Below are 115343 nucleotides of genomic sequence, written 5' to 3' on the forward strand. Positions count from 1 at the left end.
GGTAGACTAGCGATCCAATTCATCATTTATTGGCCTCGCTAATCAGTTGTTTAATAGCGATCTTGCCGTTGGCCGACATTGGGAAGCTGTCGCGGTAGACGAACTGGGTCGGCATCATGTACGGCATGATCAGGCCCTGCAGGCTCTCCCGAATTGCCTTGGTCAGGGCAGCGGGATCGTCCGGCTGACTCTGGGGAATCACGTCGGCGATCAGGTGGGTCACCTTGCCGTCCCGGTTGTACTTCGGCACGGCCACCGCCTGCTTGATCAGGGGACTCTTCTCCAGGCTGGCCCGGACCTCGTCGAGCTCGACCCGGAAGCCATGAAGTTTGATCTGGAAGTCCATCCGACCCTTGTGGTGGAGGAGCCCATCGGCGTCCAGCACCCCGGCATCCCCGGTCCGGTAGGCGCGTTGGCCGTTCAGCGTGAAGAAGGCCTTGGCTGTCTTTTCAGAATTGTTCATGTAGCCCTGGGCCACGCTATCGCCACTGATGATGATCTCGCCCTGCTTCCCTGGCTCGGTGATTTCTTGATCGCCGTTCCAGATTGAGAGCTTAATTCCAGACTTGGCATAGCCGACTGGCAGGCGGTCACAGTGCGCCACCATCTCCGGGGTGATTTCGACGCCGGAGATCGCCACCGTAGCCTCGGTGGGTCCGTAGGTATTGAAGATCTTGGCGTGGGGGAAACGCTGCTGAAGATTGCGGGCGGTCTTGACGGTTAGCTCTTCCCCACAGAAGAGGAAGAACTTCAAGCCACCCATCTGCTTTTCACTAAAGGCGGGGCTGAGCATCAGCATGTCCGCAAAGGATGGGGTTCCGACGAAGATATTTAGGTCGAGCTTCGGTAGAGCCGTAAAGAGCTGACCGAAGTTTTCCACGACGTCATGCGGGATCGCCTTGATCGTGCTGCCGCTCAGCAGGGCCGGCCACCAGTACATGTTTGAAAGATCAAAGGAGTACGGCGGTTGGCCGAGGTAGTTAACCTGGTGCGGCAGCTTGAAGTCCGGGCCAAGCATCCAGTCGATAAAGGCCCGCAGGTTGTCGTGGCTGACCTCGACCCCCTTAGGCGAACCGGTCGTCCCGGACGTAAAGAGCACGTATGCCAGGTCGTCACCGCTGACCGGTGCAGTCACCGTGAATGCTTGTGGCGTAGCGATGATTTTGTCCAGCTGTTCCCGGGTAATTACCGGTGCGGTCACCTTAACTTGATCACTCGGGAAATCATCGACGGCAATCACCATGCCAGGCTGGGCCGTGTCGAGAATCGACTGGAGCCGCGGCAGGGCAGAATCAGTCGCCACCGGAATGTAGGGGTGGTTGGTTTTCAGGGCGGCTAGGAAGCTTTCGATCATTTGAACCTGGTGGTCACCGAAAACCAGGATTGGCTCCTGGGTGGCAAGTCCCTGCTTAGCAAGCCAAGCGGCGAGCGTGTTGGTTGCCGCCTGCAGTGCGCCGTACGTGGTGGTGGTCCCCATCTCGTCATAGGCGACTCGGCTGGCGTTTGCCCGCGCACATTCGTCAAACGATGTCACAATATTTTTGGTCATAGTTTCCTCCAAATCAGAATTCATTATAGATAAATGGTTCTTGGCCAGCGCCATAGTAACCATACATGTAAATCAACAGGAGAATTACGACAAAATAGAACAGCGTCTTGAGCGCGAACCGCCAGTGTGGGTGTTCTTGCAACAATTTTGTCACCGTTTAATCCTCTCCTCTCACAATAAACTATCAGCTCGACTGATGTTCCTACGATACCATCGTCGTTCACAAAAAAATCAAAGTTTACATAAACTTTACTAAAATTTGAACATCTTATGAAAAAGGTAGATTATAGAATGAAGTTAGCCACCCAGTTGGTGGTAAATAAAAAACGCCATTCGGCGTGACATCAGGTATCATATTAAGTGAACCAAACCTATATGAAAGGATGTCCGTCAAATGACGCACTTAAATGATACCATGTCTACTATTTTATTGACTACTCATAAAAAGAATGCTCATCTTACTAAAGAAGAACGTGTGATGATTGCGACTTTAAAGTCGCAAGGACTTTCCAATCGCGCAATTGGTCGCCAATTAGGAGTTAATCATCAAACAATTAATAACGAGCTCAACCGTGGTACGGTCCGCCAACTTCGTCGTCAAAAATCTAATGGTAAGATTTACGAATATTCTTACTACATCTATAGTTATGAAGCTGGTCAGGCCACATATCTTGAACATCACCGCCATTCTGGTCGTCGTCGCTTATATTATTCTTCAAAGCAATTTTTACGATTAGCTGATCAGCTAATGCTTGGTGAGTTTGACGACCACCATTACTCCCCACAAGCGGTTATTTATAAGGCTCGAGATTTAATGAATGATGGCACCCTGATCCCAAAGTCGGTTGTAACTTTATATCAATGGATTAATGAGGGTGTGCTTCGTACGTCCAATTTAGACCTCTTTGAAAAACCTAAACGTAAGCATCATCAAACTCATCCGCAAGCTAAAAGGTGCTTAGGGCCTAATATTGCTCAACGACCTCAAACTGCGGACCAACGGTCCGAAATTGGCCATTGGGAACTGGATACAGTTCAGGGACAGAAAAACGGTAATGACAGTGTTGTACTAGTAATGACTGATCGCCTTTCACGAGTTAATATCACGAGTAAAATTGCTGGTAAAACTGCGCATGCAGTAAATCAGTTCTTTATAAATTTGCGCCAGAAAATGGGCACAGATGCTTACTATCGCATTTTTAAGACAATAACCTCTGACAACGGTTCAGAATTTAGTGAGTTAACACAAGTTCACGATCATGTTTTCTATGCTGATCCGTATTCCCCTTGGGAACGTGGATCCAATGAGATCAATAACCGGTTTCTCCGCAAGGAGATTACCAAAGGTGAAGCTATAAATAACTATAGTAGTGCTCAGATCATAGCGACTAATGATTGGATGAATCACTATCCACGAGCTATGTTTAATGGACATTCGTCAATGGATATCTATCGTAAGGCCTTCTACCAAGAGATATCACAGCTCCATCAACCAATAATCAATTGGTCAGTATTATTTATTTGAGTCCAGTGGCTAACTTATTCTTGAAATTTAGGATCTTATGAAAAACGTTGGAAAATACAACAATTTTGATATAACTGTTGCGGATGATATTAATTGCCAGACGAACCAACTGAAAAAAGACCAGCCGTACGTATTTTCCGCGTACAACTGGTCCTCTGTTTTTATATTATTCATCATCATTTGGATAGTCGACGGCTTCCAAGCCCTCGGTCGGTTTATCCGCATTCAGGATCATCCCGATCAAGGTAAACCAGTGCCGAGCCGTGACGCTAAAGACATCCCCGTTGTATTGGTGGCCGGCCTCAGTCGTCAGGTAGGCCAGAATGGTGAAGTTATTTAATTTGCTATAAAAAAGGCCAGCGCAAGTTTGTCGCTTGCGCTGGTCCATTTATTTTAGAGATCAATGATTTCCGGTTCAAAGTCGATTGCCTTCAAGAACTTCATCAGGTCCGGCGTCTTGATGAAGAGCGTGTGGGTGTTTTCATTCGGGTGGAAGGTCTGGATCGGCTCGTCGACGATGTCCTTATCAATGTAGACCGTCACGTTGTGGTCCTCATTGTTGAGCAGACCGAACGGCGACACCACCCCCGGTTCCAGGCCGAGCTGCTCTTCCAGGGCGGCTGGCTGGGCCATCGAGACCCGCTTGGCCCCGGTCAGGTCCTGGAACTCATGGAAGTCCATCCGCTTCTTGTCGTCCATGATCACCATGTAGTACTTTTTCTTCTTCCCCTTGAGAAACATCGTCTTGGTCCGCACGCCCTCGTGCCCGGCGATGTATTCGTCGGCCTCTTCCGTCGTGTGAGCGGCCGGGTGGTCAACTACGTAATAGTCGTCGATACCCAGCTTCTTCAGTGCGTCCTTGACCTGTTGGTAGGTGCCCTTTGCCATCTTGATCACTCCTTGTTAAAGCGTTTTCTTGCTTATCACCATTATAAGGCGTGCGCGGCAAAATGAACACAGACGGGCAATGCGATTTTTATACGCTTGAATTGGAGAAATTACACTTTGCGGACACGATAAATCTGTAAATTTATCGGGTGTTATTTTCGGTAAAAAGCAATTTTCGCCCCGCGGTCCCGTATAATGTGAGTTAAGAACGCAATTTTGAATTAATGAACGAGGACCAAACGATGACAACTATTTACTATGGCAATGACCTCACCAAAAAATTGGGAAAGAAACAAGCACAAACAGCAAGCACATCAGCTGAACCGCAAGCATTTTCTACCTGGTTCATCGCCCCGCTGACGATTAACCGGAAGCCATACTACCTGCACGTCGAGGCGGTGACTGGTTTCCCAGTCGTCACGAAGGCGCTGACGCCGAAGCAGTTTGCGCGGGTCTTTCATAAGACCATCGACCGGATCGATTATTTGACTGATGATCAAAAATTTCAAATTGAATCCCTGACAACTGAAAAACTTACCTATGATTACGCCCCTACCGCCACAAATCTAATGTTGACGAAGTACCAGCAGCATGCTGCCCAACACCCAGAGGAACTTGAAGAGGCGTTGGCAAAAACTAGGGGGCTGCCCCGCCAAGACAGTCTGTCGCAACTCTCCTTCAAAGTCTTGCAGTCGTTGGGAGTTAAACAAGAAATCTTGCTTTCACGAAAACTAATCAAGTTTGCCAACAGCAAATTTGCGGATAAGCCAGGAAAACCGAAGCCAACCGTTAAGTACGTGACCACTACGCCCCAATTTGATGATCCGCGGAAGTGGGAAAAGTACGAATGGCAGCCGGTTGATCAACACCCGAAAATTGTTCAGCAAATTCAGCACAATAATCTTCAAGCAATCGCCCAATATGTTGACACGCTGCCATCATCCTATCGCTTGCCACTTGAACTGGTAATGGATTTTCTCAATGACTTTCTCAATCGCTACCTCTTCATTGAGTGGATCATCCTCCCGACTACTAGTCTCGCGGAAGCCAATGCCTACTACTACAGCTCGATGACGGCCCAACCAGAGAATTATGAAATGTATACAGAAATGCTGACCGGTTTCTTCCGTTTTCTCAGCAAGACTGGCATTATTCGGAAAAGCGATAGCCAGCGGGTCAATTCTTATATCAAGCATACCAGCAAAAAATTCCTCGGCTATAGCAGTCAACGCGAGCAAATGACGTATACACTCAAACAGCTGTCCTCACTAATCGAAAACAATCCAGATGCTGTTCAGACGGCGATCGAGCAAATGCAAAATGGTGACGAGCCGGACCTAACCAACTTCTTTGACCAACCGGCCCATCCCGCTAAAACATTCTCGGCCCCAAGCAACCAAACCTACGAATTGCGGGCTAAATTAAATGACTTCCATCCTTCAACTTGGCGACGATTCGTCATCAGCGGCGATGCGAGCCTGGCCGACCTCGAGGAGGCAATGATCTTCATATTCCACGGTCAGTTTGAGCATCTCTATGACCTGCGAAATGAGCGCACCAATGAAGTCTTTGAACTGCCCGAAGCAATGGACGAGATGTTCTCCCCATTTGCCAATGCGGATTTTAAGGACGCTACCAAGACCAATGTTTCCTCATTAAAGCTCGACGACCGACTGCTCTTCACCTACGATTTTGGCGACAGCTGGGAGTTTACGGTCCACGTGCGCAAAATCACCAACGAACCCGGTCCCGCAACAGCCCAGGTTCTTTCTGGAAAAGGCTACGGCATCATCGAAGACATCGGTGGCGTCGGTGCCCTCCAAGAATACTATGACGACTACAAGGCTGGGCACGTTGATCCGGATCTGAAGGAATGGATGGGCGAGTCGCTGATCGATCTCAACCAGTTCGATAAAAATGAAATTAACGATCTACTGCGTGGAGAATAATGGTTCCCACGAAAACAGGCACCTTGAGCCTCTTTGGCTCGTGGTGCCTATTTTTTTAGTACCAGCCGTATTTTCCAAATTGCTTTTTCATCCTAAATTTCAAGAATAAGTTAGCCACTGGACTCAAATAAATAATACTGACCAATTGATTATTGGTTGATGGAGCTGTGATATCTCTTGGTAGAAGGCCTTACGATAGATATCCATTGACGAATGTCCATTAAACATAGCTCGTGGATAGTGATTCATCCAATCATTAGTCGCTATGATCTGAGCACTACTATAGTTATTTATAGCTTCACCTTTGGTAATCTCCTTGCGGAGAAACCGGTTATTGATCTCATTGGATCCACGTTCCCAAGGGGAATACGGATCAGCATAGAAAACATGATCGTGAACTTGTGTTAACTCACTAAATTCTGAACCGTTGTCAGAGGTTATTGTCTTAAAAATGCGATAGTAAGCATCTGTGCCCATTTTCTGGCGCAAATTTATAAAGAACTGATTTACTGCATGCGCAGTTTTACCAGCAATTTTACTCGTGATATTAACTCGTGAAAGGCGATCAGTCATTACTAGTACAACACTGTCATTACCGTTTTTCTGTCCCTGAACTGTATCCAGTTCCCAATGGCCAATTTCGGACCGTTGGTCCGCAGTTTGAGGTCGTTGAGCAATATTAGGCCCTAAGCACCTTTTAGCTTGCGGATGAGTTTGATGATGCTTACGTTTAGGTTTTTCAAAGAGGTCTAAATTGGACGTACGAAGCACACCCTCATTAATCCATTGATATAAAGTTACAACCGACTTTGGGATCAGGGTGCCATCATTCATTAAATCTCGAGCCTTATAAATAACCGCTTGTGGGGAGTAATGGTGGTCGTCAAACTCACCAAGCATTAGCTGATCAGCTAATCGTAAAAATTGCTTTGAAGAATAATATAAGCGACGACGACCAGAATGGCGGTGATGTTCAAGATATGTGGCCTGACCAGCTTCATAACTATAGATGTAGTAAGAATATTCGTAAATCTTACCATTAGATTTTTGACGACGAAGTTGGCGGACCGTACCACGGTTGAGCTCGTTATTAATTGTTTGATGATTAACTCCTAATTGGCGACCAATTGCGCGATTGGAAAGTCCTTGCGACTTTAAAGTCGCAATCATCACACGTTCTTCTTTAGTAAGATGAGCATTCTTTTTATGAGTAGTCAATAAAATAGTAGACATGGTATCATTTAAGTGCGTCATTTGACGGACATCCTTTCATATAGGTTTGGTTCACTTAATATGATACCTGATGTCACGCCGAATGGCGTTTTTTATTTACCACCAACTGGGTGGCTAACTTCATTCTATAATCTACCATTGCTTTTTCATTCGGGTTTCATCAAGAAGCTTACCAGTAAAACTTTCTTCAATCAGGCGCCGATCATGGGCCCGTTGCTCCGCTGCTGTTAAAGTACGTTTCTTTGGTAGTTTCTCCATGCCACCATCCCCTTTTCCTTTAATCATATCATACCAACCCAAAAGGCCCGAGCATTTGCCCAGGCCTCAACCCATCAATCTTTAATTTTCCGCAATCGCTCATCCCTGCTTAATCCGTTCCGGATGCGGAATCTTCTTAATCACGCGCGCCGGCGACAGCTTTGCGCGGTCCGTCCGCATATTAACGACGGTATACTTGCTCATTTTGTTTTCCCCTTTCTAGCAAAAAACACCGGGCCGCTGCCCAGTGTTAACTACCAATTTAGTCGTTGGCGTGAATGTCAAAAGCATTCAGCAGCATGTCTCCAACACCCGGCGTGTCCGGATCGTGCTGGCCCTTGCCGTGGTCGAGGTTGCGGATGGCGTCCATCTCGTCGGAGGTCAGCTCGAAGTCAAAGATCTCAGCGTTTGACTTAATCCGTGATTCGTGAACGGACTTCGGGAAGACGATGACCCCTTCCTGATGCTCGAAGCGCAGGATGACTTGACCGACGTCCTTGCCGTACTTCTTGGCAATTGCGTTCAGGATTGGCTCGGCAAAGAGGTCCTTGTTGCCTTCGCCCAGCGGTGCCCAGGCCTCCAGGGCCACGTGCGCGTCAGCCAAGACCTGGCGCAGTTCCTTTTGCTGGAAGTAAGGGTTAAATTCAACCTGGTTGACCGCTGGCATCACATCAAAGCTCGGCACGAACTTCTTCCAGAGTTTTGGCGTCATGTTGGAAACCCCGATTGAGCGGATCTTGCCGGCCTTTTGTGCTTCCTCCAGGGCCCGCCAAGCCTCGTCGACCTTGCCGTATGGCTGGTGCAGCAAATAGAGGTCCATGTAGTCCAGACCCAGCTTTTCCAGGGAGGTGTCGATGGCCTTCTTGGCGTCCGCATAGGCGTAGTCCTGCAGCCAGAGCTTGGAGGTTACCCAGATCTGGTCGCGCGGAATCCCGCTGTCCTTGATTGCCTTGCCGACTTCCTGCTCGTTGAAGTAGGCCGCGGCCGTATCGATGTGGCGGTAGCCCAGCTTCAGCGCGTTGGCCACCGCGTCGTAGGTTGAGCCGTCCGCCGGGATCTGGAAGGTACCGAAGCCAAAGGACGGGATTTCATTGCCATCATTGAGTTTAAAAGTTGGAATAGTTGTCATCGTACATTCCTCCTAGAGATTATTCTGTTCGTCGGCTTGCACCTGCTTCAGGCTGGAGCCAAAGATCTGTTCGATTGTGACCGGATCGTGGTGATCGAAGAACTGACTGACATTCTTGTCTAGGCCGGCCATCGTCTTCATGTCATCGTCGGAGAGTTCAAAGTCAAAGACATCGATGTTTTCGGCCATCCGGTTCTGGTGAACGGACTTCGGAATCACCGTGATGCCGCGCTGCAGCAGCCAGCGCAGGATGACCTGGCCGTTGGACTTGCCGTACTTGTCGGCAATGGCAGCGACCGTTTCGTTCGTGAAGATACCGTCCTTGCCTTCCGCAAACGGTGCCCAGGCTTCCGGCCGAATGCCCTCGCCCTGCATGAACTTCACTTCGTTTTCACGCTGGAACCACGGGTTGAGCTCGATCTGGTTGACTGCGGGCTTAACCGGTTCGGTCAGTTCCAGGTCCTTCAGTTGGTCCGGCCAGAAGTTGGAAACCCCGATGGCACGGATCTTGCCGGCCTTCTGCGCTTCCTCCAGGGCCCGCCAAGCACCCATCGTATCACCGTATGGCTGGTGCAGCAGGTAGAGATCCATGTAGTCTAAGCCCAGCTTTTGCAGGGAAGTGTCAATCCCCTTCTTGGCACGCTCGTAGTTGAAGTCGGACACCCAAAGCTTAGAGGTCACGAAGACATCCTCCCGCTTGACGGAACTCTTGGCGATCGCCGCTCCAACTGCCTCCTCGTTTTGGTATGCGGCGGCGGTATCGATCAGGCGGTAGCCAGTGTTTAAGGCATCGGTGACGGCCTGTTCGGCTTGGGTCAGGTCCGGCACCTGGAAGACCCCGAAGCCCAGGGTTGGCATTTCCACCCCGTTGTTGAGTTTAACTGTTGGTACGTTTACGTCTGACATAGCACTTGCTCCCTTCTGTTCTTTTATTCATTTGCTGACTCTATGGTAACGTCCGACCCGCGGTTTGAAAATTACTAGATGAGCATGCTAGTATACGTTGGATGTATGCTAGCTCACTTCCCCCTTACCGCAAACAAAAAGCCTTCAGCAAGGGTCAAGGCTGAAGGCTTTTTGCAGTTATATCAATTTGCAGCTATCTCAATATTTATGAGGAGCTAGTCATTAGGTAAACTATCCGCTAGTAAACGCATGAATAAGTTGAGAGATGCATTGTCGTTACTTGCTGAGTTTACCATCATATACGGAAAGCAAGATAATAATCAGGATAACAACCAGTAGTGCCAAAATATACTTCATGAGCTCTCACTACTTTCTATTTTGGATGGCTTCCCAAGCCTCATCATCGAATTTTCTGTTCTTAAAGTAATAGGGCTTATCCGCTTCCGTTATTTTTCGCAAGACATGGCACGGATTACCTACGGCGACCACATTGTCAGGAATATCCTTAGTGACCACGCTTCCTGCACCAATTACCACGTTATTGCCAATGGTAACGCCCGGACAGACAGTAACATTCCCGCCTAGCCAAACGTTATTACCGATGGTGATCGGCATTCCATATTCATATCCAGAATTACGACTTACCGGATGAACCGGGTGACCAGCCGTTAAAATATTTACGCGCGGGCCGAACAAGACATGGTCACCAATTACAACTTCACCAACATCAGAGATGATGCAGCCAGTATTAGCGTAAAAATAATCGCCGACTTTGATATGATTCCCATACTCACAGTAAAAAGGCGGTTCCAGGTATATTTCCGTGCCATGCCTTATTCCAGACTCAGCAATCAGTTCTCGCCCCCTTTCAAGGTCAAATGGCATTACTTCGTTGTACTCCCGAAATGCTTTCTTCGCCCTTAGCTGCTCTTGCAAGACTTCCTTAGTAGCAATATAGGGCAGCTCATTATCGCGCCGATATGAATTATCCATTTTAACAGCTCCCTTGAATCAGTTGATATCATAATTATATTTGCTGATAATCGTTAAAACTATTAAAATAATATCTAAAAATATAAGGAAATTGTTTATGGACTTTCATGAATTGGAAAATGTCGATTATAGTTTTAGCGACTATCCCGTTTTAATTGAATATACCAATTTATCGTCTTACCCAGATTTTCGCGCGATCAACCATTGGCATGATGATTTTGAGTTCACATATATTTTTGCCGGTCAAATGGACTACAACGTTAACGGAACCATCATTACCCTGTCCAAGGGAAATGGGATCTTTGTAAATTCCAAGCAAATGCATTTCGGCTTTAATTCAAACCATCAAGATTGCTTGTTTCTATGCGTTGTTTTTAAGCCAACCTTGCTGTGTATCAATTCAGCCTTTGAGGAAGAATACGTTAAACCAATTATCAATAATGGGGTGCCATTCCTAAAGTTAAGTCAACAAAATCCACTGCAAAAGAAGATTCTGTTGTCTTTGCTAACACTGAAGGATTCCGCACAATCAAAGCTGGCAATTCAGGCGAGGCTGTTTGCCATCTGGAACGACTTATACCAGCTCCTGCCCAAATCCTCTCAAAACGTTTTGGAAAAAAGCGCTGACTTTTCACTGTTAAAGCGGGTTCTCGTTTTTATTGAGAGCAATTATCAAAATAGATTAACCTTGGCCGATCTAGTGAAAGAATTCAGCATCAGTAAAAGCAAGATTATTAAATTATTCAACCGGTACCTTCAGCAAACGCCAATCGAATACCTCAATAGCTTTAGGATCAAAAAGGCTTGCCAACTACTGACTTCGACTGAGCTACCCATTACCGAAATCAGTTTTAAGGTCGGCTTTAATGACAGCAGTTATTTTGCAAAGACCTTCAAGCAAAAGATGCGGGAGACAGCACGTGAATATCGCAAAGGCCATTGAATCCTAGCAAAATTCATGGCCCTTCATTTGATAAGCGTTTGACATTAGGGTGGCTGAATGTGTATCATTGACGTGAAAGCGATTTCAGAAAGGCGGTTAAACCATGCAAAAACTCGATCCAAGCAAATTTGTCCACGTTACCAACCAGCGTTATCGCCAGCACTACCACATCACGACCCCCGGTGGCTGGCTGAACGACCCGAACGGTCTCTGCTACTTCAAGGGCTATTATCACGTCTTCTACCAGTTCCACCCTTATTCCTCCGAGTGGGGACCGATGCACTGGGGCCACGTCCGCAGCCGCGACCTCGTCCACTGGGAGCAGCTGCCGATTGCCCTGGTCCCCGGCGATCCCGAGGACAGCGGCGGCTGCTTCTCCGGCTCAGCGATCATCAAAAACGGGCGGCTCTACCTGCTCTACACCGGCCACCACTATTACGGCGACGGTGACCTCGACCACTTCTGGGAAAATCAGAACCTGGCCTACAGCGACGACGGCGTTCATTTCACCAAGTACGAGCACAACCCGATCATCGAAGCGCCAGCCGACAACACCCAGCACTTCCGCGATCCGAAAGTCTGGGAGCACAACGGCAGCTACTACCTGGTGCTTGGCAGCCAGCATAAGGGCGATGAGCTCGGCCGGATCCTCCTCTACAAATCGACCGATCTATTCCACTGGGAATCCTGCGGCCCGATCATCTAGTCCCAGGGCAAGGACACCGAGGGCTGGATGTGGGAATGCCCCGACCTCTTCTCCGTCGACGGGCAGGACGTCCTGGTTTACTCGCCGATGGGCATTAAGCCCCAGGGCAAGCGATTCTTGAACACCTCGCAGGTCTGTTACCGGATCGGCAAACTTGACTACCAGACCCAGCGCTTCACCGGGAGCCAGCCGGCGGAACTCGATCACGGGCACAACTTCTACGCCACCCAGAGCTTCACGACCCCGGATGGCCGCCAGCTTCAGTTTGGCTGGATGAGCCCCTTTGACGAAACGCCGCAGGAGCACACGGATGGGTGGGCCTGCTCCCTGACCCTGCCGCGGGAAATTTCGGTAGTTGACGGCGTCCTCCACGCCCAGCCGGCCCGCGAACTGGCCGCCCTGCGCCACCAAACCAACATCGATAATGAGATGCGGGTGGCGGGTCAGCAAGTTCTGCCGGTCAGCGACCCACAGCACGCGGAATTAGCGCTCAAGTTTGCAGAGACGCCCCACGACTTCTCCTGGATCCTGAGCGACCAGGATGGTGCCCTGGTCAGCCTCGCCTACGAGCAGGGCCAGCTCACCCTGACCCGCCGTGGCAATGATCCGCACCGCTACGCCACGGTCACAGAACTCGACGACATTCGGATTTTCGTCGACACTAGCTCGGTGGAAATCTTCGTTAACGCCGGCACAACCACCTTCACCGAGCGCTACTACGCTAAGGGCCAAGTTGAACTTGCCCTGGCCGCCGAAAGGGAATGCCAGCTCCATGTTCAAGCTTTTCAACTTAAGTAAACAACATTAAAAGCCCCGGGCGACGCGATTCCTTGCGTTGCCCGGGGCTTGTTATTCACCCTTATTTGAATAGTTCTTGCATCTGTTGATCGGTTAGGTCAAATTGCTGTTGAACCTTAGATTTTAACTGATCTTCCGGCAGGCCTGCTTCACGCAGTAAGGAAATGGCGCCACGAATTGCCTCCATTTTTCCGGTAGCAATGCCTTCTTCACGGACGTCTTCATCATGGAACATCATGTGGGTTTTATTATCCATGTAATCATTCCTCCATTCCGTGTTTTTGCTTAGATTCTGGATGTAATCCTTCAATTCATCGACGTACTCGTCATTTACTACATCCTTATTATCCACGTAATCAAGGAAGTTGCGCAAGTCTTTACTGACATCATCTTTGGTGCCCTTAGTGTTCAGAAAAATTGCTGTGCGACCGTCGCCCAATTCCAGTGACTTCTCCTGCTTACAGTAACTTAAAAAGTCATACCGATGCAGTCCCAGGCCAAAGGGATCGAAGGGACAGATAAAGATCACAAAGGACCTGTTCAGCGTTGCGTACTTCTGACCGTGCTTTAACATCTCACTGTCGATCCGGCCCTGATAATAGCGCACCCGCTGCGGCAGGCCGCGCGTGTGGCGGATCTGCATGTCGATCTCGTAGACGACGCCGTCCTGGTCCTTGGTGTAAACGTCGAAGCGGACACCGTGGCTGAATTGAGTTTCTTGAATCGTCTTTTGGACCGTCGGAAACTCAATTCGCTCAATCTTCAGTTCCGGCAGGATCAGCTGAATCAACTGCTGACAGAGCTTTTTGTTGCTCATCACGCTGCCGAAGACAAAGTCGTCCTGAATGCTAATTTCGTTGTTCATTTCATTCACCTCGTATTTATTGCTCTAATTAATAAATACGTAAAAAATCGCCAAATGTATTAAAAAAATCCGCACTATTTTTGTAGCGCGGATTTATTCATTAATTGGGAACGAATCAATTAACTAGGCCGCAGCGGCTTCAGTGTGCGCTGCTGGCTTTTCGGTTGGCTTCAGAAAGGCCCCGGTGATGATGGCGAGGATCGTTACCAGGAACGGGAAGAAGGCCCACGGGATAAACTTGAGCGGGTCAATCTGCAGGGCACCAGCGATGAAGACCCCGGAAACCGACCACGGGATGATCGCGTTGACGGCCGCCCCGGCATCGTTTAGGATCCGGGTGAGGTACTTGCGCTTCAAGCCCAGCTGGTCAAAGGACTTCAGGAAGGACTGACCCGGCAGGATGATGGCGAGGTAGTGTTCCCCGACTAGAACGTTGACCCCGATGCAGGTCACGGCAACGGCGGTGGTCAGCCGGCCCGGCGTCATGATTGACTTGGACAGGTGGTCGATGATCGCACCGATGATGTTGAACTTGATCAAAAGTCCCCCAAGTGCCAGGGCGAAAATGATCAGGGCTAAGGACGTCAGCATGCTGGCGATCCCACCCTTGGACAGCAAGGTGTCGATGGTCTTGTCACCGGTGTGGGAAACGTAGCCCATCATGATTGTCTTGGTAATCGTGCTGATACTGGTGGCTGGCGCGTGGATCCAACCGAGGGCGGCGGCAAAGAGTGAACCAAGGCCCAGCGATGGAATGGCCGGGACCTGCAGGATCGCCAGGACGATCAGCAGAACCACCGGCAGCATCGCCCAGCCGGAGATCCAAAAACCGTTGGCCAAGCCGTGCATCATTTGGTGAACGGCGGTTAAGCTGACCTTCTTAGAGTTCAGGCCCAGCATGGTGTAGAGCACTACGCAGATTGCCCAGGCCGGAATATCGGTAATCATCAGCGCCTTAATGTGTTCGTAGATGCTGATCTTACCGACGCTGGCGGCCAGGTTGGTGGTCCCGGACAGCGGTGAAATGTTGGAACCACAGAAGGCCCCGGAAACAATCACCCCGGCGGTCAGACCAGGGTTGATCTTCAGCGTCGCCCCGATCCCGATGAAGGCAATCCCCATCGTGGAAACGGTGGTAAAGGAGCTCCCGCAGGCGACCCCAACCAGGGTACAAACGATGAAGACCGTCGGCAGGAAGAACTTGACCGAGATGATCTTGAAGCCGAAGTACATGATCGTCGGAATCGTCCCGGAGAAGATCCAGGTGGCAATCAGGACCCCGATCGACAGGAAGATCACCAGGGGGTCAACCCCGGCCCGCAGTCCGCTGCGCATCCCATCCATGACCGTGTCCCAAGAAAAGCCCCGCAGCCGGCCGTAGATGGCCAGGAAGGTGAAGGCGATGAATAACGGTGCTTGCGGTTCCTGCTTGCGAACGATAATCAGGTAGCCCAGGATACACAGAATGACTACCAGGACGGCGAGACTCTCGCCAAAGCTAAAGACCGGTTCGGGCCGGTTTGCTGATTTCTTAAATAGACTCATTATTAATCATTTCCCCTTAGTTTAACCAAAAAAACACCAACCAGACTGACGAGCCGCTCGGCAATCTAGTTGGTGACCTTTTGCAAAATAGTAATTAAGGAGACCATCCCTGCTAGATTGGACTCACCTAGCAGGGATGCATTAAACACAACGCTGCTTCGGTGCGAGCGCTCCTGCCCGCGCCGAAACGGCACAGACATTACGCTGAATAAGCATCGTTGTTATAATACTTCGCCGTGTTTAATGACTTCATTGTGATTCGTTCCCTTCGTGATTTGTTGCCATTATTAAAACATTCTCATTTTAATTTGTCAACCTCTCATAGCACTTTAATCTGAAATTGCTTGTTTTTGTCGGGACCAGCCACTAAAATTTGAGACAAAAACGGGAGCGTTCAGATCATGGCACAGAAAAAACTATTATTACTATCCACCGGTGGCACCATCGCCTCGGTCGTCTCTGACGAGGGTCTGGTCCCCGGCGAAACCGGTGAGCAGTTGCTGCAAATGCTGGGGAGCGTCCCTTACGACGTCACCGTCAAGGACATTCTCCAGCTGGACTCGTCCAACATCCAGCCCGAGGAATGGAAGACGATCGCGGAGGCCATCTACCGCTACCGCAACGACTTCGACGGAATCGTCGTCTCCCACGGCACCGACACGATGGCCTATACGGCGTCGATGATGACCTTCATGCTCCAAAATATCAACGTCCCGGTGGTCTTCACCGGAAGTCAGGTCCCGATCAACGTCATCTTAAGCGACGCTCCCGACAACCTCCAGCTGGCCTTCGCTGCGGCCGCCCAGCTGCCACCGGACATCTACCTGGCCTTTAACCGCAAGATCATGCGCGGCTGCCGGAGCGTCAAGGTACGGACGACCGCCTTCAACGCCTTCGAGAGCGTCAACGTGCCGCCAGTGGCCGCCGTGACCTCCGACGGCTTTACCATCATGAACCGCCGGCCGCACCACCAGCAGGATTGCGTCCTCAACACCCGGATCGACACCAACGTTTTCCTGGTCAAACTCTTCCCTGGCTTTGATCCCCGCTTCCTGCAAGCGATGGCTAAACACGACTGCCACGGGATCGTGATCGAGGCGTACGGGCTCGGCGGGATGACCTACATTCGCCGCAACATCGCCGCTGCGGTCGGCCAGCTGATCCGCCGCGAGATCCCGGTCGTGGCGACCAGCCAGTGCCTGTACGAGCGCAGCGACCTGACCAAGTATGAGGTCGGCCGCCAGGCGCTGGTCGAAGGGGCAATCAGCGCCCACGACATGACCTCCGAGAGCGCCATCACCAAGCTGATGTGGGGCCTCGGCCAGGGGATGGACGTCGCGGCGATCACGAAATTCTTCGAGACCGACGTGGCCGGCGAAGTGACTTTGAATTAGCAATAAAAAAAAGAATGAGATTTCATCCCCGCCCAAGGCATGAAATCTCATTCTTTATTTTTGCAAAAATTCGCTCACGGTCTGCAGCGTCTCTGCCAGCTTTGGCCCCTCCAAGAGGTGATCCTCGCCTTCCAGGAGGTGCAGCTCGGTGTTTGGAATAATCACGTTGTACTTACGGGCGGCCTCCGGTGATACCACCTGGTCGTCTAGGCCATGAATGATCAGCGTCGGATTGCCGAAGTGCTGGGCCGTTTCGTAAATCGGCAGCAGCTGGGCGGTCCGAAAATACTGGCCGCTGACCTCCTGGCCGTTCACCTCGACCGCCAGCGGAATGTGGTTCGGGTCGTAGGTGCTGCCCTGGCAACGGCCGTAGAGGGCGTCGTCCTTGAGCGTTGCTGCCGGGGCCAGCAGCACCAGCTTGTCGATCAGGTCGCGGTAGTAGCCCGCCAGCATCGAGGCCACGACCCCGCCCTGGGAGTGACCGACCAGGTAGATCTGCCGGGCCCCAATCTTGGTCCGGGCAAAATCGATGATGGCCATCCCGTCCAGGATTTCACCCAGCACCGTCATCTGGGCAAAGTCGCCGTCGCTCTCGCCGCAGCCGGCAAAGTCAAAGCGCAGCGTCGGGATCCCCGCCTGGTTCAGCTTGGCGGACAGGTCGTACAATAGCTTGCCGGCTTGGTAGCCGCGGTTCCCCTGAAAGCCGTGCATCAGGATCGCTACCCGATCGTTCTCCAGCTTGTCGGTGCCCTCCAGCACGCCCCGGAGCGTCAGTCCAGCACGTTGAATCGTTATCTCCATTCTAATCCATCCTTTCTGCTTATCACCGTTGCCTTCATTTTACCGTGTCCGGCCCGGGCAAGCTAGCGGGCATTAACCTGACGTTAAGTCCCCTTAGCCAACCCTCAATTTTTCTCCTACCCCTTTCCTGCTAAGCTGTTAATAAGAACAACGAAGGAGGAAATCACCATGACCAAGAATCGTGTAACGGAAATTTTAGGAAGCGAAAAGCCAATCATCCAGGCACCAATGGACTGGATCACTGACGCCAAGCTGGTTGCCGCCGTCAATGCGGCCGGGGGCTTTGGCTTCTTGGCGCCCAACGCTGGGCAGACTACCAATGCCAAGTCACCGGCCGAGGCCGTTTCCCGGATGAAAAACGAGATTGAGCAGACAAAGGCCCTGACCGACCGGCCGTTTGGGCTGTGCGTCCTGCCCGGCGATCCCCAAACGGACCAGTTTACCGCGCCGATGGTGGATCTGGCCATCGAGGAAGGCGTCAAGGCCATTGCCTACGTCGGCGACCGCCTGATCCCCGAACTCTTCGCCAAAATCAAGGACAACGGTCTGATCTTGATCTACCGGGCCCTGAATAATCCGTCCGTCGAGCAGTTCAAGACGGCCGCCGCAATGGGTGCGGACATGGTCGTCGTCACCGGTTTCGACCACGGTGGCGACCTGCCGTACAAGTCTATCAGTACCCTGGAACTGATCCCGCAGGTCGTTGATGCCGTTGACATCCCCGTCCTGGCCGATGGCGGCATCGCGGACCGGCGCACCGTCAACGCGGTCTTTGCCCTGGGCGCCGAGGGTGTTTACTGCGGGACGGTCTTCATTGCCAGCGACGAATGCCCGGCCAACAAGACCATCAAGAACTTCATCGTCAGCAACAATGCCGACAGCCTAGTCCTCTTCCGTGGAGCCCCGTCACCATACTACCGGTCCATTCCAACGACCCTTGCACTCAAGCTCCAGCAGATGAGCCGCCAGGGCGCCGCTAACGAGGAGATCGGCAAGCTGATGCGGGGCGCCGTCCGCAATGCCCTCGTGGACGGTGACATGGAAAACGGTCTTGCCACCCTGGGCAACGGGATCAGCAACATCCACGCGATCCGGCCCGTTAAGGAAATCATTGACGACCTAACCCACGATGTCGCCTAGCTGTTTCATCGACTTCAGGATCTCCTGCATGTCTGCCCCCTGCCGGTAGAGCCAACCGACCGCAAAGCAGTTATCGACCCAGGGGGCCAAATCCAGCGTTGGCAAGTCGCTCAGGCCCGCAAAAACGGAATTTTGGGCGTGCCATTCCAGCGCCATCGTCACGGCATTCTCGTTTTGAACCAAACTAAAAATCGTCGAAGGATCACTCGTCTTGAGCATCAGATGGAGTGGTCCTGTTTTCTTTTCCAGTGAACGGAAAAGGTCGGTTTCTAACGAGTCGTTAAAAAGGACGAATGATTGCCGAGCGATATCCTCCTTACCCGGCTTTTCGAGCGTGTTCAGCTGGTTACCTGGACTAAAGATTAGTTTGGAACGGGTCGTCCCCAACGATTGAAATTTCAGTCCGCTCAGCTGATCCTGATGCGCCCGGTCGATGATGATCAGCCCCAGGTCCAATTCCCCCGCACGGAGGTCGGCGACAATCTGCTTAGTCGGCATGATCGCAATCGTTAGGCGGTATTTCTCCTCTAACTTGGCCATCTGTTCCATCAGCTGCTTGGTCATCGTATTGGCAACGCCGAGCCGCAAGCGCCGGCGGTTTGACTTCACCAGTTCCTCAGTCTGCCGATCCAGCTCCAGCATGGCGGAGTAGGCTGTGCGCGCCGCTGGCAGCAGCTGCCGACCGGCGTAAGACAACGACGTCCCCATCCGGCTCCGGTTAAACAGTGTCAAGCCCATTTCTCGTTCCATTTGTGAAATGGCCTTGCTTAACCCCGGAACGCTGATGTGCAGCTTTTTGGCGGCCGCAGCGATGCTGGGTGAATCTGCCAGCGTCAGAAAATACGATAGTTGTTCATAGGTCACGTCAGTTTGCCCCCCTTTTCCTTTGATTTTAGCACGACACAAGGGCCAGCTGGGATCTAGAAGTGATCCCAGCTGGCCCTTGTTAAGTCACGATTCAATTCTAGTGGTAAAGGTCGAAGCGCCCCTTAGCAAGCAGTTCCTTGACGCCACCGGTTTCCAGCAGCGATTTGTTCATGATCATCTTCTTGACCACTGATGCCGGGTAGCCCTTAGTTGAATGACCCATGGCCACACCAAAGGCCCGGGTGTTCCCGACCGAGGCCACCGTCCCCAGTGACTTATAGGTATAGGCTCCCGGCCGGCTGGTCCCCTTGACGCGCGCAGCAATGTCTTTGGCAACGTAATTGGCCATCGAAAGCGCAATTTGGGCGGTCGTTGGATACGGCCGCTTGCCGTCAGGTGGCATAACGGCTGCATCGTCACCGACCATGTACACCTCATCATGATCGGGGGCGGTCAGGTGAGCACTGTCCATTACCCGACCACGCCGCGCTTGCAAGCCAGACTCGGCCACGATCGGGCTGCCGCTAACCCCGGTCGTCCAGATGATGGTGTTTCCACTAATTTTGTGGAGTGGGGCACCATCCTCATCACCGGCGCCCTTGTAGAGAACCACGCCCGGCTGGATTTCCTGAATCAGGGCCTCGGTAGTGATGTTGACGTCCAGCTTCTTCAGCAGGTTCACCCCGTAGTCCGCCAGCTTGTCATCAAACATCGGCAGCAGACGCTTAGAGGCATCCACGATTTCAATCTTAATCTGATCCGGACGCACGCCCGCCAGTTCAGCGTAACGCTTCCGGCCATCCGCCACGGCCCCGGCAAGCTCGATCCCGGAGAAGCCGGCTCCGCAGATAATGATCTTCAGGTTGTTTTCGTCCTTGGTTTGCCGATAGTCCTTCATTTGCGCGGTGATATGATCACGAATTGCCTCAGCCTGATCAACATTGGCCATCGGCAGGCTGTTCTCCTCTGCGCCCTTGATGCCAAAAGTTTCGGAAACAAAGCCCAGGGCAAAGACACAGTAATCATAGGAAAGCGGCTCGTGCTTAGCAAGTTCTACCGTCTTCTTTTCGATGTCCACCTTATCCACGTGGTCCTGGATGAAGGTGGTCATCTTCGGATCCAACACGTCAGCAATCGGGAAGAGGATCTTGCTTGCCGGTAAATTTCCAGAGGCAACCTCATGCAGGTCGGTTGCTTCGTAGTGGTACGAATTTTGGTCGACCAGTGTGATGGCGACCTCCCCGCGCAGCTTTTTTTGCAATTCAACAACCGTTTTCAGGCCACCGTAACCGGCACCGAGCACTACAACTTTCTTCATTTTGTTCTCCTCCATTTCTAAAATCAAATTATAATTCCAAACCAATAAGTTATCAGTTGGGTAGCTGAACCAACAAGCAGGATCTTGACCGCACAAATAAATGTTTCAGTTTTGATTTGCTTTTGAGCCAATAGCTTGTTCTGGTGATAAGTAAACGGTAAAATAACCAGTGAAAGCCAAACTGTCCAGGGGGCAACACCAAGCAGCGGCGAGATAACGATCATCACGAAGGCAAGGATGTTCTTGATGCTAAAGGCAGCTAAGGCATTGCGCTTGCCAATGAAATGAACGATCGTCTTGCGATGATTGTCCTCGTCCTCCTGGGCATCACAGATGTTGTTGGCGAGCAGCAAGTTAGAAATCCACAGTTCATCCGGCAGAGCAACCACCAGGATTCGCCAAAGCGTTGCCCAATTCCAGGTAAAGTACTGGTAGGCATTCAAATAGACGCTCAGCAGGGTAATCATGACGCCCATCGTAAAACCGGCCGCGATTTCGCCAAATGGCAAATTCGAGATCGGATAAGGCCCCGATGAATACCAAATGCCAATCGCAAAGCAGAACATCCCCATCCAGAGGACCGGCCAGCCAGCGCGATACACCAGCCAGAATCCCATCAGGGCAGCAACCACGGAAAAGGTCACCAGTAAGGCCAACACTAGCTGGGGTGATAAGTTTTCGCGCCCAATAATGTTGGTTTTTTGCTTATAGTTTTGCTGATCGACCGCATGGTTATAGTCGTTATAGTTGTCCAGCATGTCAACGGCCATATTGAACAACAGCATTGCAACAAAAAAGATAATTGCTAGCGTCCAGTTAATCGAGTGAAAATAATAGAGGCTAAAGCCCATCCCCAAGAGGAAGGGAACCACGCTGGCCGTCTTGGCCTTGATTTCAACAAGTTCTAAAAAAACATCTAGTGCCACCAAACCACATCCTTTCGGTATATTCGGTATAATTAAAGTTAGTTAAATTCATCAAAACAAGGGAACTAAGCAGCATGAATAATCAATGGCAATCTTACCCGTTTATTAACACACAACTTCAAAGCGTCAATCAATGCATCCAGAACCGGATCAGCTGCAATAACGCCGATCTTCAGCAGGCCCTGCTCGCCATGGCCAACAACGGTGGCAAATATCTTCGTCCCGCCGTTTTGCTGACGATTGGGCAGATCTGTGGTGCCAAGGATGAGGAGCGGCTTATCAAGCTCGCCGCCTCAATTGAGATCCTTCACATGGCCACGCTTATCCACGACGACATTATTGATGATTCACCGCAGCGACGGGGCGCGGTCAGCATTCAAACGCGTTTCGGCAAGGACACGGCCGTTTACGCCGGCGACCTGCTTTTCACGGTCTTCTTCAAGCTGCTTTTAGAGACGGTTCCCGACTCGGACTATTTGAAAGTGAACGCGCACACAATGCGCAAGATTCTCAATGGTGAGCTCGGTCAAATGGACCAGCGTTTCAATACCACGCAAAGTCTCAAGAGCTATCTACATGACGTTAATGGTAAAACCGCCGCTCTCTTCCGGCTTGCCGCTCAGGAGGGAGCCTACTTTGCCGGCGCCTCTTCCCGAGCTGTCGCCATGGCGGCCAAGTACGGTCAAAACCTCGGGATTGCTTTTCAAATGCTGGACGACATTCTCGACTATACGGGCGATCAGTCTCTTAATAAGCCGGTAATGGAGGACCTGGCTACCGGGGTCTATTCCCTGCCATTGCTTCTGGCCCTGCAACAACCGGCTGCGGCGGCCGAACTCAAGCCATTGCTGGCCAAGCGTTACCAATTAACCGCCACCGACATGGCCAGCGTCCAGCAAATCGTTGTTGCTAGCGGTGCTATCGAACAAAGCCGGACACTCGCGGGCAAGTTCACCCAAAAGGCGCTCGCTTGTCTGCAAGCGTTGCCGGACAGCCGTTCCCGACGATTCCTAGAAAAGATGACTAAGCGGCTGCTCAAACGCACAATCTAAGTTTCTGCCGACCATGGCTTACCGGCCCTGGTCGGCTTTTTTTAATTCCCGGTAGCGGGCACTGGTTTGCCATAGGCCACTCGGGGTCCCCTGCATCGCTAGTCGTCCCTCTTCAACGAAGATCACCTGGTCGAAGCGCTCGATCCCTTGCAGGTGGTGGTTAATCCAAATCAGCGTCTTGTCTGCCAGTTGATCGAGGATCGTGGTGATGACCGCCTGTTCCGTAATCGGATCCAGGCCCACCGTCGGCTCATCCAGAAGAACAATCGGGGTGTTTTTCAGGAGGATCCGGGCCAGGGCCAGTCGGTGACGCTCACCGCCGGAAAAACGCAGACCTGCTTCATCGACCTTAGTTTCGATTCCCTTTGGCAAATCCTCAACCATCTTTTTCAGGCCAACCCGCTTCAGGACGTCCCAAATTTCAGCATCAGTAGCCTCCTCGTTACCAAGGCGAATGTTATTGGCAATGGTGGTGTTAAAGAGGTAGGGCTGCTGGTTGATCACGCTAATGTAATCAGCAATCTGGTCGCCAAAGTGATCCGTCGCCACCCCGTTAAGCTTAACCGAACCGTGTGTTGGCGTTCGGTCGCCACGAATAAGGGCCGCTAACGTACTCTTGCCGGCGCCGCTTCTGCCGAGGATTGCCAATTTTTCTCCCGGCTCAATCGCCAGGTTGATCCCCTGCAGAACCTCCTTATCGGTCCGCGGATATGCGTAGTGCAAGTCACTAAGCTCCAGTCGATACGGGGCCGTAATCGTCGGCACCGTCCCGGAGGCCTTTACCGAAGGATTCAGGTCGTTCAGCCGGACCAGTGAATTTGTATAAACGTTAGTTTCCTGGGCTGCAGCGGGCAGCGGAGCAAGGGCATCAATTAGCGGAAAGACGGCAAGGACAAAGGCCGCAATCCAATTGGCCGGGCCACCAGCCTGACCGCCAAACCGCCAAGCTCCCCAGATAACCAAACTGATCACAACGACTAGGATCAGCTCTTGAACCAGAAAGTCCCGGAAGTGCTCAAACTTCCGCATTGAACGGCCCACCTGCTGGTAGCGTTGCTCGTTTTGGTCGTGGAGGCGAAGGTAACTATCACCCCGCCCCGCCAGAACCCAATCGGCAATCCCCATTACGTTGTCCGTCAGGTTGACGTAGAGTTCGTCCTTGGCTCGCTTTTCATACTCCTGCCGGGCACCGTTGACCAGGACCGACCAGAGCGGAATGGCAAAGATAATCAATCCAAAAACCACCAGCATCCAAAGGCCCAGCAATGGCGAGAGAAAGCCTAATGCAACCACGATGATGGCGTATAGGCCCCAGGCAACGAACATCGGAAAAATTGTTCGCAGATACAGGTTTTGCACGTGCGAAACATCATCCGACAGCAGTCCAAGAATGTCGCCAAGCTGATACTTACTGCTAAATGACGCGGCGTCGTGTTCGAGCGTGTCATACAGCTTTTGCCGCAGGCGAGAGGTCATCTTCAACACCCAATTATGACTGACCAGCCGTTCCAGGTAGCGGAAGGCCGGCCGGGCAATCCCAAAGGCCCGGGTGAGGACGATCGGCACATACACCAGCAGGATGTTTTCCGGTCGGGTCGCCGACTTGCTGATCAAAAATCCGGCCGAAAACATCAGTCCTGCACCGCAGACGAAGGTGATGATCCCCAACGTGATTGCCAGCACCAGCGTTTTGCGGTAGCGGTAAAGAAACGGCCGGACCCAGCGATCGTGTTTCAACGCCCGCAGCAGTGGAATTTTCTTTAGCATTAGTTCTCACCCCGCATTTCCTTCATTAGCCGTGTAAAGTAGCCACCCTTGGCTTGCAGCTGTTCAAAAGTCCCCTGCTCAACCAATTCACCATGGTTCATCACCAGAATGTAATCCATTTGTTTCATCCAGTGCAACCGGTGAGTGGCAAAGAAGACCAGCCGGTTCTCCATCAGTGGCAGCATTCGTTGTTTTAAGTCCATTTCCGTTTCGATGTCCAGGTGCGCGGTCGGCTCATCAAAAATCATCACTCGCCGTTTCTGGTCCAAAAAGGCCCGGGCCAGGGCAATCCGCTGGGCCTGTCCGCCGGAAAGCACCCGGCGGCCGCTGCCAATCACGGTATCGAGGCCGTCCGGCAAATCGCTCAGGAGGTCATCGAGACCGACGACGTGGATCGCCTGCAGCACCTGCTCATCGCTGACATTGGGCGTGTAGAAGGCCACGTTTTCCCGCAAAGTCGCCGTAAACACATACGGATTCTGGGGGATGTAGAGCAACTGTCTGTGCCAGGCCGGAATATCCAGGGTGGTCGTCTCTCGTCCCTGAATCTTAATCTTGCCGGCGCTGGGGGTCAGAAAGCCACTGAGCAGGTTAATCAGGGTCGTCTTGCCGGCGCCACTCATTCCAATAATACCGATCTTTTGGTATCCCTGAATATCCAATGAAATGGGCTTGATGGCCATGCCATTCGGGTATTTGAACTCGAGGTCGGTTAACTGCAATTGGTCGGCATCAGTCCAGTCGTGAAGTGGCAGCTTAGCCACTTTAGCATCCGGTTCGTCAATCAGCTGCCGGATCGCCTTAAATGAATTTTTCCCGTTCAATGTCGCGTGAAAATCGCTGGCAAAATTTCTGATGGGTAAAAAGTATTCCGGTGCCAGAATCAAAATGGCCAGGGCCGGAAAAAGGCTCATTTTACCGTTAATCAGGCCAAACCCTAGGTAGACGGCGATTACCGCAATTGAAAGGGTCGTAAAAAAATCAAGGGCAAAAGTCGACAGCATGGCAATCTTTAGGACCCGCATCGTCCGTTCCCGGAAAAGCTCGCTAGAATTGAAGATACTCCTGGAATAGCGCTTGCTCAGGCCCAGGTACTTCAGGGTGTCAATTCCGCGCAGCGAGTCGATAAAATTATTTGATAATTTCTGAAAGTTGCCAAACTGCTTTTCTGCCTTCGCCTGGGCGGCCTTGCCGAGGATAATCATGAACATCACGATCAGCGGATACATGATCAGTAAGATCAATGCTGACTTGAGATCCAGGAAACCCGCTGCAATTAAAAGCAGCACGGGAACAATCATCATCGTCAGCACCTTGGAAAAGGTCAGCTTGATGTAGTCACGCACCTCGCTGATGCCATCGAGGGCCATCGTGATCATGCTCCCGGTCCCCTGCTTCTGAACCAGCGCCGGACCGCGTCGAAAAAGCTTCTGCAGGAGCGCACGGCGCAAATCCTGGGCAGTCCGTCCCGCATAGCCGTCCAGCCAGTGCTCACTCAGCCAGTTCAGCAACTGGCGTCCGGTGAAACAGAGTGCAAAGAGGAGCAACAGCTTCCAATTCAACCGGTCGCCTTGCCATAATTGGGTAATGCTCGCACTGAGCGCCAGGGCTTGCCCAATAATCAAAAAGGCCTGCAGAACATCGAGTCCCGCAAGCCTTATGCTGATTGATCGAGCTCCTGCGAGCCGAAATAACTCTCGATCAATCATTAATCAGTCACTCCAATCCTTGGCATCGCGATCCGCTTCCGGAAAATCCAATAAGCCCAGATTGTGTAGGCCAGAACGCACGGTACCAGGATCACCGTTGCAATCGTCATCACGATCAGGGTGTAGTTGGATGACGAGGCGCTCTGAATCAACAGGTCAAACTTGCTGCTGATTGATGAGATCATTACCCGTGGGAACAGGCCGCAGAAAATCAGTGCGACCAACGAAACCAGGGTCAGGCCGCTCGCCGTGAATGCGTGCCCCTGCTTGTTGGCAAAGGTGGCCGCGTGGGCCCAAACGGAGAAGCCGACGATCAGAACCAGACACAGCAGCGTGGCGATCGGATGAACCGCCAGGAAGTCGGTTTGGAAAAGCAACAACAGGGCAAAAATAACCTCACCCAGGTAGAGCACCCAGTAGAAGAAGTGGGCGTAGTTTTGTGCTCGTTCCGAAACCGGGCCCTTAGTCTTCAAAGTAATGTAGTTAAGGCCGTGCAGGTAGGTCAAAAGGGCCAGGGCAATCCCACCGACGATTGAGAACCAGTTGAAGTAGTCAAAGAAGTGGGCATGCATGTTACCGGCCGCATCAATTGGCATTCCCTTGATCATGGAGATAAACATCACCCCAAAGAGGAAGGGAACGAGGAAACTCGTTACGGCCATAATCCGCTCCCAGATCGGCTTCTTCTCATCCGGACTCTTTGCCCGGAATTCAAAGGAGACGCCCCGTAGAATCAGGCCAACCAAAATGAAGAGCAGAATCAGGTAGTAGCCAGAAAACAATGTCGCGTACCAGTACGGGAAGGAAGCAAACATCGCCCCACCGGCAGTAATCAGCCAGACTTCGTTTCCGTCCCAAACCGGACCGATCGTCTGAATGATTTGAGCACGCTCCCCCTCATTGTGGGCCAGCGTCCCCACGGCCATACCAACACCGTAATCGAAGCCGTCCAGGAAGAAGAACCCGGAAAACAGGACCCCGATTAGTATGAACCAAAGTATTTGCAGAAATGACATTTAGAAGGCCCCCTTTGCAAACGGATCCGTTGCTTTCTTGTCCGCTTGGGCAGCATCCCATTCCACTGGATCATTGCGCAGGAAACGAACGATCAGGGCAACCAGAATAGCGGCCAGCGACGCGAACAGCACGAAGTAAATGATATTCGACGTCAAGAGCGAGGCCACGGAAACGTTTGGCGAAACGCTTTGCTGAATAGTGAAGAGACCATAGACCGTCCATGGAACCCGGCCAAACTCAGTAATCAGCCAGCCAGAGGTATTGGCGAGGAACGGTGAGAAGGTCATGAGGGCGATGACCCAAAGCATCCAGCGGTGATTGTAGAGCGTCTCCTTGCCCCTTCGTGTCGTAATCAAACCGACCAAGGCAACTAGGAACATAAGGGCGGCGAATCCACACATGACCCGGAAGCTCCAAAACAGCGTGTTGACCGGAACGTAGTAGCTCATCTTGTGCCCGTCAATGTGGGTCCCGTAGGTCTTTTCGAGTTGGGCATTCACTTCGTCCATCCCCTCAACGGAACCACTTAATTTGTGATAAGAGAGCAAGCTTAAGACGCCAGGAATCTCAATCTTACCATTAACCTGGTGAGTCTTCGGATTGGCAATCCCGACAACCGTCCAGGGAGCCGGACTCTTCGTAGTCTTGTAGACCGCTTCGGTAGCGGCAAACTTCATCGGCTGCTCCTTAATCAGGTACTGCATCTGCATGTCCCCGGCGCCAATAGAACCCAGGGAGAAGATCAGCATTAACCACAGGCCAACCCGCATCGTCTTGTGGTAGATCTTCTTGTTTTCAGCGGATAGCTGCCGTTTCTTCAGCAGCTGGAAAGCAGCCAGGCCACAAATAATGGTGGCCCCGGTCAGCAACGCGCCCATCAAGACGTGACTCAGTTCAAAGATCAGCTGCGGATTAGAAATTAAAGCGCCAAAGTCGGCCATTTCCGCCCGGCCGTTCCGGATCGTGTAGCCAACCGGATGCTGCATAAACGAGTTCGCGGTCAGAATCCAGAGTGCGGACGTAATGGTCCCAAAGACGATCATCCAGATAAAGAAGAGGTGCAGGCCCTTCTTAACCCGGTCCCAAGTGAAGACCCACAGGCCGATGAAGGTCGATTCGATGAAGAATGACAACAGGGCTTCGAAGGCCAGCGGCGCACCGAAAATGTCTCCCATGAATCGAGAATAATCAGACCAGTTCATCCCAAACTGGAATTCCTGAATCAAGCCGGTAACAACCCCGACGGCGAAACTCAGCATGAAAATGTTCCCCCAGAACTTCGTCATCTTTTTGTATGACGGGTCCTTGGTACGGACATAGAGTGTCTCCATAATTGCAACGACGAACACCGTCCCAATTGAGAACGGCACAAAGAAGAAGTGAAAAATTGTCGTCATTGCAAATTGGAAACGAGCTAAACTAACAATACTCATTGCTAATCTCCTCCAATTTACCAAATACCTTATCAATCACTCAATAATAATTGCTTCTTATATTTCATAGTGTACCCCTTAAACCGCTTACTTTCAAATAATATATTCCATTTTGTTTAAATATCAGTCGATAAGTATTTTGCTATTTTTTATGCTCATGGGTCCACAAAAAAGGGACTAACCAATTACCATTTTGGCCGGTCCCTTTGGGGTTATATAATTTTAAGATCATTCTAAACTATTGGTATGACTTATGACAAGACGGTCATCATCACCCGTTTCAGCTCCTTAATCTCCTCCTCGTTCGGAAAGCGCCCCATCAAAAGAACGTGCCGGACCATGTTGACGAAGGCACCGGCGCAGAAGTCGAGCGTGAATTCGGAAGGCCGGGGAGTGATCACCTCGTTCAGCGTCTGTTCAACCCGGCGGTGCAGTTGGCTTTGCAGGCTCCGCTCATCGTACTGGATTTGAAACAGCTTGAGAATCAGCTGGCGGTGGCGGAATAGTTCATCGTAAATCCCGTTTGCCCGGCCCAGAAGAACAAAAGTCGTCAGTGATTCATGCTCTTCCATCTTTTGGGCCCGTTTGGTAAGCAAGCGATCAAAAATTGCCAGCATTTCAGCCGTGAGCTTTTCCGTCAGGTCATACTTATCCAGGTAGTAGTTATAGAAGGTTTGGCGGTTGATCAGGGCCCGTCTAGCAATCTGGGTCACGGTCACCTCACGGAAGGATTCTTCCTGGAGCAGTTCGACGAAGGCATTTTGGATCATCTTCTGGGTTCGCTGGGCTTGCAGGCTTGCCATATCATCACCTCATTGATAGCTGTCATTATTTGTGACACATGTCATGATCAACGACAATTCTAGCACAACTGGGGATTGTCGGCTAGGCGGGCGCATTGGATAATGAGGGCAATAAAACAACACGGGAGGAATTAAAATGCAAAACCTACTCGACATTCGCCAGCTTGAGAAACGGTTCGGCGACCAGGTCGTCCTCCGCGGCGTCAATCTCCAAGTCACCGCCGACCGGATCACCGGCCTGATCGGTCCCTCCGGCTCAGGAAAGACCACCCTGATCAAGACCGCCCTCGGGATGGAAAAGAGTTCCGGCGGGTCCGCCACGGTGCTGGGCAAAACGATGCCTAACCGCCTGGTCCTGGCCAAGATGGGCTACATGGCCCAGAGTGACGCCCTCTATCTTGACCTGACCGCCCGGGAAAATCTCCAGTTTTTCGGCCAGATGAAGGGCCTGACCGGGGCGAAGCTCAAGGACGACATCGAACACGTCGCCGGGATTGTCGACCTGACTGCCAGCCTCGATAAGCGCGTCCAAGCCTTCTCGGGCGGGATGAAGCGCCGGCTGTCCCTGGCCATCGCCCTGCTCGCCAGCCCGCAGCTGTTGATCTTAGACGAGCCCACCGTTGGCATTGATCCTGCCCTAAGCAAGCAGATCTGGGCGGAGTTGAAGCGGCGGCGAGACGCGGGCTGCGGCGTTTTGGTCACCACCCACGTCATGAGCGAGGCCGAACAGGTTGATTCCGTTGCTCTCCTGATGCAGGGGACGATCATCGCCAAGGACACCCCGCAGAACCTGAAAAAGCAATACCAGGTTGACTCGATCGAAGACGTCTTCCTTAAGGCAGAAAAGGAGGTGGAAGACTAATGCGCACCCTTGCAATTACCAACCGAATCGTGAAGGAACTGAGTCGGGACAAGCGGACGCTGGCCCTGCTCTTCCTCGCGCCAATCTTCATCATGTGGCTGCTCTCAATCATGTTTTCCGCCAACACCAAGCCCCACGTGACGATTGGGACCTACAACGTCAGCTCCTCCCTGGTCCAGCGGATGGACAAGGTCAAGAACGTCAGAACTAAGGAGTACGGCTCCAAGGCCGCCGCACAGCGGGCACTGAAAGACTACCGGGTCGACTCAATCGTGACCAAGAGCGGCAGCAACTACCACGTCCGCTACGCCAACATCGACTCGACCAAGACGGCACTGTCTCGTCAGGCCTTCCAGCTGGCCCTGCAGAAGACCCAGGCCACGGCGACCCAGCGGACAATCCACAAGCTGGTGGCAACCTTGCCGGCCAGCGTCCAGGCCCAGCTCGGCAAACAGCAAGCTGCGGCCGTTCCGTCGGTGAAGTCCTCCTACCAGTACGGGGATCACAACACCAACTTCTTCTCCAAGGTAATCCCCGTCTTCATGGGCTTCTTCGTCTTCTTCTTTGTCTTCCTGATTTCGGGAATCGGCCTGCTCAAGGAACGGACCAGCGGAACCCTCGACCGCCTGCTGGCCACCCCGGTGCGGCGCGGTGAAATCGTGGCCGGCTACATGATCAGCTACGGGGCCGTCGCCATCCTGCAGACCGTCGTGATCGTCGCCACCACCATCTGGCTGCTCAAGGTTGAGGTCGTCGGCAGCCTCTTCTGGGTCTTCGTGATCAACTTCCTGCTTTCCCTGGTCGCCCTGGCCCTTGGGATCTTCATCTCAACCTTTGCCTCCTCGGAATTCCAGATGGTCCAGTTCATCCCCCTGGTGGTCCTGCCGCAAATCTTCTTCTCCGGCCTGGTGCCGTTGTCGGGAATGCCATCGTGGACCGTCGCGGTTTCTAAGATCCTGCCGCTGACCTACGCCAGCAACGCCATGAACGACGTGATCCTCAAGGGCGGCGGCTTCAACGCCATCGCCGGCGACCTCTGCGCCCTCTTGGTTTTTGGGATCATCTTCGTGGTGCTCAACATCATCGGGCTGAAGCGGTACCGGAAGGTTTAAGCGAACAATAGCAAAGCTTGATCAAATACCACAACCTTGTTTCTTTCGGGTTGTGGTATTTTTAAGTTTCCAAAAAAGTCCAGGGTAGCGTGGATTACCCTGGACTTTTTTGAAATAGGTTTTATAAGCATTATTAAGCAAGATGCATTAATTGCCATAATGGAACGCAAGCTAATAGCCCAATAATATTTAATATCATGTAGCCACTTGACGACATTGCCAACGCTTTTTTAGTAAACATGTGATTCTGCACTGCTGCTTCCCCTGTAATAAATGGTGGATTCATATACTGAAGCAGCCAAATGTTAACACTTGTTGTCACAATCAAAATTAACAGCGCTGGATTAAAGGCCATCTGACTGAAGAAGGGAACAAATGCCAAAATCACCAAAGTACCGCAAGAGATAGCTGACACTACCACAAATTTTAGAAGATAGATCAAAAGTGGAACAATCACAACTGCCAGCCAAATATTATTTGTCACCGGACCCAATACTGGTTGTAAAATCTGACGGAGCCAAGTCGTCAAGTTTACTTTCTGCATTACATTGCCAAGCGCAATTACGGAGCCAACAAAAAGCACCGTACTCCAGCTGACCCGGCTGCCCAAGTCTTTGCCAGTAAAGACATGACAAGCGGTTAGAATTGAAACACCAACAAGTGCCGTTACCGCTGCAGGAATGTGCAAAATATCTTCAAAAACCCAAAAGACAATTGCAACTAAAATCACTACTGCCGTGATCTTTTCTGCAGAAGTCATCGGTCCTAGATCAGCTAATTGTTTTTTTATAAAGTCATTAGATACCCGATGATCATCATGAGGCTTAAACATAATTTTAAGCATATAGAAGCCCAGTACCAAAATAATAATTGTCCACGGCAGCATCAATAGCAGCCAGTTCCCCCAACTAAGCGTATCCTGCACCTTAGCAGGAAGAATACCCTTAAAGGCATAATTACGAGCCGTTGCCGAAAGAAAGCCTGATTCCGTTACACAGAACCCCCACATTGCTGCTAGAAACAGGCCCGCGGATCCCTTACTACGGTCGCGATATCCCAGTGCCTGACTAATTCCCTGCGCGATGGGCGCACTCATGGCGTTCCGCGGATGATCACTGGGAATCAGCGGTGAAATGATTGTACCTGCCGTCAGTAAGGCTAGTACCTGTCCACTAAAGTTAGCCGGGAACAGGGACATAATCTTAAAAGCAATTCGCTTTATTAGACCCGTCTTTTGCGCAGCTGCTCCCAATGCCAAACCACCAATAATAATCCACATTGTTGGCATCGCAAAATCACCGAACGCAACTTGAAACTGAACATGACCCAAAATTATCCAGGACGCCATCATCAGCAAACCAGTGGCAAAGGTCGGCATTACATTAAAAATCCAAAAAACATTTGCCACAAGCAATGAGGCCAAGACGACCATTCCGTTATGATTAAGCCCTTGTGGAACGGGAATTAAGTAGGCGACGATTCCTCCCAAAACAAGGCCAATTATTCCTATTATTAATTTCCGATGTTTCATTATTTTCACTCTTCCCTTTATTTTGCCAACACGTCTGGATTAACAGCCCCGTTTGGAAGTTTGCCATCAAAATAGTCAATAATAGATTGGGCTGCTCCCACGGCTTGAGCACGGCTGGATTCTAACGTTGTTCCTGCAAAATGCGGCGTTAAAATGATGTTCGGTACATCAAAAAGCAGATTGTTGTCGAGAGGTGGTTCGACTGAATAAGAATCAATCGCTGCTCCCGCAATCACTTCCTGTCTTAAAGCCGTTGCCAAATCATTTTCGTTAATAATCCCGCCCCGTGCAGAATTAATAATGTAGGCAGATGATTTCATCTTCTTTAGTTCATCAAGCGTTATTAGATTTTGCGTTTCGGGTGTCAGGGGCATGTTAATCGAAACAAAATCAGCTTGACTAAGAGCGTCGGCTAATCGTGGAATAATCGGAATTGTTTGCTGTTTGGCGTAAGGATCATAAGCAACTACTTTCATCCCCAGTGGTTGCGTCAGTTGGGCAATCACTTTCCCAATGTGCCCCAATCCTAGAATTGCCAACGTTTTACCACGAACCTCATGCCGATTTAAGTTAAAGTAGTTGGTGAACCCCGTTAAGGAATTAAAGTTTTTTAATTGGCTTCGCTGCTCTCTGAATGTCCGCTGTGCCCTTTCAACTCCCCGACTTAACATTAAAATCATCATCAAAACATACTCTGCAACCGCAAAAGTATTGGCCCCGATTACTCGAGTAACAAGAATTCGATTGTGAGTAGCGGTCTGAATATCGATGTTATTTACCCCCACTCCATGACGAGCAATGATCTTTAAATGATCAGCGGCATTAATAACTTCTGCGGGCAATTCAGTTGACCTGATAATTAACGCATCGGCGTCTTTGATTTCCTTTTCTAGCGTTGGTGTATCAGTACCGTCAGCTATTTTTACAGAATAATGATGCTTCTTTAACAACTCGATTCCAGCAACATCAATTTGCTCACTTACTAAAACTTTTTTCATCCTTTTCACCTCATAAACATGTGATTTCCTTCACACTGCTAATTCTAATGAGGTTATAATGAAATGTAGATTCCCAAATTTGGACGGCTGCGGAACAATTTATTCGCCGCACAGAATGCTAAGGAAGTGCTCAGCTCAATGGATACTGAAAAAGTCAGAAATTTTCTTAAGGTTGTTAATTATGGCAGTTTTAACAGTGCCGCTGATCACCTATACCTAACTCCACGTGCTATTTCTAAGCAGATTCGTCAACTTGAAGATGAACTCGGCATTACGCTTTTTAAGCGCGAAAAAAATGGAATAACCCTCACCGGGGATGGCAATGCATTCCTGCCAATTGCAAAAGAGATTATTAATAATTACAATCAAGCGCTGCTCATCAATTTGCAGCATACACAGCACCAAATTAAAATTGGCTATTGCTCCGCTTATCAAGGTGCACTTATTGCCGCTATTCTGGGAAAATATCGCAATTTAAAGCCATCGGCCCACTTTGTCTTTAAAGAAGACAGTGCTGAAGCGCTCGCCCAACAGGTCATCACCGGAGCGGTTGATTTGGCCGCGGTTCCTGACGAACAGCACCGCCTTTCTAAAATTGACCCCCACTTAGCGACTATTAACCTAATGACCGGCGAATGGGGAGTTGGCATTAGTCGGTCAAACCCACTAAGCACTGCTAAAAAGATAAGCCTGGAAAGCCTCACTGCATTGCCATTACTGCACCATAGCTTTAACGATTCTGACTTCTTCCCTGATAGCTATAAGGCTGCATTTGGCGGACTACTGAAAAACTGCCAAATGCAGCGAATCCCGACATTGGAACAGCGAAATCTTTTAATTGCATTTGATCAAGGGTTTGGGCTGTTCCCCCTTCCCCTCATCGGCTTGCTTTCAAATCCTCAAAAGGGGTTAATTAAATATTGCCAGATTGCTGACAACGTTCCCAAGGAGTATCAAGTATCGCTTCTTTATAATTCTGCCAACCACACCGCTTCATTCGAGGCGTTGAAGGAACACATTCAGGAACAAAATAAAATTGGAAACTATCGCCAGCTTTTCAATCGGGGCCTCAAAAATTTGGAGGAATAATTTTTATTACACAGAAAAAATTGCCAAATAAAAAATAACGGTGCAATCTCCTCCGGGAAACTGCACCGTTGTTTTTTACTTTGTACTATTTTCTTCTTCCGCTTCCGTGCGTTGCTTGTAGCGCCGCCACTCCGTTACGAAGGTGAAGGCAAAGGCACTGGCGAGAAAGATAATCAGGATGACTGCCTGAAGCCACTTGGCACCGTGCAGGCTGTAGGTCAGCACCAGAAGTACCAGGCTGATCAGCGCAACACTGGTCGTTGCCCGGCGATTACTGAAAAACTTCATCGAAAATTCATCCCCTTCACGCGATTTCTCTAATGATAACACATCACCGGTGCCCGTGCTGATTGGCCGTCGCTACAGGGAGCGTGCCAAGCTGATCATCTCAAGCAGGCTCTGCGCCGTGCTGGCCCCCTCGTTGCCCATCTTGAGTCCGGCTCGCTGCATGGCCTGCTCGATGTTGTCCGTGGTCAGGATGCCAAAGGTCACTGGAATCTTGCCCTGCAGATTCAGGTCCATGATCCCGCGGGTCACGTTCTGGCAAATCAAATCGTAGTGGTCCGTGTCGCCCTTGATCACCGCACCCAGGGTCATGATGCCGTCGAAGCGCTCGCTATCCATTAGTTTTTTCGCCGCAAAGGGAATCTCAAAGGCCCCCGGGACGTGGTAGACGTCAATTTGGGCAGTCGGGACGCCGAACTTTTCGAGGGTCGCCACCGCCCCTTCCTTGAGCTGGCGGGTCACCGTCGAGTTGAAATCGGCGACCACGATTGCGATGCGCAGGTCCTGCTGGTCAAATTTGCCACTGAATTCATTCATGATTATGCCTCCAAATTTAATAGGTGATGAAACTTGTGCTTCTTGGTTTCCAAATATTTGTGGTCGTAGATGTTGGGCGCGATCTCCAACGGCAGGCGGCGGTTGATCGTGATCCCGTCGAGTTCGAGCTGATCAATCTTATCCGGATTGTTGGTCAAAAGGTCAACCTTTTCGATCCCCAACTGGCGAAGCATCCGGGCGGCTAGTGCATATTTGCGCTCGTCGGCCCGGAAGCCGAGCTGCTCGTTGGCCTCGGCCGTGTCCGCGCCTTCCTCCTGCAGTCGGTAGGCCTTGAGCTTGTTGCGCAAGCCGATGCCCCGCCCCTCCTGACGCAGGTAGAGAATCACGCCCCGGCCATTGGCTTCAATCCGCCGCATCGCCTCGTGGAGTTGGGGCCCGCAGTCACAGCGCAAAGAGCCCAGGACGTCGCCGGTAAAGCATTCGGAGTGCAGGCGGACCATCACCGGCGCCGATCCGGAAACGTCACCCTTAATCAGGGCCAGGTTGTCCCCGGCGAAGTAGTGCAGACGAAAGCTGCCGTACTTGCTGGGCAGTTTGACCTCCTCTACGGGTTTACTCACCTCGCTCTTGCGGTATTCCTGGAGATCCTTGATCGTGATGATCGGCAGGCTGTATTCCGCCGCCATCTCGTGGAGTTCCTTGGACCGGGCCATCTCCCCGTTGGACTTCAGGATTTCACAAATGTAGGCAACCGGCTCCGCCCCCGCCAGCTTGGCCAGGTCGACCGCCGCCTCTGTATGACCATTTCGTTCCAACACGCCGTTTTCCTTGGCGACCAATGGGAAGATGTGCCCGGGCTTGTAGAAATCAGCGTTGACTGCCTGCGGGTCCGCCAGGTGGGTGATCGTCCGCCAGCGGTCAAAGGCCGAGATCCCGGTGGTCGTCGTCTTGTGATCCACGCTGATCGTAAAGGCGGTCCCGAACGGGTCGGTGTTATCTGCGGTCATCTGTCCTAGTTGCAAGCGCCGGGCCACTTTGGGCGCCATCGGCACGCACATCAATCCCCGCGCGTACTTGGTCATGAAATTCACCTTCTGGGGCGTCGCTTTGGCGGCCAGGCCGATCATGTCGCCCTCGGCTTCCCGGTCCAGATCGTCCATCACAATCACCAGGCCCCCGTTCTTTAATTGCGTTAAGGCATCCTGAATTTTCTTGACATCCATTATTTCGTCCCCACTTTCAGATTTGCGGCTACGTACTTCCCCAAAATATCCGTTTCTAAATTCACCGAATCGCCAACCCGCAGCGAGTCGAGGTTGGTAATCGTCTGCGTGTGCGGAATCAGGCCGACGCTGAACCGGTCGCTTCCCGTCTTCATCACGGTCAGGCTGACACCATTGAGCGCCACGCTGCCCTGGGCCACCACTTGGGTCCGCAAGCGTGGCGGCAACGACAGGGTCAATTCGATGGCGTTTTCGTTTTGCCGGCGGGCCAGTACGGAAACCACCTCATCGACGTGGCCGGTAACGATGTGGCCCTCGAGCCGGCCGCCAACCGCCAGCGACCGTTCCAGGTTCACCCTGTCGCCGACTTGGCGGTCTTTAAAGGTCGTCTTCTCAAAGGTCTGCGGCATCAGAGTGACCGTGAAATCCCGGTCGTTAAAACACTCCACGGTCAGGCAGGTCCCGTCGATGGCAATCGAATCCCCAACCTTGATTCCATTGAGAAAATCCGCTGGCTGCGGTGCGATTCCCATTCGAATAGTCTCGCCCTCCTGCTTGAGCTCACTGATTCGGCCGGTTCCCGCAACTAATCCACTAAACATCTTCATCCACCCTTTCTTCAATCCTGACGTTGTCTCCCAATTGTTCAATTGCGACGGCCCGCGGTGTGACCAGGTGCGCGGGTTGGAAGCCAGCCAATCCTTGTTGGCCAAGCAGTCGTGGGCTCAGGTAGGTCAACAGCTCGTTTACCAGGCCGCTGTCAAAGACGGCGCGATGAATCGTCGGGCCACCCTCGACGTACAGCGACTGCAAGCCCCGTCGACCACACTCCTTCACCACGGCGGCAATCGTCGGGTGCGCCTGGCAAATCACCGTGGCATTGGTCGTCGCCAGTTGCGCACTCAAAGCGGGGTTAGCGGTAAACACCCAGGTCGGCGCGGCCCGGTCATGAAGGATCCGCAGCTCCCGGTGCCGCCCCAATCTGCCCCGGCGATCCAAAATGATCCGTACCGGCGGAAAGTCCGTCCGGGCCGTGGTCGTCAGGAGCGGATCGTCAACAATTGCGGTCTGGCTGCCGATTACGATTCCATGAAACCAGGCTCGCTCCTGGTGCACCCGTTCGTACACCAAGCGGTTAGTGATCGCCGTTCGGGTGCCGGGCGCGCTCGTCACCTTGCCGTCGAGCGACAGGGCCTGTTTCAGCGTCACCCACGGCCGTCGGTGACGAAAGTAGAAGTTGTAGTGGGGGTTGACCGCCGCTGCTTCGTTTTCCAGCATCCCGGTCTCCACCGTGATTCCGTGGTCCTGAAGCTTTCGGATTCCTTTCCCGGTCACCAGAGCGTGCGGATCCGTCTCGGCGATCACCACCCGGTTGATCCCGGAAGCGACGATCAGGTCCGCACAGGGCGGTTGCTTCCCATAGTGATTGCAGGGCTCTAGGGTCACATAGAGGGTCGAATTCAATAACTGCTCCGGAGAAAGCTTGCTAATGGCGTCGCGCTCAGCATGAATGTCACCAAACGCGTGGGTATGGCCCGTCGCCAGCACCCGCGAATTTTTGACCACGACCGCCCCGACGCGGGGATTTTGCCAGGTCGACCAGTCGGCGAGTTGTGCCTGCTTGATCGCCAAGCGCATCATCTTTTCGTCAATTTGCATTAGCATCTCCTCCTTCCATGCAAAAAAGCCTCGAGAAAATCTTCCCGGGGCCTTACTTGTTTGATCAAAACGCCTTTAAAAATCGAAAACCCGGATAACATTTCGTCATCCGGGGCCATTTCAAGATTAAAAAAGCTGGCAACTGTCCTGCCACGTTTCATTTCTTCTCCCATCCAGACTATCACTGTCGGTACCAGACTCGCACTGGTTCAGCCGCTGACCAGAGCGATCAGCGGGTCACGGACTTCAAGCATTGCTTGTCACCGTCGGTTGGGAATTGCACCCTGCCCCGAAGAAATTATTAATTCGACTTAATTTCAGTCTAGTACCGAACCGCTAATTTGTAAAGGCGACCAGTTTGTCAATTAAATATCTGATAGAGCCTTGCCAACGTGCAAAAAGGTTTAAAAGGGTTTAAAAGAAAATCGAAAGTTTAAAAAGGTTTAAAAGAAAATAGCTTTTTATGGAAGAGAGATGCGCTTTCTTGCCTGTTTGACAAAAATCCAGTTTTGCTGTTGCTTAGGCTAAATTCGCGGGAGTGGGAAGACGAACTCGCAAGCGAGTCCTGTCCCACTCCCTGCCCCACCGCTTTTAATTTTCCAGTAAATCCGCTGCTTGACTGTCAGCAATAAATTCGCGCATCACTTGCTCATCCTTAATCAAAATTTTCAACAAGCGATTGTTCCCAGTTGTTGGCAATTCTCCTGTCTCATACAAGGCAACGGTTGATGGACTCCATCCAACCACCTTGGCAAATTCGCGTTGTGTTAGGTGCCATTTTTGCCGTAATGCTTTAATTTCTTGCGGAGTTACAACCTTATACCGTTTGCGATACTGAGCGCGGGCAAGGGCCAAGGCCTGGTCATCTAGTGCCGTGTCTGCCACAATCCGATCGGTCTCACAGTCAAACCGTGCCGGAGCACTAACGCTAATTTCACTGCCACGAATATTAAAGGTATTTGTGTAATTTTTGACGTATGTTTTACTCATAAATGCTCCTCCTAGTAACTACTCTCGTGAAACGAAATAAACTTAACCCACCCGAAATCATCAGTGAACTTGCATTTGATGTAATATACAATGCCAACATCTGTTTTATAAATCCAGAGATATTCCCCGGGATAGGCCCGATCTTCACTCTTCTTAACGAAGTCGTTAATCGTCAACTGCTCTACGATAATTTTAGCCGCCGCAAAAGAAACAGCCCGAGCGTGTGGCGCACGGCGATTAACTAAAGTAAATTTTTCTTCGGCTACCAACATTTTCATAAGCTTTAACGCGAACTCATTGCTCATGCTCTCACCCCTAATTATAGCATCAGTTTGCTATGAATTCATATTTTAGGAGATTCGTCCCCCTATCTTTAAAGTACGTAAAAATTTGAGAATAGTATTAAAAAAATGCCCGAAAAATCGAGCATTTTTATTTCTATCAAATTCTCACCATCTTCGCCCACCGCCGGGTCAGCGCCCACTGCAGCAACCAGATTGCGCCGGCGCAAAGCAAGGTCAGCACCATTGTCAGCAGGATCCCCCAGAGAATCGGCACCACCCGCAGGCTCTGAAGGCCGTCGAAGAGCAGCTGGCCGAGACCCCCGGCATTGATAGTTGCCGCGATCGTCGCCATCGCCATTGTCGATGCCAGGGCAACCTGAATGCCGGAGAAAATTGCCGGCAGGGCCAGGGGCAGCTGTACCCGTGCAATGACCTGCCAGTTAGTCATCCCCAGGCCGCGAGCCACTTCCACCAGGTCCGAATCAACACCCCGGATGCCGGTGATAAATGACCGCAGCAGGATGTATTCGCTGTAAACCGTCAGCACGATCACCGCCGTCCACATGCCAAGGCCCGACAGCGGCAAAAGCAGGGCGAAAAAGGCAAAACTCGGGATTGAATACAGGAGGGAAAAGAAATATACCAGCCCGTTCAGCCAACGCTGGCGCCGGAGGAAAAATAGCACCAGCAGGATCGTGATTAATAGGGCGATCGCCAAGGCGGACAGGACCATCGCCGCGTGCTGTTCCACCTCTAGCAGCATTTGGGGCGCATTTTCTTGCCAGTATTTAATCATTGCCTTGCCCCCACAGTTCCTGGTTCTGCCGGACGGTACCCAGCAGGTCGCGGACAAATTCGGTTGCTGGATGGGCCACTACTTCCCGCGGGGTGGCGAATTGTTCGATTCGTCCTCTGTTCATCACCAGCACCCGCTGCCCCAGGTAAAGCGCCTCGTTGATATCGTGAGTAACAAAGAGGAACGTCTTCCCGGAAAGGGTGGCGTGGATCCGCTTGATCTCCTTTTGCAATTCCAGTCGGGTCAGGGCATCAAGGGCACCAAACGGTTCGTCAAAGAGGACGTAAGGCGGGTTGGCAGCCAGCGCACGGGCCACGCCGATCCGTTGCTGCTGCCCACCAGAAAGCTGGCTCGGATAACGATCCGCGTACTTGCCCGGATCAAGTTTCACCAGTTTCAGCAGCTGTGTTACACGTGAAACTATTTGGTCCTGTTCCCAGCCAAGCAATTGTGGCACCACCCCGATGTTTTGACTGATGGTCATGTGTGGGAAAAGGCCAATCTGCTGAACCACGTAGCCGATGTGACGGCGCAATTCAACTAGGTTATACTCCGCCAGTGGTCGGCCGGCGATCAGTATCTCACCTGCATCTGGCTTCAATAGGCCGTTAATCATCTTCAGCGTGGTCGTCTTTCCACTACCAGAAGAGCCCAGGATCGTTATGAACTCACCCTGGTTGACGGTAAAGGAGAGATCGGGAATGACGGTGTTTGTTCCGAAGCTCTTTTTGACGTGCTTAAATTGAATACTTGCCGTGGCCATTTTTTTGAACCCTCCTAATAAGATAATCAAAACCGAGCATCGAAAACAGTGACAGGAGCGCCACACTGACCGCCCCGATGATGACGTAGGACATGTCATAAAGACCCAATCCCGTGAAAATCAGCGTCCCCAGGCCCCCGGCACCGATGTAGGTGGCCAGGGTCGCGCTGGCGATGATTTCGACCAGGGCCAGCTTGATCCCGTTCAAAATGTACGGCAGGGCCAGCGGGATCTCGATTTGTCGCCGCAATTGACGCCAATCCATCCCGAGAGCCAAGCCAATCTCCTTGTAGGTCGGGCTGACTTCATTAAAGCCAAGGATCGTGTTGATCAAAAGCGGCGGCAAGGCCAGCACGACCAGGGCAATCAGAGCCGGTGCCATCCCAGTGCCGAGAAAGGGGATCAGCAGGAAGAGCAGCGCCAGGCTGGGAATGATCCGCAGCACCTGGGCAAAGGCCGTGCAGAAACTGGCCAACGGTTTGACCCGCGAGCCCAGGTAGCCCAGCGGCAGGGCAATCACCAGCGAGATCGCCAGGGTCAGTAGGCAGAGCTCGAGGTGCTGACCAACGTACTGCCAGTACTGGCCGCTGTTGGTTTGAAAATAGCGAATAATCTGTCTTAACAAGGGCAATTCCCCCTCCTCAATGCTAGTTCATGTTTTGCCGATACCAATTTCGGGCAACCATCCGGTAGTTTTGCCCGTCAACGCTAACCTTTCGATTCAGCCTCGTCAGCTCCCTGTTCGTCAGTTTGGCGTCGACCTTGTTCAGGGTACGCGCCATTTTGGGGCAGCGCTTAGTCGCCTTAATGTTGGCGACCGGGACCAGGTTGTACGGCGGCCAAATGCCCTTATTGTCCTTAATTAAAGTGAACCTCTTCGTCGCCAGCTGACCATCGGTGGTCGATACCGGTGCCGCGTCCGCCTTGCCCTGTTTCATGATCTGATAGAGCAGGCTGGCATCGTAGTCTCTCAGTGATTTGAAGCGGTATTTGCCGTACGCATTTTCCATCGCCGGCAGCGCATCGACGCGTTTTTCGAACTCACCCTGGGAAGCGAACCGCAGCTGCGGGGCCTTCTTCTGGAGGTCGCTCAGATTATTAATGTGATATTTACGCGCGGTCTTCGTCGGCATCCCAATCCCCTGCCGGTCATCACCGGGCGCGTAGTCGAAGGTGGTCAGGTCCTTCTTCTTTACGCCCGCCTTCGCCATCTTGGCCATCTGGACACTCGATTTTCCTCGCCCGTCTTGCTTGAGGTAGGTCTCCACGATCGTTCCCGTGTAGTCAGGGTAGACATCGACCTGGCCTTTTTGCGTGGCGGAAAAGATCACGCTGTTGGCGACGTTGGGCTTGCGGACAACCCGATAGCCGGCATGTTCGAGGGCTAGAGCATAGATTTCGCCAACCGTCCTGCTCTCAACACCGTTCTTGGAGCCAACAATCAACGACTGCTTGCTGGCACTGCTGGGCGTTTCGAACACGCCCAGCATCACCACGAGTGACAGCAGGGCAAGCCCGGTCGCCCCAGCTATTCTTCTAAAATTCATGCAGTTCCGCCTCCGAGTGTAACTTTTATCGTTTCAACTGTCACGATCATATTCTCTAGCTTGCTTTTTGTCAAGTTAATAAAAGCATTAGTTCGCCAATGGTCAGCAATTTAGATACTTGATATTTGTAACTTGATTAATTACAATAATGCCAAAGGACTGATCAAAATGAAAATCTCAACTCGTTTTAGCGACAGTATTCATATCCTCGCTTTTATCAACATCTACGCGGGCAAGATCCCGCTAACCAGCACCAACATTGCCGGAAGCGTCGAGACCTCACCGGTAGTCGTGCGCCGGCTGATGAGCCAGTTGCGCAAGGCTGGCCTGATCACCACCATTCACGGCGCCGCCGATCCCCAACTGGCCAAGGATCCTAGTGAAATCTCCCTCTACGACATCTTCCTAGCCGTCGAGGGCGATTCCCACCTCTTCGCCGTCGACCCCAAGACCAATCCCGAATGCGTTGTCGGTGGCAACATCCAGGAGACCCTGACAGCCTACTATCGTCAGGCCGAAGTGGCGGCTGAGGCCAAGCTGGCCCAGATCAGCCTCCAGGACATCATCAACACGGTCCTCGTCAAGCAGGCCCAAAAGGAAGCGCAACAGAGAAAGGAAGAATAGTATGCAATACATGATTACCGGTGCCACCGGTCACCTCGGTCAACAGGTGGTCGAACAGCTCAGTAAATTGACCGCTAAGGAAAACATTCGTCTCGGGGTCCACACCCCTGCCAAGGCCGCCAAGCTCAAGGACGCCGGCTTTGAGCTGGCCGCCGTCGACTACCGCAATATTGATTCGATGGTGACCGCCTTTCAGGGGGTCGACGTTCTGGTCTACATCCCCAGCATCACCTACAACGTCCAGGACCGGCTCAACGAGTTTGAAAACTCCCTGACCGCCATGCAGCGGGCCGGGGTTCAGAACCTGGTGGACGTCAGTTTCATCGCCGACCAGGCCAACAATCCCTTTCAGATGGCCGGCTACTACGCCTACCTGCCCGCACGCCTGGCTTCATCAGGGCTGAACTACGCGGTCGTCAAAAACGCGCTCTACGCCGATCCGCTGATCCCCTATTTACCAGAACTGATTGAGCGCCACAACGTCATCTACCCAATCGGTGACCAGGCAATGAGCTTCATCTCCCGAACCGATAGTGCGGAAGCGATCGCTAACGTAGCGGTTAAGCCCTACTTGCGCGATCACGGCCAGAACTACCTGCTGACGATGGGGCAGAATTACAACATGGTCGAACTCGCCCGCCTGATGACCGCCGCCACCGGCAAGCAGATTGGTTACGCCCCCGTTTCCGTCCAGGAATTCGCCGACATCTACCGGGCCGAGGGTGATGGCGATGAGCTGGCCTCGATGTACCAGGCCGCCGCAATGGGGCTGATGGACGCAGTCACCAGTGACTTTCGCCACATTACTGGTCACGCCCCGCAGGCGATGGGGGCTTTTTTGAAAGAAAATTACCAACCGCAATAATAAAAAAATAGCAAAAATCGGTACCCAGCATTCCCAATGCTAGAGTACCGATTTTCTTTATTCCTTCGTCTTATCGCGCCGGTGCTTGCGAATCATCCGCCGCACACAGCTCTTCATCGTCTTTACGTCGAGAACGCCGCGCGCAAAGCCCTTTTTGATCAACTCGTCCGGGACGTACTGGTCGTATTTGTCGAAGACCGGGACCTCGTTTTCAAACACCAAGTCGAGCGGATCGAAGTCCTTGGCCGCTTCCTCGCCGATAACTTGGTAGAACTCGTCGGCCGAGGCGTCCATCGAGAATTCCATGTAGTAGGGCCGGACCGAGTTGAAGCCGCGCAGGCCGAGTCGGTCGGCACACTTGAGCCGCAATAAGCGCTCCAGGGCCAGGAAGGCATAAGTCCCTGTCCACGGGAAAAGGCACCACATCTTGCCACCGAGGTTGATCAACGACTCATTGAGCATCTCCGCCGCCTGTGCTGTGGCCCGAGCCTCGCGCAGGCGGGCGGTCGCGTTGGTCATCAAGTATGGGTAGGACTTATCCTCGGCCAGGACCTGCTGCATCCGTTCCAGTATCCGCGGATCGATGTCGCCGGCCACGTCGCCGAAGTAGGCCGGGATCCGGCCCTTGACCTGGTGGCAGTAAACCTGGTGGCGTTTGCGGTCCACGTCCTCGACCACCCAGACGCGCCCGGCGATGGCGATTTTGTCGCCAACCGGCGGCGGCTTGACGATCGTCCCCAGCTCTTCGGAACCGGAGTGAACGCTGAATTCCTCATTTTCCTGGAAGACCGCGTAGAACTTGAAGTTGTTGACGACCCGCTCACCGGCCAAACCAACAATCACCCCGCCATTTTCCGTCTGCTCGATGTGGTCAATCTTAATTAGGTGGCGCAGGAGGACCCGGTAATCGTCCTGGCTGATGTTGTGAAAGTACGACAGGGTCAGGACCCGCGACGCCAGTTCGGCCGGGGTCATCTCGCCGCCCGCTGCCAGGGTGCTCATCGTTTGGTGATAGAGCAGACTGTAAGGCAGGCGTCCGGTCCGCGGCGGCTCCACGAAGCGTTCCTCGAGGTAGAGCTGAACCAGGGCAATTCCCTGAATCAGCGGCCAGGGAATCAGCTCCGGCAGCATCGCCCGCGACTCGGGATGTTCCTCACGCATCACGAACCACATCTCAGGCGGGTTGCCCCGGCGACCGGTCCGGCCCATCCGCTGCAGGAAGCCGGAGACGGTAAAGGGAGCATCGATCTGAAAGGCCCGTTCGAGCCGACCGATGTCAATTCCCAGCTCCAGGGTGGCGGTCGCACAAGTCGTCATCAGGGAGTTCTCGTCCCGCATCGCCTCCTCGGCCGTCTGCCGGAAGGAGGTCGAGAGATTGCCATGGTGGATCATGAAGCGGTCGGGCTCGTGGTTGGCCGCGCAGTATGCCCGCAGCGCCTGGCAGACCGCCTCGCATTCTTCCCGACTGTTGGTGAAGACCAGGCACTTCTTTCCCCGGGTGTGCTCAAAGACGTAGGCCAGGCCCGGATCTGCCATCGTCGGCGCCTTGTCGGTTGCCTGTTCGAGCACCGGCTGGGCGTCCTTGACGTTGGCATCGTCACCGGCCTGGACCGGGTCCTTGTAAAAGTGCTCCATCGAAAGGCGCCAGACCTCATGGGTGTCAGCGATCTTCGGAATGACCGTCCCCTTACCGCTGCCGGCCGCTAAGAGCTGACCGGCCAACCGCGGATCGCCAATCGTCGCGGAGAGGCCGATCCGGCGGGGATGACAGCCGGCCAGGCGGGTCAGGCGTTCAATCAGGCAGAAGGTTTGCCCACCCCGGTCGCCCCGCAGCATCGAGTGGATCTCATCGATCACGATGAAGCGGAGGTCGCCGAAGAGGCTGGGGATATCCATGTGCTTGTTGAGCATCAGGGACTCCAGTGACTCCGGAGTAATCTGCAGGACGCCGGACGGGTGGCGGAGCAGCTTGCGTTTCTGCGACTGTGACACGTCGCCGTGCCAGCGCCAGACCGGGATCCCCGGCTCGTGGCAGAGGACGTTGAGCCGCTGGTACTGGTCGTTAATCAGGGCCTTGAGCGGGGCGATGTAGAGGCAACCAACCGAGGACGGCGGCTCCTCATCCATCAGGGTCAGGATCGGGAAGAAGGCCGCCTCCGTCTTTCCCGAGGCGGTCGGGGCGGACAGGAGGACGTTCTGGTCGGTCGTAAAAATTGCCTCACCGGCCGCCTGCTGGATTGCCCGGAGGCTGCGCCAGCCCTGGCTATAGATGTAGTCCTGGATAAAGGGCGCGTACCGTGAAAAGACGTCCATTTCCGCTCACCTCCTTTGGCAAATCAAATCGTAAATTCCGCAAAACCGTCGTCCTTTTTGTCGGAGACGGCAGCCGACTGGTTGTAGTTGAACTGGTCGGAATTAAGCAGGGTCTTCACGTCAGTTCCCGGGTTCTGCCAGAGGATGTCCAGCAGCTCAATAAAGTCCCGGATGACCTCCCGGGGCGTGATGTTGGCACTCGCCCCAATCCGGCCGTACTCAATCTTGATAAAGGTCGCCAGGTCCTCCTCACTGATCGTCCGCTGGTAGCCGTACAGGTTGGCGTGCATGTCGGCCAGCTTCTCCGTCAGCACCAGCATTTCTTCAGCCGTCAACGGCTCCAGCTTGATCACCGGCGCGTACATGTCGCGGGCCCCATCACGGGAAAACTTCCCGGCGGTCAGCCGCGAGCGCAGGGCCTCGTATGAGTAGACGCCCCGCCGCCGGTCCTCGATCGCCTGCGGGGTCCCGCACATGATGATGCCCAGGTACTTGGCCTTGCCCTGGAGCGTATCGTTGTACATCGTTAGGATCTTCTCGTAGTTGTACTGGCGGCTGATGCTGTTCGGGATCTTCGAAATGTTGACCAGCTCGTCGATCATGATCATCATCCCCTGGTAGCCGGCCTGGCGGAAGAAGGCGGCGAAGAGCTTCAGGTACTCGTACCAGTCGTCGTCGGAAATGATGATGTTGACGCCGAGCTCCTTCTTGGCGTCGGTCTTGCGGTCGTACTCGCCCCGGAACCACTTCGTCACCTTGGCCTTGGTCTCTTGGTCATCATCCACGTAGGCGCGGTAGTACATCTCAAGGAGCTTGGCGAAGTCGAAGCCGTGCACCAGCTCGTTTAAGGAGGCGATCACCTTGTAGATCTCCTTGTCGACCGCCGTTGCGAAATTGGGCGCACTCGGGTCGATCCCCTGCTCGCTAGCCACCTTGGCCTGGACCGAGCTGATCCAGCGGTCGAGGACCAGGTTGAGGGCCCCACCCTCGGGCCGCGTCTTGGTGGACAGGTTTTGAATCAGCTCCCGGTAGGTGGCCAGCCCCTTGCCGTTGCCGCCGTGCAGCCGGCGCTCGGGCGAGAGGTCGCCGTCGACCACGATGAAGCCCTTGTCCATCACGTAGTTACGAATCGTCTGCAGAAGGAAGCTCTTCCCCGAGCCGTAGCGCCCCATGATGAAGCGGAAGGAGGCGCCCCCTTCGCTGATGATGTCGACGTCGTGGAGCAGAGCCGCGATCTCGTCTTTACGGCCGACCGCGATGTAGGGCAGGCCGATCCGTGGCACCACACCACCCTTGAGTGAATTCAGAATTGTTTGGGCAATCCGCTTGGGAACCCGTTTACGTACTTCTGGCATGCTTTTCTCCTCACTTTAGTAAATCCTCAAGATCCTCCCGGTAGTCATCAATGACTGCGGGCTGGTCCTGATCATCAAATTCAATCACCGTGTCACCAATCTCGTCAAACAGCTTTTCGTTGAGGCCATCAACTAAAATGCTGACCATCAGGTGGTGCTGGCGAACATAATCCTGCCAATCCGTCCCGGCCAAAAGATGAACCAGTAGGTAGGATTCGTCCTTTGTCAGGCCGAGTTCTGCACCCCCGGACGCTGCGCTTGTGCTGTCCGAAGCAGGCGACTCTTCCGCTGGTTGTTGCGGTGCCGCGGGCTGGGGCACGGTGTTCGCGACACTGGCCACGTTCCGTTGCTCCTCGGCCCGTTCGGCGGCCTTTTCCTCGTCCGTCAGCAAGCTCTCCCTGGTTACCGACGCGTCGGCCCGGATCTGGTCCAGATTGGCCAGGTTAATCTTGATTTTCGGCCGGCGCTCCTCTTCAATCTGGTGGCGGGCCTCCGCAATTGCCGGCTCGATCTGCGTCAGCATCGCTTGTGCCAGTGGTCGCGGTTTCAGTCGTCGGCCCAAATGAAACTCCTGGCGAATGAGCCGGTCAATTTCGTGCAGCAGGCAACCGATCTTCTGCGCCCGCCGCTGGGCCGGAACGCAGTAGCGGTGCTCCCAGCGGCCGTCGTGATAGTGGTAGCTGCAAAGAGCGTCGACCTGGCGACTAAACCGTCGCTGCGGCTGCCGGTCATAAAAGACCGCGTTCGCAAACGGCCGGGTCGTGCTTTCCCCCTGCCACCCCAGGAGATTGCTCTCGACGTTTTCGTCCGGCAGGTGGCACAACCGGCACCAAGCTGCCTTGACGATCGCCGCCGTCAGGGCCGGATCCCGCTTCTTAAGAGGACAGCGGCCGAAATCATAGGAAGAATAATTCTCCAGGGCCGCCGTTACGGCCGCGGCCGGTTGCTCCGTCGGTTTGACCAGGGTCCAATAGGCATCGTCTGCTGCGATCTGTTCTTGAAATTGTTCCCGCATTGCCGAATCAGGCAGCTGATAGTAAATCGTGTAGTCACGAAGCCACTGCTGAAGGCACTGACCCATCCGTGGATCCATCAACTTGGCATAGCCATGCTGAAAGTCCCGCAGCTTCTGGTAACCCTCCTCGGGTGTCTTGACCCCGATCTGGTTGATCAGCTCGTACAGGTAAACGTAGGCAAAGGAGTCCGGCGCCAGGACATACTCCCCCTGACGAATCTTGGTCCGCCAGGCAAAGTAGCCGCGCAGCTGGGCGGTCGTCATGTCGTGGTAGACAGGAAAATAGCGGTGAAAATCGCCTTGGTAGCGATAGTCGTCCGTATAGTCCGCCACGCTTTGCCCCTGGACGTAAAAGTTCTTCGCCCGACCACTGGCTGGTGGCAATGTGTAGTCGTAGAGCTTCCGCATTTTCTGCAGGGGCGCCGGCAACTGCTTGTGCTTGGCAAAGGGCAGGGCCCGCTCGCCTAGCTGTGGCAGTGGCTGATCGTGGTAGATGTGGGTCTGGCGAACTGGTGGCACGTAGATGAGCCGCTCGGTCTGCTTGGCCCCTTCCGGCGACTGCAGGCTCTGCTTGAAGGCCCGGCTGAGGGCAGCCTGGATTGTTGCCACCGGCGTCTGGTCGTCAAGGATCACCCCGTGCCAGCCAGCCTTGTGCATCCGGTGCGCTTCTCCTAGTCCCGGCTCCTCTGCCTGAATATCCAGGTAGGCGCGACCAGTCTCACCCTGGGGCTGCTCCAAGAGGGCAAACCAGCGACCGTTGACGGGGGAAGCAAAGACGCAGGCGTTCCACTGCTGGGCCAGGCGATAGTTCGGCTGAACACCGAATTGCTGGCGAATGTATTGGATCACGTCATTTTGGTTCACTGGCTCCACCTCCCTTATTACAACTCATCATTGTAAACTATGAACCAAGGTTCCAGTCAACTAATTCGGCCAGAAATCTTCCGGTTACTGCGCTGCCGTTCTGGTAGCAAAAAAGTGGTAGATTATAGAATGAAGTTAGCCACCCAGTTGGTGGTAAATAAAAAACGCCATTCGGCGTGACATCAGGTATCATATTAAGTGAACCAAACCTATATGAAAGGATGTCCGTCAAATGACGCACTTAAATGATACCATGTCTACTATTTTATTGACTACTCATAAAAAGAATGCTCATCTTACTAAAGAAGAACGTGTGATGATTGCGACTTTAAAGTCGCAAGGACTTTCCAATCGCGCAATTGGTCGCCAATTAGGAGTTAATCATCAAACAATTAATAACGAGCTCAACCGTGGTACGGTCCGCCAACTTCGTCGTCAAAAATCTAATGGTAAGATTTACGAATATTCTTACTACATCTATAGTTATGAAGCTGGTCAGGCCACATATCTTGAACATCACCGCCATTCTGGTCGTCGTCGCTTATATTATTCTTCAAAGCAATTTTTACGATTAGCTGATCAGCTAATGCTTGGTGAGTTTGACGACCACCATTACTCCCCACAAGCGGTTATTTATAAGGCTCGAGATTTAATGAATGATGGCACCCTGATCCCAAAGTCGGTTGTAACTTTATATCAATGGATTAATGAGGGTGTGCTTCGTACGTCCAATTTAGACCTCTTTGAAAAACCTAAACGTAAGCATCATCAAACTCATCCGCAAGCTAAAAGGTGCTTAGGGCCTAATATTGCTCAACGACCTCAAACTGCGGACCAACGGTCCGAAATTGGCCATTGGGAACTGGATACAGTTCAGGGACAGAAAAACGGTAATGACAGTGTTGTACTAGTAATGACTGATCGCCTTTCACGAGTTAATATCACGAGTAAAATTGCTGGTAAAACTGCGCATGCAGTAAATCAGTTCTTTATAAATTTGCGCCAGAAAATGGGCACAGATGCTTACTATCGCATTTTTAAGACAATAACCTCTGACAACGGTTCAGAATTTAGTGAGTTAACACAAGTTCACGATCATGTTTTCTATGCTGATCCGTATTCCCCTTGGGAACGTGGATCCAATGAGATCAATAACCGGTTTCTCCGCAAGGAGATTACCAAAGGTGAAGCTATAAATAACTATAGTAGTGCTCAGATCATAGCGACTAATGATTGGATGAATCACTATCCACGAGCTATGTTTAATGGACATTCGTCAATGGATATCTATCGTAAGGCCTTCTACCAAGAGATATCACAGCTCCATCAACCAATAATCAATTGGTCAGTATTATTTATTTGAGTCCAGTGGCTAACTTATTCTTGAAATTTAGGGTAGCAAAAAAGTATAAAGAAGTATAAAATAGAGAAAAAGTATAAAGAAGTATAAAAGAAAACAAAAAGTATAAAAGGAGGATGGCTCGTGAAAAATCCTTTTAACCCCAGCTTCGGTCGGGTTCCCAAAATTTACCTGGACCGCACCCAAACCGTCAAACAGCTTGAAACTGACATTCAGGATGTTGACAGTCCCTACTTAACCACCCTCATTTACGGGATGCGTGGCTCTGGAAAGACTGCGCTCTTGACTGACGTCAGCCGTGATATCAGGAAGCTTCCCGACTGGCTAGTCGTCGACCTTACCATGAGTGACAAGCTGATCCCAACGCTAATTGAATTGGTCTACAAGCAGGCCGATCGTGGGCTGCAAAAGCTGCTGACGGGGATTAACGGCATCAGCGTAGACACGGCGGGGATTTTGAAGGTAGCCTACCAGCGTGATCGTTCCAGTGTAACAAATTCGCCGCACCAACCCCTGCTGGAATCACTGGCGGAAACCCTTCACCAGCGGAAACTCAAGTTGCTAATTACCATTGATGAGATTAGTTCCACCCCCGCGTTAAGGGAGTTTGCTTCAATTTATCAAATTCTTTTGCGCAATGAATACCACATCGCCCTGCTGATGGCGGGCCTTCCCAGCAAGGTTTCGGAGCTGCAAAACGACGATGTGCTCACCTTCCTGCTCCGAAGCCAGCGAATTTATCTTGAACCCCTCAGCCTCCTTACCATTAAAAGCAGCTACCAAACGGCCTTTTCCCGTGACGGTCGCTCCATCAATTCCGCAAATCTAAACTACATCACCAAGGCCACTAATGGTTACGCCTATGCCTTTCAACTGCTTGGATTCCTTTTATGGCGGACCGGAGCCCAGCAAATCAATCGGGGAACGATTATGCAGGTCCTTCCTAAGTACAAGGAAGAACTGTTCAGAAACGTCTACCTTAAAATGTACCAGGAGCTTTCCGACGTCGATCAAGACTTTGTCTACGCAATGGCTAGTCTGAATCAGGAACCCGTCAAAACCGCCGCAATTGGGGCGAAAATGGGCAAGCCCAAAAACTACATTTCCATCTACCGCCGGCGTTTGATTGACGATCAGCTTATCATCGCGCCAGCGTGGGGTGAAGTAAAATTTACCCTGCCCTACTTCGGCGAATTCGTCCAAGAATATCATGACTTGTACTAAGGTGATATTTTTACAACGTTTTACCTAAAAGCAAGCAAATTATTGTATAATAATAACCGGAATATCAACGGGGTTTTAAAAGCAATTCGCCATTTTGTCCCCCTTCCTTCGCTAAACAAAACGTGCCAATTAACGCATTATTATGCTTACCGAAAGGATTTGGTTATTTGAATACTTCACGCTTCCGTCTGCAAGCCGCGGTCTTTGTACTGACGGCCTTTCTTTTGGGCTGCAACGAGTTCATGGTCGTGGGCGTCCTGTCAAACATCGCCCGTTCCTACCAGGCCTCGCTTTCGGCAGTCGGGCTGTTGGTCACGATGTTTGCCATGACCTACGCCATCTGCACGCCGGTTCTGACCACCATGACCGCTAAGTACGACCGGTTCAAGGTCTTAATGATCCTGATGGCGGCCTTTTTGGTCGGCAACACCATGACCGCCCTGGCGCCGAATTTGGTCTGGCTCTTTGCCTCGCGAATCCTGACGGCCGCCGTCGCCGGAACGATCATTTCGCTGATCCTGGTCTTCGTCAGCATCGTCGCCCCGCTCGAAAAACGCTCCATGCTGGTGGCCGCCGTTTTCTCAGGCTTCAGCACCGCGACGATCATCGGGGTCCCGATCGGCACGACCATCAGCATGCTATCATCCTGGCACATCAGCTTCCTGGTAATTTCGCTGCTGACAATCATCGTGGCCGCCTGCCTGTACAAGCTGGTGCCCCGGCACACCCAACAGGCGACCGGTTCGATCAGCCATCAGCTGCATTTAATGACCGACCGGCGGATCCTGTGGGGTGTCATCGTGATGGTCACCTTGATGGCCGCCGAGTATACCTTCTACACCTATATTCGGCCGATCATCACCGACGTTCTCGGTTTCAGCGTTGGCCAGCTAAACTGGCTGCTGGGCCTGATCGGGGTCATGTTCATCATCGGTAATACCTGCGCCGGGATCATTTCCAGCCACTACGGAATCCAAAAAATCCCCCTGATCAGCGCCGCCTGCCTGCTCCTGCTGATCTTGATGGGAACCTGCTTCCGCTTTTCCTGGCTGGGGATCGTCCTCCTCTGCCTGATCTGTTTCGTGCTGGGAATGCCCGGTTCGATCCTGCAGGTGATGTTTTTAAACGTCGCCGAGCGCGATTATCCGGAGGCGATGAGCCTGGCCTCGTCACTCAACCCCATCTGTACCAACGTGGGCGTGACGATCGGTTCCTTTGTCGCCGCCGTCAGCGTCAATTTCGTGACCATCAGTCAGATCGGCTACATCGGTGCCCTCTTTGCCGTCGTCAGCCTGATCGGTTCAATCATTTTAGTTCGTAAATAGAATTTAAAACTAGAAAGTGCCAAGGAGAAACGGAAATTTCTCCTCGGCACTTTCTTTATTCAAACGTCATCTGGCTAGTATAGAGATCATAGTAGAAGCCCCGTTCTGCCAGCAGCTCCTGGTGGGTCCCCCGCTCGATCACCTGGCCGTCCTTTAAGACCACGATCTGATCGGCGTTCAAAATCGTCTTCAGCCGGTGGGCAATCACGAAGCTCGTCCGCCCCGCGATCACGGCGTCCATCGCCCTTTGGATCTTCGCCTCGGTCACCGTGTCGACGTTCGAGGTTGCCTCATCCAGGATCAGGAAGGCCGGGTCGGTCAGGATCGTCCGGGCAATCGAGATCAGCTGCTTTTGCCCGGTTGAAAAGATCGACTGCTCGTCGGAAACCTTCGTCGCGTAGCCGTCCGGCAGGCTCTCAATAAAGTCGTGAATCTGAGCCTCCTTGGCCGCCGCCTCGACCTCCTCCTGGCTGGCCGCGGGCTTGCCATACTTGATATTATCCGCGATCGTCCCGGTGAAGAGGACCGAATCCTGCAGAACGATCCCGACGTTATCCCGCAGCGACCGCAGGGTAATGTCCCGCACGTCGGTCCCGTCGAATTCGACCTGGCCGGAATCGACGTCGTAGAAGCGGTTGAGCAGGTTCATGATCGTCGTCTTCCCGGATCCGGTCGGCCCAACGATCGCCACGGATTGCCCCTTCTTGACGCCGACGCTGACCCCGTGCAGGATCTCACGGTCGGGCTGGTAGCCAAAGTGAATGTCCTTGAGCTGGACACCGTGTTCTAGGCCCTTCAGCACGCGGCCATCCTTTTCTTGGTTTTCTTCCGGCTGCTCCTCGACCGCGTTCAGCCGCCGTGCCCCGGTCAGGGCCAGTTGAATCATCGAGTAGATCGAGGTCAGCTGGGTCAGCGGCTGGAAGTAGGTTTGCGAGTAGGAAACGAAGGTCACGATCAGGCCCAATCCAACCGCCCGGCCAACCTGACCGCTAACGATCATCCAGGAGCCACCGGCAATCACAATCGCCAGGTTCAAGAGTGACAAACCATTGAGCAGTGGGAAGAGCATTCCCGAGTAGAACTGCCCCTTGAACATCGCGTTGCGGACCCGGTCGTTGTACTTCCGGAAGCCGGCCACCGATTGCTGGCGCAGGCCGTTGGCAATAATCACCCGCTGGCCGTTGATCTGCTCGTTGATGTAGCCGTTCAACTCCCCAATCTCATCCTGCTGATGGTCCAGGTACGTCCGGGCCTTCCGCATGATGATCAGGCTGACGATTAAAATCAGCGGGGTCGTAGCCATCGTCAGGAGGGCCAGTGTCGGGTTGGCGTAGAACATGATGGCAACCGTGCCGATGAAGAGGGCGCTCTGCGAGATAATTTCGAAGACCGCCTCGTTCAGGGCGTTGAAGATGTTATCGAGGTCCGAGGTGAACAGTGACAGCAGCTTCCCGTCCTGGTGGGTGTCAAAGTAGCGAATCGTCATCCGTTGGAACTTGCTGAAGAGGTTCTCCCGCATGTCGTTCGTGGAATTGGCGTTAAAGCGCGACATTACCATCCAGGCGATAAAGATCGCGACAATGCCGAGAACGTAGGCACCCAGCATCAACCCCAGCGCCTGGTAAAAGCGGGTGAGGTGCCACTGGCCATGGAAGGCGGCCGTCACGAACTTGGTCAGGCTGGTCACCGCTCGTCCCATGAAGAGCGGCGCCAGAACCTGGGAGACGGTCGAGATCAGACTCAGGACTACCACCACCGTGATCCCCTTCCAGTAGGGCTTCAGGTAGCGGTAAAAGTAGTTCAGCGCCTTCTTGGTAGCACTCTGTTCTGGTTCCTTATTCATTGAGATCGGCCCTCCTTTCCTTGGCCTTCTGCGTCCGGTAGATTTCCTGGTAGACCGGCGACGTCTTCAGCAGCTCTTCGTGGGTGCCTTGGGCCACCAACCGTCCCTGATCGAGCACCAGGATTGTGTCGGCATGGCGGACCGAGCTGATCTTTTCCGCGATCATCAGGGTCGTCGTGTTCGGCAGATCATGCTCCAGGGCCTGCTGAACCATTTTCTCCGACTCCGCGTCCAGGGCCGAGGTCGAATCATCCAGAATCAGGATTGGCGGCTGGCCGATCACGCCCCGGGCGATCGAAAGCCGCTGCTTTTGGCCCCCGGAGAAGTTGGCGGAGCGCTCCTCGACTACGTGGTCAAAGCGGTCCGGGTACTTATCGATGAATTCCCCGGCCCGAGCAATCTCAGCCGCCCGCTCCAGGTCCCGCGTGCTGGCATTTTCCTTTCCCTGCCGAAGGTTGTCGGCAATCGTCCCCGAGAAGAGAATTGTCTTCTGTAAGACAAGGGCCACCGTCTGCCGGAGAGTCGGTTCGCTCAACGCCTTGATATCGTGCCCGCCGATCTTCACCGTCCCCGCCGTTGGGTCATAGAGACGGGCGATCAGCTGGGCCAGGGTAGATTTACCCGACCCGGTGGCGCCGACAATTCCGACCATCTGCTTGGGAGCAATCGAAAATGAAATGTTCTTCAGCGTCTCGTCCACACTGTCCGGGTAGGCAAAGGAGACGTGGTCGAACTCGATTGAACCGTCTGGGCGGCCGAACTGATCGCTAGCCGGGTAGGTCACCGTTGGCTCGGTCGCCAGGACCTCACCAATCCGCCGAACCGAAACCATTCCCCGGGAGAAGGTCATGATCACCATTCCCCCGATCATGATCGCAAAGAGCAGGGTCGTGATGTAGGAAACGTATGGGCTGATTACCGTCACGTCGGCCGGGTGTGTGGAAATCGTCGTCCCGATCAGGTAGATCACCAGACCAATGATCAGGTAGGCAATCAGTTGGAAGACCGGCATCACCGCCGAGAACCAGTAGCCGATCTTGATGTTGTAATCGTTCAGCCGATCAGAGACCTGGTTGAAGCGCCGGACTTCATTGTCCCCCTGGTTGAAGGACTTGACGACCCGTACCCCTTGGAGGTTCTCCTTCACCTTCGTCGAGATCCGGTCCATCTGTACCTGGTACTTGGCAAAGAGGCTGTTCATGTTCTTCAGGACCCAGATCCCGGCCCCGATGATCAGGGCCACCATGATGACCGGCGCCCACCAGTAGCGCGGAATCGTGATGATCGCCAGGGCGAAGGAACCGATGAGGATGATTGGAATCCGCAGCAGCATCATGAAGATGGTCATCATGACGTTCATCACCTGGTTCATATCGTTGATCAGCCGGGTCGTCAGTGAGCCGGACGAAAAATGCTCGATATTGGCCAGGGAGAACTGCTGAATTTTCGCGTAGGTCTCCTCACGCAGGTCACTGGTTACCCCCTGGGCAATCCGGGCGGCGAAGTAGACGTTGAAGATCCCGGCGACGATTGCGGCCAGGCCGAGGACGATCAGCCAGATTCCGTCACGGAAGACGGCCTCCTGCTGGTTTGCCAGCAAGGCTTTTTGGATGTTCTCCAGCAGCCGAGGCTGCCAGAGCGAGGCCAGGGCGGCCACCACAATCGCCACCAGGGCGCCGACAATGTCTTTCTTATAGTGTTTTAAATGCGGCCATAGGATTTTCACTTTTCATCTTCCTCCCTTCGCAGGCTTTTCCAAAAGAGCTGGCTCCACTCTTCCGCCAAGTGAACCAGCTGATTCATCTTATCGTCACCAAACTGTTTCGCGGTGCGCTCCTCGATCCTAAAGAGCGGAGCCAGCTCTTCCTTGGCTAGTTTCCGGCCGGCCGGAGTCAAGGTGCAGACCTTGACCCGGTTGTCTTGGGGATCAACGGACACGGTAAGGTATCCCTGATCGCGCAGTTGCTTGACGGCCTTGTTGACCGACTGCTTAGGGTAGCCGGTATGGTCAATCAACTGGCGTTGGCTCTGCCCGGGATTGATATAGAGTTCGCACAAAACGGTGCTGAAGTACTCGCTCATCCCGTGAGCCGCGCTCCAAGTCGCGTAGCCCTTACCGGCCAGGGTGATCGCTAACCATAATTTTTCAGTTTGTTCGTTTGGCATGCTTTCCTCCTAAAAAGTCCCTGTGTAGACTATCTTAATTTAGTCTATCCAGGGACTTTTGTCAACAATAATTCTTTTTTAGTTAAAAGCCCAGGTACAGCTGTGTCTTCGCCGGGCGTGTCTCGGCGATCACCTTTCCGTGCCGGATGTTGTACAGGACTTCGCGGTGCTCGTTGAGGGCGTGGTAGAAGTCCGGGGCATTCAATAAGATGCAGTTGGCCGGCTTACCAACCGCAATCCCATACTGATCTTGGATGTGCAAGGTCCGGGCACCATTGTAGGTAACGAATTTGAAAGAATCCTGAAGCTGGTGATAACCCATCAGATGGTCAACGTAGACGCCCATCATGATCACGTCAAGCATGTTGCCATCACCCAGCGGATTCATGAAATCCTGAATATCGTCCTCGCCAAAGGAAACGTTGATCCCGGCTGCCGTCAGGTCCTTAATTCGGGTAAGGCCCCGCCGCTTCGGGTAGGTGTCGAAGCGACCGCCGAGGTGGACATTGACCAGTGGGTTGGCCACGATGTTCATCCCGCTGCGCTTCAGCAGGCCAAAGAGCTTCGACGCGTAGGCATCGTTGTAGGAGCCCATCGCCGTCGCGTGGCTAGCGGTGACCCGGTCGCCGATTCCCCGCTTGTAGGCATCGGCCGCAAGCACTTCCAGGTTCCGAGAGGCCGGATCGTCAATCTCATCACAGTGCATGTCGACCAGCCGATCGTATCGTTCCGCGAGCCTGGTCAGGTAGTGAACCGACTCCCAGCCATCTTCGGTGGTGAATTCCATATGGGGAATCCCCCCGATGACGTCGACGCCCTCCTTGATGGCTTGCTCCATGAGCCCCTTTTCCTGCAGGTTGGTTAGAACGCCATCTTGCGGAAAGGCCACTAATTGAATGTCGACCTGGTCTTTGACCTCCTCCTTTAGCTCGAGCAAAGCCTGAAGAGCGGTGAGGCGTGGATCGCTGATGTCAACGTGGCTGCGAATGTGTTGAATGCCGTGCTTGACCAGTAAGCGAATCGTGGCCAACGCCCGTTGCTTGACATCCTGCTTGGTCAGTTCCTGACGGCGCTCGCCCCAGATTCGGATTCCTTCAAACAGAGTCCCAGACTCGTTCCAGCGCGGTTGGCCCGCCGTCAACTGGGTGTCCAAATGAATGTGTGATTCAACGAAGGGCGGCAGGAGAACCTTGCCCTGACCGTCAATTACTTGCTCACCGGCATCCGGCACCAGATTAGGAGCAATTTTACTAAAGTGCCCGTCTTTAATCTGGACATCAGTGAGGGCTGCTTGGTTATCGACGTGAACATTTTTAATTAGCATTTTTTCCTCCAATGAATAGTGAAAGGGAGTGGGACAGAACTCGCTTGCGAGTTCGTCTTCCCACCCCCGCGAGGCTGGCTAGGCGTTCCGGACGTTGATTTATCAACGTTCGGAATCCAGCCAGCTACCGCGCTGTAGCATTTATAGCTATATAACGGCAAAGAGGCTGGGATAATTCCCACTCTCATTAATTCTAGTAGTAAACCCCAACGATCGTTCCAGTCAGGATGGAAGCCAGCGTGGCTCCCAGCAGCAGCTTCATTGCAAACTTGGCAACCTTGCTGGCCTGGTGCTTGTCGATCGTCCGCATCGAACCGATGATGTTCCCCAGGGTACCAAAGTTGGCGAAGGAAACTAGGTAGGCGGAAATGATGGCGTGACTCTTGGCCGTCAGTTCGGTCGAGAAGCTGTGCAGGTCACCCATGGCTACGAATTCGTTGGCAATCAGCTTTTCGGCCATCAGGCTCCCCACCTTGACAACGTCCTGGCTGGAAACCCCCATTACCCAGGCGATTGGCGCGAAGACGTACCCGATAATGGTCGTGAAGGAAATGTGCAGCAGCGCAGTGAAGGTGCTGTTTAAGAAGGTCACCAGAGCTACGAAACCAATCAGCATAGCGGCCACGGTGATCGCCATGTTGAATCCGTTCATGATGTAGTTCCCCAACATCTCGAAGAACGGCTTCTTTTCCATCTGGATATTAACGATGTCGTTGTTCGGGTCGACGTCGTACGGATTGATCACACAGGAAACAATTAGGGCGGATAAGATGTTTAAGAAGACCGCCACCACAACGAACCGTCCGGGAATCAGCTTCATGTAAGAGGCCAAAATCGAAGCGGAAACAGAACTCATCCCCGACGCACAAATCGTGTAGAGGCGTTTTTCATTCAGCCGCGGAATTTCGTCCAACACCGTCAGGTAAACTTCCGGCTGCCCCAAGACGGCCGTGGAGACAGCCAGGTAGCTTTCCAATTCACCCATGTGGCCAATCTTATTCAATCCTCGGCCGGTCCACTTGATGATAAACGGCAGGACCTTAATGTAGTTCAGAATCCCGACTAAGGCGGAGATGAAGACAATCGGCATCAGCACGTTTAAGAAAAAGACGCTGGCACCATTTTTGATCACCAAGCCGCCGAAGACGAAGTTAATCCCACCGGCCGCCTGTTCCATCAGCCAGCCGAAGAAACCGGAAATCCCACTTAAGATCTTGATCCCAATCTTCGTGTTCAGGCAAAAATACGAAATAACAATTTGCAAGGTAAAGAGGACCGCCATCCGTTTGAATTTAACGTTCTTGCGGTCGTTACTGAATAGCCACGCAACGAAGAAGACAAATAAGAGCCCCGTTGCCAAAAACACAAACCTCAAGGTAATACCCTCCTATTTTCGCTTTAAAGCGATTTGAATTAAATTAATCCCACCGCCACCCATTCCTCATACAATTAAGGATGTAAACAATTAAACATAAGTTTTGTCGCTTAAACTTATGTTGGTTTAAAAATACCGCCTCCGTTTTAGTTTGTCAACAGGAAAATGGAAGCGCTGTTAAATGGAGGTATGGCAAACCCCGTCGCGATGCCCATTCACAGCTGTTTTATAGCATTATATATATTTTTCTATACAAAGACTTGATTTAAATACATAATCTGCTATGATTAGAGATGAAAGGAGTGACTATCATGGCACAAATTAACATCAAAGTTGATGATCAATTAAAGGATGACGTAAGTAAGATTTTCGCAGAAATGGGGCTTGATCTGACGAGCGGGATCAAGATCTACCTCAAGCGCGTTCAACAGGACAAGAAGATCCCGTTTGAACTCACGAGCACGCCGACCAGCGCTGCGGACAACTCCACTACCGCTGCCGGCCTCAATAAGCTCCTGTCCGCTTTGGCAGGGGCCAAGGGCGCCGACGACAGCAGCATTGGTGGCAGCGTCCTGAAGGCCACTAGTCACGAACAAGATGACCAGCCAGGCGGAATTGGTCAGGGAATCTTGAATAATCATCGCTAAAATACTTAAGGGCCGCTGAACGAAGCTGATAATAACTTCGTTCAGCGGCCCTTTTTGGTCGTCTATTTAAGAATATCTTTAATTCGAGAACTGACGTTGTGCGGCGTCTGCCCGGTGATCTTTGCCGCTCGTTTGGCCAGCGTTAGCTTTTCCCGATTGGCCAGCTGGTGCAGCTCACCGTAGCCGATCGCACCCACGATCGCCGTTCCAACACCGTTCAAGTTTGGTGCCGGCACCTTTGCATACTGGCTCTTAATCACCCTTTGGCCGTCATCAATCACGATCCCCAGGCCATCAACGTAGAGGTAGATGGTGGCCGTAAATTGCTGATAAAGCTGGCGCGCACACTTGACGGCATCCGCCATCCCTGTGATGGCCTGCCCCGTCAGCACGGTCCCTTCAATGCCATTAATCACTAGTCCGGTTAAATGGCGATTTTCCTGTACCAGATTGGGTGCTTTATTGACCGAAACCGCCTTGGCCAGCATGGGAGCCTGCACGTTGTCGTATAGCCAATGAATGGTTTCCTTGGGCAGGTTCGTGTCGAAAATGACGAGCTTGCTGGCGTTGATGGTGGCCAGGTTGGCCTGAAGATAATCGGGGGTCAAATACCGGTTAATGGTCATGTCGTCGACCCCCACCACTCGGCGGCCGTCCTGACGGTTAACGTAGAGGTAAATGGAGGTATGATCCTCGACCAGCTGACGGGCATAGCTGATGTTAATCCCCCGGCGAAGTGCGTCCGCCTTGAACTGTTCGCCACTGGGGTCATTGCCAAAAACCGTAATCAGGTTAGTTGCCACGCCCAGTGCGGCCAGGTTGGCAGCGATGTTACGCCCCATCCCCCCGAGTTGGGTGGTAATCTTACCGGGATTGGAAATGGTTGACTGCACCCGGTTCTGGTCGAGGGTACCATAAATATCCATGTTGACCGCCCCAATCACGGTCACGGATTCTGCCCGCGGCAACACGTAGCCCTTGCCGCTGATCAGGCCCTCCTTGATTAAACGGGAAATGTGGGAAGCCACACCGGGACGGGTGATTCCTAGCTTCTGGGCAAGCTCCTTTTGGGTAATCAGTGGATCCTGCCGGATGAGATCCAGAATTTGTTTTTCACGTTCTGTTGGCATCTTGCACTTCCTTAGTTAAACCAGCCGCGGATCCAGTTGACGAACTTGTCCCACCAGGACTGGGCCTGCTGGGTGGCCGCCTTGCCGTCGGGCGAATTCAGGAACTGCTTGGCCTTGTTCATGATGTTGCCAGACGAGTTCTTCACGTTCTTGATCGTGTCGCTGACGTGGGAGCTGTAATCCTTGCTCGAGCTGATCGGCGCGTTGGTGAACTGGACCAGGGCGTTGACGATTGAACTGGTGTAGTTCTTGGTCTCGTTGTAAATGTTGCGCTTCTCCAGGTTCTGGTTAAGGGTCACTTGGATGGTGTTTTTGCTTGGTGTCTCCCCCTGCTTCTTTTGCTGGTTGATCGACTTGGTGGTGTCGCCGACCGCCGCCATCAGCTTGCCGGGGTAGGAGCTGTCGTCCTTGTTGGCCTGGATGGCGTCGTTGGTTGCGTCCAGCATCTGGTTAGCCGATTGGGTGTTCTGGCTGTCGAGGCTGACCCCGTCGGCCGCGATCGCCTTGTAAACCCCCGTCAGCGCCGATTCACCGGAGACCGGCCGGTTGGCGCTGACCGTAATCGTCACGTCGGTTACCCCAGCCATCTGGGCGACCATCGCGTACTGCTGGGCCGTGACCTTGGTGATGTTGTTGTCACCGTTGAACTTCTTGACGTTGACCTGGACACCGGAGCCCGGGTCGGTCGGCACGATGGAGACCGAGCTGACCATCGCCGCATCGGTGGTCGAGCCGTTCGGGTTGATGTACTTCTGGTAGTCGCTGGCCGTGGCCGTCAGGGTGGTGAAATCATCCCCGACCGCCAGGACATTGCTAAGCTCATTCTTGTTTGCCGCACCGGCCCCGTAAACCACGTAGGACTTTTTCAGCGTATGGGTCTGGGTGCTGCTGGTGGAGCTGGCGCTAGTCGAGCTGGTCGTGACCTGATCGGCGGCGTGAACAACCACCGGCGTCAGCGGGCTGCTCAAAAGCGCCAGGGCCATGACCGAACTGGTGACAATTACTGTCAATTTTTGACTTTTCATTTTTATTTTCTCCGTTCCTGTATTTCCTCTAATATAGAAAAACTGTCCTAAAATTGCCAGCCTTTTAAGCAATTTTAGGACAGTTTTATCTTTTACTATTATCTTGGAAGGATTCGGTTGTGTTTACATCTTACCGCCGTAAACTGGGAAGGCATCCGCGTCTCCGTAGTCCAGCGGCTTGACCTGCTTCAGCGTCTCCATGTCTTCATCTGAAATTGTGAAGTCGATCTGGGTGTTTTGCTTCATGTGTTCCGGATTGGCGGTCTTTGGCAAAACGATCAGGCCCAATTGCCAGTCGTAGCGGATGCACAGTTGCGGGACCGTGACCCCGTACTTGTCTGCCATCTGCTGAATGGCCGGGCTCTTGAGGGCGGCACCGTGGGCAACCGGTGAGTAGGCTTCGACCGCAATGTCGTTTTGCTTGGCAAAGTCAATCAGGTTAAATGGGGTGTGGCCGACGTGGGCCAAGACCTGGTCAACGGCCGGCTTGGTATCGCTATTGTCAAGCAGGTTCTGCAGGTCGCTTTGGTTGAAGTTGGAGACCCCGATCGTCTTCAGCTTGCCTTCGGGAACGGCATCCTCCATTGCCCGCCAGGCTTCGAGATTGCCTTCGTAGTAACGATTGTCGGACTGGTTAACTTCGGCCCATGGCTGCGGACTGTGAATGATCATCATGTCGAGGTAGTCCAGACCCATCTTCTGCAGGGTCTCGTCAATCGATTGCTTGGCGGAGTTGTAGTCCTTGTGTTCGGCTGCGACTTTAGAGGTAACGAAGAGTTGGTCACGGGCAATGCCGGCCGTCCGGACCCCTTCGCCGACACCGCGTTCGTTGCCGTAAGCCTGGGCGGTATCGATGTGCCGGTAGCCGATCTTAACGGCGTTGCGCACCGCTTCGGCGACTTGGTCATCATCAATGAACCAGGTCCCAAGGGCAAATTGCGGAATCTTGACACCGCTATTGAGGGTAATTGTCTGATCTAAAATCATCTTAGTACTTCCTTTCTTGGTTGATTGCTTACCTATATTATCCAATCAACCAAGTCTAATGTAAAATGCTTATTGCTGCTCATTATCTATACATAAAATGAATTAATCTTTTCGACGGCCGGCAATGGGCTTAACCATGTTGTACCAGGTTTCCCCGGCATGCCTCGAAGACGAGACGCCAACCGTATGAAAGCCGTTTGCCTCATAAAAGGGGATGTTCTTGGTGAGGGTGTCGAGCGAAATATCCTCACGCTGGTGCGCTTGCGAAAGCGTCGTCAAGGCGTCCAGGAGCCTGCTGCCGATTCCGTGTCCCCGGTATGCCGGATCGGTGGCGATTGATAGAATCAGCTGGTGGCCCCCGATCGGCAGGTTGTTCGGCGTCCGCTCGTACATTTCGTCGGTTACAAATTCATTTGCGACGGCCGGACCGACCACGAAGCCAACAAGCTGCTGGTCAATCTTGGCTACCAAAAAAGTGTCTGCGATCTTTTCGATTCGTTCCCGAAAGCTCGCCTCGCTTCCGGCCTCCTCAGCCGTGAAGCCCAGTCGTTCGATCCGGACGATGGCGGGCAGGTCTTCCATTGTGGCGTGTGTAATCTTCAGTTCCATGCTAATCGCTCCTTGCTTATAATTAATGTATAGCAATATCCTAGCAGGTCAGTGGCCATCATGATGATCATCTTTTCCGCACCGGCTGGGGAAATTTTGGAGGAATCAACCCAATGCGTCCCTTTTTTGACCGAGAAAATTTAAGTATCCGGGTCCTAAGTCTGCTCGAGCAGCAGCCTAACTGGACCTTTACCGACCTGGCAATTGCCTTGGGCGTTGACCGCGCCACCCTGACCAAAAACGTCAAGCAGCTAATTTCGATCATTGATTCTCAGCACCTGGCTAGCCTACAACTGATCCAAACCAATCAGGGACTGCACTACCACCGATCGGCCGGCTTTAACCTCGCCTCGCTGATGCCAATGCTGGTCGATCAACGGCCCGGTATTATCTTTGAAAGCCTGTTTAATGAGTTCCAGCATAGCATTCACGGACTCGCCAGCAAGCTGTTCGTCAGCGAATCCACTACGCGGCGCCTCATTCGCCACGTCAACCATGTTCTGGCGGCTTACCGGATCAAAATTAATACCCGACAAATGACTCTCGAGGGCGCCGAGGCCAATATCCGTTACGCCGCCTTTCAATACTACTGGAATACCTACGGCAGCGTCACCTGGCCCTTCTTCGTTAACGAACAGGAGTATTTGCACGTCAGCAAACAGGTCGGTCTTCCCATTAACGACCAGCTTCGCTACGCCTTTTGGGTGGCCATCTGCCGGGTGCGGCAGCTGAAGAGACACCGTTTGACCACAGCCGATCTCCACTTTTCGTCAACGACCCCCGAAGAGCACTTTTTACGGTTGGTATACCTGGTTGATTTTGAAAATCCCCAGCAGCTTGTCAGGACCTCCAATATGGTATTTCCAGACTGGCAGTCCCCCGTCCTCTGCCAGTTGCTCAACCAAAAGACCCTTCCAATAACTCTTCAGGCAGCGCACTACTACAGCGCAGTTTTTGGGACGGTCCCGCTGCTTTACGACCGAGCTGAGCAGCTCCAGCAGATCCGCCAAACGGCTGACCAGACGAGCTTTGCGGCGATCCAGGCTGCCTGCAATAAGGATCCCCTGCTGACCCTTAAGACATGCGAACTTCTGCAAATGCAGCACCCGTCACCACTGTGGCGTTCGCTTCGACTGGCACTGGTAACCGACTCGGACCCGATTGAGCGCTCCCGGACAATGAAGCTGATTGGCCGAGTCTTTGTCAACTATGATTTTACCTGGGTCCCTGACTACCACCAGGCGCAACTAATCATCACCAACCTGACCCTGCCGGATGCCAGTGCACCGATTGTCTACGTGAACGTGCCGGTCGCCCTGCACGACCTGGAACTGGTGCAGGACGGGCTCACTAAAATTAAAAAGACGGATTAGTCTGTTTAAACTAAAAAAGAGGCTGGGGATTAACCTAGCCTCTTTGCTGTTATATAGCTTATAAATGCTACAGCGCGGTAGCTGGCTGGATCCTGAACGTTGATAAATCAACGCCCAGGACGCCTAGCCAGCCTCGCGGGGGTGGGAAGACGAACTCGCAAACGAGTTCTGTCCCACCGCCTTTTTTAGTTTACTTATCGTAGAAATATTGCCATTCCTTGTTGACATTTTGGCGAGCCACCTTGGTTCCCGTCCATGACGGTACCTTGACGACCCCATCAATCTTGCTCTTCGGCACGAAGCCCCAGTAACGGCCGTCGTTTGAGACGCTCCGGTGATCCCCCAGGACGAAGTATTCACCGGCCGGCACCTTGGTTGCGCCATTGTGCTTGAGCCAGCTATTCTGAACAGAAATGCTCTTCAGCGTCCAGTTGCCAGTCCCGGCATTCCGCTGCTTCGTGGAGATGTAACTTTGGTCGATCTTCTTGCCGTTGACGTAGATGTTACCGTTCTTCGACTTGACCGTGTCACCCGGCAGACCGATCACCCGCTTGACGTAGTCGGTCTTGACGGCCACCTGGGGGTCAACCCCGTTGGCATCAAAAATGACGACGCTGCCGCGGTGAATCTTTGACCGCTTCAGGCAAAAGACCCGTTCGTTATTCTGTAGGTTGGGCTGCATTGATGGCCCGTCGACCCGCACGACTTGGAAGAAAAACTGCTTGATCAGCAGGGCAATCAGTAACCCGATGACGATCGGGACTACCCAGCTCATCACTTGTCGAAATGATTTCATGCGTTCTTTGCCTCACTCTGTTATTTTTCAATCTCAGCGACATAGTCCCGGGCAACCTTGCTGTCGGAAGCGTACGGCACGTCGACGCCCTTAATCTTCTGGTAAGGGTCCTCACCCTTACCAGCTATGACCACAATATCACCTTTAACGCTGTGGTCAATAGCATTCTTGATTGCCGTCTCCCGATCCATGATGAAGTCGACCGTGCCGACCTGGTCATGATCGATGTAGGAGTCGATCGTTTCGGCAATCTTGACCGGGTCCTCGAAGCCCGGATCGTCGGTCGTCAGAATTACCCGGTCCGGACTTTCCTCGGTCAGGGCCTTGCCCAGTCCCGGCCGGCGTGAAATGCCCTTGTCCCCGGCCGAACCCAGGACAACCGTGACCTTGCCGGCGTTGGTCTGGCGCTTTAAGAAGGCCAGGAGCCGCTTGGTGCTGGCATAGTTGTGGGCGTAGTCGACGTAGATCGTCCCGTGATCCTTGGTGGCAATCATCTCCATCCGGCCCTTGATGTGAACGTGGTCGAGCGTGTCAACGGCGTCCTGGGCACTGGCTCCAGCCAGGCCGCTGGCGATGATCGCCGCCACGGCGTTGCCTTCGTTGTAGTCCCCGGGTACGCTCGTCGTGTAGCGGTGATCGAGTTGCAGCTTTTTGGCGTTGTCAGAGAGGGCGTCCAGCTGGAACTCGCTCTCGTGGAGGTTCTCCAGGTCGTTGCGGTACTCGAAGTCGAGCTGACGATCATCGGGCAAACTGACCTTCGCGCCGTGGCGAGCGAAGAGGTAGATGTTATCCGGCTGCGTCGTCGCCTTGGCCGTGTAGTAAACATCGGTGAAGTTTTGCGTTTCGGCGTTGATCACGCAGACGTCGGAATTGACCAGCAGCTGCTCCTTGCAGTGCAGGTAGTCCGCAAAGGTCGGGTGTTCGTTGCGCCCGATGTGATCCGGCGTGATGTTGAGGAAGATCCCGACGTTATATTTTAAGCCGTAGACCCGGCGCTTCTTGTAGGCCTGGGAGGAGACCTCCATCACCAGGTGGGTCATGCCGTTGTTAACGGCTGCCCGCATGTCGTGAAAGAGATCCAGCGATTCCGGCGTCGTCAGATCGGACTTGAACTGGTCGCCAGGGTTGTGGCCGAGGATCCGGTCAAGGGTGGAGAAGAGGGCCACGTGCTGCTTCGTGGCCGCGTCCAAGACGTGGTCGGCGAAGTAGGCCGTCGTCGTCTTTCCCTTGGTCCCCGTGATGGCAATGATGAAGAGGTCGTTCTGCGGGAAACCGTAGAAGGCCGCCCCCAGCAAGGCCATCGCCTTTTGCTCGTCCTTGACGATGATCGCCGGCAGTCCCTGACCTTCCGGGTACTCCTGCTCGGCCACGTAGGCGATGGCACCCTTCTCCTTGGCCATCGTCAGGTACTTGGGCAGGAAGTTCCCCTTGCAGAAGAACAGGGTTCCCGGCTTGACTTGCCGCGAGTCGTAGGAAACGGCGGTGGCGGTGAATTCACTTAAATTGCTGACGTGGTCCAGAAGGTGGTGCTCACGTAATAACGCTAATGCTGGCGTAACATGCAATTCCATTTTGCTTGAATCTCCTCTGATACTTTCTCTTAAAAGTCTATTATTTCATCTTTTAAGGGAAAAGTGAATATTTAGGCGATAATCGGTTAAAAAGAAGGGGGGGTAAAAAGCGCTGGGCCTTTCACTCCCCTTCATCTCATTGACCCGCTGGCTTATACCAGTAGGCTTCCTCAATTCGTTTCAGCAGTTCGACAAGCTGCTTGGTTTCCTGGACGTCATGCGCCCGGATAACCCGGCCGCCGCCAAAATACATTGCTGATTCCGCGATCAGGGTCACGGGCAGGCGGTCCTGCTTGGCGAGGCCGAAGAGCTTCTTGCCAAAGCCCTTGCGCGAAATCGCTACTAATAATGGCAGGCGGAAGCGGTTCAGCTGGGTGATGTTATGCATCATCGCCAGGTCCTGGTCGCCGTCCGCCACCTTAGCATAGCCGATCCCCTGGTCGAGGCAGATTCGGTCCCGATCAATCCCGGCATCGACTAGCTGGGCAACGTTTTGCTCAAAGAAGCGAATCATCTCCGTCGTCAGGTTGTCATACTCACTCGTCCGGTTGGAGTGCATAGTGACCAGGCCGGCCTGGTTGTTCGCCAGCAGCCGCCGTTTCTCCGGCGTGTCAAAGCCCTGAACATCGTTGATGATGTCGACGCCCGCGTCCAGGGCAAACTCCATCACGGGCAGCTTATAGGTATCGACCGCCAGCGCCACCTGCGGGAAGTTTTTTTGAAGAAATTCGATTGCCGGCTTAATCCGGGCAATTTCCTCCGCAGGGCTGATCTCGTGAAAGCCGCCGGGACGGGTTGTTTGGCCACCGACTTCGACCACGTCGGCCCCCGCCTCAACCATTTGCCGGGCCTGGTCTTCCATCGCCTGGGTGGTGTTGTATTGACCGCCGTCATAGAAGGAATCCGGGGTGACGTTTAAGATCCCGTAAACAATCCCCCGCTCGGTCAGGTCAAACGTATGCCGTCCCGCCCGCCAGACAATCCGGTGGGCAGCGCGAACCCGTTCAAGCGAGTCCGTGAGCTCCGCGTCCGTTGGCCAGGTCTGCTGAATTGCCCTTGCCAGTGGGGCGAGGGCTGCAATCGGCAGGAGAAATTGCAGGCGTGACTGTGTCGAGTCTTCCACCAACGGGCAGTCAAAGTGCTGCAAAAAGTCCCGGACCGTCTTTAATTGTTCCGGACGTGCCTGCCAGTTGAGGGCCAGCTGCTGGTGATCCCGGACCGCGGCGGTTAATGCAGCAGCGGCTAGGCTGGTTTGCTTCTTTTCAATCGGTTCCTCGCTAATTCTCATCGCGGCACTCTCCTAACTTTTTAATCATCGCTTTTACTGCTTGGCCCCGCACCAGGTAGGCCCGGCGCTTTTCAAATGGCATCTCCGCCAGGGTTTGCGACGACCCCTGGGGAATCAGGATCCGGTCAAAGCCCCGGCTATAACGTCCCCGCTGACTGGTCGCCACTCGGCCGTGCAGTTCCGCCCGAACGCGGGCAATAATCCTGTTGTCGTGGGCGCAGACCAGCCAGGAGACCATCGTGAACTCCCGTCGTTGTCCCCGAAGCCGAGTTAGAATTCGCTCGTCGTAGGCTTCTGGCGTTGGACAGTCCGCTAGGTTGCGGCCCGTGGTCACGCCCAGCCAGTCCGGAGCGGCCGCCAGCTGCAACCCCGAATCGTCGGCCAATACGTATTCGTTAGGGAGGGCCCGACTGACGGTCAAAGCCTTGTTCGTCGCGTTTTTCCGGTAGCTAACCGTGCTCTCCGGCGGGAACTGCTGGCGGGGTGCCAGGTCGGTGTAGGCTCGCCCAGAATTGCCGGTCCAATCCAGCAGGCGTTGCAGCTCCGCAATCTTGCCCTGGTTATGGGTGGCAATTACAAACTGCGTCATGATTCCAGCTCCTTAATCAGGTAGAAGGACCCCGTCACCAGGATGACATCGTCGGGCCCGGCCAGCTCTTGTGCCAGCCGCAGTCCCTGATGGGCATCGGTTGCCGCCCGGGCCTCCGGGATGAATTCCTGAAGAGTGGCGGTCGGTAGGGCCCGCTGGTGGTTGTCCGGGCTGGTGACGATAATTTGGGCGGCCACCTGCCGGTAAAGCCGGGCCATCTGGTGCCAGTCCTTGTCCGCCAGGAAGCCGACTACCATGACCAGCCGGCGACCCGCAAGCCCTTTGCGGATCGTCTCAACTAGGCGCTTGGCGGCGTCCGGATTGTGGGCCCCGTCCAGAATCGTCAGGGGACGGTGGGCGATCACCTGCATCCGGCCGGGGATGGCAATTGTTGCCATCGTCGCCATGAAAGGGCGAAAATCGGCCAGAACGCCTTGGCGCACCAGCCAGGCAATAAGGAGCACGGCGGTGCGGAGGTTGTCATGCTGGAAGGTGCCCAGTAGGTTGAAGCGTCCAAATAGCCGGGTCGCACCGACTTGTAGTCGGACCGTATCGCTCTGTGCTTCGAGCGTAATCCCGTCCGCCAGCAATAGGGGCACCGCTGCTTGTCGGCAGCGCTGCTGGATAATCCGCTTGGCCTCCTCGTCCTGGTTGGGTGCCAGAACCGTCACCTGGGTCCCGGCTTTAATGATCCCAGCCTTGGCACTGGCGATGTCTCTAATCGTGGGTCCCAGGATCCGAGTGTGGTCGAGGGCCACGTGGGTGATCACCGCCGCCACGGGCGCATCAATCGCGTTGGTGGCGTCGTCCTGACCGCCCAGGCCGCATTCGATGACCGCCCAGTCAACTTGCTGGTCGGCAAAGTACTGGAGCATGATCAGGGTCCACCATTCAAAGACGGAGATCTGCTGGGGCTGGATGTCCGCTGGCAGCTGCCGCCGAATTTGCTCGTAGGTCCGCACAAAGTCCTCCTTGGCGATCATTTCATCATTGACCCGGACCTGTTCCCGCTGGTCAACCATCGCCGGGCTGGAGAAGTAGCCCACCCGCAAGCCGGCGCGCTGGAGGGTCTGCTCGATCATTGAGCCGGTCGAACCCTTGCCGTTGGTGCCGGCGATGTGAATGATCTTAAAGCGGTGGTCGGGCCGGTCCAACGCATCGAGGACCCGCCGCAGAAGCGCGACCCGGTCGTCCTGGCCGCCCAGCATCGCCTGATTCATTTGTCCCCTTAGTTCTTCGTAGGTTAGCACTGGTGATCCCTCGTTTGCTGCAAGAATTCCTGCCGGAGGGCTAAGTCGGTCTTGAAGGTCCCGGTAAACTTATCGGTGTAGGTAAACTGCCCCGTCTTCCGGATCCCCCGCATCTCCATGCACATGTGCCGGGCCGCCACGGAGACGGCAATCCCATCCGGCTCTAAGATCCGCTGCAATTCGTGGACCAGGTCGGTCGTCACCCGTTCCTGCATCCCCGGCTTCTTGGTCACAAAGTCAACCAGCCGAGGAATCTTGCTGAGGCCGATCACCCGACCATCCTTCGGCACGTAGGCCACGTTGGCGTACCCAAAGAAGGGCAGCAGGTGGTGCTCACACATCGAATAGAAGGGGATGTGCTGAATCAGCACCATCTCCGGCAGGTCATCGACGTGGAAAACCTTGTAGTTGGTGAAGTCCTCGGGCCGGTGATCGAGCGAGGAGAAAATCTCCGCGTACATCTTGGCGACCCGCTGGGGAGTCTCCACCAATCCCTCTCGCGTCGTGTCTTCACCCAGGGCAACGAGCAAATCACGCACTGCCTGCTCAACTTTTACTTGGTCCACATTAACACCTCATTTGAAAACTTCTTCTTAATCCAATTCCGATCCGGCGTCACCTGAAGCAGGTGGGCAACCTCATCGTAATGCTCATCGTCACTTGCCAGGGCCTCCAGAGTTGGCGCCAGGACAAAACGGCGGTTGGCCATCTCCGGGTGGGGAACCGTCAGCGTCGCGGTCTGGATGTGCTGCCGGTCGTAGTAAATGATGTCCAGGTCGATCGTCCGGGGTCCCCAGTGAACGATGCGTTTCCGGTGGAGGGCCTGTTCGATCTCGTGCAGGTAGTCCAGCAGCTCCTGGGCACTCAACGTGGTTTGAATTACCGCCGTGATATTGTAAAAGGATTGCTGCTCGACTCCCCCGACCGGTTCCGTCTCGTAGACCGAGGAGAGACTGGTCAGCTCGATCTGGTCATTTTCATTGAGCATCTGGACCGCTCTTTGCAGGTTGGTCAGGCGATCACCGATGTTGGTCCCGATGCTCAGGACGCTCTCAATTGGTGTGGTCATTTGTGAATTGAACCTCGATTTCTGCGTTGTCCAACACCCCGTCAATCGGCAGGTTATACTTGCGAATTCTCAGCCGAACCGCCTGCAAACGGGGAAACTTTTCCAGCAACAGCTGACCCAGGTGGTTGGCCAGACTTTCGATCAGCTGGTAATGATGGTCCTGGACGAACTGGCGAATGGCCTCGTACACATCGGCGTAGCTAACCGTCTCGTCCAGTTGATCGTGGACGACCGCCCGTTCAATCGGGTAGGTCATCTCGCAGTCAATCTCCAGTTTTTGGCCCAGCTGGCGTTCGGCGCTAAAGACCCCGTTGTAGGTATGGAAGACCATGTTGTTCAATCGTATTTTGCCGATCGTAATCACCCCATCTATTAAAATCATCGATACTGCAACTTAATCATACTGTACGACGGGGGTTTCGCCAAGGGATTTTGCCCAATAAATCAGGCGTTCATTCGCTTATTAAGCATGAAACAGACTTCACAAGATATTATTGTTCGTGTTCATTGAGAGCAAAAGAAAAGCTAGCTCCGATTTGAAGCTAGCTTGAACAATGTTTTAATTTTGGTGTTCTCATTACTAATTATGTTCGATCGAGGTATTAACTTCCTAACTCAATGCTAGTGACCATCAAATTCAAAGCCCATTGGTATCACATACCTTTCGTGTTCCACCAACAACAACTTTAAATTACTGCCCGAATCATCTTCGTCATGGTACTCATCTCACAAGTCAGAAATCGCAAGTGACAAGACAACTAAACAAAACTGCCCATTGGTATCACTCCGTTCTATCTAAATCAACAACGGAAACTTTACCTTACTGCTCGAATCATCTTTACCATTTGTAATCACCTCATTTGCGTTGGTCATTACCTTTTCTACACCTATAATATACCATATTATGGTAGCGCTTTCAACTTAATCAAACAGAAAACGCGCCATCCTTTGATGACACGTTTTTTCGGATATACACCAAGGTCTACGACATAAGTCACTCCAGTTAACACAGAGCTCCATAATACTTAATTAATTTAAGACAACTAATTTTTATCTATTTGTTAATCAACTTCTGTAGTATCAAACAATTCTGGACTAACAACTTCATTATATGGAGATTGATATGAGATATTTAAAAGATGAACCATAAAGTACCCATTATTAGCTAACTGACTGACATTAACTGCAAAATACTGCGATTGTCCAGTGGCTATATCACCAGTCATAAAATCTGTTCCTAAAATTCCTTGGGTATGAAGCATTTCAAAAACTTCTCCCTGAACTGAACCGAATAGCATTTCATTCAATGACTTATAGATCATGCAACGTAATTCGTCCATAGTTACGTAATCTGGGTTTGCAGAGAAAAATCCTGCATCTTCATAGTAATTTCCACCAGTCTGTAATCCATTTTTACCAGCGGCTCTAGAAATTCCCGATTCATCATGATCAGCTTTCGACCAGTTATCCTTTTGATAATTCGTAACCACATCTTGAGCGAACTTTAATGCCCCTTTAGTAACGATTACCCTAGGAATTCCTAACTGATCACGAATACTATTCAAAACCTTAGCTGCATATAAACTAAGCTCTTTAGTTTGCTCTGGAGTTACGTGATTGATATCAACTTTTATAGCAGCAGCAGCCTTGTTATTAAGATAAGTGTTCGATTGTGCCATTTTCCATAAAGCAGTTTTTTCTTCACTCGATAAGCCTTCCTTAAGGTTCATATAATCCTTAAATGCTTGTGAAAATAAGGCAGGGTCAGCAATTTTAATTGGGTTAAAATCATTCAAATCTGTTTGCCAGTTTGCTTCCGGATCTACTGGTTCAGTTGATGAACTGGAAGTCGAACCCTGATCAGAACTTGACGTTTGGTTCCCCGTAGAATCAGTTGAATTCCCTGGTTGACCAGTGGTTGTAGAGGAAGTTGAATCCTGGTTTAGCATCTGCCCGTTAGCACTAAATGTATACTCTTTACCATCAATAACATGAGTTCCCGTATACATCTCAGAATTATTTGGATCAAAATAATACCAAGAATTATCTAAATATTGCCAACCAGTCATTGCCCAGGCATTATTAGGATCAAAGTAGTACCAATTACCATTCAATAATTGCCAGCCAGTATTAGCCCAAGCATTTACTGAATCAAAATAATATAAGTGTTGACCTATTGTTTGCCATCCGGTTAATGCTTGACCATTCGTCAAATCAAAATAATACCAAGAATTATTTAATTTCTGCCACCCTGTATCCGCCCAGGTATTATTCAGATCAAAATAATACCAATGGCCGTTAAGTTGTCGCCATCCGGTTACTGCCCAAGCATTTATCGGATCAAAGTAATAGTTATGTTGATTAATCCTTTGTAGTCCAGTCAAAGCCCATGAATTATTAAGGTCAAAGTAGTACCAATGATTATTGATCTGTTGCCAACCTGTTCTTGCCCAAGTATTTACCGGATCAAAATAGTACCAACGATTATTTAATTTTTGCCAGTTTGTATCTGCCCAGGTGTTAATTGGATCAAAGTAGTACCAGCGATTGCCAAGGTACTGCCAACCAGTTACTGCCCAAGCGTTAGTCGGATCAAAATAGTACCAGTGATTATTGATCTGTTGCCAGTTTGTATCTGCCCAGGTGCCATTATTATCAAAGTAATACCAATTACCGGCATTTGACTTATACCAGCCAGTTTGTGCATATCCATAATTATTAAAGTAATACCAACTATCACCTATTTTTTGCCATTTATTATAAAGCCAATTACCATTCGAATCGGTATAGGACCAGCCCGAAGAAAAATAAGACCACTTATTTCCAGGTTGAGATGCAGCTAATCTATAACTTGCTGAAACTGTTGGAGTAAGGGTCGCACCTCCAGCTGATATGTAATCACTATTCTTTTGTTCATCTTCACTACTATTAGTAATAGTTTGTGAATCAGATTCAGAATTATCTTTATCCGTGCTGATGACAGATTGTGTCTCATTATTAGCAACTGGTTCTAGATCATGCGTTTCGCTCTGATTTTTTATAACTGTAGTTTGATTAGTTTCCTCATATGTCGGTGAAACTAACTCATCAGCATTAGCAGTCGATTCTCCTCCAAAAAATCCTATCATCCCTAAAGTGATTGTTGCTGTAAGCCATAACTTACCGGACCTATACATTTTCTTATGTTGTTTCACAATTATTCCCCCCAAGGAAAATTAAATAACCAATTAAATTTATCATATCACCAATTACTATCGAGGAAGATTCAATAAGGTAAATTATAGTGATCCAAGAGTTGAATAAGATCAAGTCATATGTTTTACCTTTGATTTTTATTGTATCCGAGACATAAAAAACACCCCTCACTTTTGATAGTGAGGAGTGTAAATATGCACTAATACCAACTTTTTCCATTTATTATTCAGCATTTACCGCTTGCTTGGCCTTGTCAATTCCGGATTCGTCCGGCTTGAACTTGTCGATGAAGTAAAGCTTGTACCAAACCAGGAAGGTGTAGACCGTCCAGATCTTCCGCCGACCGTCAATCTTGCCGTTGAAGTTGTCGTCAGCCAGCTTGAGCAGCTTGTCCTGGTCGAAGAATTCCTTCACGAAGTCCTGCTCGAACATTTCCTTGACGATTTCATAGTACTTCTTTTCCCGCAGCCATTCACGGACTGGGGTTGGGAAGCCGAGCTTTGGCCGAGTTGCCCATTCCTCAGGCAGGTGCCGGTTGGCCGCCATCCGGAAGGCCCACTTGGTGCCCTTGTAGTTGAAGAGGTAGTTGGTTGGCGTCGTTTCGGCCACCTTCATAACCTCCTTGTCCAGAAGGGGCACCCGGATTTCCACGGAGTTGGCCATGCTCATCTTGTCGGCCTTTAAGCAGATGTCACCAGGCATGAAGCGGTGCAGGTCAACGTATTGCTTCTTGGCTACTTCGTTCATGTCGGGCTTGGCGTCGCACTTGTCGTAGAGCGGCTTCAGCAGATCGGTGATCGATGGACCATCTTGATACTCTGGCTTCAGGTATTCGTTAGCCTCGGTTGGGCTGAAGATGTAGGCCTGGCCGATGAAGGTGTCACGAGCCGGCGCCAGGTTCCGGTAAAGGTGTTCGGAACCGTGGAACTGCTTGCCTTCAAGCCACTTCCCCAGCTTGTAGCGCTTGTCCTTCGGCAGCTTCTTCAGCTGGTCGGTTACCCAGCGCAGGAACTTGATCTTGGTGTTGAAGCCATAGGCCGTGTAACCGGCGAAGAGCTCATCGGCCCCTTCACCAGACAGAAGGGCCTTGTAGCCGTTGTCCTTAGCCAGCTTGTTCAGGAAGTAAAGTGGCACAACGGACGGGTTGGAGTCCGGTTCGTCCAGGTAGTACTGGATCAGCGGGAAGGTCTTGAAGGCTTCCTCATCGGTCAGCAGCTTGTCGGTGTTCTTTAACTTCAGCTTGGCTGCCAGTTCGCGGGCCTGCTTGGTCTCGTCGTAGCCACTGTCGAAACCAATCGAGAAGGTGTTGTTGGGCCGCATCAGGGCCGTGACCAGACTGGAATCCACCCCGGCGGACAGGAAGGAACCAACCTTGATCCCCTTGTCGGCAAAGGTGTGGGCCTTGACAGAATCCTTAACCACGTTGTCGATGTTGTCAACAGCCTGATCAAAGGTCTCGTCCTTCGGTTCAAAGTCCTCGTCCCAGTACTGCTCCATGTCGAACTTGCCGTCCTTGTAGGTGAAGTAGTGGGCCTCTGGCAGGCGGTAGACGCCCTTGAAGAAGGTTTCCTGGGTAACGTTGTACTGGAAGGTCATGTAGGACTTCAGGGCCCGCTTGTTCAGTTCCATCTTAAAGTTCGGGTGGTCCAGGAAGGCCTTGATTTCGGAACCGACGAAGAAGGTGCCATTCATCTGGGCATAGTAGAGCGGCTTAATCCCGAAGTGGTCCCGGGCACCGAACATCTCGTTGGTCTTCTTGTCCCAGATGACGAAGCCAAACATCCCCCGCAGCTTTTGCAGGATGTCCTTGCCCCATTCTTCGTAACCGTGCAGAATGACCTCGGTGTCGGCGTGGGTCTTGAAGGTGTGGCCCTTTTCGATCAGTTCGCCCCGCAGCTCCTCGAAGTTGTAGATTTCACCGTTGAACTCAATGATCTTGGAATTATCTTCATTGAAGATTGGCTGGTTCCCTGACTTGACGTCAACGAAACTGAGCCGCCGAAATCCCAGGGCTACGTGCTCATCCACGTACTGACCCTCGGCGTCGGGGCCCCGGTGAATGATCCGGTCCTTCATTTGCTTGATTAATTTGTCTTTGATTTGTGGTTTTTCATCATCAACAAATGCAACAATTCCACACATTGAAACGTTCCTCTTCTTTCTTCAATTTGTTATTTCGTTCGTAAACCTGAACCCTAAGTATATCATATCCGCTTGATTTTAACATAGTTAGTACTTCCATCAAAACAGGGCCCGTAGCTTGGCACCACGAACCCTATTTCCCGGGAAATATTAATTCTTTTCGTTCTTCTTAGAGAACTTTCCCTGGCGAATGTAAACGCTGAGGATTGCCAGGTCGGCCGGGTTAACCCCGGAGATCCGGGACGCCTGGGCCAGCGTCTCCGGCCGGATCTTCTCCAGCTTCTGCCGCCCTTCCGTTGCCAGGCCATCGATGTCATCATAGTCGATGTCATCCGGAATCCGCTTGGCCTCCATCCGCTTCATCCGCTCGACCTTGACCTCTTCCTTCTTGATGTAGCCGGCATACTTGAGCTGGATCTCAACCTGCTCGATCACGTGCCGGTCCAATTCGGGTTCCGGCGCTGGAATAAAGTTCAGCAGGGTCTGGTAGTCAAAGTAGGGCCGCTTCAGCAGGTCAGCGGCGGCTACCCCATCCTTCAGGCGATGATCGCCGTGTTGCTCGATGAAGTCGTTGACCGCTTCGTCACTCGGCTTGAGCTTGATTGACTGGAGCCGCTTGATTTCGGCGGCCACGGCGGCCTTCTTGGCTTCCATCTTGGCCAGCCGTTCATCACTGACCAGGCCAATTGCGTGGCCCTTTTCCATCAAGCGGAAGTCGGCGTTGTCATGCCGCAGGATCAGCCGGTATTCAGCCCGGCTGGTTAACAGGCGGTATGGTTCCTTGGTGCCCTTGGTAACCAGGTCGTCGATCATCACCCCAATGTAGGCGTCGGAACGCTTGAGGACGAACGGCTGCTTGCCCTGGGCCCGCAGCCCGGCGTTGATTCCAGCGATCAGGCCCTGGCCGGCCGCCTCCTCGTAACCGGAGGAACCGTTGGTCTGACCGGCCGTGTAGAGGTTCTTGACGATCTTGGTCTCCAGGGTCGGGTGCAGCTGGTATGGTGCCACGACGTCGTATTCGATCGCGTAGCCCGGCCGCATCAGTTCGGCGGATTCCAGCCCCTTGATGGAGTGGACAATCTTGTTTTGGACCTCTTCCGGCATCGAGGTTGAGACCCCGTCGAGATAGTACTCGTCGGTATCGCGGCCCTCGGGTTCCAGGAAGACCTGGTGGCGGGACTTGTCGGCGAAACGCACGATCTTGTCCTCAATCGATGGGCAGTAGCGGGGCCCGACCCCCTTGATGACACCGGAGAACATCGGGGCCCGGTTCAGGTTGGCCCGGATGATTCCGTGAGTCGTTGGGTTAGTGTAGGTCAACCAGCAGGCCAGCTGGTCCGTCACGGAGATGTAGGCACTGTCCGGCGTGTCGAAACTGAAGTGGTGCGGCTCCTCGTCGCCGGGCTGCTCGTCGGTCTCGTCAAAGTTGATCGTGTTCCCGTTAACCCGTGGCGGCGTCCCGGTCTTAAACCGCTCCAGGTCAAAGCCGAGCTCCTCCAGGTTTTCGGACAGCTTAACGGCCGATTTGGAGTTGTTCGGGCCGGACTGGTACTGGAGCTCACCGATGATGATCTTGCCCCGGGCGGCCGTGCCGACGGTCAGGACAACCGCCTTGGCGTGGTAACGGGCACCGGTGTTGGTGACGACCCCCTTGCAGACGCCATCTTCCACGATCAGGGAGTCAACCGTGGCCTGACGCAGGGTCAGGTTTGGTTCGCGCTCAATCGTCAGCTTCATCTGGCGATGATAGGCGTGCTTGTCGGCCTGGGCCCGCAATGCCCGGACCGCGGGCCCCTTCCCGGTGTTGAGCATCCGCATCTGGATGTAGGTCTTGTCGATGTTGTGCCCCATTTCACCACCAAGGGCGTCGATCTCCCGGACGACGATCCCCTTGGCCGGGCCCCCAACGGACGGGTTGCACGGCATAAAGGCCACCATTTCAAGGCTGATGGTTACCAACAGGGTCTTATTTCCCATACGGGCAGCGGCCAGGGCGGCCTCACTACCGGCGTGTCCGGCACCGACGACGATCACATCGTAGTCGCCGCCCTCGTACTGGACCGCATCTGAGGTTTTCAATGATTCTGCAGACTTCATAATTCTCCTACTTTCCTAAACAGAATTGACTAAATAATTGGTCGAGCAGCTCGTCCTGGTAGCTGTCACCGGTGATTTCACCGAGCAGGTCCCAGCAACGGGTCATGTCGATTTGAACCAGGTCAACTGGCATCCCGGCAGCAATCCCCTTCAAAACGTCGCTCAGGGCATCATTGGCCTGGTGCAGCAGGCCGATGTGCCGGGCGTTGGTGACCATGACGCTGTTCTGACTGTTTTCGATCCCCTGGTCAAAGAACATGTGGCTGATCTGTTCGCCTAACTGGTCCATCCCCGAGTGCTTGACGATCGAGGTTTCAATCAGCGCGTCGTCGCCGACCAGCTGCTTTAATTCGGTTAGGTCGAGCTTGCTTGGCAGGTCGGTCTTGTTCAAGATCACGATCCGCTGCTTATCCTTGGTAGCGGCCAGGAGCTTCCTGTCTTCTTCGGTCAGGGGCTCCGAGTTGTCGATCAGCAGCAGGACCAGGTCGGCGGCATCGAGGGCCTTGCGACTCCGTTCCACCCCAATCTTTTCCACCGTGTCTGCCGTGTCACGAATCCCGGCGGTGTCAATCAGCTTCAGCGGTACACCGTTGACGTTGACGTATTCCTCAATCACGTCCCGGGTCGTCCCGGCCACGTTGGTGACGATCGCCTTGTCCTCGTGCAGCAGGGAGTTCAGCAGACTGGACTTACCGACGTTGGGCCGGCCGATGATCGCCGTTGCTAAGCCTTCCCGCAGGACTTTTCCCTGCTTGGCCGTCTTCAGGAGCGCCTGGATCCGCCCTTGAATTTCGACCGCCTTTTCCTTGAGCATCTTGGTGGTCATCTCTTCGACGTCATCGTACTCGGGATAGTCGATGTTGACCTCGACCTGGGCCAGAACGTCCAAAATATCCTTGCGCAGGTGACGAATCAAGCGGGAAAGGTCCCCGTCCAGTTGGTTGAGGGCCACCTTCATCGACTTATCCGTCTTCGCCCGAATCAGGTCCATGACCGCCTCGGACTGGGAAAGATCGATCCGGCCATTCAGAAAGGCCCGCTTGGTGAATTCCCCCGGTTCGGCTATCCGGGCCCCGTAGCTTAAGACCAGCTGGAGGATCCGGTTGGTGGCCAGCAGTCCCCCGTGACAGTTGATTTCAATCACGTCTTCCTTGGTATAGGTGTGGGGGGCGCGCATTACCGACACCATCACTTCGTCGACTTCTTCCTTTGTCTCCGGGTCGATAATGTGGCCGTAGTTGATCGTGTGACTAGCAACTTTGTCCAGGTTCTTGCCCCGGTAGATCCTTTCGGCAACTTTGACCGCGTCGTCACCACTGATCCGCACAATGGAAATTCCCCCTTCACCGACGGGGGTTGAGATTGCGGCGATTGTATCCGCCTCGCTGTTTGCCACGATATTCGCTCCTTCCTAATAAAAAAAGCGCCCAGTCCACGTCTGAGGGCATCACTGCCGTCACCATGGTCAAAGCACTTTCACTACTTTAACAAATTTAATTTTATAACCGTCAACATTCTAAGATCATCCCCGCCGAATGTCAACCAAAAAACAGCGCTAGTTCCGCGGGGCAATCACGACGCTCCGGTAGGGCTCCCGGCCGTGGGAATAGGTCCGCACGTGGGCGTTGTCCTCCAGCTCCCGGTGCAATTGCTTCCGCTCCCGCGCCGGCATCGGGTCCAAGAAGACCGCCTGGCCGCTGGCAACCACCTCGGTCACGGAACGCTCGGCCAGTTCATGCAATGCTTCGCGCCGCCGCTGCCGGTAATCCGAGGTGTCCAAAACTACGGCCGTCTTGGGAGCCCCGTGGTAGTCCATGAAGGCCGCCGCCAGCTGCTCCATGGCGTTGATTCGCCGGCCGTGGTGGCCAATCACCCGGCCAGACGCCGGTGATTGGATATCAACCGTGATTTCATGGGCCGCCACCTGCTTGACCTGCGGCGTCGTCTCCACTCCCAGGGCCTGGAAAACGTCCTGCAGGTAACCGGTCAGCTGCTTGCCGGCCGATTGAACCTTTTTCAGGTTGGCCGCGTGCCGGGCCTTGATCACTGCCGGATCCTGCTCCTCGCCATCGTGCGGTGCGGGCCGATTTGCCTTTGGCCGAGCCTTGGCCGTAGGTTTAGCCGAAGCCTTTTTCGCCTGTTTTACTGCTGGCCGTTTTAGGTTTTGAGCCTGTGGAGTTGGCGCGGACTGCGCGGCTGACTCAGTTTTCGGGGCCGGCTGCTTGATTTCTGCACTGATTTGGGCATCCCGCCGACCGATACCCAAAAAGCCCCGCCGTGGTTCCTGAATCACCTTCACGACCAGCTGCTCCAGTGGCTTCCCCAGTTCACTGGCCGCTTTTCGTTCCGCTTCGTCAATCGTCTTTCCGCTATACAATGGCATTCTGCTCATGTCCTCCGTCCGTAAATTTCACTAGCTTATTCTAACACGAAAAGGTGAGTGGGAAACAACCATCAGAGTGGGGCGTATGGCTAGCCTAGGGCGGGAGTCGACGCTGAAGGCGTCGGCTTTCGTCCGTAGCTAAACACTAGCCCCACGGTTGTTTTCCACGTTATCTTTTCAATATTCAAAAAAAAGCCCGGCACTCGCGAGGAGGTCTGGCTCTACAAACTTTACTACTTACGCTTGCTCTGGTAGGCACGACGCTTGGCCTTTTCCAGCTTCCGCTTCCGGCGCTTTTCTGCCCGTTCCTTTTCTTCCCGTTCGCGACGAATCTTGAATGGGTTCTGCAGGAGCAGGGTTTGAACAACCTGGAAGGCGTTTGAGATCACCCAGTAGAGGGTAATGGCAGACGAGAAGCCCAGGGCCATCACGAAGACCATGATCGGCATGAACCAGGTCATCGCCGTCGTCATCCCGTTTCGTTCCGGCATCGAAGCCATCGACAGCCATGAAGAGATAAAGGTGAACAGGGCCGCCAGAATTGGCATCACGTAGTACGGGTCGGTGTGCCCCAATTGCATCCAGAGGAAGGTCCCCTGCTTCAGTTCAGGGGTCCGCCAGATTGCCTGGTAAAGGGCCCACATGATTGGCAGCTGGATGATCAGCGGCAGCATGGAGGCCATCGGGTTAACCCCGGCTTCCTTGTAAAGCTTCCGGGTCTCTTCCTGCATCTTCATCATGGAATCGCGGTCCCGTGATGAGTATTTCTGCTGCAGGGCCTTCAGCTTTGGCGTCAGCTCCTGGGTCTTCAGCATTGACCTAGTTTGGTAGAACATCAGTGGCAGCAGCAATACCCGAATGATGATGGTGAAGACGATGATCCCCATCCCGTAGCCACCAATGTGATTGGAAAGCCAGATAATGAATTGGGAGAAGTTATATACAATGTAGTGATCCCAAAAGCCGGTACTATTCTTCGTGACCGGGGCGTTCGAGCAGGCGGCCAGCAGGACCGTCAGGCTCAGGACCGCCGTCAAGCTCAGGATCTTTTTGCTCTTTTTTGTCAAACCGTGTTCCTCACTTTTCATTTAATAGCTGTGCTTTTTTCAAAACATGGACGAGGTTCTTCTTGGTTTCGGCCATCTCCATGCCGTCAGCAGCCGGCCGGGCAATCACCAAAAAATCGACGTCCGGTTTCAGGTCCGGCTTCACTTCCAGCAGGGTCTGCCGGATCCGCCGCTTGACCCAGTTGCGGTGAACCGCGTTGCCAATCTTTTTGCCGACCGAGATGCCGACGCGAAAATGCTTCTGGCCCGGCTTCTCCATCTGGTAGATGATGAACTTGCGGTTAGCGACGGACTGGTGGGTTTCAAAGACCCGTTGAAACTCGCTTTCCTTTTTTACTCGGTATGATTTTCTCATAATGTATAATCCTAGCCTTACTTAGATATGAAAAAGGGCAGGGCCATCGACTGCTGAATTGCATCCGCGATCTGCCCTGCCCGATCACAATAAAAAAAGCCACTATAAAAGTGGCCGTGTGGTTATGCAGATAATACTTTTCTGCCCTTTTGACGCCGACGTGCTAATACCTTACGGCCGTTACTGGTGCTCATGCGCTTACGGAAGCCATGGACACGTGCACGGTGACGCTTCTTTGGTTGAAACGTGCGCTTCATACAATTGCACCTCCTATTCAATTGAATGGGTTTGCTTTTCAGTCTAAAAAGACGTTCTCTTCAAACATACTTTAGAAGTGTACCATACTTTCAGCAATTAATAAACGACTAAATTTTATTTTAATTTTTTATTTATCCACAGAACGATAAAATCTTTCCACAAGCCTTGTGCAGTATCTATGGTTGTGGAAAACTATCCACCACAATATCTTGTAGTTATTCACAATTCACACCCTGTGACTAGGCTTATCCACAAGGGCGGTTTTGCCTGTTAATAACCCTGAAAATGCCTGGTATTACTAGCTTTAGTTTTCCACAAGAACTGTTAATTAGCTTTGTGCTGTCGATTTAGCCACCAAAATTAACAAGTGACAGTTTAAATACCACACAGAGTTGTGTATACTATTTTCTGCTTTATCCACCCTGTGGAAAACTTTTTAATGTGATGATAAAATACCGTGTAGAATTTATCAACACGAGGAGGAATTATTTTGACTGAGCTCGATTCTCTGTGGGAAGCGATCCAAAATTCATTCCGTCAAAACACCACCCAGGTGACCTTTGACACCTTGATTGCTCCGGCAAAAGCAATTTCTCTCTCCCAAAACCAGCTTACGATCCTGATGCCAACGCCAGTTCATCGGGATTTTTGGCGTCAAAACCTCGACGCTAAGCTCAAGGGATACGCCCAGGCCGAACTAGGCTACGAAATTGAGCCCCGCTACGTTTTAGAGAGCGAAATCACCCCGCACGAAACTGAACAACCATCTTCAAATGCTAGCTTTGAAATGGGTACGCCCCTTAACCCCCATTACAATTTCGACACCTTTGTGGTCGGTGAAGGCAACAAAATGGCCCATGCAGCGGCCTATGCGGTAGCCGAAAGCCCCGGCAGCCTTTACAACCCGCTCTTTATCTACGGTGGCGTTGGCTTGGGCAAGACCCACTTAATGGAAGCAATTGGTAATCACATGCTGCAAACCAATCCCAACGCCAAGGTAAAATACATCACCAGCGAGGAATTCACCAACGACTTCATCAACTCAATCCAAAACAAGTCAATGGATAAGTTCCGGGAAGAGTACCGCAACCTCGATCTACTATTAATTGATGACATCCAGTTCCTGGCCACCAAGGAAGGGACCCAGCTGGAGTTCTTCTATACATTTAATGCCCTGCACGATCGCAAGAAACAGATCGTGATGACCTCCGATCGGATTCCTAATGAAATTCCGGAACTCCAGGATCGCCTGGTTTCCCGCTTCCGTTGGGGCCTGCCAGTCGAAATCACCCCACCAGACCTGGAGACGCGGATTGCCATCCTGCGCAGCAAGGTCGAAGAGGATCAGATCGACGTTGGCAACGATACCCTAAACTACATTGCCGGCCAGATCGACTCCAACATTCGTGAATTGGAGGGCGCCCTAAACCAGGTCCAGGCCTTTGCCAACCTCAGTGGGGAGCCAATCACGCCCCATCTAGCCTCCCAGGCACTCAAGGGCTTGCGCCAACAGCAGCGGACGACCATCACGGTGGCCGAAATCCAAAAGCAGGTCGCCAGCTATTACAACATCACCCAGGGGGACATCCTCGGCAAAAAGCGGGTCAAGCAAATCGTCGTTCCGCGCCAGATCGCGATGTACCTGTCCCGCGAACTGACGGATTATTCATTACCCAAGATCGGAAACGAGTTCGGCGGTAAGGATCACACGACGGTCCTCCACGCCATCGACAAGATTGAGGCGGCCCTGAAAAAGGACACCGATCTGCAAAAGGACATTGGTAAGCTGAAGGAGCACCTTCACGCTTAGCCTGTGAATAACTGTCGAAATTGTTCCCAACTTTATCCACAAGTTATCAACAACCGAAAGCCGTTGATTTCTTCGCTTTTTTCGACTTATCCACAGTATTAACAGACTCTACTACTACCACGATCTTTAAACTATAAAATATATTTATATAAAGGAGCCACAGTTATGAAATTCACCATCAACCGAACGGCATTTATTAGCCAACTAAACAATGTTTTGCGGGCAATTTCATCTAAAACCACGATTCCAATTTTAACGGGACTCAAAATGGTGATTGATAAGGAACAGATTGTGTTGACCGGCAGCAACTCCGACATCACAATCGAAAGCGTCATTAACGCCGCCGATCCTGACTACGGATTGACTGTCGAACAACCAGGTGCCATTGTGTTGCCTGCTCGTTTCTTCAGTGAAATTGTTAAAAAGCTGCCCGACAAACAAGTAACTATTGAAGTTACAGATGGTTTCCAGGCCGACATTACCTCCGGAACCGCCAAGTTCCAAATCAATGGTCAGGACGCCGAAAACTTCCCGCACCTGCCAGAAGTTGAGACCGACCGGACAATCACCCTGCCAAATGATGTCTTGAAAGAAGTCATTCGCCAAACCGTCATCGCTGTTTCCAAGCAGGAGAGTCGGCCAATCCTTGCCGGAATTCACATCACCCTGCACGATGGTCTCCTGACGGCGGTCGCCACCGACAGTCACCGGCTGGCACAACGGAAGGTGCAGCTGGAAGACGTCAGCGGGATTGACTTCGACGTCATCATTCCGGGAAAGAGCATGAATGAACTCTCTGGGATGATCAGTGACGTGGATGAGGACGTTAAGGTTCAGGTAACCGAAAACCAGATCCTCTTCATCTTCGGCAACACCCACTTCTATTCCCGTCTGCTGGAGGGCAATTATCCGGAAACCAGCCAGCTGATTCCGGAGATGGCCGACACGACGATGGAAGTCGACGCCGGCAGCTTCCTGGCATCAATCGAGCGGGCCTCCCTGCTGTCGCACGAAAGTCGTAACGACGTGGTTAAACTGACGCTGAAGCCAAGCGAAAACCTTGTCCGGATCAGCAGCGACTCCCCGGACATCGGGACGGTGGAAGAAGAGGTTGCAACGAACGCGCTCGACGGAGCCGATCTGGAGATTTCCTTCAACCCGAACTACATGAAGGATGCGCTGCGGTCGTTTGGCCAGTCGGCAATCAAGATTTCCTTCACTTCGCCACTGCGGCCATTTACCCTGGTACCAACCGAAGATCAGGAAAACTTTGTCCACCTGATCACTCCGGTGCGGACCTTCTAACAACTGAAATACACCTAACTGGGCACTAGAATCGCCACCTTGGCTGATTTGGTGCCCTTTTTTATTTTGCTGAGGAACCCCTGGCCGTTTGGTGGTTCCCACTTTGTAATTTTAAAGGGTCAAAATGACGGAAAGTGGCCTCTAGGCGACGCAGATTAGTTCAACCCCATTTTTGATAAAAATGCCTCCTTTAGTTTTGAAGGGCTGAGATCGCCTTATAACGCGTTTTACCTATTTAGTTGTGGTATAATAGACACAGTAAAGTAGGTGAAATAGTGTGAAAAACAAGGAATTCGTGATTTCGACGCCGTACATCACCCTCGGCCAATTACTGAAGGAAGAGGGCATCATCCCAACCGGTGGTGCGGCGAAGTGGTACCTAAAGGAGAATCAGGTTCTGGTCAATGGTGAAGCCGACACGCGGCGGGGCCGCAAGCTCTACCCCGACGACCAGGTTCAGGTTCCTGACTACCCCCTTTTGAAGATTTTGAGTAAGTAGGCAGCCAGGATGATTTTGACGGAGCTACGGTTGCGCCACTTCAGAAATTACCAGGATCTGACGGTGCACTTTGCCCCCGGGGTCAACGTCCTGATCGGCCACAATGCCCAGGGCAAGACCAATATGCTGGAGGCAATCTACGCCCTGTCGTTGACGCGGAGCCACCGGACCAGCAATGATCGGGAGCTGATTAACTGGCAGTCCCAGTCCGCCACCATCAGCGGAATCGTGCAGAAGGCCAGTGGCCGGGTGCCGCTGGAGCTGCAGTTTACCAAGAATGGTAAAAAGGCCAAGGTCAACCATCTGGAGCAGGCCCGACTCGGCCAGTACATCGGGCAGCTGAACACGATCCTGTTTGCCCCGGAGGACCTGTCCTTGGTCAAGGGGGCTCCGGCGGTTCGGCGGCGCTTCATGGATATGGAGTTCAGCCAGATGAGCAGCAAGTACCTCTATAATGCCAGCCAGTTCCGGACCCTCTTGCGACAACGAAACAAGTACTTAAAACAGCTAAAGTATGGCCAGCAGCATGACCGGGTGCTGTTGGCCGTTTTGTCTGACCAATTAGCAGCCTACGGGGCGGAGGTCATCGTGGCCCGCTACCACTTTCTCCAGCACCTGGAGAAGTGGGCGGCCGAGTTGCACTACCAGATTTCGCTCAACCAGGAGAAGCTGCACCTGGCCTACGCTACCCAGCTGAAGGTCGATGAAGAAACGACGGTCGAGGCGGCCTACCAGGAGCTGCTCAAGATCTACCAGGAACACCAGGACAAGGAGATCGAGCAGGGGACGACCATGTATGGCCCCCAGCGCGACGACATCCACTTCATCGTTAATGGTAAGAACGTCCAGGCATTTGGCTCCCAGGGCCAGCAGCGAACAACCGCCCTGGCCGTCAAATTGGCGGAGATCGACCTGATGAAGGAGCAGACCGGCGAATACCCGCTGCTGCTCTTGGATGACGTCCTGTCCGAGCTGGATACGGTTCGGCAGACCCACCTGCTGACGGCGATTCAGGATAAGGTCCAGACTTTTTTGACGACGACCAGCCTGAGTGATGTGGCAAGGCAACTGATTAAACAACCAACAATTTTTGAAATTAAGAATGGCACTTTGAACAAGGAGGAAGCATAGTGAGCGACGAGCAAAAAGAAACCAAAGCTGAGCTGGCCAGTGAATACGATGCCAGTCAGATTCAAGTCTTAAAGGGGCTCGACGCGGTCCGGAAGCGTCCAGGGATGTACATCGGATCGACGTCTGCCCAGGGGTTACACCACCTTGTTTGGGAAATCGTTGATAACGGGATCGACGAGGCCCTGGCCGGTTTCTGTACGGAAATCAACGTCGAGGTTGAGCCCGACAACAGCATTACCGTCCGCGACAACGGGCGGGGGATCCCAGTCGACATCCAAAAGGACACCGGTAAGCCGGCCCTGGAGACGGTCTACACCGTTCTGCACGCCGGTGGGAAGTTCGGCGGTGGCGGCTACAAGGTTTCCGGTGGTCTGCACGGGGTCGGGGCCTCAGTTGTGAACGCCCTGTCCGAAAGCTTGGATGTCAAGGTTGCCCGGCAAGGCAAGCGCTACTACATGGACTTTGATCACGGCCACGTTAAGACGCCAATGAAGGTCATTGCCACCGGCCTGCCGGAAGAAGTGCACGGAACCACCGTCCACTTCAAGCCGGATCCGGAAATCTTCCGTGAAACCACGACCTACAACATCAAGACCCTGACCGACCGGCTGCGTGAACTGGCCTTCTTAAACAAGGGGCTCAAGATCACGATCGAAGACAAGCGGGACGAAAAGCCGGAACGCCAGGAATTCCTATATGAGGGTGGGATTCGCCACTACGTTGAATACCTGAACGAGGGCCGGGAAGTCCTCTTTGACCCGCCGATCTATGTTGAGGGCCAGGAGAACGGCATCACGGTCGAAGTGTCGCTTCAGTACGTCAATGGCTACCGCAGCGACCTGCTGACCTTTACCAACAACATCCACACTTATGAAGGGGGAACCCACGAGACCGGGTTCAAGATGGCCCTGACCCGGGTGATCAACGACTACGGTCACAAGAGCGGGATCCTGAAGAACAACGAGACCCTGTCCGGGGATGACGTCCGGGAAGGGATGGTCGCGGTGGTTTCCATCAAGCACCCCGACCCGCAGTTCGAAGGTCAGACCAAGACCAAGCTGGGGAACTCCGACGCCCGGACCGCGACCGACCACGTCTTCGCAGCCACCTTCAACCGCTTCTTAATGGAGCATCCGGACGAGGCCCGGCAGATTGTCGAAAAGGGCCAGTTAGCCTCCAAGGCCCGGGTCGCTGCTAAGCGGGCCCGGGAAGTCACCCGGAAGAAGAGTGGACTGGAGATTTCTAACCTGCCCGGTAAGCTGGCCGACAACACCAGCAAGGACCCGAACATTTCCGAACTGTTCATCGTCGAGGGTGACTCGGCCGGTGGTTCTGCCAAGCAGGGTCGTTCCCGGCTGACCCAGGCAATTCTGCCGATTCGGGGGAAGATCTTGAACGTTGAAAAGGCTTCGCTCGACCGGATCCTGGCCAACGACGAAATTCGGTCCCTCTTCACGGCACTGGGAACCGGCTTCGGTGATGATTTCGACATCACCAAGGCCAACTATCACAAGCTGATCATCATGACCGATGCCGATGTCGACGGGGCCCACATTCGGACCCTGCTGCTAACGCTCTTCTACCGGTTCATGAAGCCAATGATCACCCACGGCTACGTCTACATTGCCCAGCCGCCGCTCTACCAGGTTCGCCAGGGCAAATTCGTCAAGTACATCGAATCCGACGAAGAGCTGGAGCGGGTCGTCAACTCCCTGCAGCCGAGCCCGAAGCCGGTTATCCAGCGGTACAAGGGGCTGGGTGAAATGGATGCCGAGCAGCTCTGGGAGACCACGATGGATCCAGAAAATCGGCACCTGCTGCGCGTCCAGCTCGACGATGCCGCCCAAGCCGACCAGATTTTCCCAATGCTGATGGGAACCAAGGTTGGCCCGCGGCGTGAATTTATTGAAAAGAATGCCAAGTTCGTTGAGAACCTGGACCTGTAATTAAGCACAAACTTGAATTTGATCAAAAGGAGGAGCGGCATTGGCTGAAGAAAATATGTCAAACCGAATCACGGACGTCAAGCTGACGAGCCAGATGAAGAACTCATTTCTAGATTATGCCATGAGTGTCATCGTCTCGCGGGCCCTGCCGGACGTGCGCGATGGCTTAAAGCCGGTTCAGCGGCGGATCCTGTATGGAATGAACGAACTGGGGGTTACCCCGGATAAGCCGTACAAGAAGTCGGCCCGGATCGTTGGGGACGTCATGGGGAAGTTCCACCCTCACGGTGATTCCTCGATTTATGAAGGGCTGGTCCGGATGGCGCAGGACTTCTCATATCGGTACATGCTGGTTGACGGTCACGGTAACTTCGGGTCGGTCGACGGGGATAGTCCCGCCGCCATGCGGTACACCGAGGCAAAGATGAGCAAGATCGCGGTGGAAATGCTGCGCGACATCAACAAGGACACCGTTGATTTCCACCCGAACTACGATGGCACTGAAAAGGAGCCGGACGTCCTGCCGGCACGCTTCCCGAACCTGCTGGTCAACGGGGCTTCCGGGATTGCCGTCGGGATGGCCACCAATATTCCAACCCACAACCTGGGTGAGGTCATCAGTGCCATTCACATGCTGATGGACAACCCCGACGCCACGACCGAGGACCTGATGAAGGTGCTGCCCGGTCCCGACTTCCCAACTGGTGGGGTCGTAATGGGCAAGTCCGGCATTCGCAAGGCCTACGAGACCGGCCGCGGAACGATCATCGTCCGGGCCAAGGTCGACATTGAAGAAAAGAAGAACGGCAAGCAGCAGATCATCGTCCACGAGATCCCGTACATGGTCAATAAGGCCAAGCTGATCGAGCGGATCGCGGACCTGGCCCGGAACAAGGAAATCGACGGGATCACCGATATCAACGATGAAACCGACCGGGACGGGATGCGGATCGTGATCGACGTGCGCCGGGACGCCAGCGCGGAGGTCATCTTAAACAACCTCTACAAGATGACTTTGATGCAGACGACCTTCAACTTCAACATGTTGGCGATCGTCAACGGGGCCCCGAAGATCCTGAGCCTTAAGCAGATCCTCCAGTACTACCTGGAGCACCAGGAAAACGTCGTCCGGCGGCGGACCCAGTTTGACCTGAAGAAGGCGCAAAACCGGGCCCACATCGTTGCCGGGCTGCGGATCGCCCTCGACCACATCGACGAGATCATCAAGATCATTCGCAACTCCCAGACCAGTGAGATTGCCAAGGGTGAATTGATGCAAAACTACGGCCTGTCCGACCGCCAATCCCAGGCGATCCTGGACATGCGGCTGGTGCGGTTGACCGGTCTGGAACGGGAAAAGATTGAGGCCGAATACCAGAAGCTGATGGCCGCCATCGCCGACTATAAGGACATTCTGGCCCACGACGAGCGGATCCACCAGATCATCTATGACGAACTGATGGAGATCCAGCGCAAGTTTGGCGACAAGCGGCGGACCGAGCTGCAAGTCGGCGACATCACCAACATCGAAGACGAGGACCTGATCGAGGAAGAAGACATCATCGTCACCCTGACCCACAACGGCTACATCAAGCGTCTGCCGGTGGACGAATTCAAGTCCCAGCACCGTGGTGGCCGCGGCGTCAAGGGGATGGGCGTGCACAAGGACGACTTCATTGAACAATTGATTGCCAGTTCGACCCACGACCTCCTGCTCTTCTTCACTAACTCCGGCAAGGTCTTCTCAATGAAGGGCTACGAGGTTCCCGAATACGGTCGTTCCGCCCAGGGGATTCCGATCATCAATCTGCTGGGGATCGACAACAAGGAGAAGATCAGCGCGGTCATCAACGTTTCCCACGCGGCCAACGATGACGACAAGTTCCTCTTCTTCACCACCAAGTACGGGACCGTCAAGCGGACGCCGGTGCTCGAATTCAAGAATATTCGGAGCAATGGTCTGAAGGCGCTCAACCTCCATGATGGCGACGAGCTGATCAACGTCAACGTCATCGCTGCCGGTCAGCCGATGATCATCGGGACCCACAACGGCTATGCCCTGAGCTTTAAGTCCGACCTGGTGCGGTCCATGGGTCGTTCCGCCGCGGGTGTGCGGGGAATCCGCCTGCGCGACGATGACTTTGTGATTGGCGCTGCCCCACTGAACCCGGACGACAGTGTCCTGGTCATCAGTGAAAACGGCTTTGGGAAGCAGACGCCGGCCAACGAGTATCCAATCAAGGGCCGGGGCGGCCTCGGTGTCAAGACCGTCAACGTTACCGCCAAGAACGGGCCGCTGGTTGGCCTGACCACCGTCCAGGGCGACGAGGATATCATGCTGGTTACCGACCACGGGGTCATCATCCGCTTCGGTATCGAGACGGTATCGACGACCGGTCGTTCCGCCGTGGGTGTCCACCTGATCAAGATGGATAAGGGCACCAAGGTTGCGACGATGGCCAAGGTTGACAAGGACGACGACAGCGAAGACGAAGCTGCGGAGACGCAGAGCACTGCGACTTCGGAAGAGTCAACGCCGAGTGAAAACTAAAAAAATTTAAGTAAAAAAACGAAAATCCTGAGAATTTACGTATTATATATATAGAGCGCAATTCTCAGGATTTCTGTTATTTGTTTCTTGTTTTAAACCCTAGTATATGCTATATTTTATATTTGTGAGTATACGTACAGACGTCTACTCTCCTTGTTCTTCTAAGTTTTAGAAGAGCCAGAGTCCATAAGGAGGTGTAACATTCATGGAAACACGTAAATATGAAATTACTTACATCATTCGTCCTGACATCGAAGAATCTGCTAAGAGCGAATTAGTAGACCGTTTTGACAAGGTTTTGACGGACAATGGTGCAAACGTTGCTGAATCAAAGGATTGGTCAACTCGTCGGTTTGCTTACCCAATCAGCAAGTACACTGAAGGTACTTACCACGTAGTTACTTTGACGACTGATTCTGACGCAGCCTTAAACGAATTTGATCGTTTGGCTAAGTTCAACGACGATATCCTACGTCACATGATCGTTAAGCTTGATGCTTAATTAGATCGTCAATGTAAATAGAGAGGAGTACGATCGAATGATTAATCGTGCAGTTTTGACTGGACGCTTAACGCGAGATCCTGAGTTGCGCTACACTACCAGCGGGACCGCGGTAGTTTCGTTTACGCTCGCCGTTGATCGGCAGTTCCGGAACCAAAATGGTGATCGGGACGCCGACTTCATCAACTGTGTCATTTGGCGTAAATCAGCCGAGAACTTCAGCAACTTCACCCACAAGGGCTCATTGGTGGGGATCGATGGCCGCATCCAAACGCGGAACTACGAAAACCAGCAGGGCCAACGGGTTTACGTTACCGAAGTCGTGGTTGATAACTTTGCCCTGCTTGAACCTCGTTCGCAAAATGGCGGCATGAATGCTGGTGGCGGCCAACAACCGTTCAATAACGGTGGTCAGCAGCCATTCAACAATCAAGCTCCATTTGGCGGCCAGGGTCAGCAGCCATTTGGCAACAACCAACCACAGCCGCAAGCCAACAACGCTCCTCAACCTAATTCGTCAACCAACGCCAACAACGGTTTTGGCGGCGCTGGTCAAGAGAATTCGGCCAACCCATTCTCCAGCTCAAGCAATGACAATGGGGATACCGCAATCTCTGATGACGATTTACCATTCTAAAATTTTTTACCAGATAGGAGGGTAATTTCATGGCACAACAACGTCGGGGCGGTCGTCGTCGTCGCAAGGTCGACTTCATCGCCGCTAACCACATCGAATACATCGATTACAAAGACACTGATTTATTACGTCGGTTCATCTCCGAACGGGGTAAGATTTTACCACGTCGGGTCACTGGTACTAGTGCCAAGAACCAACGGAAGTTAACGGTCGCTATCAAGCGTGCCCGGATCATGGGTCTCCTGCCATTCGTTGCTGAAGACTAATTGATCAATCAAAGAGTCGATCAGAAAGCCAAGCGGTTTTCTGATCGACTCTTTTTTGTCGTCAGCTTAGCTTGGGCTAGCCGAACGGATCATCTTAAATCAATTTTACAATATTTCATATACTATTGAACATTTGTAAAAATATGTTATGATAAGGATGTCAAAAAGAAAAGGAGTGATCCCGAATGGAATTAAATAAGTATATCGACCACACACTGCTCAGCCCAGAGGCAACGGAGGAACAGGTTGACACGGTCATCAAGCAGGCCATCGACAACCATTTCCACACCGTTATGATCAACCCGTACTGGGTCGCTAAGACGCACCAGGCTTTGGAAGGCACTGATGTGGTAACGGCAACGGTGATTGGCTTCCCACTCGGGGCCACGACGACGGCGGCCAAGGTTTTTGAAACCGAACAGGCGATCAAGGACGGCGTGGACGAGGTCGACATGGTCATGAACATCGGCGAGATGAAGGGCGGCCACTTTGATAAGGTTGAAGACGACATCAAGGCCATCGTCAAGGTGGGTCACGACAACGGCAAGATCGTCAAGGTCATCATCGAGACGGCCCTGCTGACGGACGACGAAATCACCAAGGCTTCCAAGATTGTGGCGGACGCCGGGGCTGACTTCGTGAAGACCTCGACCGGCTTCTCCACCCGGGGAGCAGCGGTGCACGACGTTGAATTGATGTCTGCAGCGGTTGCTGGCACCAACACCCAGGTGAAGGCTTCTGGTGGCATTCACACCCCAGAAGAAGCCGAGGCGATGGTCAAGGCCGGGGCAACCCGTCTGGGAGTTAGTCACAGTATGCAGGTAATTGGTAAAGAATAAAAAGTGAGTGAAAAATAACCATCTAAGCGGGGCGTATGGCCTAACCTAGGACGGGAGTCGGCGCTGAAGGCGTCGGCTCTCGGCCGTAGTTAGACACTAGCCCCGCGGTTGTTTTTCACGTTATCTAGCAATTATTTGGCATTGAAAGGAAGAGTGCGGATGGACACGAAACGACAGATTAAGCAGGCGGTTGCCATTAGCAAGCTCTACTACCTGCAGGGCGCAACCCAGGCCCAGATTGCCAAACAATTGGACCTCTCCCGGCCGACGATTTCCCGGGCCCTCCAGTTTGCCCGCGACAACAAGATCGTCAACATCAAGATCAATGATCCACTGGAGGACATTGACGCCCTGGCGGAGCAAATTAAGGAAAAGTATCAGCTGGACGCGGTTGTGATCGCCGAACCGAACGGGGACGACAGCAGTGCCATCCTGGAGGCGATCGGGCAGGCGGCTGCCGACTATCTGCCGACCGTAGTCAGGGACAACGACACGATTGGCATTAGCTGGGGGCAGACCCTGGCGGCCGTGGCTCGGCACCTGGCCCCCAGCGAGCGGAAGAACGTTCGGGTCGTCTATCTCAAGGGGACGGTGGCCAATTCGACCCATAATAATTTTGTTGTCGAGGTGACCCGCCACTTCAACGCCTGCTACCACACCCAGGCCCAGATCCTGCCATTGCCGGTGATCTTTGACAGCCAGACAATCAAAGAAATGGTTGTTCGCGATCGCTTCATCAACGACGTCTTGACGACGGCCAAACAAACGACGGTGGCCCTCTTCACGGTTGGGACCACTAGTCCGGACGCCACCCTCTTTGAGCTCGGCTACTTTTCGCCGGAAGAGGAACGCAAGCTGCGTGCGACCGCGGTCGGCGACATCGTTTCGCAATTCGTCGACGCCCAGGGACAAATCGTTGATCCCGAGCTGACGGCGCGGACGATGGCCGTCCCGCTGACGCAACTAAAGCAGGCCCGTCAGGCAGTTTTGATCGCCGGGGGGATGGCAAAACTAAAACCGATTAAGGCGGCGCTGAACGGGCACTACGCCACCACCTTGGTGACGGACCTGACCGTTGCCCAGCACCTGATTGGCGATGAAAAATAAGAATAGCGCGGCTGGAATTTGCGTTCCGGCCGCGCCTTTTTGTCGCTGCATTCACTATTGCTTGTGATATGATATAACTATCCAATTGAAAATGGGCACGAACGGTGTCTATTTGGGAGGATTCTTATGCGTAAATTTTTCAGTAGTGAAAACTGGCTGTTTTATCTGAAACACCCGGCGGTCCGCTGGAATGTCGTTTACCTACTGGTCGTCACGCTCATCAGCCTGGTCCTGGCCTTCACCTTTAACTGGCTGGCGGGCCTGCTTGTCCTTGTCCTGGCGGTGGTAGGGATGACGGTTAGTCTGCGCCGCTTACGGCAGCTAGTCGACGATACTCACGAATACTTACAGAATTTAACCTACCAGATTCAGCACGGCCAACAGGAGGCCCTGCTCGAAATGCCGGTGGGGATGATTATGCTGAACGCCCGCAACGAGATTGAATGGATCAACCCTTACATGGCCCGCTACTTTAAGCTGGAGCACGTGGTGGGGGAAAAGGTCGGCACGGTTGATAAACAATTGGCTGACCTGATTGATCAGGGGCGCGCTCACCAGGGGGCCCAGGTGGTTTCCTGGCGTTCACGGCAGTTTGAATTTCTCTTTCAGCCCCAGTACCGGGTGGCCTACCTGCTCGACATCACCAAGTATGAGGAGGTCGAGCAGCGCTATCGGCAGGAGCGGGTTTTCCTGGGAAATATTTACCTGGATAACTACGACGAGCTGATTCAGGGGATGAGTGACTCGGATGTTTCCAACCTGCACAACTACGTCACCTCCGAGATCAGCAAGTGGGCCGAAACCAATCACCTGTTGATGAAGATCATCGATGACGATAACTACCTGATTATCGGTCACCAGGCCTCGCTGGCGGAACTGGAAAAGAAGAAGTTCAAGATCCTGGACACCGTGCGGCAGAGCACGTCCCAGCAGAACTCACCGGTGACGCTGAGTGTCGGGATCGCCTATGGGGAAGACGACCTGATCAAGCTGGCCGATACCGCCCAGGATAACCTCGACCTGGCACTGGGCCGGGGTGGTGACCAGGTCGTTGTCCGGGCTAAGGATCAGCCCGCTCGCTTCTACGGCGGAAAGACCAACCCGATGGAGAAGCGAACCCGGGTGCGGGCCCGGATGATCAGCCAGGCCCTCCAAGAATTGATTGACCAGGCCGACCAGCTCTTTGTCATGGGGCATAACAACCCCGACATGGACTCTCTGGGGGCCTGCCTGGGGATTCGCCGGATTGCCGAGATGAACGGCAAGCAGTGCTGGATCGTCATCAGTGATCAGCACCCGCACGCCGACATTCAGCGGTTGATGAACGAGATTGACAATTACCAGTCAATCAAGGATCACATCATCACGCCGGACGTGGCCCTGGAAAAGGCGACGGCCAACAGCCTGCTGGTGATGGTGGACCATGCCAAGCGCAGCATAACCATCTCGCCGGAGCTCTACGATCAGCTGCAAAATCGGTTGGTCATCATTGACCACCACCGGCGCGGGGAGGAGTTCCCGGAGAATCCGTTGCTGGTTTACATTGAACCATACGCTTCCTCGACCTGTGAACTGATCACCGAGATGTTTGAGTACCAGCCACGCGAGGGTGAGGGACTCAATAAGGTCGAGGCGACGGCGATGCTAACGGGGATCCAGGTCGACACCAAGTCCTTTACCAAGAGTGCCGGTACCCGGACCTTCGACGCTGCCAGCTACCTGCGTTCTGCCGGGGCCGACGGAATGATGATCCAGTCCTTCATGAAGGAGGACCCACGCAGCTTCATGGACCGCAACCACCTGATTTCCCGGGCGGAGATCAACGGACAGATTGCCATCTGTGCCGGTGAAAACGACCAGGTCTACGGATCCGTGACGACTGCCCAGGCCGCTGACATGTTGCTCTCGGTTGAGGGGGTCGAGGCCTCCTTTGTCATCACCCTGCGTGCGGACGGCAAGGTCGGAATTTCTGCCCGGTCCGCCGGTGACGTCAACGTCCAGGTCCTGATGGAAAAGATGGGCGGCGGGGGTCACCTGGCCAACGCGGCCACCCAGATCAGCGACTCGACCGTTGATGATACTAAGCAAGAATTAATTGAACTTCTGCAGAAGACGGCCGATAATAGTAGTCAAGAAGATACAGAGGAGTGAACAAAATGAAAGTTATTTTTACTCAAGATGTTCGTGGCCGGGGCAAGCGCGGTCAGGTCAAAGAGGTTCCGGATGGTTACGCCCAGAACTTCCTGATCAAGCGCGGCATGGCCAAGCAGGCCACCAAGGCAGCGATGAGTCAGCTGGCCGGTCAGCAACGGGCCGAAGAAAAGCACGCCGCCGAGGAACTGGCCGAGGCAAAACGCTTGAAGAAGGTCTTAGAAGATGATAAGACTGTTGTTGAATTAAGCGGTAAGGCGGGCACCGACGGCCGGATGTTTGGTTCCATTTCGACCAAGCAGATCGCCACGGCCCTGCAAAAGCAGTACAAGGTCAAGATCGATAAGCGCAAGATTGAACTGGCGGCGCCGATCAAGGCCCTGGGCTACGTCAACGTGCCAATCAAGCTTCACCCGCAGGTTACGGCCGAAATTCGGGTCCACATTGCGGAAAAGTAATTTTACCGTTATAATTAAATTTCGATTTCAAAAAGCGAGGTATCGTCATGGATAATGCACCAGTGCAAGAAGAGCCACACGATATTGAAGCTGAAAAGGCAGTTCTCGGAGCTGCTTTTTTAAGTAAGAATGCGTTGGCCGATGCAATGGAATACTTGCAGCCCGCCGATTTCTACAAGCGGGCCCACCAGATCATCTTCAAGAAGATGGTGGAATTAAACGATGATGATCAGCCGATCGACGTGGTGACGATCAAGAGTGCCCTGGACAAGGACAAGCAGACCGAAAACGTCGGCGGGATGGTCTACCTGGCTGAGCTGGCCGACGCTGTGCCGTCCGCGGCCAACGTGACCTTCTATGCCAAGATTGTCCATGACAAGGCGGTTCGGCGCAACCTGATCAACACGGCTACCAAGATCATCAACGAGGGTTACGCGGACGATAACGACACGACGGACCTGCTCGATTCCGCCGAGCAATCGATCCTGCACGTGTCGGAGTCCAACGACCAGAACGGCTTCCAGGACATCGAAACCGTCCTGAACCAAACGATGAACCACATCGAGGCCCTGTCCGGCAACGATTCGGACGTGACGGGACTGGAGACCGGTTATCCCCAATTGGATAAGATGACGACTGGATTTCACCCGGACGAACTGATCATTATCGCCGCCCGGCCGGCCGTGGGGAAGACCGCCTTTGCCTTAAACATTGCCCAGAACGTGGCGACGAAGACCAATAACGCCGTTGCCATCTTCAGCCTGGAAATGGGGGCCGAGTCGCTGGTCAACCGGATGCTCTGTGCGGAGGGCAACATCGATGCTAACCACCTGCGGACTGGGAACCTGACCAGCGATGAATGGGAGAGCCTGTTCTTTGCGGCCGGAACCCTGTCGAACGCCCAGATCTACATCGACGACACGGCGGGGATCAAGGTGGCTGAGATTCGGGCCCGTTGCCGGCGGTTGAAGAAGGAAAACAAGAACCTGGGGCTGATTGTGATCGACTACCTTCAGTTGATTGAAGGGAGCAATCCCGACAACCGTCAGCAGGAAGTTTCAGAGATTTCTCGTCAGCTCAAGAAGCTGGCCAAGGAGCTGGAAGTGCCGGTCATCGCCCTTTCCCAGCTTTCCCGGGGGGTCGAGCAGCGTCAGGACAAGCGGCCGGTGCTGTCCGACATCCGTGAATCCGGGTCAATCGAGCAGGATGCCGACATCGTCAGCTTCCTCTACCGTGACGATTACTACGAGCACGACGAGGGTGACGATGACGACAATAATCAAGGCGGTGGCGGCAACGATGACGATTCCAACGTCAGTGAGGTCGAAGTCATCGTCGAAAAGAACCGGAGTGGTCCGCGGGGGACGGTCAAACTGTTATTTGCCAAGTCCTATAACAAGTTTGCCTCCGTGGCCTACGTGCCGGAAGGACAATAGATATACAAAAATGCTAATCAAGGGGCGTTTCAGGATAACTGGAGGGCTCTTTTCGTTCGCTTAGGATAATAATCAAAATATGAGGAGGCGCTAAAATGGGTCGTCAAACAAAGGGAATTGAATTGAAATGGCTGCTGCTGGGAATGTTCTTCGGCAGCATCGGCAACAGCTTCGTCTGGCCGCTAACCACGATTTATATGCACCAACAGCTGCACGAATCGCTGACCGTGTCGGGGATTGTTCTGCTATTTTATTCGGGCGCGAACGTGGTCGGCAGCTACATCAGCGGTCTGCTGTTTGACAAGCGGAATCCGCGGCACCTGATGCTGGCCGGAGTCAGCCTGGCCACGGTGGTGATCGCCACGATGATCTTCTTCAATGATTGGCCCATCTACGCCATCCTGCTAACGGCGATTGGCTTCTTCAACGGCTGGATCATCACGATGGTCAACTCCTTCGGGACCAAGCTGCGGATGGATGGCCGCTACGTCTTTAACATGCTCTACTTCGCCAACAACCTGGGGATGGTGATCGGGACCACGATCGTCGGCCCGCTCTATCAGTATGCCCACGGGAACATCTCGCCGCTCTTCTCGATTACGACGGTGCTCTACATTCTCTTCACCCTGGTGGTCTTCTTTTACTTCCACGAGGATCCGCATCCGCAACCGGTAGACGAGACCCGCTTCAAGAGTGACGAACCGGCGGTAACCAAGATCCCGCGGGCCAACCTCTGGATCAGCTGGATTTTCTTTATCACCCTTTGCATCGTCTGGACGATGTACGAACAATGGTCCAGTAACCTCTCCGTCTTCATGACTAGTCAGGGAATTTCGATGACCAAGTACAGTCTGCTCTGGACGCTCAACGGGGTGCTGATCGTCCTCATTCAGCTGTTCCTGACCTGGCTGAATCGCTTCTACAACAACCCCTACGCCCAGGTCTACGTCGGGATCTTTACCGTCGGCCTTTCCTTTGTCCTCCTGCTCTTTGCGACCAACTATCTCTGGTTCGTGATCGCAATGATCATTTTAACGATTGGGGAAGCGACGGCCTTTCCGACGATGCCAGCGATCGTCAACAGCCTCTCGCCGGTCGAGGTGAAGGGGAAGTACCAGGGAATCCTCAACGCCTTTTCCTCGCTGGGGAAGGCCTTTGGACCGCTCTTTGGGGGGCTGGTCATTGGTGCGGCCTCCTATCACGTCCTCTTTGTGATCTGTGCGGTCTCGATCTTTGTCATGGAAATCATCGTTGTCCTGGTTGTGCGGCTGCAAAAGCCCCACACGGTTGACTACTAAGGAAGGCGAGAACTGTGTTTTACAACAATTTTGACCGGGTACAGAGTGAGGACCGGTTCGGCATGGTTGGTAAGACCGGTGACGATTTCCGCGAGGACGCGCGCCTGAACATTCCTTGTTACAAGTGCCACCGCTCTCCTCTGATCATTGCCGAGCGCAACTGGATGGATACTAATAACGACAATTCCCAGCGCTACCAGATCGTCGTGGTGTGCGAACACTGTGGCGCGGTGGATGAATTCATTGTCAACGCCGGCCGTGAGGGGAAGATCGGCCAGCTGAAGCACGGCAAGCGCCCGGTCAGTGATGAACAAATTGAACATTGAAGTGAGAGGCTGGGAATTAACCCAGCCTCTTTGCTGTTATATAGCTATAAATGCTATGGCGCGGTAGCTGGCTGGATTCCGAACGTTGATAAATCAACGCCCGGAACGCCTAGCCAGCCTCGCGGGGGTGGGAAGACGAACTCGCAAGCGAGTTCTGTCCCACTCCCTTTAGTAGCTGGTATGAATAAATAATCATTTTTAGCGGATTCAGTGGAGGAATGGCCGATGCCTAGTGTGGTCGGCTTTCCGGTAGTTGTGGTTATTAAGATGGCCAAGAAAACGCTTTCCTCAAATTCTTATTGTGATAGGATGAATTTGTTGGGTAATTAGACAAATTTAGAGAGGATGTTGTTCTATGAAGATTAAAGCTGCTGTTGTTGACGAAAAGGGCGCTCAATTTGACATCCGCGATGACGTTGAACTGGCCGACATGCAGGCGGACGACCTGCAGATTCACATGGTTGCTTCTGGGATCTGCCACTCCGACGAAGCCCTGCGGAAGGGTGATGCCGAGATTGGCTACCCGATCATCCTGGGTCACGAAGGTGCCGGGATCGTTGAAAAGGTTGGGCCAGAAGTTAAGAACTTCAAGCCAGGTGACCACGTCATTCTCTCCTTCTACGGTTGTGGCAACTGTATCAACTGTCTGAAGGGGAAGCCAACCAAGTGCCTGAACTACGCGGCCAACAACCTCTCGGGGGTTCGTCCAGACGGGAGTGCCCACTTCACCGAAGACGGACACCAGGTTGACGACATGTTTGACCAATCCTCATTCACCACGACCACGGTGGTTCGGGAACGGAACGCCGTGAAGGTACCAAAGGACTTGGACCTGCGGAAGCTCGGCCCACTGGGCTGTGGCTACGTTACCGGTTCCGGGACGGTCTTTAACACCCTGAAGCCAGAACCAGGCTCCACGATCGCGGTTGCCGGGACCGGGGCCGTTGGGCTGGCTGCCATGATGGCCGGCAAGATTTCCGGCTGCACCAAGGTCATCGCTATCGATCGGGTTCCAGAGCGGCTGGAATTGGCAAAGGAACTGGGCGCCACGGATGCCATCAACACCAACGACACCGACATGGTCAAGGCCGTTCAAGACCTGACCGACGGCAAGGGGGTTGACTACATCGTTGACACGACCGGGGTTACCAAGGTAATGCAAGACTCTATCCAAGCCCTCGCCCAGGGTGGGGTCCTGGCAGCGATTGCCGTTACCGCCAACCACATCGACGTCAACACCTGGGACGACCTGTGCCCAGCCGACCGGACGATTGTTGGGGTCAACATGGGTGACTCGATCCCGCAGGTGGACATTCCACGGCTGATTGAATTCTACAAGCAGGGCATGTTCGACTTCGACAAGACCGAAAAGTTCTATGACTTCGCCGACATTAACCAGGCCAACGCCGACTCAGTTTCCGGCAAGACCATTAAGCCGGTCCTGATCATCGACCCAGACTACCAGCCTGGTAAGTAACAATTGAAAATAATGGTTGAATAAAGTTACCATAGGGGATGAAGCAAAATGCGTCGTCCCCTTTTTTATGTGGGGCAGTAAGGAGCAAAAGCGATGGCAATTACGAATCACCACTCAGAAACTGAAGTCAACGCCCTCTTTTCACGGGTTGCGGGCCACTACGATCGGATGAACAACGTGATTAGTTTGGGAACGCAAAAGCACTGGCGACGGGTATTTTTTAGGCAGGTACCGGTAAAAAGCGGTGCCCGGTGCCTGGACCTGTGCTGCGGAACCGGAGACCTGACAATTGCCCTTGCCCAGCGTGCCGGCCGGTCCGGGAGCGTGGTGGGCTTGGACTTCAATACTGAAATGCTGACGCTTGCCGAAAAGAAGATTCGAGAACAACGCCTCCAAAAGGATATTAGCCTAGTTCAAGCGGACGCGATGCACCTTCCATATCCCACGGGGAGCTTCGACGTGGTCACGATCGGCTTTGGCCTGCGCAACGTTCCCGATGCCGACCAAGTTCTCCGGGAGGCCTATCGGGTCCTCAGACCGGGCGGAGTCTTTGGCTGCCTAGAGATGTCCCAGCCCAAAAATCCGGTTGTTAAGGTCGGCTGGCGGGCCTACTTCAAGCTCTTCCCGGTACTGGCCAGGCTGAGTGGCGGTGGCTACCACGATTACCGCTACCTGCAGAAAACCGCCCAGGCCTTTGTTTCCGCAACGCAACTGGCAGCGATGATGGAGGGCGCCGGTTTTGCTAACGTTCATTTTCGGCGGTTAAACCTGGGGGCGGGGGCAATCCATGTCGGCGTAAAGGACTGATATTCCCCGGGAAATAATCGCCTTTTCCTTTACTTATGTTAGAATGGACCAAAAGGGAAGGTGAAAGGGAATGGATACTAAACAATACCGATTCACAAAGGATGACTTTGATATTCGAAAGGCCCCAACCTGGGTGGCTGACTCAGCGGATCAGCTTGATGATATCAAGGCCAAGATTGCGGCCAACGTTAAACGGATCAAGTCCGCTCAGCGCAAGATGTACGCCCGGCATCGCTACGGGGTCCTCGTGGTTTTCCAGGCGATGGATGCGGCCGGAAAGGACAGCATGATTGCTCACATCTTTTCCGGGGTCAACCCGGTGGGCTTTAAGATCGCCAACTTCAAGCAGCCGACCTCGCTTGAGATGCAGCATGACTACCTCTGGCGAATCAACGGGGCCCTGCCCGAGCGGGGCTCGTTCGGGGTCTTCAACCGGTCCTACTATGAGGATGTCCTGGTCTCCCGGGTTCACCCGGAGCTGATCATGAAGGCCAACCTGCCGGAGGTCAACACCATCCTGGACGTCAACAAGGACTTCTTCGAACGGCGCTACGAGGACATTCGTCAGTACGAAAAGTACCTTTCCCGCAACGGTTACGTAATTCTGAAGTTCTTCCTGCACATTTCCAAGGACGAACAGCGGAAACGGTTCCTGTCCCGGATTGAAACGCCGCGGAAGAATTGGAAGTTCTCAGCAGCGGACATTCGGGAACGGAAGTACTGGGACAAGTATCAGCGGGCCTACGACAAGGCGATCAACGCCACGGCCACCAAGAAGAACCCGTGGTACGTTATTCCGTCCGACGACAAGTGGTACTCCCGCCTGATTGTTTCTGACATCATTACCAAACGAGTTGAGAAGATGCCGCTGGCCTACCCGGAGATGACTCCGGAGCAGGAGGGCCAGTTGGCGGAAGCCCACCAGATCCTCCTGGATGAGGGTAAAAAGAACAAGTAAGACTAAAAAGGGAGTGGGAAAGAACTCGCTTGCGAGTTCGTCTTCCCACCCCCGCGAGGCTGGCTAGGCGTCCTGGGCGTTGATTTATCAACGTTCAGGATCCAGCCAGCTACCGCGCTGCAGCATTTATAAGCTATATAACAGCAAAGAGGCTGGGTTAATTCCCAGCCTCTTTTGCTTAAAGATAGAAAAAAAAACCCCGCCGAAGCGAGTGCACATGATGGGCAGTCAGGGGATCGAACCCTGGACCCACGGATTAAGAGTCCGTTGCTCTGCCAGCTGAGCTAACTGCCCATGTCATTGACAACGTTTATTATAATATCAGATTGCTGGCGGTTTGGCAAGAACTTTTTTAAAAAGAATGGTTATCCGATTGTCTTGTTAAAGGGAGATCCGCAATTTTAACTGTTAAGGCCCAAAACAAGCAGTAAAATCGCCCCTAATAAGCCGATAATTAGATAGCAAAGCCCCAGTGCCTGATGATGTTTGGCAATAAATGAATCATTCATTCGGGGAAGGCGACTATATAATATTTGGTACCACTCTTCTTTTCCACGAAGGATTTGCCAGCCCCAAAAAGCAATTAGGAGCGGGAAAATGAGCAATAAGATTAGAACAACGGACATGGATGAACCTCCGATTGCTTTGCTATTAAACCAAACTCAGTCAATATCAATTTTAGCTTATTTAGAACGCGGCGTCCAAAAAATGGCGGTGGGACAGAACTCGCTTGCGAGTTCGTCTTCCCACCCCCGTCGACGCGGAGCTAGCCTATTTGGGAGGCCGGCTAGGTGTTCCGGGCGTTGATTTATCAACGTTCGGACTAGCTTCGCGTCGCAGCCGGCTACCGCGCTGTAGAATTTATAGCTATATAACAGCAAAGAGGCTGGGTTAATTCCCAGCCTCATGGGTGATTTAAGGTAACTTGTGACCGGCTGCCAGGTAGAGGTCGTACCATTCCTGGTTGGTCAGCTCAACGTCGGCCCCCTTGGCACTGTCGGCGATATGGGCTGGATTCATGGTGCCGATGATCATCTGCATCTGGGCCGGGTGCTTGAGAATCCAAGCCGCGGCGATGGCGTTCTTGCCGACACCATATTGATCGGCGAGCTTTTGAAGGGCCTGGTTTAGTTCCGGATAGTCGGGGTTGTTGATGAAGGTCCCCTCGAAGTTGCCGTACTGGAACGGTGACCAGGTTTGAATCGTGATGTGGTGCTGGCGAGAGAATTCCAGCAGGCCGCCGTCGTGATCGACTGAATCGGCGTCGAGCATGTTGGTGTGAATGCCCCGGTCGACCATGCCGGTATGCATCAGGCCAAATTGCCATTGGTTGAACATCAGGTGCTGGCTGACCTGGCTTTGGACCATTTCAAACTGCTGGGGATTGAAGTTTGAAACCCCGAAGAAGCGCACCTTGCCGCTGGCCTGAAGGATATCGAAGGCTTCCTCGATCCCGTCGAGGTCCATCAGCGGATCCGGCCGGTGCAGGAGGAGGCTGTCGAGGTAGTCGGTGCCCATCCGGGACAGAATTCCGTCGACGGCGTCAAGGATGTGCTCCTTGGTAAATTCGTAGCGGCCGCCAAAGACGAAGCTGCCGTGGCTCCGGGCCGGATCAATGATGATGCCGACCTTGGATTGGATGAAGAGATCGCTTCTGTTCGGCTTGGCGTGCTTGAGGGCCTGGCCAAAGACCTCTTCGGACTTGCCCTGGCCGTAAATATCGGCCGAATCAATGAAGTTAATGCCGTTGTCGTAGGCGGTGTCGATGGCCTGTGCCGCTTCGGTCGGGGTCTTGGCTTCCATCCGCATGATGCCCAGCGCCATTGCCGGAATCTTAAGGGTGGTAGCACCCAGATTGACTTGCTTCATAATTAAAAACCGTCCTTTCAGTACTGTTGCGCTAACTTACACCTACCATGATAAGGAGGTTAGCGAGTCCTGACAAGACGGCACCTTTGATTGCCCAGGTTACTTGGCGGTACCCTCGTTTGGCCAGTCTCCCAGGTGGTCGGCATCAAACTGCTCGTAGAGGGTCCGCAGGCGTTTTTCCTTGAGCTGGCGAACCTCCGCCGTGTTCTCACAGGTGGGGTGCTTGATCTCGTAGCCAGCCATGTTGAGAAAGCCCCAGGAACACATCACGTCGAGGATCGGAAAGAGCGAGCGGCCGTGCTCAGTGACGGAGTATTCAACCTGAACCGGGACGGTGGGGATGACCGTCCGCTTGACGATCTTGTCGGCTTCCAGTTCCCGCAGCTGGGCCGTGAGCGTCTTCTTGGGCGCGGTTTCGAGGTAGCGTAAAATCTCGCTGTAGCGTTTAGTTCCCGCGGTCTCTAAATAATGAAGAATCAGTGGCTTCCACTTGCCACCGATCACGTCGAGGGTGACTTGGATCTCGCTGAGTGCTGTTTTCTTTGCCATCATTGCACCTCACAAAAATTAGAAATAAAAAAAGAGACTGAGATAAAAATCTCAATCTCTGTAAACCTCTGATGGGCAGTCAGGGGATCGAACCCTGGACCCACGGATTAAGAGTCCGTTGCTCTGCCAGCTGAGCTAACTGCCCATATTTGTAACCCCTCAACAAGGTACTTTACTAATTTATCATTCGACCATGAGATTGTCAAGGCCAACCCGCAAAAAAATGTAAAAAAGGCGAGCTGTGCTATAATAGGGGCACGGTTATTAAGTTTGAGTTAAATTAAATCAATCACCCAGTGGAGGGGATTTTTGGGATGGCAAAGAAGATATTAGTCGTCGATGACGAAAAACCAATTTCAGATATCATTAAATTTAACCTTGAAAAGGAAGGCTACACGGTCGTCACCGCCTATGATGGTGAGGAGGCCCTGGAAAAAGTTGAAAGTGAAAATCCGGACCTGATCATTCTGGACCTGATGCTGCCAAAGATCGACGGATTGGAGGTTGCCAAGCGCGTCCGGGCCAAGCACACCATGCCAATCATCATGGTGACGGCCAAGGACTCCGAATTAGACAAGGTCCTGGGCCTGGAATTAGGGGCCGACGATTACGTCACCAAGCCGTTCTCAAACCGGGAACTGGTGGCTCGGGTTAAGGCCAATTTGCGGCGCCAGGCCACGCTTAAAGCTCCAGCAGAAGAAGACAAAAACACTGACATCAAGGTTGGGGACCTGACGATTCACCCCGAGGCCTATACGGTTACCAAGCGTGGTGAGAACATTAATCTGACCCACCGGGAGTTCGAATTGCTCCATTACCTGGCCCAGCACATCGGTCAGGTTATCAACCGGGAGCATCTCTTGCAGACCGTTTGGGGCTATGACTACTTCGGCGACGTGCGGACGGTCGACGTGACGGTCCGGCGGCTGCGGGAGAAGATCGAGGACAACCCGAGTCACCCGCAATGGCTGATTACCCGGCGGGGGGTCGGCTACTACCTAGCAAATCCAGACCAAAATTAGAGGCTGAGCAGTTGTGAACAGCAAACTAAAATTCTACCAGTCAATTCGTTTTAAAATCGCCCTCGTATTCGCGTTAATGCTGATGCTGACGCTGGAATGCGTCGGGGCGGTTTTTGTGCGTCAATTGGAGCATCAAAACCTCAACACCTTCAAGCAGTCGATCGAGCTGCCATCCTATGTTGATAACTCCCTGAGCACCCAGTTGGCCCGGTCGGACACGAAAAAGGCCAACCGGCAGATCAAGCAGATCCTCTCGGAAGTTAACAACAATAACATTTCCGAAATTCGGGTCGTCGACAACAAGGGGACCATCCGGGGAACCAGCAATGCCGATAATCGCGAGACGATTGGGCAGAAGTCGACTGACCAGGCGGTCAAGGCCACTCTCTTGAACAACCGGTCTCACTCGGAGAACGTCTACGATAATGCCAACCACACCCGCTACTACATTAACGTGGTTCCCCTAGTGGATTCCAGCAACAACAACGTTATCGGGGCAGTGTACCTGCGGGCGAGCCTGGAGACGGTTTATTCCAACATCAATAACATCACGCTGATTTACCTCTCGGCGGCCCTGATCACGATCGCCATCGGATTGGTGCTGGCGATTCTTATTTCCCAGGAAATAACCCGGCCAATCGAGGAGATGCGGAAGCAAACGCTCCGGATCGCCCGGGGGGACTTCTCCGGTCAAGTCCGGGTGCTGGGCAACGACGAGCTTGGTCAGCTGGCCGGGGCGGTCAACAACCTGTCCGTGCGGGTCGAAGAGGCCCAGGAGTCAACCGATTCCGAGCGGCGGCGCCTCGACAGCGTCCTCTCCCACATGTCCGATGGGGTGCTGGCGACCGACCGCCGGGGCAACGTGACCATCGTCAACAACATGGCCCTGCAGCTGTTGGGCGTGGATCACGAGGATGATCTGATCGGCAAGTCGATTATCGACGTGTTGAACATTCGTCATGACTACACCGTTCGTCAGCTGGTCAACACCGAGCAGCGTGAAATGATTATTGACACCGCCAACGACGGCAGCAACCTGATCCTGCGGGCCTACTTCTCCCCAATCCAGCGGGAGTCCGGCTTTGTCAGCGGGTTGGTCTGCGTCCTGCACGACGTCACCAGCCAGGAAAAGGAAGAGCGGGAGCGTAAGCAATTCGTCTCCAACGTTTCGCACGAGCTGCGGACGCCGTTAACCAGTGTTCACAGCTACGTTGAGGCTTTGAGTGACGGTGCCTGGAAGAATAAGGACGTAGCGCCGAAGTTTCTCGAGGTCATCCAGGGCGAAACCGACCGGATGATCCGGATGATCAATGACCTGCTGAGTCTGTCGCGGATGGACGCTGGGACGACCAAATTGAACCTGGAGTATGTCAACATCAAGGAGCTGTTGAATTACATCCTGGATCGCTTTGATATGATCATCAAAAAGGAAGAGGAAGACGGCTCCTCGAACAAGAAGTACAGTATTGAGCGGCACTTCACCGAAAAGGACCTCTGGGTTGAGATCGACACCGACAAGTTCACCCAGGTGATTGACAACATCATGAACAATGCGATTAAGTACTCGCCGGATGGTGGGATCATTACGGTTCGCCTCCTGGAGACCCACAATCACGTGATCATGAGCATTGCCGACCAGGGACTGGGGATTCCGCGCAAGGATCTCGGCCGGATCTTTGACCGCTTCTTCCGGGTTGATAAGGCCCGGAGCCGGAAACAGGGCGGGACCGGACTGGGCCTCGCCATTTCAAAGGAGGTCATCAACATGCTTGGTGGCCAGATTTGGGTTGACAGTGTTGAAGGTCACGGTTCGACCTTCTACATTTCGTTGCCGTACGTACCATACGATGAGGAGGATGATTGGGATGATCAAGAAGCTGAGAGCTAACTGGTTATCGATTGCCTTGGCGGTCGTCGTGCTGATCAGTTTCCTGCTCTCGGCGATCATTTGGACCAACCCGTTCCAGTATGATCACCCTCATCGAGAAAACGGCATGGGACCAAGCCAGCAGCAGACGACCCAGTCGATTGGCGACGTCTACCTGCCGACGACCATTGTTAAAACCAATGGCGACAGCGACCAGCAGCTGCTGTACAGTCAGCGCAAGAACCTGATTTACCACGCGAAGAAGACGATGTCGGGTTGGAAGCTGGGCAACACCAGCACGGTGAAGACCAACAACAGTGACGTTTACCTGAGCTACCTGCGTCACCGCAATTCGCTGATGCTCAGCTACCCGGACTATGTTTCCGGGACGGTCTTCAACGAAACCTTCAAGCAGTCGATTGATACTAACCGGGTTAAAAAGATTAATCACATCGTCATTCCATTAAATGGGACCAAGGCAATCTACCTGCTCAGCGACAGCCACTATGCCATCTACCGGGTGCGGGTCGCTAAGGGCAGCACCAAGTCAATGGCAATGAGCAAACGGGGAGTAAAGCCGATCAGCGTTGACCACCGGATCGTTAATGGGCACGCGGTGATGATCTACCTGCACTCCTTTACCCTGCCCCGGCTGGCCTACCAGATCAGCGACCAGAAGATCAATAATTTGAGCGCCAACCTGATGAGCACCAACCAGCACACCAATACTACAACCCATCAAGACGGGAATCGGACCGTCTACACGGATGGGACCAACCGGCACCTGGTCTATGATTCCACTCGGGGGACCGTTGACTACGAGAACGATGTCGGGCGTTCCAATGTGGTGGCGACGTCCCAGATCTATTCGCACTTCTACCGGGCCCTGGTCAAGACGGGAATGCCGCTGAACAACGTTCGTTTTGATGAGGTCAGCAATGGTGGGCGGACCATCACCTACCGCAGCTATGTAGAGGGCTTCCCGATCATCAACGACAACAATTATGGTGGCGCCAAGCTGCGCGCTAACCAGCGGGGGACGGAGCACTACCTGTTGAGCCTCTACACCGTGCAGGTACCGCTTCCGCTTGACGGCTCGACGGTCAAGCTGCCATCGACGGCGAGCGTTTTAAACCAGTTGCATGAAAACGGGCGCTTTAAGAACGTCACGAATCTGCGGGTCGGCTACGAATGGAAGTCGGATTCGGAAAATCACCAGACCGTGAAGATCGAGCCGACGTACTTCGTTAAGTACCGTGGCCGGTGGATCAACTACACCGATCTTTTAAAGTAGGGGGGAGCAAAGAATGAATTTCAAACGCATTCAGTGGATCTTTTTGTTTGCTTTCCTGATCTTTGACCTGGTAGTTGCGGGCTCGCTCTTTTTCCAAAACCGCTTCACGATCTCTAACAGCAGCCCGAACCGGCAGGAAATGGTGCTCAAGGAGATGAAGGCCGACGCGATTACCTGCAAGCCGCTGTCAAATCACCAGCGGCTCGGCTACTACATCGCGGGCAGCCGGTCCGGCGACAACGACAAGCTCGATTCGCAGACCAGCAAGCTTCACGACCAAAACTACCGTTTCTCGTCCAATACGCTGGTAAGCATTTTTGATAATCCGGTCAAGATCAATCGGCGCCACCCAGAACGGCGGCTGAACCGGTTGGTTAAGAATTCCCATTCAGTTGCCCTGGGCAAGGAATATCATTATGACGCCCAACTGTCGGACCACAATACGGTCGTCTATACTCAGCATTTGGCACACCAAGCCCTCGACTCAACGGACGGGCAGCTGCGTTTCCGCGTCAACAGCAACGGTGCGGTGACCGGCTACAGCCAAACCTATCTTGAAAACCGGCGAATTCTGCGTCCCGAGGCACCGATCATCAGCCAGCAGCACGCGGTAACCTGGCTGTATAAGCACAACTTGATCCCCAACAACTCCCAAATCAGGTGGGCCAAACTGACCTATACGAAGCTGCTGGTGACTGATAGCCGCGACCAAAACGTCTACGTGCCAACCTGGGTTGTGGAGGTGCGGACAAAGAATGCCGACACGGTTCAACATTTGCGGGTGAACGCCTTCAACAGCACGATTATGAAGAGCAGCCCGGATAGTGTTAATATGAGTTCAATCGATAAATAAGGAGTAGTCTGACGTGAGTGAAAAGGATTTTTTGCGTTACAGTATACTAGCCAGTGGCAGCACGGGAAACGTCACCTATTTGGAAACCGCCCATCACCGGATCCTGATCGATGCCGGCCTGAGTGGCAAGCGGATTGAAAACTTAATGAATAAGATCAACCGGACGCTCAAGGACGTCGAAGCCATCTTCGTCACCCACGAGCACGGCGATCACAGCCACGGGGTCGGGGTCCTGGCCCGCCGCTACGGGATGGACGTTTACGCCAACGAGGGCACCTGGCAGGCAATGGCCAAACGGGTCGGCAAGATCCCGTTGGAGCAAAAGCACATCCTGGCACCCAATCACGTGGCCGATCTGGGCGACATGGAGGTGGAGAGCTTCGCGGTTTCCCACGATGCCGCCGAGCCCCAGTTTTACCAAGTTCACCATGACAACAAGACCTTCTGCATCCTGACCGATACCGGCTACGTCTCGGACCGGGTGGCGGGAACCATCAAGAACGCCGACGCCTACCTGATGGAATGCAACCACGACACGGAAATGCTGCGGATGGGGCCCTACTCCTGGCCGCTTAAGCAACGGATCTTGGGTGACGAGGGCCACCTGTCCAACGAGGAGGGTGCCGATGCCTTAATGGACGTGATCGGTCCACGGACGAAGGAGATCTTCCTTGGCCACCGCAGCCAGCACAACAACATGCGGTCCCTGGCCCACCTGACCGTGGCTAGCCTGATGGAACAGCACGATTTCGGGGTCGATCACGACTTCCAGCTGCACGATGCCGAACCGGCAACGCCCAGCGAGCTGTTAACCCTGTGAAAGTCAAATAATTGACACGTTAAATTCAACTTATTTTCACAATTAACCCGTATTGTGAAGATAAAAAGACTGGAGGAATTGGAATGAGAAATAGTGATCAGGAAGGGCCACACCGGTCCAACCGTTTCTGGGTCAAGGTTGCCGGCGTGGGATTGCTTGCCGGCTTGATCGGCGGCGGGGTAGCCGTCGGGGTCGGTAGTGCGATTCAGCACCACGAGTCCGTCGTCAGCACCCGGGTGCCAAGCGGCTCGAACAAGTCCGGCGGGACCAAGGTTAACAAGAACAAGGCCGACTTGAACGGCGAGGCAACCAAGGCTTACAACTCCGTTCAAGAAGCCGTCGTTAGCGTGATCAATAAGCAAAACGTCCAACAGAATAATGGAATCATGGGGATGTTTGGTTCTACCAGCCAGAACGGCAGCGACAGCTCTTCTAGTTCCAGCAGCAAGCTGGAGACGGCCAGTGAAGGTTCCGGGGTGATCTATAAGAAGAGCGGCAACACTGCCTACATCGTTACTAATAACCACGTGGTCAAGGGTTCTAGCGCCCTGCAGGTAATCATGAGCAACGGGAAGAAGGTCAATGCCCAATTGGTCGGCGCGGACTCCGCCACCGACCTGGCCGTCCTGAAGATCAACGCGGCGAACGTCACCACGGTAGCCCAGTTCGGAAACTCCAACTCGATTACCGCGGGTCAGGACGTCCTGGCGATCGGGTCCCCAATGGGCAGTGAGTACGCCAACACCGTTACCAAGGGGATTGTCTCGGCCAAGAACCGAACCCTGAAGGCCGGTACAGATGGCACCCTGACTTCGGTCATCCAGACTGACGCGGCGATCAACGCCGGAAACTCCGGTGGGCCGCTGATCAACATGGCCGGTCAGGTTATTGGGATCAATTCAATGAAGCTCTCCTCGGACAACGAGGGTT

General features: G+C 53.1%; 106 protein-coding genes, 2 tRNA genes, 1 pseudogene and 1 riboswitch (2 of these 110 running past the window's edge). Of the genes and pseudogenes, 43 read left to right on the plus strand and 66 right to left on the minus strand.

Annotated elements, in window-relative coordinates:
- The 3 genes in view from dltB to LKE23_RS06775 are tightly spaced (at most 13 nt apart) and all read right to left on the minus strand, a layout consistent with a single transcriptional unit that may run on beyond the window.
- Nucleotides 1–26 carry the 5' portion of a D-alanyl-lipoteichoic acid biosynthesis protein DltB gene (dltB, locus tag LKE23_RS06765; RefSeq protein ID WP_291976591.1) on the minus strand. 1195 nt of this gene lie to the left of the window's left edge, so the window shows 26 of its 1221 coding nt (coding positions 1–26); its start codon is at nucleotides 24–26; its stop codon lies beyond the left edge, outside the window.
- The gene (dltA, locus tag LKE23_RS06770) at nucleotides 23–1549 is read right to left on the minus strand and encodes a D-alanine--poly(phosphoribitol) ligase subunit DltA (protein ID WP_291976592.1); all 1527 of its coding nucleotides are present in this window, start codon (nucleotides 1547–1549) and stop codon (nucleotides 23–25) included. The genes dltB and dltA overlap by 4 nt, the downstream gene beginning before the upstream one ends.
- Nucleotides 1550–1562: 13 nt before the next feature.
- Nucleotides 1563–1703: a teichoic acid D-Ala incorporation-associated protein DltX gene (locus tag LKE23_RS06775; protein WP_291976594.1), complete on the minus strand. Its 141-nt coding sequence runs from the start codon at nucleotides 1701–1703 to the stop codon at nucleotides 1563–1565.
- A gap of 240 nt (nucleotides 1704–1943) precedes the next feature.
- Here LKE23_RS06775 and LKE23_RS06780 point away from each other — a divergent pair, with 240 nt between their 5' ends.
- Nucleotides 1944–3074 carry an IS30 family transposase gene (locus tag LKE23_RS06780; protein ID WP_291976173.1) on the plus strand — a complete coding sequence of 377 codons (1131 nt, stop codon included), beginning with the start codon at nucleotides 1944–1946 and terminating at the stop codon, nucleotides 3072–3074.
- 166 nt (nucleotides 3075–3240) lie between these two features.
- Here the strand turns inward: LKE23_RS06780 and LKE23_RS06785 are convergent, their stop codons facing one another.
- Both LKE23_RS06785 and LKE23_RS06790 read right to left on the minus strand, forming a co-directional pair.
- Entirely contained in the window at nucleotides 3241–3462 is a 222-nt protein-coding gene (locus LKE23_RS06785; RefSeq protein ID WP_291976595.1) for a hypothetical protein, read from the minus strand.
- Between the two features lie 5 nt (nucleotides 3463–3467).
- Nucleotides 3468–3962, minus strand: coding sequence for a prolyl-tRNA synthetase associated domain-containing protein (locus LKE23_RS06790; RefSeq protein ID WP_291976596.1), 495 nt, complete (start codon nucleotides 3960–3962; stop codon nucleotides 3468–3470).
- Nucleotides 3963–4204: 242 nt separating this feature from the next.
- On the opposite strand from LKE23_RS06790, the gene LKE23_RS06795 reads away from it, so the two are divergent.
- Nucleotides 4205–5911 carry a plasmid pRiA4b ORF-3 family protein gene (locus LKE23_RS06795; protein ID WP_291976597.1) on the plus strand — a complete coding sequence of 569 codons (1707 nt, stop codon included), beginning with the start codon at nucleotides 4205–4207 and terminating at the stop codon, nucleotides 5909–5911.
- Between the two features lie 123 nt (nucleotides 5912–6034).
- On the opposite strand, the gene LKE23_RS06800 is transcribed toward LKE23_RS06795, so the two are convergent.
- The 5 genes from LKE23_RS06800 to LKE23_RS06820 all read right to left on the minus strand — a co-directional run bounded on the left by LKE23_RS06800 (nucleotide 6035) and on the right by LKE23_RS06820 (nucleotide 10430).
- Nucleotides 6035–7165: an IS30 family transposase gene (locus LKE23_RS06800; protein WP_291976173.1), complete on the minus strand. Its 1131-nt coding sequence runs from the start codon at nucleotides 7163–7165 to the stop codon at nucleotides 6035–6037.
- Between the two features lie 111 nt (nucleotides 7166–7276).
- Nucleotides 7277–7429, minus strand: coding sequence for a hypothetical protein (locus LKE23_RS06805; protein WP_291976598.1), 153 nt, complete (start codon nucleotides 7427–7429; stop codon nucleotides 7277–7279).
- A 235-nt stretch (nucleotides 7430–7664) separates the two neighbouring features.
- The gene (locus tag LKE23_RS06810; RefSeq protein ID WP_291976599.1) at nucleotides 7665–8531 is read right to left on the minus strand and encodes an aldo/keto reductase; all 867 of its coding nucleotides are present in this window, start codon (nucleotides 8529–8531) and stop codon (nucleotides 7665–7667) included.
- 12 nt (nucleotides 8532–8543) lie between these two features.
- The gene (locus LKE23_RS06815) at nucleotides 8544–9437 is read right to left on the minus strand and encodes an aldo/keto reductase (protein ID WP_291976600.1); all 894 of its coding nucleotides are present in this window, start codon (nucleotides 9435–9437) and stop codon (nucleotides 8544–8546) included.
- 366 nt (nucleotides 9438–9803) lie between these two features.
- Nucleotides 9804–10430, minus strand: coding sequence for a sugar O-acetyltransferase (locus LKE23_RS06820; protein ID WP_291976601.1), 627 nt, complete (start codon nucleotides 10428–10430; stop codon nucleotides 9804–9806).
- A 97-nt stretch (nucleotides 10431–10527) separates the two neighbouring features.
- On the opposite strand from LKE23_RS06820, the gene LKE23_RS06825 reads away from it, so the two are divergent.
- From LKE23_RS06825 to LKE23_RS06835, 3 genes and pseudogenes are all read left to right on the plus strand, one after another.
- Nucleotides 10528–11373 (plus strand): AraC family transcriptional regulator, encoded by an 846-nt coding sequence (locus tag LKE23_RS06825; RefSeq protein WP_291976602.1) that lies wholly within the window; start codon nucleotides 10528–10530, stop codon nucleotides 11371–11373.
- Nucleotides 11374–11476: 103 nt separating this feature from the next.
- A pseudogene (locus tag LKE23_RS06830) lies at nucleotides 11477–12448 on the plus strand (glycoside hydrolase family 32 protein); the annotation flags it as partial.
- A 60-nt stretch (nucleotides 12449–12508) separates the two neighbouring features.
- On the plus strand, nucleotides 12509–12877 hold the full coding sequence (locus LKE23_RS06835; RefSeq protein ID WP_291978276.1) for a GH32 C-terminal domain-containing protein: 369 nt from the start codon (nucleotides 12509–12511) through the stop codon (nucleotides 12875–12877).
- A gap of 61 nt (nucleotides 12878–12938) precedes the next feature.
- Here LKE23_RS06835 and LKE23_RS06840 read toward each other — a convergent pair whose 3' ends face one another.
- Both LKE23_RS06840 and LKE23_RS06845 read right to left on the minus strand, forming a co-directional pair.
- Entirely contained in the window at nucleotides 12939–13742 is an 804-nt protein-coding gene (locus tag LKE23_RS06840) for an Rpn family recombination-promoting nuclease/putative transposase (RefSeq protein ID WP_291976603.1), read from the minus strand.
- A gap of 123 nt (nucleotides 13743–13865) precedes the next feature.
- Nucleotides 13866–15287, minus strand: coding sequence for a Na+/H+ antiporter NhaC family protein (locus LKE23_RS06845; protein WP_291976604.1), 1422 nt, complete (start codon nucleotides 15285–15287; stop codon nucleotides 13866–13868).
- 401 nt (nucleotides 15288–15688) lie between these two features.
- On the opposite strand from LKE23_RS06845, the gene LKE23_RS06850 reads away from it, so the two are divergent.
- Nucleotides 15689–16681: an asparaginase gene (locus tag LKE23_RS06850; RefSeq protein WP_291976605.1), complete on the plus strand. Its 993-nt coding sequence runs from the start codon at nucleotides 15689–15691 to the stop codon at nucleotides 16679–16681.
- Between the two features lie 54 nt (nucleotides 16682–16735).
- Here LKE23_RS06850 and LKE23_RS06855 read toward each other — a convergent pair whose 3' ends face one another.
- Nucleotides 16736–17482 (minus strand): alpha/beta hydrolase, encoded by a 747-nt coding sequence (locus LKE23_RS06855; protein ID WP_291976606.1) that lies wholly within the window; start codon nucleotides 17480–17482, stop codon nucleotides 16736–16738.
- Nucleotides 17483–17650: 168 nt separating this feature from the next.
- On the opposite strand from LKE23_RS06855, the gene LKE23_RS06860 reads away from it, so the two are divergent.
- On the plus strand, nucleotides 17651–18622 hold the full coding sequence (locus LKE23_RS06860) for an NAD(P)H-dependent flavin oxidoreductase (protein WP_291976607.1): 972 nt from the start codon (nucleotides 17651–17653) through the stop codon (nucleotides 18620–18622).
- On the opposite strand, the gene LKE23_RS06865 is transcribed toward LKE23_RS06860, so the two are convergent.
- The 3 genes from LKE23_RS06865 to LKE23_RS06875 all read right to left on the minus strand — a co-directional run bounded on the left by LKE23_RS06865 (nucleotide 18602) and on the right by LKE23_RS06875 (nucleotide 21733).
- The gene (locus tag LKE23_RS06865) at nucleotides 18602–19486 is read right to left on the minus strand and encodes a LysR family transcriptional regulator (RefSeq protein ID WP_291976608.1); all 885 of its coding nucleotides are present in this window, start codon (nucleotides 19484–19486) and stop codon (nucleotides 18602–18604) included. The two genes, LKE23_RS06860 and LKE23_RS06865, sit on opposite strands and share 21 nt — an antisense overlap.
- Before the next feature lie 100 nt (nucleotides 19487–19586).
- Nucleotides 19587–20807, minus strand: coding sequence for an NAD(P)/FAD-dependent oxidoreductase (locus tag LKE23_RS06870; RefSeq protein WP_291976609.1), 1221 nt, complete (start codon nucleotides 20805–20807; stop codon nucleotides 19587–19589).
- Nucleotides 20808–20830: 23 nt separating this feature from the next.
- The gene (locus LKE23_RS06875) at nucleotides 20831–21733 is read right to left on the minus strand and encodes a prenyltransferase (protein ID WP_291976610.1); all 903 of its coding nucleotides are present in this window, start codon (nucleotides 21731–21733) and stop codon (nucleotides 20831–20833) included.
- 74 nt (nucleotides 21734–21807) lie between these two features.
- Here LKE23_RS06875 and LKE23_RS06880 point away from each other — a divergent pair, with 74 nt between their 5' ends.
- Nucleotides 21808–22785, plus strand: a complete 978-nt coding sequence (locus tag LKE23_RS06880; protein WP_291976611.1) for a polyprenyl synthetase family protein — start codon at nucleotides 21808–21810, stop codon at nucleotides 22783–22785.
- Nucleotides 22786–22803: 18 nt separating this feature from the next.
- On the opposite strand, the gene cydC is transcribed toward LKE23_RS06880, so the two are convergent.
- From cydC to LKE23_RS06905, 5 genes are all read right to left on the minus strand, one after another.
- Complete coding sequence (cydC, locus tag LKE23_RS06885) at nucleotides 22804–24552, minus strand: thiol reductant ABC exporter subunit CydC (RefSeq protein ID WP_291976612.1); 1749 nt, start codon at nucleotides 24550–24552, stop codon at nucleotides 22804–22806.
- Nucleotides 24552–26261, minus strand: coding sequence for a thiol reductant ABC exporter subunit CydD (gene cydD / locus LKE23_RS06890; protein ID WP_291976613.1), 1710 nt, complete (start codon nucleotides 26259–26261; stop codon nucleotides 24552–24554). Before cydD ends, cydC begins: the two co-directional genes overlap by 1 nt.
- Nucleotides 26261–27277, minus strand: coding sequence for a cytochrome d ubiquinol oxidase subunit II (gene cydB / locus LKE23_RS06895; RefSeq protein WP_291976614.1), 1017 nt, complete (start codon nucleotides 27275–27277; stop codon nucleotides 26261–26263). Before cydB ends, cydD begins: the two co-directional genes overlap by 1 nt.
- The gene (locus tag LKE23_RS06900; protein ID WP_291976616.1) at nucleotides 27278–28711 is read right to left on the minus strand and encodes a cytochrome ubiquinol oxidase subunit I; all 1434 of its coding nucleotides are present in this window, start codon (nucleotides 28709–28711) and stop codon (nucleotides 27278–27280) included.
- 251 nt (nucleotides 28712–28962) lie between these two features.
- Entirely contained in the window at nucleotides 28963–29514 is a 552-nt protein-coding gene (locus LKE23_RS06905) for a TetR family transcriptional regulator (RefSeq protein WP_291976617.1), read from the minus strand.
- Nucleotides 29515–29650: 136 nt separating this feature from the next.
- On the opposite strand from LKE23_RS06905, the gene LKE23_RS06910 reads away from it, so the two are divergent.
- Nucleotides 29651–30376 (plus strand): ABC transporter ATP-binding protein, encoded by a 726-nt coding sequence (locus LKE23_RS06910; RefSeq protein WP_291976618.1) that lies wholly within the window; start codon nucleotides 29651–29653, stop codon nucleotides 30374–30376.
- Complete coding sequence (locus tag LKE23_RS06915; RefSeq protein WP_291976619.1) at nucleotides 30376–31488, plus strand: ABC transporter permease; 1113 nt, start codon at nucleotides 30376–30378, stop codon at nucleotides 31486–31488. Before LKE23_RS06910 ends, LKE23_RS06915 begins: the two co-directional genes overlap by 1 nt.
- Nucleotides 31489–31621: 133 nt before the next feature.
- Here LKE23_RS06915 and LKE23_RS06920 read toward each other — a convergent pair whose 3' ends face one another.
- On the minus strand, nucleotides 31622–33019 hold the full coding sequence (locus LKE23_RS06920; protein WP_291976620.1) for an SLC13 family permease: 1398 nt from the start codon (nucleotides 33017–33019) through the stop codon (nucleotides 31622–31624).
- A 17-nt stretch (nucleotides 33020–33036) separates the two neighbouring features.
- The gene (locus LKE23_RS06925; RefSeq protein ID WP_291976621.1) at nucleotides 33037–34017 is read right to left on the minus strand and encodes a hydroxyacid dehydrogenase; all 981 of its coding nucleotides are present in this window, start codon (nucleotides 34015–34017) and stop codon (nucleotides 33037–33039) included.
- A 138-nt stretch (nucleotides 34018–34155) separates the two neighbouring features.
- Between LKE23_RS06925 and LKE23_RS06930 the strand changes: the two genes are divergently transcribed.
- A complete protein-coding gene (locus LKE23_RS06930; RefSeq protein ID WP_291976622.1) occupies nucleotides 34156–35106 on the plus strand; it encodes a LysR family transcriptional regulator in 951 nt (316 codons plus the stop codon).
- A gap of 75 nt (nucleotides 35107–35181) precedes the next feature.
- Here LKE23_RS06930 and LKE23_RS06935 read toward each other — a convergent pair whose 3' ends face one another.
- From LKE23_RS06935 to LKE23_RS06985, 11 genes are all read right to left on the minus strand, one after another.
- Entirely contained in the window at nucleotides 35182–35394 is a 213-nt protein-coding gene (locus LKE23_RS06935) for a hypothetical protein (RefSeq protein ID WP_291976623.1), read from the minus strand.
- Between the two features lie 72 nt (nucleotides 35395–35466).
- Nucleotides 35467–35928, minus strand: a complete 462-nt coding sequence (ribH, locus tag LKE23_RS06940) for a 6,7-dimethyl-8-ribityllumazine synthase (RefSeq protein WP_291976624.1) — start codon at nucleotides 35926–35928, stop codon at nucleotides 35467–35469.
- Between the two features lie 2 nt (nucleotides 35929–35930).
- A complete protein-coding gene (ribA, locus tag LKE23_RS06945; RefSeq protein ID WP_291976625.1) occupies nucleotides 35931–37112 on the minus strand; it encodes a GTP cyclohydrolase II in 1182 nt (393 codons plus the stop codon).
- Nucleotides 37112–37714: a riboflavin synthase gene (locus LKE23_RS06950; RefSeq protein ID WP_291976626.1), complete on the minus strand. Its 603-nt coding sequence runs from the start codon at nucleotides 37712–37714 to the stop codon at nucleotides 37112–37114. The genes ribA and LKE23_RS06950 overlap by 1 nt, the downstream gene beginning before the upstream one ends.
- Nucleotides 37707–38771: a bifunctional diaminohydroxyphosphoribosylaminopyrimidine deaminase/5-amino-6-(5-phosphoribosylamino)uracil reductase RibD gene (gene ribD, locus LKE23_RS06955; RefSeq protein WP_291976627.1), complete on the minus strand. Its 1065-nt coding sequence runs from the start codon at nucleotides 38769–38771 to the stop codon at nucleotides 37707–37709. Before ribD ends, LKE23_RS06950 begins: the two co-directional genes overlap by 8 nt.
- Nucleotides 38772–38928: 157 nt before the next feature.
- A riboswitch (FMN riboswitch) is annotated at nucleotides 38929–39072 on the minus strand.
- Nucleotides 39073–39362: 290 nt separating this feature from the next.
- On the minus strand, nucleotides 39363–39761 hold the full coding sequence (locus tag LKE23_RS06960) for a type II TA system antitoxin MqsA family protein (protein ID WP_291976628.1): 399 nt from the start codon (nucleotides 39759–39761) through the stop codon (nucleotides 39363–39365).
- Between the two features lie 11 nt (nucleotides 39762–39772).
- Nucleotides 39773–40066: a type II toxin-antitoxin system MqsR family toxin gene (locus LKE23_RS06965; protein ID WP_291976629.1), complete on the minus strand. Its 294-nt coding sequence runs from the start codon at nucleotides 40064–40066 to the stop codon at nucleotides 39773–39775.
- A gap of 136 nt (nucleotides 40067–40202) precedes the next feature.
- On the minus strand, nucleotides 40203–40841 hold the full coding sequence (locus LKE23_RS06970) for an ABC transporter permease (RefSeq protein WP_291976630.1): 639 nt from the start codon (nucleotides 40839–40841) through the stop codon (nucleotides 40203–40205).
- Nucleotides 40834–41604 carry an ABC transporter ATP-binding protein gene (locus LKE23_RS06975; protein ID WP_291976631.1) on the minus strand — a complete coding sequence of 257 codons (771 nt, stop codon included), beginning with the start codon at nucleotides 41602–41604 and terminating at the stop codon, nucleotides 40834–40836. The genes LKE23_RS06970 and LKE23_RS06975 overlap by 8 nt, the downstream gene beginning before the upstream one ends.
- On the minus strand, nucleotides 41579–42229 hold the full coding sequence (locus tag LKE23_RS06980) for an ABC transporter permease (protein WP_291976633.1): 651 nt from the start codon (nucleotides 42227–42229) through the stop codon (nucleotides 41579–41581). The genes LKE23_RS06975 and LKE23_RS06980 overlap by 26 nt, the downstream gene beginning before the upstream one ends.
- A 22-nt stretch (nucleotides 42230–42251) precedes the next feature.
- Entirely contained in the window at nucleotides 42252–43151 is a 900-nt protein-coding gene (locus LKE23_RS06985) for a glycine betaine ABC transporter substrate-binding protein (protein ID WP_291976634.1), read from the minus strand.
- 168 nt (nucleotides 43152–43319) lie between these two features.
- On the opposite strand from LKE23_RS06985, the gene LKE23_RS06990 reads away from it, so the two are divergent.
- Entirely contained in the window at nucleotides 43320–43775 is a 456-nt protein-coding gene (locus LKE23_RS06990) for an Rrf2 family transcriptional regulator (protein ID WP_291976635.1), read from the plus strand.
- Nucleotide 43776: 1 nt separating this feature from the next.
- Nucleotides 43777–44640 (plus strand): SDR family oxidoreductase, encoded by an 864-nt coding sequence (locus tag LKE23_RS06995; RefSeq protein ID WP_291976636.1) that lies wholly within the window; start codon nucleotides 43777–43779, stop codon nucleotides 44638–44640.
- 57 nt (nucleotides 44641–44697) lie between these two features.
- Here LKE23_RS06995 and LKE23_RS07000 read toward each other — a convergent pair whose 3' ends face one another.
- From LKE23_RS07000 to LKE23_RS07010, 3 genes are read right to left on the minus strand one after another with little or no spacing between them, the layout of a single operon-like run.
- Nucleotides 44698–46953: a DEAD/DEAH box helicase gene (locus LKE23_RS07000; protein WP_291976637.1), complete on the minus strand. Its 2256-nt coding sequence runs from the start codon at nucleotides 46951–46953 to the stop codon at nucleotides 44698–44700.
- Between the two features lie 23 nt (nucleotides 46954–46976).
- Nucleotides 46977–48308 (minus strand): ATP-binding protein, encoded by a 1332-nt coding sequence (locus LKE23_RS07005; protein WP_291976638.1) that lies wholly within the window; start codon nucleotides 48306–48308, stop codon nucleotides 46977–46979.
- A 10-nt stretch (nucleotides 48309–48318) separates the two neighbouring features.
- Complete coding sequence (locus tag LKE23_RS07010; protein WP_291976639.1) at nucleotides 48319–50187, minus strand: TerB N-terminal domain-containing protein; 1869 nt, start codon at nucleotides 50185–50187, stop codon at nucleotides 48319–48321.
- A 232-nt stretch (nucleotides 50188–50419) separates the two neighbouring features.
- Between LKE23_RS07010 and LKE23_RS07015 the strand changes: the two genes are divergently transcribed.
- From LKE23_RS07015 to LKE23_RS07025, 3 genes are all read left to right on the plus strand, one after another.
- Nucleotides 50420–51550 carry an IS30 family transposase gene (locus LKE23_RS07015; protein WP_291976173.1) on the plus strand — a complete coding sequence of 377 codons (1131 nt, stop codon included), beginning with the start codon at nucleotides 50420–50422 and terminating at the stop codon, nucleotides 51548–51550.
- A gap of 120 nt (nucleotides 51551–51670) precedes the next feature.
- A complete protein-coding gene (locus tag LKE23_RS07020) occupies nucleotides 51671–52771 on the plus strand; it encodes an ATP-binding protein (protein WP_291976641.1) in 1101 nt (366 codons plus the stop codon).
- Nucleotides 52772–52938: 167 nt separating this feature from the next.
- A complete protein-coding gene (locus LKE23_RS07025) occupies nucleotides 52939–54096 on the plus strand; it encodes an MFS transporter (protein ID WP_291976642.1) in 1158 nt (385 codons plus the stop codon).
- Nucleotides 54097–54151: 55 nt separating this feature from the next.
- Here the strand turns inward: LKE23_RS07025 and LKE23_RS07030 are convergent, their stop codons facing one another.
- The 5 genes from LKE23_RS07030 to LKE23_RS07050 form a co-directional block, all read right to left on the minus strand.
- Nucleotides 54152–55939, minus strand: coding sequence for an ABC transporter ATP-binding protein (locus LKE23_RS07030; RefSeq protein WP_291976643.1), 1788 nt, complete (start codon nucleotides 55937–55939; stop codon nucleotides 54152–54154).
- Nucleotides 55932–57665 (minus strand): ABC transporter ATP-binding protein, encoded by a 1734-nt coding sequence (locus LKE23_RS07035; protein WP_291976644.1) that lies wholly within the window; start codon nucleotides 57663–57665, stop codon nucleotides 55932–55934. Before LKE23_RS07035 ends, LKE23_RS07030 begins: the two co-directional genes overlap by 8 nt.
- Nucleotides 57662–58105, minus strand: a complete 444-nt coding sequence (locus LKE23_RS07040) for a MarR family winged helix-turn-helix transcriptional regulator (protein WP_291976645.1) — start codon at nucleotides 58103–58105, stop codon at nucleotides 57662–57664. The genes LKE23_RS07035 and LKE23_RS07040 overlap by 4 nt, the downstream gene beginning before the upstream one ends.
- A gap of 82 nt (nucleotides 58106–58187) precedes the next feature.
- On the minus strand, nucleotides 58188–59429 hold the full coding sequence (gene codA / locus LKE23_RS07045; protein WP_291976646.1) for a cytosine deaminase: 1242 nt from the start codon (nucleotides 59427–59429) through the stop codon (nucleotides 58188–58190).
- Nucleotides 59430–59622: 193 nt separating this feature from the next.
- Entirely contained in the window at nucleotides 59623–60804 is a 1182-nt protein-coding gene (locus LKE23_RS07050; protein WP_291976647.1) for a NupC/NupG family nucleoside CNT transporter, read from the minus strand.
- Between the two features lie 311 nt (nucleotides 60805–61115).
- Between LKE23_RS07050 and LKE23_RS07055 the strand changes: the two genes are divergently transcribed.
- Nucleotides 61116–61451 (plus strand): type II toxin-antitoxin system RelB/DinJ family antitoxin, encoded by a 336-nt coding sequence (locus LKE23_RS07055; protein ID WP_291976648.1) that lies wholly within the window; start codon nucleotides 61116–61118, stop codon nucleotides 61449–61451.
- Nucleotides 61452–61513: 62 nt separating this feature from the next.
- On the opposite strand, the gene LKE23_RS07060 is transcribed toward LKE23_RS07055, so the two are convergent.
- The 4 genes from LKE23_RS07060 to LKE23_RS07075 all read right to left on the minus strand — a co-directional run bounded on the left by LKE23_RS07060 (nucleotide 61514) and on the right by LKE23_RS07075 (nucleotide 65202).
- Nucleotides 61514–62581 carry a PfkB family carbohydrate kinase gene (locus tag LKE23_RS07060; protein WP_291976649.1) on the minus strand — a complete coding sequence of 356 codons (1068 nt, stop codon included), beginning with the start codon at nucleotides 62579–62581 and terminating at the stop codon, nucleotides 61514–61516.
- A gap of 11 nt (nucleotides 62582–62592) precedes the next feature.
- Nucleotides 62593–63606: a DUF1002 domain-containing protein gene (locus LKE23_RS07065; protein WP_291976650.1), complete on the minus strand. Its 1014-nt coding sequence runs from the start codon at nucleotides 63604–63606 to the stop codon at nucleotides 62593–62595.
- A gap of 123 nt (nucleotides 63607–63729) precedes the next feature.
- The gene (locus LKE23_RS07070) at nucleotides 63730–64593 is read right to left on the minus strand and encodes an aldo/keto reductase (RefSeq protein WP_291976651.1); all 864 of its coding nucleotides are present in this window, start codon (nucleotides 64591–64593) and stop codon (nucleotides 63730–63732) included.
- Nucleotides 64594–64695: 102 nt separating this feature from the next.
- Entirely contained in the window at nucleotides 64696–65202 is a 507-nt protein-coding gene (locus LKE23_RS07075; RefSeq protein ID WP_366512162.1) for a GNAT family N-acetyltransferase, read from the minus strand.
- Between the two features lie 113 nt (nucleotides 65203–65315).
- Between LKE23_RS07075 and LKE23_RS07080 the strand changes: the two genes are divergently transcribed.
- Complete coding sequence (locus LKE23_RS07080; protein WP_291976652.1) at nucleotides 65316–66575, plus strand: helix-turn-helix domain-containing protein; 1260 nt, start codon at nucleotides 65316–65318, stop codon at nucleotides 66573–66575.
- 190 nt (nucleotides 66576–66765) lie between these two features.
- Here LKE23_RS07080 and lepB read toward each other — a convergent pair whose 3' ends face one another.
- The 16 genes from lepB to rpmH all read right to left on the minus strand — a co-directional run bounded on the left by lepB (nucleotide 66766) and on the right by rpmH (nucleotide 84634).
- Nucleotides 66766–67371, minus strand: a complete 606-nt coding sequence (gene lepB, locus LKE23_RS07085) for a signal peptidase I (protein ID WP_291976653.1) — start codon at nucleotides 67369–67371, stop codon at nucleotides 66766–66768.
- Nucleotides 67372–67391: 20 nt separating this feature from the next.
- Nucleotides 67392–68942 carry a UDP-N-acetylmuramoyl-L-alanyl-D-glutamate--2,6-diaminopimelate ligase gene (locus tag LKE23_RS07090; protein ID WP_291976654.1) on the minus strand — a complete coding sequence of 517 codons (1551 nt, stop codon included), beginning with the start codon at nucleotides 68940–68942 and terminating at the stop codon, nucleotides 67392–67394.
- Nucleotides 68943–69078: 136 nt separating this feature from the next.
- Nucleotides 69079–70230, minus strand: coding sequence for a dihydropteroate synthase (gene folP, locus LKE23_RS07095; RefSeq protein WP_291976655.1), 1152 nt, complete (start codon nucleotides 70228–70230; stop codon nucleotides 69079–69081).
- Nucleotides 70220–70819 carry a non-canonical purine NTP pyrophosphatase gene (locus tag LKE23_RS07100; RefSeq protein WP_291976656.1) on the minus strand — a complete coding sequence of 200 codons (600 nt, stop codon included), beginning with the start codon at nucleotides 70817–70819 and terminating at the stop codon, nucleotides 70220–70222. Before LKE23_RS07100 ends, folP begins: the two co-directional genes overlap by 11 nt.
- Entirely contained in the window at nucleotides 70816–72069 is a 1254-nt protein-coding gene (locus LKE23_RS07105; RefSeq protein ID WP_291976657.1) for a bifunctional folylpolyglutamate synthase/dihydrofolate synthase, read from the minus strand. Before LKE23_RS07105 ends, LKE23_RS07100 begins: the two co-directional genes overlap by 4 nt.
- Nucleotides 72063–72635 (minus strand): GTP cyclohydrolase I FolE, encoded by a 573-nt coding sequence (gene folE / locus LKE23_RS07110; RefSeq protein WP_291976658.1) that lies wholly within the window; start codon nucleotides 72633–72635, stop codon nucleotides 72063–72065. The genes LKE23_RS07105 and folE overlap by 7 nt, the downstream gene beginning before the upstream one ends.
- Nucleotides 72623–73138: a 2-amino-4-hydroxy-6-hydroxymethyldihydropteridine diphosphokinase gene (gene folK / locus LKE23_RS07115; protein ID WP_291976659.1), complete on the minus strand. Its 516-nt coding sequence runs from the start codon at nucleotides 73136–73138 to the stop codon at nucleotides 72623–72625. Before folK ends, folE begins: the two co-directional genes overlap by 13 nt.
- On the minus strand, nucleotides 73122–73520 hold the full coding sequence (gene folB / locus LKE23_RS07120) for a dihydroneopterin aldolase (RefSeq protein WP_291976661.1): 399 nt from the start codon (nucleotides 73518–73520) through the stop codon (nucleotides 73122–73124). The genes folK and folB overlap by 17 nt, the downstream gene beginning before the upstream one ends.
- Nucleotides 73521–74199: 679 nt before the next feature.
- Nucleotides 74200–76332: an SEC10/PgrA surface exclusion domain-containing protein gene (locus tag LKE23_RS07125; RefSeq protein ID WP_291976662.1), complete on the minus strand. Its 2133-nt coding sequence runs from the start codon at nucleotides 76330–76332 to the stop codon at nucleotides 74200–74202.
- A 223-nt stretch (nucleotides 76333–76555) separates the two neighbouring features.
- The gene (gene asnB / locus LKE23_RS07130) at nucleotides 76556–78475 is read right to left on the minus strand and encodes an asparagine synthase (glutamine-hydrolyzing) (protein WP_291976663.1); all 1920 of its coding nucleotides are present in this window, start codon (nucleotides 78473–78475) and stop codon (nucleotides 76556–76558) included.
- Nucleotides 78476–78625: 150 nt separating this feature from the next.
- Nucleotides 78626–80572 (minus strand): tRNA uridine-5-carboxymethylaminomethyl(34) synthesis enzyme MnmG, encoded by a 1947-nt coding sequence (gene mnmG / locus LKE23_RS07135; RefSeq protein ID WP_291976664.1) that lies wholly within the window; start codon nucleotides 80570–80572, stop codon nucleotides 78626–78628.
- Between the two features lie 7 nt (nucleotides 80573–80579).
- Complete coding sequence (gene mnmE / locus LKE23_RS07140) at nucleotides 80580–81968, minus strand: tRNA uridine-5-carboxymethylaminomethyl(34) synthesis GTPase MnmE (protein ID WP_291976665.1); 1389 nt, start codon at nucleotides 81966–81968, stop codon at nucleotides 80580–80582.
- 159 nt (nucleotides 81969–82127) lie between these two features.
- A complete protein-coding gene (gene jag, locus LKE23_RS07145; RefSeq protein WP_291976666.1) occupies nucleotides 82128–82955 on the minus strand; it encodes an RNA-binding cell elongation regulator Jag/EloR in 828 nt (275 codons plus the stop codon).
- 233 nt (nucleotides 82956–83188) lie between these two features.
- Nucleotides 83189–84022, minus strand: a complete 834-nt coding sequence (gene yidC / locus LKE23_RS07150; protein WP_291976667.1) for a membrane protein insertase YidC — start codon at nucleotides 84020–84022, stop codon at nucleotides 83189–83191.
- 10 nt (nucleotides 84023–84032) lie between these two features.
- A complete protein-coding gene (gene rnpA, locus LKE23_RS07155) occupies nucleotides 84033–84377 on the minus strand; it encodes a ribonuclease P protein component (RefSeq protein WP_267201140.1) in 345 nt (114 codons plus the stop codon).
- 122 nt (nucleotides 84378–84499) lie between these two features.
- On the minus strand, nucleotides 84500–84634 hold the full coding sequence (gene rpmH, locus LKE23_RS07160; RefSeq protein ID WP_003665227.1) for a 50S ribosomal protein L34: 135 nt from the start codon (nucleotides 84632–84634) through the stop codon (nucleotides 84500–84502).
- Between the two features lie 491 nt (nucleotides 84635–85125).
- Between rpmH and dnaA the strand changes: the two genes are divergently transcribed.
- The 19 genes from dnaA (at nucleotide 85126) to LKE23_RS07255 (ending at nucleotide 106139) form a co-directional block, all read left to right on the plus strand.
- A complete protein-coding gene (gene dnaA / locus LKE23_RS07165; protein WP_291976683.1) occupies nucleotides 85126–86445 on the plus strand; it encodes a chromosomal replication initiator protein DnaA in 1320 nt (439 codons plus the stop codon).
- Nucleotides 86446–86610: 165 nt separating this feature from the next.
- The gene (gene dnaN, locus LKE23_RS07170) at nucleotides 86611–87750 is read left to right on the plus strand and encodes a DNA polymerase III subunit beta (RefSeq protein ID WP_291976684.1); all 1140 of its coding nucleotides are present in this window, start codon (nucleotides 86611–86613) and stop codon (nucleotides 87748–87750) included.
- A gap of 277 nt (nucleotides 87751–88027) precedes the next feature.
- Nucleotides 88028–88249: a S4 domain-containing protein YaaA gene (yaaA, locus tag LKE23_RS07175; RefSeq protein ID WP_267201144.1), complete on the plus strand. Its 222-nt coding sequence runs from the start codon at nucleotides 88028–88030 to the stop codon at nucleotides 88247–88249.
- A 9-nt stretch (nucleotides 88250–88258) separates the two neighbouring features.
- Complete coding sequence (recF, locus tag LKE23_RS07180; RefSeq protein WP_291976685.1) at nucleotides 88259–89380, plus strand: DNA replication/repair protein RecF; 1122 nt, start codon at nucleotides 88259–88261, stop codon at nucleotides 89378–89380.
- Nucleotides 89380–91326: a DNA topoisomerase (ATP-hydrolyzing) subunit B gene (gyrB, locus tag LKE23_RS07185; RefSeq protein ID WP_434737592.1), complete on the plus strand. Its 1947-nt coding sequence runs from the start codon at nucleotides 89380–89382 to the stop codon at nucleotides 91324–91326. The genes recF and gyrB overlap by 1 nt, the downstream gene beginning before the upstream one ends.
- A 40-nt stretch (nucleotides 91327–91366) precedes the next feature.
- Complete coding sequence (gyrA, locus tag LKE23_RS07190; RefSeq protein ID WP_291976686.1) at nucleotides 91367–93877, plus strand: DNA gyrase subunit A; 2511 nt, start codon at nucleotides 91367–91369, stop codon at nucleotides 93875–93877.
- Between the two features lie 205 nt (nucleotides 93878–94082).
- Complete coding sequence (gene rpsF, locus LKE23_RS07195; protein WP_267201147.1) at nucleotides 94083–94379, plus strand: 30S ribosomal protein S6; 297 nt, start codon at nucleotides 94083–94085, stop codon at nucleotides 94377–94379.
- A gap of 37 nt (nucleotides 94380–94416) precedes the next feature.
- Nucleotides 94417–95016 carry a single-stranded DNA-binding protein gene (ssb, locus tag LKE23_RS07200; RefSeq protein ID WP_291976687.1) on the plus strand — a complete coding sequence of 200 codons (600 nt, stop codon included), beginning with the start codon at nucleotides 94417–94419 and terminating at the stop codon, nucleotides 95014–95016.
- A gap of 29 nt (nucleotides 95017–95045) precedes the next feature.
- A complete protein-coding gene (gene rpsR / locus LKE23_RS07205; protein WP_025022578.1) occupies nucleotides 95046–95282 on the plus strand; it encodes a 30S ribosomal protein S18 in 237 nt (78 codons plus the stop codon).
- 185 nt (nucleotides 95283–95467) lie between these two features.
- Nucleotides 95468–96121: a deoxyribose-phosphate aldolase gene (deoC, locus tag LKE23_RS07210; RefSeq protein WP_291976688.1), complete on the plus strand. Its 654-nt coding sequence runs from the start codon at nucleotides 95468–95470 to the stop codon at nucleotides 96119–96121.
- Between the two features lie 159 nt (nucleotides 96122–96280).
- A complete protein-coding gene (locus tag LKE23_RS07215; RefSeq protein WP_291976689.1) occupies nucleotides 96281–97228 on the plus strand; it encodes a sugar-binding transcriptional regulator in 948 nt (315 codons plus the stop codon).
- A 126-nt stretch (nucleotides 97229–97354) separates the two neighbouring features.
- On the plus strand, nucleotides 97355–99379 hold the full coding sequence (locus LKE23_RS07220) for a DHH family phosphoesterase (protein WP_291976690.1): 2025 nt from the start codon (nucleotides 97355–97357) through the stop codon (nucleotides 99377–99379).
- 5 nt (nucleotides 99380–99384) lie between these two features.
- Nucleotides 99385–99837 carry a 50S ribosomal protein L9 gene (rplI, locus tag LKE23_RS07225; protein WP_291976691.1) on the plus strand — a complete coding sequence of 151 codons (453 nt, stop codon included), beginning with the start codon at nucleotides 99385–99387 and terminating at the stop codon, nucleotides 99835–99837.
- A 47-nt stretch (nucleotides 99838–99884) separates the two neighbouring features.
- Entirely contained in the window at nucleotides 99885–101273 is a 1389-nt protein-coding gene (dnaB, locus tag LKE23_RS07230) for a replicative DNA helicase (RefSeq protein ID WP_291976692.1), read from the plus strand.
- 95 nt (nucleotides 101274–101368) lie between these two features.
- Nucleotides 101369–102571: an MDR family MFS transporter gene (locus tag LKE23_RS07235; RefSeq protein WP_291976693.1), complete on the plus strand. Its 1203-nt coding sequence runs from the start codon at nucleotides 101369–101371 to the stop codon at nucleotides 102569–102571.
- A gap of 14 nt (nucleotides 102572–102585) precedes the next feature.
- On the plus strand, nucleotides 102586–102897 hold the full coding sequence (locus LKE23_RS07240; protein ID WP_291976694.1) for a hypothetical protein: 312 nt from the start codon (nucleotides 102586–102588) through the stop codon (nucleotides 102895–102897).
- A gap of 355 nt (nucleotides 102898–103252) precedes the next feature.
- The gene (locus LKE23_RS07245) at nucleotides 103253–104374 is read left to right on the plus strand and encodes an NAD(P)-dependent alcohol dehydrogenase (protein ID WP_291976695.1); all 1122 of its coding nucleotides are present in this window, start codon (nucleotides 103253–103255) and stop codon (nucleotides 104372–104374) included.
- Nucleotides 104375–104467: 93 nt separating this feature from the next.
- Nucleotides 104468–105181 carry a bifunctional demethylmenaquinone methyltransferase/2-methoxy-6-polyprenyl-1,4-benzoquinol methylase UbiE gene (gene ubiE / locus LKE23_RS07250; protein ID WP_291976696.1) on the plus strand — a complete coding sequence of 238 codons (714 nt, stop codon included), beginning with the start codon at nucleotides 104468–104470 and terminating at the stop codon, nucleotides 105179–105181.
- Nucleotides 105182–105251: 70 nt separating this feature from the next.
- Nucleotides 105252–106139 (plus strand): PPK2 family polyphosphate kinase, encoded by an 888-nt coding sequence (locus LKE23_RS07255; RefSeq protein WP_291976697.1) that lies wholly within the window; start codon nucleotides 105252–105254, stop codon nucleotides 106137–106139.
- 221 nt (nucleotides 106140–106360) lie between these two features.
- Here the strand turns inward: LKE23_RS07255 and LKE23_RS07260 are convergent.
- From LKE23_RS07260 to LKE23_RS07275, 4 genes are all read right to left on the minus strand, one after another.
- Nucleotides 106361–106433: transfer RNA gene (locus LKE23_RS07260), tRNA-Lys, on the minus strand.
- A 621-nt stretch (nucleotides 106434–107054) separates the two neighbouring features.
- A complete protein-coding gene (locus LKE23_RS07265; protein WP_291976698.1) occupies nucleotides 107055–108008 on the minus strand; it encodes an aldo/keto reductase in 954 nt (317 codons plus the stop codon).
- Nucleotides 108009–108107: 99 nt separating this feature from the next.
- Entirely contained in the window at nucleotides 108108–108557 is a 450-nt protein-coding gene (locus LKE23_RS07270) for a winged helix-turn-helix transcriptional regulator (RefSeq protein ID WP_291976699.1), read from the minus strand.
- A gap of 72 nt (nucleotides 108558–108629) precedes the next feature.
- Nucleotides 108630–108702, minus strand: a tRNA-Lys gene (locus tag LKE23_RS07275).
- 169 nt (nucleotides 108703–108871) lie between these two features.
- Between LKE23_RS07275 and yycF the strand changes: the two genes are divergently transcribed.
- From yycF to LKE23_RS07305, 6 genes are all read left to right on the plus strand, one after another.
- Nucleotides 108872–109579 (plus strand): response regulator YycF, encoded by a 708-nt coding sequence (yycF, locus tag LKE23_RS07280; protein WP_291976700.1) that lies wholly within the window; start codon nucleotides 108872–108874, stop codon nucleotides 109577–109579.
- Nucleotides 109580–109592: 13 nt separating this feature from the next.
- The gene (gene walK / locus LKE23_RS07285) at nucleotides 109593–111467 is read left to right on the plus strand and encodes a cell wall metabolism sensor histidine kinase WalK (protein ID WP_291976701.1); all 1875 of its coding nucleotides are present in this window, start codon (nucleotides 109593–109595) and stop codon (nucleotides 111465–111467) included.
- Nucleotides 111445–112740, plus strand: coding sequence for a YycH family regulatory protein (locus LKE23_RS07290; RefSeq protein ID WP_291976702.1), 1296 nt, complete (start codon nucleotides 111445–111447; stop codon nucleotides 112738–112740). The genes walK and LKE23_RS07290 overlap by 23 nt, the downstream gene beginning before the upstream one ends.
- Nucleotides 112741–112753: 13 nt before the next feature.
- Nucleotides 112754–113593, plus strand: a complete 840-nt coding sequence (locus tag LKE23_RS07295) for a two-component system regulatory protein YycI (RefSeq protein ID WP_291976703.1) — start codon at nucleotides 112754–112756, stop codon at nucleotides 113591–113593.
- A 13-nt stretch (nucleotides 113594–113606) separates the two neighbouring features.
- Nucleotides 113607–114413: an MBL fold metallo-hydrolase gene (locus LKE23_RS07300; protein WP_291976704.1), complete on the plus strand. Its 807-nt coding sequence runs from the start codon at nucleotides 113607–113609 to the stop codon at nucleotides 114411–114413.
- Nucleotides 114414–114496: 83 nt separating this feature from the next.
- Nucleotides 114497–115343, plus strand: the 5' portion of a protein-coding gene (locus tag LKE23_RS07305; protein WP_291976705.1) for a S1C family serine protease. Its footprint extends 440 nt past the window's final position; only the first 847 of its 1287 coding nucleotides appear in the window; its start codon is at nucleotides 114497–114499; the stop codon falls past the right edge of the window.

The sequence above is a fragment of the Limosilactobacillus sp. genome (assembly GCF_022482365.1).
Taxonomy (GTDB): Bacteria; Bacillota; Bacilli; order Lactobacillales; family Lactobacillaceae; genus Limosilactobacillus.

What these genes read in the sequence shown, in the direction of transcription:
- LKE23_RS06975 (WP_291976631.1), bottom strand. Translation starts at nt 41,604, where the DNA reads ATGGCCACGGCAAGTATTCAATTTAAGCACGTCAAAAAGAGCTTCGGA.
- LKE23_RS06840 (WP_291976603.1), bottom strand. Translation starts at nt 13,742, where the DNA reads ATGAACAACGAAATTAGCATTCAGGACGACTTTGTCTTCGGCAGCGTG.
- LKE23_RS06915 (WP_291976619.1), top strand. Translation starts at nt 30,376, where the DNA reads ATGCGCACCCTTGCAATTACCAACCGAATCGTGAAGGAACTGAGTCGG.
- LKE23_RS07040 (WP_291976645.1), bottom strand. Translation starts at nt 58,105, where the DNA reads ATGCCAAACGAACAAACTGAAAAATTATGGTTAGCGATCACCCTGGCC.
- LKE23_RS06995 (WP_291976636.1), top strand. Translation starts at nt 43,777, where the DNA reads ATGCAATACATGATTACCGGTGCCACCGGTCACCTCGGTCAACAGGTG.
- LKE23_RS06855 (WP_291976606.1), bottom strand. Translation starts at nt 17,482, where the DNA reads ATGGAGATAACGATTCAACGTGCTGGACTGACGCTCCGGGGCGTGCTG.
- LKE23_RS07065 (WP_291976650.1), bottom strand. Translation starts at nt 63,606, where the DNA reads ATGAAAAGTCAAAAATTGACAGTAATTGTCACCAGTTCGGTCATGGCC.
- mnmG (WP_291976664.1), bottom strand. Translation starts at nt 80,572, where the DNA reads ATGAAGTCTGCAGAATCATTGAAAACCTCAGATGCGGTCCAGTACGAG.
- LKE23_RS07270 (WP_291976699.1), bottom strand. Translation starts at nt 108,557, where the DNA reads ATGGCAAAGAAAACAGCACTCAGCGAGATCCAAGTCACCCTCGACGTG.
- LKE23_RS07030 (WP_291976643.1), bottom strand. Translation starts at nt 55,939, where the DNA reads ATGAATAAGGAACCAGAACAGAGTGCTACCAAGAAGGCGCTGAACTAC.
- LKE23_RS06985 (WP_291976634.1), bottom strand. Translation starts at nt 43,151, where the DNA reads ATGAATTTTAGAAGAATAGCTGGGGCGACCGGGCTTGCCCTGCTGTCA.
- LKE23_RS07290 (WP_291976702.1), top strand. Translation starts at nt 111,445, where the DNA reads ATGATCAAGAAGCTGAGAGCTAACTGGTTATCGATTGCCTTGGCGGTC.
- LKE23_RS07100 (WP_291976656.1), bottom strand. Translation starts at nt 70,819, where the DNA reads ATGACGCAGTTTGTAATTGCCACCCATAACCAGGGCAAGATTGCGGAG.
- LKE23_RS06820 (WP_291976601.1), bottom strand. Translation starts at nt 10,430, where the DNA reads ATGGATAATTCATATCGGCGCGATAATGAGCTGCCCTATATTGCTACT.
- LKE23_RS06815 (WP_291976600.1), bottom strand. Translation starts at nt 9,437, where the DNA reads ATGTCAGACGTAAACGTACCAACAGTTAAACTCAACAACGGGGTGGAA.
- LKE23_RS07255 (WP_291976697.1), top strand. Translation starts at nt 105,252, where the DNA reads ATGGATACTAAACAATACCGATTCACAAAGGATGACTTTGATATTCGA.
- LKE23_RS06990 (WP_291976635.1), top strand. Translation starts at nt 43,320, where the DNA reads ATGAAAATCTCAACTCGTTTTAGCGACAGTATTCATATCCTCGCTTTT.
- ribD (WP_291976627.1), bottom strand. Translation starts at nt 38,771, where the DNA reads ATGCAAATTGACGAAAAGATGATGCGCTTGGCGATCAAGCAGGCACAA.
- LKE23_RS06910 (WP_291976618.1), top strand. Translation starts at nt 29,651, where the DNA reads ATGCAAAACCTACTCGACATTCGCCAGCTTGAGAAACGGTTCGGCGAC.
- codA (WP_291976646.1), bottom strand. Translation starts at nt 59,429, where the DNA reads ATGCTAATTAAAAATGTTCACGTCGATAACCAAGCAGCCCTCACTGAT.
- LKE23_RS06780 (WP_291976173.1), top strand. Translation starts at nt 1,944, where the DNA reads ATGACGCACTTAAATGATACCATGTCTACTATTTTATTGACTACTCAT.
- LKE23_RS06880 (WP_291976611.1), top strand. Translation starts at nt 21,808, where the DNA reads ATGAATAATCAATGGCAATCTTACCCGTTTATTAACACACAACTTCAA.
- ribA (WP_291976625.1), bottom strand. Translation starts at nt 37,112, where the DNA reads ATGGATGTCAAGAAAATTCAGGATGCCTTAACGCAATTAAAGAACGGG.
- LKE23_RS07245 (WP_291976695.1), top strand. Translation starts at nt 103,253, where the DNA reads ATGAAGATTAAAGCTGCTGTTGTTGACGAAAAGGGCGCTCAATTTGAC.
- dnaN (WP_291976684.1), top strand. Translation starts at nt 86,611, where the DNA reads ATGAAATTCACCATCAACCGAACGGCATTTATTAGCCAACTAAACAAT.
- dnaB (WP_291976692.1), top strand. Translation starts at nt 99,885, where the DNA reads ATGGATAATGCACCAGTGCAAGAAGAGCCACACGATATTGAAGCTGAA.
- LKE23_RS06795 (WP_291976597.1), top strand. Translation starts at nt 4,205, where the DNA reads ATGACAACTATTTACTATGGCAATGACCTCACCAAAAAATTGGGAAAG.
- LKE23_RS07000 (WP_291976637.1), bottom strand. Translation starts at nt 46,953, where the DNA reads ATGGACGTCTTTTCACGGTACGCGCCCTTTATCCAGGACTACATCTAT.
- folB (WP_291976661.1), bottom strand. Translation starts at nt 73,520, where the DNA reads ATGATTTTAATAGATGGGGTGATTACGATCGGCAAAATACGATTGAAC.
- ubiE (WP_291976696.1), top strand. Translation starts at nt 104,468, where the DNA reads ATGGCAATTACGAATCACCACTCAGAAACTGAAGTCAACGCCCTCTTT.
- LKE23_RS06800 (WP_291976173.1), bottom strand. Translation starts at nt 7,165, where the DNA reads ATGACGCACTTAAATGATACCATGTCTACTATTTTATTGACTACTCAT.
- LKE23_RS07005 (WP_291976638.1), bottom strand. Translation starts at nt 48,308, where the DNA reads ATGCCAGAAGTACGTAAACGGGTTCCCAAGCGGATTGCCCAAACAATT.
- folP (WP_291976655.1), bottom strand. Translation starts at nt 70,230, where the DNA reads ATGAGAATTAGCGAGGAACCGATTGAAAAGAAGCAAACCAGCCTAGCC.
- LKE23_RS06925 (WP_291976621.1), bottom strand. Translation starts at nt 34,017, where the DNA reads ATGAAAAAAGTTTTAGTAAGTGAGCAAATTGATGTTGCTGGAATCGAG.
- deoC (WP_291976688.1), top strand. Translation starts at nt 95,468, where the DNA reads ATGGAATTAAATAAGTATATCGACCACACACTGCTCAGCCCAGAGGCA.
- rplI (WP_291976691.1), top strand. Translation starts at nt 99,385, where the DNA reads ATGAAAGTTATTTTTACTCAAGATGTTCGTGGCCGGGGCAAGCGCGGT.
- LKE23_RS06785 (WP_291976595.1), bottom strand. Translation starts at nt 3,462, where the DNA reads ATGGACCAGCGCAAGCGACAAACTTGCGCTGGCCTTTTTTATAGCAAA.
- rpmH (WP_003665227.1), bottom strand. Translation starts at nt 84,634, where the DNA reads ATGAAGCGCACGTTTCAACCAAAGAAGCGTCACCGTGCACGTGTCCAT.
- rpsR (WP_025022578.1), top strand. Translation starts at nt 95,046, where the DNA reads ATGGCACAACAACGTCGGGGCGGTCGTCGTCGTCGCAAGGTCGACTTC.
- LKE23_RS06835 (WP_291978276.1), top strand. Translation starts at nt 12,509, where the DNA reads ATGCGGGTGGCGGGTCAGCAAGTTCTGCCGGTCAGCGACCCACAGCAC.
- LKE23_RS06860 (WP_291976607.1), top strand. Translation starts at nt 17,651, where the DNA reads ATGACCAAGAATCGTGTAACGGAAATTTTAGGAAGCGAAAAGCCAATC.
- asnB (WP_291976663.1), bottom strand. Translation starts at nt 78,475, where the DNA reads ATGTGTGGAATTGTTGCATTTGTTGATGATGAAAAACCACAAATCAAA.
- LKE23_RS06965 (WP_291976629.1), bottom strand. Translation starts at nt 40,066, where the DNA reads ATGAGCAATGAGTTCGCGTTAAAGCTTATGAAAATGTTGGTAGCCGAA.
- LKE23_RS07075 (WP_366512162.1), bottom strand. Translation starts at nt 65,202, where the DNA reads ATGGAACTGAAGATTACACACGCCACAATGGAAGACCTGCCCGCCATC.
- lepB (WP_291976653.1), bottom strand. Translation starts at nt 67,371, where the DNA reads ATGAAATCATTTCGACAAGTGATGAGCTGGGTAGTCCCGATCGTCATC.
- LKE23_RS07090 (WP_291976654.1), bottom strand. Translation starts at nt 68,942, where the DNA reads ATGGAATTGCATGTTACGCCAGCATTAGCGTTATTACGTGAGCACCAC.
- LKE23_RS06970 (WP_291976630.1), bottom strand. Translation starts at nt 40,841, where the DNA reads ATGATTAAATACTGGCAAGAAAATGCGCCCCAAATGCTGCTAGAGGTG.
- LKE23_RS07055 (WP_291976648.1), top strand. Translation starts at nt 61,116, where the DNA reads ATGGCACAAATTAACATCAAAGTTGATGATCAATTAAAGGATGACGTA.
- LKE23_RS06930 (WP_291976622.1), top strand. Translation starts at nt 34,156, where the DNA reads ATGGATACTGAAAAAGTCAGAAATTTTCTTAAGGTTGTTAATTATGGC.
- LKE23_RS06805 (WP_291976598.1), bottom strand. Translation starts at nt 7,429, where the DNA reads ATGATTAAAGGAAAAGGGGATGGTGGCATGGAGAAACTACCAAAGAAA.
- LKE23_RS07265 (WP_291976698.1), bottom strand. Translation starts at nt 108,008, where the DNA reads ATGAAGCAAGTCAATCTGGGTGCTACCACCCTTAAGATTCCGGCAATG.
- jag (WP_291976666.1), bottom strand. Translation starts at nt 82,955, where the DNA reads ATGCCATTGTATAGCGGAAAGACGATTGACGAAGCGGAACGAAAAGCG.
- rpsF (WP_267201147.1), top strand. Translation starts at nt 94,083, where the DNA reads ATGGAAACACGTAAATATGAAATTACTTACATCATTCGTCCTGACATC.
- LKE23_RS06825 (WP_291976602.1), top strand. Translation starts at nt 10,528, where the DNA reads ATGGACTTTCATGAATTGGAAAATGTCGATTATAGTTTTAGCGACTAT.
- LKE23_RS06900 (WP_291976616.1), bottom strand. Translation starts at nt 28,711, where the DNA reads ATGAGTATTGTTAGTTTAGCTCGTTTCCAATTTGCAATGACGACAATT.
- LKE23_RS07235 (WP_291976693.1), top strand. Translation starts at nt 101,369, where the DNA reads ATGGGTCGTCAAACAAAGGGAATTGAATTGAAATGGCTGCTGCTGGGA.
- LKE23_RS06950 (WP_291976626.1), bottom strand. Translation starts at nt 37,714, where the DNA reads ATGTTTAGTGGATTAGTTGCGGGAACCGGCCGAATCAGTGAGCTCAAG.
- LKE23_RS06850 (WP_291976605.1), top strand. Translation starts at nt 15,689, where the DNA reads ATGGCACAGAAAAAACTATTATTACTATCCACCGGTGGCACCATCGCC.
- folK (WP_291976659.1), bottom strand. Translation starts at nt 73,138, where the DNA reads ATGACCACACCAATTGAGAGCGTCCTGAGCATCGGGACCAACATCGGT.
- LKE23_RS06790 (WP_291976596.1), bottom strand. Translation starts at nt 3,962, where the DNA reads ATGGCAAAGGGCACCTACCAACAGGTCAAGGACGCACTGAAGAAGCTG.
- LKE23_RS06845 (WP_291976604.1), bottom strand. Translation starts at nt 15,287, where the DNA reads ATGAGTCTATTTAAGAAATCAGCAAACCGGCCCGAACCGGTCTTTAGC.
- cydB (WP_291976614.1), bottom strand. Translation starts at nt 27,277, where the DNA reads ATGTCATTTCTGCAAATACTTTGGTTCATACTAATCGGGGTCCTGTTT.
- LKE23_RS07080 (WP_291976652.1), top strand. Translation starts at nt 65,316, where the DNA reads ATGCGTCCCTTTTTTGACCGAGAAAATTTAAGTATCCGGGTCCTAAGT.
- rnpA (WP_267201140.1), bottom strand. Translation starts at nt 84,377, where the DNA reads ATGAGAAAATCATACCGAGTAAAAAAGGAAAGCGAGTTTCAACGGGTC.
- LKE23_RS07295 (WP_291976703.1), top strand. Translation starts at nt 112,754, where the DNA reads ATGAATTTCAAACGCATTCAGTGGATCTTTTTGTTTGCTTTCCTGATC.
- LKE23_RS07070 (WP_291976651.1), bottom strand. Translation starts at nt 64,593, where the DNA reads ATGATTTTAGATCAGACAATTACCCTCAATAGCGGTGTCAAGATTCCG.
- cydD (WP_291976613.1), bottom strand. Translation starts at nt 26,261, where the DNA reads ATGATTGATCGAGAGTTATTTCGGCTCGCAGGAGCTCGATCAATCAGC.
- cydC (WP_291976612.1), bottom strand. Translation starts at nt 24,552, where the DNA reads ATGCTAAAGAAAATTCCACTGCTGCGGGCGTTGAAACACGATCGCTGG.
- LKE23_RS06920 (WP_291976620.1), bottom strand. Translation starts at nt 33,019, where the DNA reads ATGAAACATCGGAAATTAATAATAGGAATAATTGGCCTTGTTTTGGGA.
- ribH (WP_291976624.1), bottom strand. Translation starts at nt 35,928, where the DNA reads ATGAATGAATTCAGTGGCAAATTTGACCAGCAGGACCTGCGCATCGCA.
- LKE23_RS07015 (WP_291976173.1), top strand. Translation starts at nt 50,420, where the DNA reads ATGACGCACTTAAATGATACCATGTCTACTATTTTATTGACTACTCAT.
- LKE23_RS06935 (WP_291976623.1), bottom strand. Translation starts at nt 35,394, where the DNA reads ATGAAGTTTTTCAGTAATCGCCGGGCAACGACCAGTGTTGCGCTGATC.
- LKE23_RS07215 (WP_291976689.1), top strand. Translation starts at nt 96,281, where the DNA reads ATGGACACGAAACGACAGATTAAGCAGGCGGTTGCCATTAGCAAGCTC.
- LKE23_RS06960 (WP_291976628.1), bottom strand. Translation starts at nt 39,761, where the DNA reads ATGAGTAAAACATACGTCAAAAATTACACAAATACCTTTAATATTCGT.
- LKE23_RS06870 (WP_291976609.1), bottom strand. Translation starts at nt 20,807, where the DNA reads ATGAAGAAAGTTGTAGTGCTCGGTGCCGGTTACGGTGGCCTGAAAACG.
- dltA (WP_291976592.1), bottom strand. Translation starts at nt 1,549, where the DNA reads ATGACCAAAAATATTGTGACATCGTTTGACGAATGTGCGCGGGCAAAC.
- LKE23_RS06905 (WP_291976617.1), bottom strand. Translation starts at nt 29,514, where the DNA reads ATGGCAAGCCTGCAAGCCCAGCGAACCCAGAAGATGATCCAAAATGCC.
- LKE23_RS07220 (WP_291976690.1), top strand. Translation starts at nt 97,355, where the DNA reads ATGCGTAAATTTTTCAGTAGTGAAAACTGGCTGTTTTATCTGAAACAC.
- ssb (WP_291976687.1), top strand. Translation starts at nt 94,417, where the DNA reads ATGATTAATCGTGCAGTTTTGACTGGACGCTTAACGCGAGATCCTGAG.
- LKE23_RS06810 (WP_291976599.1), bottom strand. Translation starts at nt 8,531, where the DNA reads ATGACAACTATTCCAACTTTTAAACTCAATGATGGCAATGAAATCCCG.
- yycF (WP_291976700.1), top strand. Translation starts at nt 108,872, where the DNA reads ATGGCAAAGAAGATATTAGTCGTCGATGACGAAAAACCAATTTCAGAT.
- recF (WP_291976685.1), top strand. Translation starts at nt 88,259, where the DNA reads ATGATTTTGACGGAGCTACGGTTGCGCCACTTCAGAAATTACCAGGAT.
- LKE23_RS07060 (WP_291976649.1), bottom strand. Translation starts at nt 62,581, where the DNA reads ATGCCAACAGAACGTGAAAAACAAATTCTGGATCTCATCCGGCAGGAT.